Here is a 114,412-nt window from a genome sequence, read left to right on the forward strand (position 1 = left end):
GCCAGCGTGCTGGTTCCCCTGGTGGTCTCGACGACCAGCCACCAGCGCGACAACGCGCAATGGATGGCCAAGCAGGGCGCGTCGATCCACATGCCGCAGACGGAATTGAATTCGGAAAGCCTGGCAGCACTGTTGCAGACCTTGAACCGGAGCACTTGCCAGAAGATGGCGTCCGCAGCGCTTGCAGTGGGCAAGCGCGATGCGAATGACGCCATCGCACAAGAATTGGAAGCACTAGCATGAAACATAAAGTAAAGAACATTCACTTCGTCGGCATCGGCGGCAGCGGCATGAGCGGCATCGCCGAAGTGCTGGTAACGCTGGGCTATAACGTCTCCGGCTCGGACCTCGGTTCGAACGCCGTGACCCAGCGCCTGGTCGACATGGGCGCCACCGTGCACCAGGGCCACGACGCCAGCTATATCGGCAACGCCGACGCGGTCGTCACCTCGACAGCCGTGAAAGAAGACAACCCTGAAGTAATCGCCGCGCGCGCCCGCAAGATCCCTATCGTGCCGCGCGCCGTCATGCTTGGTGAACTGATGCGCCTGAAGCGCGGCATCGCCATTGCCGGCACCCACGGCAAGACCACCACCACCAGCCTGGTGGCGTCGGTGCTGGCCGAAGGCGGCCTGGACCCGACCTTCGTGATCGGCGGCCGCCTGACCGCAGCCGGCGCCAACGCCAAGCTGGGCTCCGGCGAATACCTGGTGGCCGAAGCGGATGAATCGGACGCCTCGTTCCTGAACCTGACCCCAATGATCGAAGTCATCACCAACATCGACGCCGATCACATGGAAACCTACGAGCACGATTTCGAAAAGCTGAAGCAGGCTTTCGTGCACTTCACGCATCGCCTGCCTTTCTACGGCCGCGCCATGCTGTGCATCGACGACCCGCATGTACGCGCCATCATCCCGCAGGTGACCAAGCCGGTCACCACCTACGGCTTCGCGGAAGACGCTGAAGTGCGTGCCGTCAATGCGCGCGCCGTCGGCACCCAGATGCACTTCACCGTGCTGCAGGAAGGCTTCCCGGACCTGGACATCGTGCTGAACCAGCCCGGCATGCATAACGTGCAGAACGCCTGTTCCGCAGTCGCCATCGCGCGTGAAATCGGCGTGCCGGATACGGCAACGCAAGCCGGCCTGGCAGGCTTTGCCGGCGTCGGCCGCCGCTTCACCAAATACGGCGAAGTCGCGATCCCGTCGGGCGGCAGCTTCACCCTGGTGGACGATTTCGGCCACCACCCGATTGAAATGGAAGTCACCACCGCCGCTGCGCGCGCCGCCTATCCGGGCCGCCGCCTGCTGCTGGCTTTCCAGCCGCACCGCTACAGCCGCACGCGCGACCTGTTCGAGGACTTCGCAAAAGTCCTGAGCACCGTCGACGTGCTGGTCCTGTCGGATGTTTATGCAGCGGGCGAGGCGCCGATCGTGGCAGCCGACGGCCGTGCGCTGGCGCACGCGATCCGCGCGCGCGGCAAAACTGAACCGGTATTCGTCGAAAACATCGCCGACATGCCGGAAACAATCATGAACGTGGTGCGCGACGGCGACGTCGTGCTCACGATGGGCGCAGGCTCGATCAGCGGCGTCCCAGCAAAACTGACGAACTGGAAGGCTTGACGCGATGACGAAACTGACTGCACAAGAAGCGCAAGCATTCGGCAAGGTGGGCGTGCTGATGGGCGGCCTGTCGGCCGAACGCGACGTGTCCATCATGTCCGGCACCGGCGTGCTGGCGGCCTTGCAATCGCAGGGCGTGGACGCCCACGCCTTCGACCCGGGCCAACGCTCGCTGGCTGAACTGGCCGCCGAAAAATTCGACCGCGTGTTCATCGCTCTGCATGGCCGCTACGGTGAAGACGGCAGTATTCAGGGCGCCCTGGAACTGCTTGGCATCCCGTACACCGGCTCCGGCGTGATGGCCAGCTCGGTGGGCATGGACAAGATCACCACCAAGATCCTGTGGCTGCGCGAAAACCTGCCGACCCCGGAATACGCGGTGCTGGGCGCTGATTCCGACCTGGACGCGGAAGCCGCGCGCCTCGGCCTGCCGCTGATCATGAAACCGCCGCATGAAGGTTCGACCATCGGCATCACCAAGGTGAGCGACAAGGCCGGCCTGAAAGCCGCCTATGACGCCGCCGCTGCGCTGGATGACTGCGTGCTGGCCGAAGAATTTGTGGAAGGCCGCGAGTTCACCGTTGCCGTGCTGGGCACTGGCAAGAATGCACGCGCGCTGCCGATCGTGGAAATCGTGGCGCCGCAAGGCAACTACGACTACCAGAACAAGTACTTCACCGACGACACCAAGTATTTCTGCCCGCCGCAACTGGACCAGGTGATGCAGGACGAGATGCAGCGCCTGGCCGTAGCGGCCTATCGCGCCGTCGGCTGCGAGGGCTGGGGCCGGGTCGACGTGCTGCTGCGCGCCAAGGACCATAAGCCTTTCCTGCTGGAAGTGAACACCTCGCCAGGCATGACCAGCCATTCGCTGGTGCCGATGGCCGCCCGCGCGACCGGCGTAAGTTACGAAGAGCTGTGCGTGGAAATCCTGCGCACCGCGCGACTGAAGCTGAAGAAGTAAGGACCGAAAAGACCTATGTGGCACGACGTCAAAGCCTTGAATGCATCCGCCAGCGGCCTGTTCGCGCTGTCGGTGCTGGCTTGCGCCGTCGCCGGCGTGTGGTGGGTGGCGAATCGTCCTGTATTCGATTTGCGCGCTATCCGCGTTGAAACCATGGACAAGTCCGAGTTCAAGCACGTGAACCACCTGACGCTGCGCAACGGCACCCAGGGCCGCCTGGCCGGCAATTTTTTCACCGCCGACCTGGAGCAGGTACGCAAGGTGTTCGAGTCGGTGCCGTGGGTGCGCCGCGCCAGCGTGCGGCGCGAGTGGCCGAACCAGCTGATCGTGTCGCTGGAAGAGCATGAAGCGCTTGGCACCTGGGGCGAAGATGGACGGCTGCTGTCGGTAAAGGGAGATGTGTTCACCGCCAACCTGGCCGAAGCGGAAGAGGATCACGAGCTGCCGGAGTTTTCCGGTCCGGATGGCAGCGAAAAGGAAGTGCTGGCGCGTTACGGCGAGTTGAAGACATGGTTTGCGCCGGCCAGCCTGGTGCCGAAGAGCGTCGCCCTGTCGGGACGCTATGCGTGGACGGTGAAGTTGGACAACGGCGCCAGTGTGGCGCTGGGACGCGAGGCAACGCATGACACCCTGCATCAGCGGGTGATGCGCCTGGTCGGAATCTGGCCGCAGATTTCCAGCCGCGTGCCGAATATTGAAACGATTGACATGCGCTACCAGAACGGCCTGGCTTTGAGCGCAGCGGGACTGAAGATCCCGTCAGATACGAAGAAACGTTGAAAGCAGGGCATAGAGATGACTAAAGACGCTAAAAACCTGATCGTCGGCCTCGACATCGGCACCTCCAAAGTGGTGGCCGTGGTGGCCGAGGTGATGGGCGATGGACGCCACGAAGTGATTGGCCTGGGCCAGCACGAGTCCAGCGGCCTGAAAAAGGGCGTGGTGGTGAACATCGAGGCGACCGTCGAATCGATCCAGCGCGCGCTGGAAGAGGCGGAACTGATGGCCGACTGCAAGATCCGCAACGTGTACGCGGGCATTGCGGGCAGCCATATCCGCAGCTTCAACTCCAGCGGCATGGTGGCGATCAAGGACAAGGAAGTCACGGCCACCGACGTGGCGCGCGTGATCGAGACCGCCAAGGCAGTCAACATCCCGACCGACCAGCAGTTGCTGCACACGGTGCCGCAGGAATTCATCGTCGACTCGCAGGACGACGTGCGCGAGCCGATCGGCATGAGCGGCATCCGCCTGGAAGTGAAGGTGCACATCGTCACCGGCGCGGTGAGCGCGGTGCAGAACATCGTCAAGTGCGTGCGCCGCTGCGGCCTGGAAGTATCGGACCTGATCCTGCAGCCGATGGCCTCGGCCGACGCCGTGCTGACCACCGACGAGAAGGAACTGGGCGTGGTGCTGATCGACATCGGCGGCGGCACCACCGACGTGGCGGTCTTCAGCGACGGCGCGATCCGCCATACGGCCGTGATCCCGATCGCCGGCGACCAGATCACCAACGACATCGCGATGGCGCTGCGCACCCCGACCGGCGAAGCGGAAGAAATCAAGATCCGCTACGGCGTAGCCAAGCAGGTGCTGGCCGATCCGGGCGAGCACCTGGAAGTGCCGGGCCTGGGCGACCGTGGCCCGCGCAACCTGTCGCGCCAGGCGCTGGCGGCGGTGATCGAGCCGCGCGTGGAAGAACTGTTTGCGATGGTGCACCAGGTGGTGCGAGAGTCCGGCTACGAGGGCGTGCTCTCGTCGGGCATCGTGCTGACCGGCGGCACCTCGATCATGCCGGGCATGGTGGAGATGGCGGAAGACATCTTCCTCAAGCCTGCGCGCCTGGGCACCCCGGACTACCGCGGCCAGCTGGCCGACGTGGTGCGCAGCCCGCGCTATGCAACCGTGTTGGGCCTGTTGTTGGAAGCTAAGAAGCAGTATCTGCGCGGCCACATCGTGACGCGCCAGGATGGATCAGTGAAGGCAGTTTGGCAGCGCATGAAGGAATGGTTCCTGGGTAACTTTTAAGACAATTTTTGAATAATAAACCCCTGCAGTTTTCAATCTCCAGTTCTCCTACCCATATGAGGCCTGGCGCTTGAAAACCGCATTCTAGATAGGAGTAAATCATGGAGTTTGATATGGTTGATAACGCAACACTGGGAACGGTCATCAAGGTCGTCGGCGTTGGCGGTGCAGGCGGCAATGCCGTCCAGCACATGATCAACAAGGGCATGAGCGGCGTGGAATTCATCGCTGCCAATACCGACGCACAAGCGCTGGCCGCTTCCAAGGCAAGCAACATTATCCAGATCGGCGCGAGCGGCCTGGGCGCGGGCATGAAGCCTGAGATCGGCCGTGCGCTGGCAGAAGAATCCCGCACCCGCATCGAAGATGCGCTGCGCGGCGCGCACATGGTGTTCATCGCTGCCGGCATGGGCGGCGGCACCGGCACCGGCGCGGCGCCGATCGTGGCGGAAATCGCCAAGCAGCAGGGCGCACTGACCGTGGCGGTGGTCTCCAAGCCGTTCTCGCACGAAGGCCAGAAATGCCTGGACATCGCCGAAGCGGGCCTGGAAGCGCTGTCGCAGAACGTCGACTCGCTGATCGTGATCTGCAACGAGAAGCTGGAAGAAATCTACGAAGACGAATCGCTGATCGAGTGGCTGCAGCACGCTGACGACGTCCTGAACAACGCCGTAGCCGGTATCGCCGAAATCATCAACGTGCCTGGCCACATCAACGTCGACTTCAACGACGTGAAGACCATCATGGGCGAGCAGGGCAAGGCGATGATGGGTACCGCCACCGCTTCCGGCGTGGACCGTGCACGCGTGGCGGCCGAACAGGCGGTTGCCTCCCCGCTGCTGGACGGCGTCGACCTGGCGGGCGCACGCGGCGTGCTGGTCAACGTCACCGCATCGCGCGGCCTGAAAGGCAAGGAAATCAAGGAAGTCATGGCTGCCGTGCGCGCCTTCGCCGCACCGGATGCGTCGATCGCACAAGGCATCGCCTACGACGACGCGATGGGCGACGATATCCGCGTGACCGTGGTGGCGACCGGCCTGGGCAAAGCCAAGAAGCACGTGCAACTGGTACCGCAGCAGCAACTGCGCACCGGCACCCACGGCGGCAACCCGCTGAACGTCAACGCAGGCCTGGGCGGCGGTGCAGCAACTGCAGCAGTGGGCGGTTTCGGCAACGCAGGCTTCTCCGGCGTGTCCGCCGACGTGCAGAAACAGCCAGCCGTATGGCGCCGTGAATCGGCCACCGAGCAGGTGAACGCACTGGCCAAGTCGGGCATGGAAACCTACGACATTCCTGCCTTCCTGCGCAAGCAGGCTGACTAAATAGGGTCAGCCGCGCCGCCGGATCACGCGTCCGGCGGCGCGGAGTTATACTAGGCATTCAGGGCTACCCGCGCACTGCGCGGTTTTTTATTTTCAGAACCGGTAAACCGGTGTCTGACCCGCAGGGTCAGACACTGACCTGCGGCAGGCGCCTACCGGTTTTCAACAACAGGAGAAAAAGAATGACCATCAAGATCGGCGACAAACTGCCGGAAGGCCAACTGTCCGAATTCATCGAAACCGAGACCGAAGGCTGCTCCCTCGGCCCGAACACCTTCAATGTGCAGGACATCGCCAAGGGCAAGAAGATCGCGATCTTCGGCCTGCCAGGCGCCTACACCCCAACCTGCTCCGCACAGCACGTACCGGGCTACGTCAAGCACGCTGCCGAACTGAAAGCCAAGGGCGTGGATGAAATCTGGTGCATCTCCGTGAACGACGCCTTCGTGATGGGCGCATGGGGCCGCGACCAGAAAGCCACCGGCACCGTCCGTATGATGGCTGACGGCAACGCTGCTTACTCCAAGGCTCTGGGCCTGGACGCAGACTTCTCCAAGTTCGGCATGGGCACCCGCTCCCAGCGTTACTCGATGCTGGTGGAAGACGGCGTGGTCAAGCAACTGAACGTCGAGCAAGGCGGCAAGTTCGAAGTGTCGAATGCCGAAACCATGCTGGGCCAGCTGTAACCCCTGGATTACTCCGCTAGAGACGGCGCTTCGGCGCCGTTTTTCGTTTCGTCTTTCGTTTTTGCGCGCGACTTGCGCTTCTTGGGCGCCAGCATGACGCCGGTGCAGGACGGGGCGCCGCAGTAGCAGGCGAACTCCTTCTTCACCTTGGCGGTGTGGCGGGCTTCGTAGATCAGCCCGTAGTTGTAGTTCAGTTCTTCGCCTTCGGCGATGTCGCGCAGGGAGCAGATGTAGACGCGGTCGTCTTCGTCTTCTTCCGCCTCGCAATTAGGTTCGCAGGAATGGTTGATGTAGCGCGCCTCGTTGCCGCCCGAACCGCCGTCGATCAGCATGCCGTTGTTCAGGCTGAAGAAGAAGGTATGGCCGATCGGACCGCCTTTCTCCTCGGTACGGCGGCAGCACTCTTCCCAGTCGACGATCTCGCCGGTGTATTCGATGATGCGGGTGCCGGCAGGGATCATCCGGCGCGCAAATACGCCGCGCCCATGCACGGGCGACTCATGGACCACGTAGAGTGGCTCGACATCTTCGATCACTTCGACAAGTTGGGCTTCTGTGTTCATCATGCCATCATAACCCGCCACGAAATCATTCGTGATTTCTTTCGGAAAGCGGGAACAATTCCAGCGCGGATTTGTCTCATCGTTTTTGCATTTTGGGACGCTGACATGAATCGCAATGAACTTCACGACCTGACGCGGATGCGCATCAGCGAAGGTAAAAGCCTGCTGGACGCGGAATTTTATGCAGGCAGCTACTATTTGTCGGGATACGCGATCGAATGTGGGCTGAAGGCCGCCATCGCGAAACAGCAGGAGCGCCACGAATTTCCAGACAAGCGATTGGCAAACGAATGCAATACCCACAATTTGCGGACGCTCGTGAGATTAGCCGGCTTGCAGCTCGAGCTCGAGGAAGAAATTCGTTCCAGTGCAGCGTTCGCTGAAAATTGGTCCGTAGTTCGCAAATGGAGTGAGATCGCGCGCTACGAAGTCAACGTGCCTGCGCAAATGGCGCGATGCATGTACGTCGCATGCGCTGGCCATCTGAAAGGAGTACTACCATGGATACAGAAGCACTGGTAGAGGGACAAATGACGCAAGAAATGATCGCTGGCGGACGCAAGTTCCTTCAGCAACTGGACCAGGAAGGGCTAAAGCCGGTTTCCATGTACTGGGAATATGATGAAGAGTGCCGTGAATGGCTGCTCCAGGTCATCATCAAACAAATGGATATAGAGGACAACTTCAAGGTTCTTCGGAGGGTGTTCAAGGCACTGGATGCCTTGCCCGAAGTGAAGGAGCTGTTGAGGCCTGACTACTTTGACGTGAGGGGGGCAATGGATCCCGGTTATAAGTTGTCACGGCAGCGAATGCCTTATGGCCGAGGCGCGAGCGATCGCGAGTGGGCAAACCGGGACTTCTACTGTTACCGGCTAAGCTGACACAGCCTCAGCAGCAAACCCTTTCTTTCAGTACAATGGACGACCCGGCAACGCTTTTGGGCCTTCCATCGTGACTCCGCAACAAAAAGAAAACCTGCAAGCCATTTACGCCATGGTGGCCGCGGTCGCCATGTTCTCCCTCATGGACGCTTCCATGAAAGTGCTGGCCGCGCGCTATCCGGCAGTACAGGTGACTGCGTTGCGATGCATGCTTTCAATGCCCCTGGTGTGCGCATTCATGGCCTATCGCGGCAAGTTCACCGGCATTTTCAAGGTGCGCTGGCCGTTGCACCTGCTGCGCGGCGCCGTCGGCATTGCGATGCTGTCGCTGTTTGCCTACGCGTTGAAGTCGCTGCCCCTGGCAGATACTTACGCCATCTTCTTTATCGCACCGGCGCTGGTGACCGTGCTGGCGGTGTTCATCCTGAAAGAAAAAGTCAGCCTGGGGCAGTGGGTGGCGATCTTTGTCGGCCTGGGCGGCGTGCTGGTGGTGCTGCGTCCGGACGGCACCAACTTCGCGTCGATCGCCGGCCTGGCGGTGCTGGCCTCGGCCGTCTGCTACGGCATTTCCGCGATTGCTGGCCGTGTGCTGGCCAAGACCGACGCGCCCGAGCATGTGATGTTCTGGGTGCTGACCTTGATGGGCATCGGCGTGGCGCCGCTGGCCATCAATGCCTGGGTGAGCATCGACTGGTCGTTGTGGCCTGCCATGGCGGCCTTGGCGGTAAGCGGCTTCTTCGGCCAACTGGCGCTGACGCGCGCCTTCAGCATGGGCAAAGCTTCGATTGTGGCGCCGTTCGAGTACACGGCGCTGGCCTGGGGCGTGGGCATCGACTGGCTGCTGTGGCATACGCTGCCGGATGCTTACACACTGGTCGGCGCAGCCATCATCATCGGCTCCGGCATCTACCTGGTGCGCCGCGAGACCGAACATGCCGAGGCTGAGCATCCGTAAGCGGGGAAGGGCGCAGGGCGCTATAATCCTTGCATGCTGAAACAACGAACCATCAAAGAAATCGTCCGCACCACAGGTGTCGGCCTGCACTCCGGTACCAAGGTCGAGTTGACCTTGCGCCCAGCCGAGCCGGATACCGGCATCGTGTTCCGCCGTGTGGACCTGGACCCGCAGGTTGTCTTCCCGACAAGGGCTGACATCGTGGGCGATACCCGCATGGCAACTGTGCTGATGAAGGACGGCGGCCGCGTCTCGACCGTCGAACACCTGATGTCGGCCTGCGCGGGCCTGGGCATCGACAACCTGTACGTCGACGTCACGGCGGAAGAAATCCCGATCATGGATGGTTCGGCATCGTCCTTCGTCTACCTGCTGCAGCAGGGCGGCGTGCAGGAGCAGGAAGCGCCGAAAAAGTTCATCAAGGTGAAAAAGCCGATCGAAATCCGCGAAGGCAAGGGCGCCGCTGAAAAGTGGGCGCGCCTGGTGCCGCACGACGGCTTCAAGCTGGACTTCTTCATCGAATTCAATCACCCGGCGGTGGACGGTACGGCGCAGCGCGCGACCGTCGACTTCGGCGACGTGTCTTATATTCAAGCCATCGCCCGCGCCCGCACCTTCGGCTTCATGCAGGACGTGGAAATGCTGCGCGGGATTGGCCTGGCGCGCGGCGGCTCGCTGGAAAACGCCATCGTGATGGACGAATACCGCATCCTGAACCAGGATGGCTTGCGCTACGACGACGAATTCGTGCGTCACAAGATCCTCGACGCGATCGGCGACCTGTACATGGTTGGTCACCCGATCATCGCCAGCTACGAAGCCCACAAATCCGGCCACGCCCTGAACAACCAGCTGCTGCGCGCCATGCTGGCCGACCCGGATTCCTACGAACTGGTCACCTTCGACTCCCTCGACACCGCCCCGCCGTCCTACGCCAAGCAGATGTCGCGCGAGTGGGCCTACCTTTAATTTAGTTCTCCTGCTCTGCTTGCCAGACCGGCCTTCCGTTAGCAATACTGACAGTATTGCAACGGGAGGACGCCATGATGCAGATCACCCTTGAGGTTAGCGACGAAGTCGATCGCATTATTTCCGATATCGCCGATCGAAATGGCCTGCCACGCGGCTTAGCAATAGGCAGGGCCCTTGCGCTTCTCGCCATCGCGGATGAAGAGCAAACAAAGGGCAATTCACTCGCTATTGTTGATGCGGAGTTCAATCCGCTACACCGCTTGGTCGGAATCTTTTGATGCAATCGGGCCGAATGAACGGTCAGCAGCATGCCGACATAGATGTCGCCCAGCACTTGCCATGGTCTGCGACGGTTGCTGACATCAGCCCTGGGGCGCGACTAACGTTTGCAAAACAAGTCCTTGGTTGTTTGGCGATCATTTGTATTGGGATCATGGTCGCGTATGGGCTAGATCCAGATAATTCCGCACTCCAGGCCATGTTTGAGCTAGTGAAAATCGGCGCTCTGCCGATTGTGACCTTGATGGTTTCGTTCTACTTTCCGATCAGGAAATAGCAGGTCAGCCGCGGCGGCGGGCAACCAGGCGCCGCATCGCTTCGATCAGCGGCTCGTTGGCGGCGGTCGGCTCCAGTTTCTGGCTTAGCTCGTCGAAGGAATTGACGGCCGTTTCGGGCAGCCTCAGGCCTTCCCCGCTCGGCCCCACGTGGGCGATCCCTTTCGGCATCTGCACCCGGAAGCGGATATTGTTTATCTGCCATCCATTTGCGTTCAGCGCTTCCTGCAGCTTTGGCACTTGCTGCTTGAGCTTGGCTGCCACGGCCGTGTTCGGCACGGCCAAAGTCAGCTCACCACCGTCAAAAGCAAAGATTTCACAGGTTTTAAAGGCTGATGGCAGCACTTCACGGCAGTCTTGTTGTAATTTAGCCATGCGCTGCACGGCCGGCAGCAAAGCGGCCAGCCGTGCGTTGCCGAGCAGGAAATTGGTCGCTTCCTGCGGGGCGTGCTTGCGGTTGGTGAAGGAAAATGCCATACCGCCATTTTACAGTGGCGGCCCCAGCCGGTGAATTTTTCATCGCTAGCCTATTGTTATATAGGTCAAGATCCCAACCTTGCTACGAACGCATGATAAAATCACGCACTTTTGCCATTGGCGGACCCGAGGAAGAATTTAAGAAATGTCCTTACTGACCCAGATTTTCGGCAGCCGCAACCAGCGTCTGCTTAAGCAATACCAAAAAACGGTAAAGGCGATCAACGCCCTGGAGCCGGAGTTTGAAAAGCTGTCGGATGCCGAGCTGCAAGCGAAAACGCCTGCCCTCAAGGAACGCGTTGCCAATGGCGAATCGCTGGACAACCTGCTGCCGGAAGCCTTTGCCGTCTGCCGCGAAGCTTCCAAGCGCGTGTTCAAGATGCGCCACTTCGACGTCCAACTGATCGGCGGCATGGTATTGCATTACGGCAAGATCGCCGAAATGGGCACCGGTGAAGGCAAAACCCTGACCGCGACCCTGCCAGCCTACCTGAATGCACTGTCCGGCAAGGGCGTGCACATCGTGACCGTCAACGATTACCTGGCACAGCGCGACGCCGAGACCATGGGCAAGCTGTACCGCTGGCTGGGCCTGTCCTGCGGCGTGAACTTGTCGCAGATGCCGCACGCCGACAAGCAGGAAGCCTACGCGTCCGACATCACCTACGGCACCAACAACGAATTCGGTTTCGACTACCTGCGCGACAACATGGTGTTCGAAGCCAGCGAGCGTGTGCAGCGCACCCTGAATTTCGGCATCGTCGACGAAGTGGACTCGATCCTGATCGACGAAGCGCGTACCCCGCTGATCATCTCCGGCCAGGCCGAAAACCACACTGACCTGTACCACAAGATCAACCTGGTGCCGCCGCAACTGACCCTGCAAGTCGGCGAAGAAACCGCGGACGGCAAAGGCAAGATCGAAATCCCTGGCGACTACACCAAGGATGAAAAAGCGCACCAGGTGCTGCTGACCGAAGCCGGCCACGAAAAGGCCGAAGCGATCCTGACCAAGATGGGCCTGCTGCCGGAAGGCGCTTCCCTGTACGACTCCGCCAACATCACCCTGGTGCACCACCTGTACGCTGCCTTGCGCGCGCACGTGCTGTACTTCAAGGACCAGCACTACGTGGTGCAGAACAATGAAGTGGTGATCGTCGACGAATTCACCGGCCGCCTGATGACTGGCCGCCGCTGGTCCGACGGCCTGCACCAGGCAGTCGAAGCCAAGGAAGGCGTCAAGATCCAGAACGAGAACCAGACCCTGGCCTCGATCACCTTCCAGAACTACTTCCGCATGTACGGCAAGCTGGCCGGCATGACCGGTACCGCCGACACCGAAGCCTACGAATTCCAGGAAATCTACGGCCTGGAAACCGTGGTGATCCCGCCGAACCGTCCGTCGCAGCGCAAGGACCGCCAGGACCAGGTGTACAAGTCCAACGCCGAAAAGTACAACGCGATGATGCTTGACATCCGCGACTGCTACGAGCGCGGCCAGCCAGTGCTGGTAGGTACCACCTCGATCGAGAACTCCGAACTGCTGTCCAGCATCCTGGACAAGGCCAAGCTGCCGCACAACGTGCTGAACGCAAAACAGCACGCCCGCGAAGCTGAAATCATCGCCCAGGCGGGTGCGCCGAAAGCCATCACCATCGCCACCAATATGGCCGGCCGTGGTACCGACATCGTCTTGGGCGGCAGTATCGAAAAGATGATCCAGATCATCGAAGCCGACCCGGAGCTGAGCGATGCAGATAAAGCCGCCAAGGCGCAGCACCTGCGTTCCGGCTGGCAGTCGCTGCACAACCAGGTGGTGGCGGCAGGCGGCCTGCACATCGTCGGTACCGAACGCCACGAATCACGCCGCGTCGACAACCAGCTGCGTGGCCGTTCCGGCCGCCAGGGCGACCCGGGCTCTTCGCGCTTCTACCTGTCGCTGGACGACCCGCTCCTGCGCATCTTCGCCGGCGACCGCGTGCGCGCGATCATGGACCGCCTGAAGATGCCGGAAGGCGAACCGATCGAAGCGGGCATCGTGTCCCGTTCCATCGAATCCGCGCAGCGCAAGGTTGAAGCCCGCAACTTCGACATTCGTAAGCAGCTGCTGGAATACGACGACGTCGCCAACGACCAGCGCAAGGTGATCTACTCGCAGCGCAACGAACTGCTGGAAGCGACCGACATTTCCGAAACCATCATGAACCTGCGCCATGGCGTGTTCACCGACGTGGTGCGCACCTATGTGCCGGAAGAATCGGTGGAAGAGCAGTGGGACATCCCTGCGCTGCAGAAGACGCTGGCGCAAGAGTGGATGCTCGAGGTCCCGCTGGTCGAAATGATGGAGAAGGAAAGCAGCATCACCGACGACGACATCGTCGAACGTGTGATTGCCGCAGCCGATGCCGCATATCAGGCCAAGGTCGATATCGTGTCGAAGGAAGCCTTCGGCGGCTTCGAGCGCAATGTCATGCTGCAGTCGGTGGACACCCACTGGCGCGAGCACCTGGCAGCGCTGGATCACCTGCGCCAGGGCATCCACCTGCGCGGCTACGCGCAGAAGAATCCCAAGCAGGAATACAAGCGCGAAGCGTTCGAACTGTTCGGCACCATGCTGGACATGATCAAGAACGACGTGATTCGCATGGTGATGATGGTACGCATCCAGTCGCGCGAAGAAGTCGAGGCAGCGGAAGCGGCCATGAACCAGTCGCACGTCGAGAACGTCCACTACCAGCACGCCGACTTCAACCCGAACGCGGCGCCGGAAGAACTGCTGGCGCCGACCGCCATGCCGGCCGGCGAGCTGGACGCGGCGATCAGCCAGGGTTTCAAGGTCGGCCGCAACGACCCATGCCCATGCGGCAGCGGCAAGAAGTTCAAGGCTTGCCACGGCAAGCTGGCTTAAGCCTGAAAGCCCCCAACTAACGGCCCGGCCGCGCAAGCGCCCGGGCCGTTTTGTTTTGTGACGCCAATCAGCAACTACGTCACTTGACGTATGGGCCATCGCGTTCAGCCTCTTTACCCTGTTCACAAGCAGCAACACTTTCAAACTTGTGACAAGAGGACTGGCATGCAAACGATGATCAAGCTCTCCGTATTACTCAGCGCAGCCGTGGCGTCGTTGGCGCACGCGGGCGCCACCATTCCCATCGGCGAAGACAAGTCCATCAGCGTAGGCTTTGGAGCGCGTGGCAGCTTTACCAGCGAGAAGGACGGAGCGCCGGACGGGAGCTCGCGCTCGAACGACTTCAACCTGGACAGCGCGCGCCTGTTCTTCGGCGCCTCCCTGAACAAGAACATCAAGGGCATGCTGAACACAGAATGGGATGGCGACCAGATCCGGGTGCTGGATGCTGCCGCGCAGTTTGCCTTTTCGCCGGAGTTGAATATCTGGGCCGGCCGCCTTTTGTCGCCGAGCGACCGTGCGAATATGGCCGGTCCCTATTATTCGCTCGGTGGCGGCTACTGGGCGGGCGTGGCTTCGCGCTACGGCTACAACGGCGGCATCTTCCGTGGCCGCGATGACGGCGTGGTGGCCTGGGGTAATGCGGCCGAGGGCAAGCTCGGATACTCTTTCGGCGCGTTCGAGGGCCACACCTTCGGCATCGGCAGCCTGACGCAGAAGGAGGCCAAGGCGGCAGGCATCAAGGCCGACGACAGCCTGATGTATGCGGGCCGCGTGCAGTACGACTTCTGGGATGCCGAGCCAGGCTACTACGGCACCGGCAACTACCTCGGAACCAAGGATATCCTGGCCATCGGCCTGGCAGGCCGCTACCAGAAGGATGGTGTGCTGACCATCGCCAAGACCGGCGACTACAAGGCCTGGAACCTGGACTTCCTGCTGGAGAAACGCATCGGCGCCGGCGCGGTGTCGGTGGAAGCAGCCTACTACAACTACCGCAACGGCGACGTCATCCTGGCGGAACAGGGCAAGGCGTGGTCGACCGGCCTCGCTTACGTATTCAACCTGGCGCCAGGCCAAGGCAAGCTGCAGCCTTTCGTCCAATTCCAGAAGTTCAAGCCTGATAACAACATCGACGTCAAGCAGTCGGACATCGGCCTCAATTACATCATCGATGGCTACAACGCGCAGTTGAGCGCCAAGTATTCGAAGACAGAGACCGTTGCCGCCGCCGACCAGTCGAAGTTCGTCGTCGCGCTGCAAGTCCAATACTAAGCACCATCCTTCCACTATCAGAAGAGGTAACCATCATGCAAACTCGCCGTCATTTCATCGCCTCCCTGACCCGCATCGCGGCGGCTGCCGCCATGTTGGGTGGCAGCTTCGCGGCGTACGCTGCCGATACCATCAAGGTCGGCATCCTGCACTCGCTGTCCGGCACCATGGCGATTTCCGAAACGTCGCTGAAGGACGTGGCCTTGATGGCCATCGACGAAATCAACGCCAAGGGCGGGGTGCTGGGCAAGAAGCTGGAGCCGGTGGTGGTCGATCCGGCGTCGAACTGGCCGTTGTTCGCCGAAAAGGCGCGCCAGCTGGTAGCGAAAGACAAGGTGGCCGCCGTGTTCGGCTGCTGGACTTCGGTATCGCGCAAGTCCGTGCTGCCAGTATTCAAGGAGTTGAACGGCCTGCTGTTCTACCCCGTGCAATATGAAGGGGAAGAACTCGAGAAGAATGTGTTCTATACCGGCGCGGCGCCGAACCAGCAGGCGATTCCCGCGGTCGAATACCTGATGAGCAAGGAGGGCGGCGGGGCCAAACGCTTCGTACTGCTCGGCACGGACTATGTGTACCCGCGCACCACCAACAAGATCCTGCGCGCATTCCTGAAGAGCAAAGGCGTCAAGGACAGCGACATCGAGGAAACCTACACCCCGTTCGGCCATTCGGATTACCAGACCATCGTCGCCAATATCAAGAAGTTTTCGGCCGGCGGCAAGACCGCGGTGATCTCGACCATCAATGGCGATTCCAACGTGCCCTTCTACAAGGAGTTGGGCAATGCCGGCCTGAAGTCAACGCAGGTACCGGTCGTCGCCTTCTCGGTGGGTGAAGAGGAACTGCGCGGCGTGGATGCCAAGCCGCTGGTCGGCCACCTCGCCGCCTGGAACTATTTCGAGTCCGTCAAAAATCCGGTGAACGATGCCTTCATCAAGAAATGGAAGGCTTATGCCGTTGCGAAGAAGCTGCCGAACGCGGCGACCGCGGTGACCAACGACCCGATGGAGGCAACCTATGTCGGCATCCATATGTGGGCGCAGGCCGTGGCGAAGGCGAAGTCCACCGATACCGACAAGGTGATCGCGGCAATGGGCGGCCAGTCCTTCAGCGCGCCATCCGGATTCACGCTGACCATGGACCCGAGCAACCATCACTTGCACAAGCCGGTGATGATCGGCGAAATCAAGGCTGACGGCCAGTTCAGCGTGGTGTGGAAGACCAGGGAACCGATCCGCGCCCAGCCCTGGAGCCCGTTCATTCCGGGGAACGAAGGCAAGCAAAAGCTGTAAGCCGTGATGCCGGCGGCTGCTGCGCGCAGTCCGCCGGACTTGATTACTGGAGACTTCCCCATGATGTATTCCGCTGTGCGCCGGCTGCTGGCTGGCATTGCGCTTTACCTGCTTGCCGGGGCCGCGCCGGCGGCCATTGCGCCAGCCATGCTGCAGCCGCTGGCTGGCGACGATCCCGACGCGCGGGTGGCGGCAGTCGCTGCCATCGGCGCGCTCGGCACGCCGGAAGCGGCGGACGTACTGCGTGCTTTGAAGGACGATGCCTTGTACCTTTTGCCCGACGGGCGGGTGGCCAGCCTTGCGCCGTCGGCGCCAGCGCCAGAAGGTGCGTCGGTCATTGTCGTCAATAACCGCCTGCGCGCCGCCATCGAGACGGCCCTGTCGGGCATGGATCTGCTGGCACCCGGGACGGCACAGCGCCTGGCGGCCGCGCGTGCCTTGCTGGGCCAGGAATTGGACCCGGCCCAGGTGGCGCTGGTGCAGCGCGCCCTGCAGGGTGAGCAGGACGGGCAAACGCGATCGGCGCTGCAACTGTTGCTGGCCCTGGCCAGCTTGCAGGCGCCGCAGGCTGGCGAACGTGCCGCAGCCGCGCGCCAGTTGGGTGAACTGGGCGGCAGCGCGCAGCGCGCGCCGCTGCAGGCCAGGCTGGAGCAGCCATCCGCCGAATCTGATGCCGCCGTTCGCCTGGCGCTAACGGACGCCGTGAAGGCGATCGACGCCAGGCAAGCGCGCACTGAGCTGGTCGGCAACCTGTTTTATGGCATGTCGCTGGCCAGCGTACTGCTGCTGGCGGCATTGGGGCTGGCCATTACCTTCGGCCTGATGGGCATCATTAATATGGCGCACGGCGAATTGCTGATGATCGGCGCCTATACGACTTACCTGGTGCAATCGCTGTTCCGCCACTACTTGCCGCAGGCGGTCGAGCTGTACCTGCTGGCGGCGCTGCCTGCTGCATTCGCCGTGGCGGCGCTGGTGGGCATGGCGCTGGAACGCACGGTGATCCGCTGGCTGTACGGACGCCCGCTGGAGACCTTGCTGGCGACCTGGGGCATCAGCCTTGTGCTGATGCAGGCCGTGCGCACCCTGTTCGGCGCGCAGAACGTGGAAGTGGCCAATCCGGCCTGGATGTCGGGCGGCATGACGGTACTCGGATCGCTCGTGCTGCCTTACAACCGCATCGCGATCATCGTGTTTGCCGTGCTGGTGACGGCCGGCGTCTGGCTGCTGCTGAATGGCACCCGCCTGGGCCTGTTCGTACGCGCCGTCATGCAGAACCGGCGCATGGCGGGCTGCGTTGGCGTGCCGACAGGCCGCATCGACATGCTGACTTTCGGGCTGGGCTCCGGCATTGCGGGGCTGGGGGGCGTAGCCTTGTCGCAGCTGGGAAATGTGGGGCCGGACCTCGGACAGTCCTACATCATCGATTCGTTCATGGTGGTGGTGCTGGGCGGCGTCGGCCAACTGGCCGGCACCGTGATTGCCGCCCTGGGGCTTGGTGAAGCCAACAAATTACTGGAGCCGGTGGCGGGCGCCGTCCTGGCCAAGATCGCCATCCTCGCCTTCATCATCATCTTCATCCAGCGCCGGCCGCAAGGGCTGTTCGCTGTCAAAGGCAGGAGCGTTGAATGAACAAGCTGTTTTCCCGCCGCGCCTGGTGCGCTCTCGCGTGCCTGGTGGTGCTGGCAGCCTTGCTGCCGGCATGCAACCTCGCCTTCGCGCCTGGACATGCGCTGCATGTGCCGGATTACCTGGTCGGGCTGGCCGGCAAATTCATGTGCTATGCCATGGCGGCGCTGGCGCTCGACCTGGTGTGGGGCTACACCGGCATCCTGTCGCTGGGCCATGGCCTGTTCTTTGCCTTGGGCGGCTATGCGCATGGCATGTACCTGATGCGCGCCATCGGCCGCGACGGCGTGTACCAGAGCGCTCTGCCCGACTTCATGGTCTTCCTCGACTGGAAGGAGCTCCCCTGGTACTGGGCCATGACGGACAGTTTCTGGTACTGCCTGGCGCTGGTGGTCCTTGTGCCGGGCGCGCTGGCCTTCGTGTTCGGCTACTTCGCTTTCCGTTCGCGCATCAAGGGCGTGTATTTTTCCATCATTACGCAAGCCCTGACGTATGCCTTCATGCTGCTGTTCTTCCGCAACGATACCGGCTTCGGCGGCAACAACGGTTTCACCGATTTCAAGCGCATCCTCGGCTACAGCATCACGGCGCCGGCCACCAAGGCAGTGCTGTACCTGGCGACACTGGGGTGCCTGGTGGGCGCCCTGCTGCTTTGCCGCTGGATCGTGGCCTCGCGCCTTGGCCGTGTGCTGCAGGCCGTACGCGATTCGGAAGCGCGCCTGATGTTCATCGGCTATAACCCGCTGTGGTTCAAGCTGTTTGTCTGGACCCTGTCGGCAGTCCTGTGCGCGATTGCCGGCGCGCTGTACGTACCGCAAGTGGGCATCATCAATCCGTCGGAAATGTCGCCGGCCAACTCGATCGAAATGGTGGTCTGGGTGGCGGTCGGAGGGCGCGGCACTTTGCTGGGCGCGATCCTCGGCGCTTTCACCGTGAATGGCCTGAAAAGCTGGTTTACCGCTGCCTTCCCGGACCTGTGGCTGTTTGCCCTCGGGCTGTTGTTCATCCTGGTGACGCTGCTGATGCAGAAAGGCCTGCTGGGACTGCGCCTGCCGCGGCGCCCCCGACGCGCTGCACCGGCGCCTAGGCAGGAACTGGAGGAGGTGGCATGAAGGTCGCGCAAGACAATCGGCTGGACACCAGCCATGGCGCCATTCTCTACCTGGAGGACGTGACGGTCGAATTCGACGGTTTTCGCGCCCTGAACAAGCTCAGTCTCGATATCTCCGTGGGCGAATTGCGCTGCATTATCGGCCCCAATGGCGCCGGCAAGACCACGATGATGGATGTCATCACCGGCAAGACGCGCCCCAGCTCCGGCAGCGCATGGTTCGGCCAGCGCCTCGATTTGTCGGCGCTGACGGAATACCAGATCGCGCAAGCCGGCATCGGCCGCAAATTCCAGCGGCCTACGGTCTTCGATTCGCACACGGTATTCGAGAACCTGGAGCTGGCCATGAAGATGGACAAGCGCGTGCGGCCCACGCTGTTCGCGCGCCTGGGCGGCGAACAGCGCGACAAGATCGACGCCATCCTGCGCCAGGTCCGCCTGGGAGGGCAGGCGCAGCGCCAGGCCGGGCTGCTCTCGCACGGCCAGAAGCAATGGCTGGAAATCGGCATGCTGCTGATCCAGGATCCCCAATTGATCCTGCTCGACGAGCCGGTGGCCGGCATGTCCGACGCCGAAACGGCGCGCACCGCGGAATTGCTGGATGAATTGCGCGGCAAGCATTCCATCGTAGTGGTGGAGCACGATATGGGCTTCGTGGCCGAAATCGCCCAGGGCGGCAAGGTGACGGTGCTGCACGAAGGCGCGGTGCTGGCGCAGGGGCGCATGGACGAAGTGCAGGCCGATGAACGGGTGATCGAAGTCTACCTGGGACGCTAGGACGATGATGCTGCAAGCCGAAAACCTGAACCAGTATTACGGCTCTTCCCATACCTTGCGCGGCGTCTCGCTGCAGGTGGCGCGCGGGGAGTGCCTGGCGCTGCTGGGCCGGAATGGCGTGGGCAAGACCACGCTGCTGAAATGCCTGATGGGCGTGCTGCCGGTGGCTGGCGGCACCGTGCAACTCGCCGGGCGCGACATCACGCGCCTGCCGCCCCATGCGCGCGCGGCGGCCGGCATTGCCTATGTACCGCAAGGCCGGGAAATCTTTGCACGCCTGACGGTGGAGGAGAACCTGCGCATGGGAATGGCCAGGCTGCCGCGGCGCGAGGCTGCGAACATCAGCGGTGAAGTCTTCGAGCTGTTTCCCGTGCTGAAGGAAATGCTGCAGCGGCGGGGCGGAGACCTGTCCGGCGGCCAGCAACAGCAGCTGGCCATTGCCCGCGCCATGCTGCAACGGCCGCAGGTGCTGATCCTGGATGAACCGACCGAAGGCATCCAGCCGTCCATCATCAAGGATATCGAACGCGTGATCCGGCTGCTGCGCCAGCGCGGCGACATCGCCATCCTCCTTTGCGAACAGTACTTCGATTTCGCCCACGCACTGGCCGACCATTTCGTCGTGCTGTCGCGCGGCGAAGTGGTGGCGGCCGGCAGCCAGGCGCAGATGGCGAGCGACGACGTTACCCGCCACCTGTCGGTCTAGAGGACACCGCCAGCGCGGCCGCGGCAGTGCGCGTCTCCACGCCCAGTTTCGCAAACACATGCTCCAGGTGCTTGTTGACGGTACGGGGACTGGTGCCGAGGATGTCGCCGATGTCGCGGTTGGTCTTTCCCTTGCTGACCCAGTGCAGCACTTCGGCTTCGCGCTGGGTCAGGCGGTGCCTGGCCATCAGCGACTGCACCAAGGCGTCGTCCGCCTCCTCCCGCAGCACCACGCTCCACTGGACCGCTTCGTCCGCCTCGCCAAGCGTGAAGATCAGGCGCCGCGTGCCTTGGGCGATGACCAGTGCGGCCGCTTCCTCGCCGGCGGAGCGTGCCCGCACGGCGCGTTGCAGCCAGGGCGATACCTGCGGCGGCAGCGTTGATTTCGCCTGGGCCGGGAAGTAGATGTCCAGCCATTGCCGCGCCAGCGGGGTTTGCCAGATGATGCGTTCTTCCGGATCGACCGCCAGCACGGCGTGGCCGAAGGCGTCGAGGGCGCTGCGGGCCTGGCTCACCAGGCGTGCATTCTGCGTGTGGGCGCGGATGCGCGCCAGCATCTCGTTCTGTCGCACCGGCTTGGTGACATAGTCGCTGCCGCCGGCCTGGAATGCCGCCACCACATGTTCGCTCTCCGTCAGCCCCGTCATGAAGATCACCGGGATGGCGCGGGTCTGCAGGTCCGCTTTCAGGCGGCGGCAGACTTCGAAGCCGTCCATGCCGGGCATGACCGCATCCAGCAGCACGACGTCGGGCACCAAGGCATTGGCCTGTTCCAGTGCGGTGGCGCCATTGTTGGCGACTACGACGGAATACCCCGATTCATCCAGCGCGTCGTGCAGCACGGCCAGGTTTTCGGGCATATCGTCAACTACCAGCACCAGTTGGCCTGGTGGGCGCTCAATCGTTTGTGGCATGGGATGCTCCCTGTTCGAGCAAGCGCGCCATCGCTTCCAGTTCGAAGCGCTGCGCGTGGTCTCGCATGATGTCGACAAAATGCCGGTACGGTTCGCCGAGCGCGGCGATGACGTCCAGCTGCTGCTTGATGCCGCGCATGTAGCCGGCCTTGACCTGGGCGCGCAAGGGAGCAAGCTGGGCGGGCGAGGGCAACTGCGGTCGGCCGGACGGCGAGGCGCTGGCGGCTGCCGTTTCCGGCGCCAGCCAGTCCAGCTGCAAGCGGCGCCCGATCCAGTCCAGCAGTTCGGCCAGTTGCACCGGCTTGGTGAAAAAATCGTCGGCGCCAATGCCGGCCGGGTTGGGCAAGCCCTTGTCGTAGGCATTGGCCGAGACGATGCCGATCGGCACCGTACAAGCGTGTTCGGTGCGCAGCAGGTGGCTGGCCTCCCAACCGTCCATGCCAGGCATGGCCAGGTCCATCAGGATCAGGTCGGGAGCGAAGCCGGCGTAACTTTGCAGGCACTCCTGGCCAGAGGCGGCCTGACCGACGATGAAGCCGAGCGGCGTCAATATGTCCGCCAGCAGCTCGCGGTCATTGCGGTCATTGTCGACCACCAGGATGCGGCGGCGAGCTCCGGCGTACCCGTTGCGCTGGAGCGGGGCGGTATCGGGCTCCGGCGCCTCGGCGTGCAAGCGTGGCAGCAGCAGGCGCACGCTGAAGACACTGCCTGTGTCCGGCGCGCTGCGTACTGTCAGTTCGCCGCCCATCAGCTCCGTCAGCAGTTTACTGATCGGCAGGCCGAGACCGGTGCCGCCGCAGTTGGCGGCATCGCCGGCGCTGCCGCGCGCGAAGGGCTCGAAGATGCGTTCCAGCTCGTGCTCCAGGATGCCGGGGCCGCTGTCCTCCACTTCGAAATGCGCCATGTCGCGCTGGTAGCGCAGTCGGAAGACAATACTGCCCTGGCTGGTGAACTTGACCGCATTGCCGAGGATGTTGATCAGGATCTGGCCGAGCCGCTTGCGGTCCGCGCGCACCACCGCCGGCAGGCTGCCCTGCACCTCGTAACGGAAGGCCAGCCCCTTGCTGGCGGCCTGCTGTTCGAACATCTGCACCAGCTGCGCGACGAAGGTGGCGAAATCCAGCGGTCGCAGGTCGACGCTCAGGCGGCCGCCTTCGATGCGGGCGATGTCGAGCGTGCCTTCGATCAGTGACAGCAGGTGCTCGCCGCTGCCGCGGATGACACGGATGGCCTGCTGCCGGTGCGGCGGCATGGCCGGGTCGTTCTGCAGCAGTTGCGCATAGCCGAGGATGCTGTTGAGGGGAGTGCGGATCTCATGGCTGATGCCGGCGATGTAGCGGCTCTTGGCCTGGTTGGCCTGGTCGGCCAGCTTCCGCGCCTGCTGCGCTTCTTCCTGCGCCACGCGGCGCCCTTCGCGGTTCAGTACCAGCCACCAGGCGACGATGGCGCTGACCAGCAGCAGCGCGCCGAAGATCTTGAGGAAGGCCAGGCGCAGTGGCGCCAGCAACTGCGCCTGCCCGGCTTGCACCAGGGCCGCTGCCTCATGCAGGTAGAGCAGTCCTAACAGGCCAGCCAGGAAGAGCAGGGTCAGGGTCATGAGGAGCAGGTAGTAGCCCAGCCCGCTGACCAGGTAAGGCCAGGCCGACCTGGGCAGCAGCCAACGCATCGCTGCCTGCCATTGCACGGCAAGGCGCGCGTGCGGCTTGCATGCATCATCGCAGCGCGCGTCGAGGCAGCAGCAGAGCGAGCAGATCGGCCCCTGGTAGGCTGGGCAATGCGCCATGTCTTCCGCTTCGTAGTCCTTCTCGCAAATGCTGCAGGTATTGCTGTGCGCCGCAGCCGCCTGGCGCGCAAGGTAATAGCGGCCGCCGGTGAGGTAGGCAATGGCCGGCGCGGCGGCGAAGGCCGTGGCGAGCGCGATGAAGGCTGAAAAGGCGCGGGCCGTGGCGCCGAACAGGCCGGTGAAGGCGGCCACTGACAGCAGGGAGGCCAGCAGCATGGCGCCGACGCCGACCGGATTGATATCGTACAGGTAGGCGCGGCGGAATTCGATGCCGGCCGGGCTCAGCCCGAGCGGCTTGTTGATGACCAGGTCGGCCACCACGGCGGCGATCCAGGCGATGGCGATATTGGAGAACAGGCCGAGCACCTGGTCCAGCGCCTGGAACACGTTCAGTTCCATCAGCAGCACGGCAATCAAGGCATTGAAGCAGGCCCACACCACGCGCCCGGGATGGCTGTGGGTCAGGCGCGCGAAGAAATTCGACCAGGCCAGCGAACCGGCATAGGCATTCGTCATATTGATCTTGATCTGCGACACCACCACGAACACCACCGTGGCCAGCAAGGCCAGGACCGGGCCTGCGCCGACCAGGCTGAACCCGGCCAGGTACATGTGGGTCGGGTTGACCGCCTGCGCCAGGCTGGCGCCGCCTTGCAGCGCGAGCAGTGCGAGCAGGGCGCCGGCCAGCATTTTCAGGGCGCCGACCACGGTCCAGCCAGGTCCCGCGGCCAGCACGCCAAGGTGCCAGCGCAAACGCTGCTTTCCGGGCGGCGGCATGAAGCGCAGGAAGTCGACCTGTTCGCCGATCTGCGGGATCAGGGCCACGCCAACGGCGGTGGCGGCGCCAAAGGCCAGGGTGTTGAAATGGGCATTGGCCGGATCGCTGCCGGAGAACTGGAGCAATTGGCCGGGAAGGTCTGGGCGCTTGCAAGCGATGGCGACGAAGGGCAGCGCCATCAGCAGCAGCCAGAGTGGCTGGCTCACCATCTGGATGCGGCTGATCAGGGTCACGCCATGCGTTACCAAGGGGACCACCGCCAGGGCGCTGGCCAGGTAGCCGAGCCACAGGGGCAGGCCGAAATACAGTTCCAGCGCGTAGGCCATGATGGCCGCTTCCAGCGCAAACAGGATGAAGGTAAAGGAAGCGTAGATGAACGATGAAATGGTGGAGCCGATGTAGCCAAAGCCGGCGCCGCGGGTCAGCAAGTCCATGTCCACCCCGTGGCGCGCCGCGTAATAGCTGATCGGCAGGCCGGTCAGGAAGATGATCAGGCTGACAGCCAGGATGGCCCAGAAGGCGTTGATAAAGCCGTAGTGCACGGCCAGCGTGCCGCCGATCGCTTCCAGCACCAGGAAGGCGATCGCACCAAAGGCGGTATTGGCGACGCGAAAAATGGACCATTTGCGAAACGCGCGTGGCGTGAAGCGCAGCGCGTAGTCTTCGATGGTTTCATTGGCAACCCAGGTGTTGTAGTCGCGCCGGATCTTGACGATGCGCTGAACCGTTTTGGTGCGTGGGCTTTCCAGGTTTGGTGCAGGCGTGTTCATGGGTTTGCGGGATTCGTGCTGGCTACTGCATTAATGCAATTACTATGCCCATCTGAACCCCTGTTTCAACTGGTATGCGTCTTGCTTATTGAGGAGCATGGCCGATACCCTTCCCGACAATTTGATTGGACTTTGTTTGCTGGTGCTCAGCCTTGGCTTGAGGCACGGCTTCGACGCTGACCACCTGGCGACGATCGACGGGCTGGCCCGCTGGAACATGGCGGCACGGCCACGCCTGGCGCGCCAGTGTGGCGCCTGGTTTTCCCTGGGCCACGGCGCGGTCGTCATGGCCATCGCGGTGGCGCTCAGCACACTGGCGGGGCACTGGCAGCCGCCGGCCTGGCTTGAGCTGTGCGGCGCCTGGGTCTCGATCGCCTGCCTGATCGGCCTGGGACTGTTGAATGTGCAGGCGCTGCTTGGCGCGCCTCGCGGGCAGATGGTCGCGCCGGCGGGCTTGAAAGGCCGCTTCCTGGGACGGCTGGCCGCCGCATCGGGACCGGGCGGGGTGGCACTGGTGGGCGCCTTGTTCGCCTTGTCGTTCGACACCATCAGCCAGGCCAGCCTGTTTGCCGTGGCAGCCACCGAGTTCGGCGGCTGGCGGGATGCATTGTTGCTGGGCGTGCTGTTTACGCTGGGGATGCTGGTGGCCGATGGCGTGCATGGGGTCTGGATTGCGCGCCTGCTGCGCCGTAGCGGCGAGACGGCAGTGCTGGCCTCGCGCATCATGGGCTGGGTGGTGGCCGGCCTGAGTTTCCTGGTGGCGGGTTTCGGCGTGCTGAAGCTGTCATCGCCGGCCATCGGCACATGGAGCGATGGCAAGCAGCTGGCCCTCGGTGCGGCACTGGTGGCATTGCTGGCCGGCAGCTTCCTGATGGCCGTGGCCATGGCGCGGCTGCGCGCGGCTGCGCGTACCGACGCCTCCCTCGGATAGTGGTGGCCGTCATGCGCATGGACCTTCCCGCTGCCGCCCTTTCTCCCGCGTCGTGGCGCGCCAGCCTGGCGCTGGGCTATGCGCGCGCTGGCGCTGCAACGCGGCTGGTGCAGCGCGCTCACAGCGGTCCCTTGCGCGTGCAAAAAGCCCTCTATCCGGAAGGGGAAGCCGTCTGCCACAACATCTTGCTGCATCCACCGGCTGGCATTGCGGGCGGTGACGAGCTATCCATCGACATCACGGCCAGCGCCGGATCGCATGCCCTGCTGACCACGCCGGGCGCCGCCAAGTGGTACCGCGCCAATGGCAAGCCGGCGAGGCAGCGGGTCAGGATCGTGGCTGGGCCGGATGCGCGCGTGGAATGGCTGCCGCAGGAAACCATCTTCTTCGATGCCACGGATGCGCATCTGGCGCACGAGGTCGACCTTGCCGCCGGCGCGCGCTACCTTGGCTGCGACGTCCTGTGCTTTGGCCGCAGCGCCAGCGGCGAGCGCTATGCGCGCGGCACGGTGCACCAGCACCTCGAGGTGCGCCAGGCCGGACGCCTGCTGTGGTGGGACCAGGGCGTGCTGCACGGCGGCAGCAGCGCCATGCAAAGTCCGCATGTACTGGGTGGCGCGACGGTCTGCGCCACCTTGCTGGCAGCGGGACGTGCCGCCGACGCTGCGCTCCTTGCGCAGTTGCGCGCGCTGGATCCGGCGCTGGGCGCGAGCGCGCTCAAATCCGTGCTGGTGTTGCGCTACCTGGGCCACGATGCCGAACAGGCGCGCAAGCTGATGGCGCTGGCCTGGCAAACCATGCGCCCGTACTGGATGGAGCGCCCTGCAACCGAACTCCGGATATGGAATACCTGATATGGATCTCTCTCCACGCGAAAAAGACAAACTGCTGCTGTTCACCGCCGCGCTGCTGGCCGAACGCCGCCGCGCGCGCGGCCTCAAGCTCAATTACCCGGAAGCCGTGGCCCTGATCAGCGCGGCCATCCTGGAGGGAGCGCGCGACGGCAAGACCGTGGCCCAGCTGATGGCCGAGGGCGCCCAGGTGCTGGCGCGCGACGAGGTGATGGAGGGCGTGCCCGAAATGATCTCCGACATCCAGGTCGAAGCAACCTTTCCCGACGGGACCAAGCTGGTCACCGTCCACCACCCCATCGTCTGAGGACGGCATGATACCTGGCGAATACCTGCTTGAAGAAGGCGACATCACCCTCAACGCCGGCCGCGCCGGCTGCACCTTGGTGGTGGCCAATAGCGGCGACCGGCCGGTGCAGGTCGGGTCGCATTTCCATTTTTTCGAGGTCAACGCGGCCCTGCAGTTCGACCGCACGCAGGCACGCGGCATGCGGCTCGATATCGCCGCCGGCACCGCCGTGCGCTTCGAGCCCGGCCAGCGCCGCACGGTGCAGCTGGTCGCGCTGGCCGGCACGCGCCACGTGTACGGCTTCAACGCCCTGGTGATGGGCGCATTGGACGGGGAGGGATAATGGCCCGGATTTCGCGCCGCGCCTATGCGGAAATGTTCGGGCCGACCACGGGCGACCGCCTCCGCCTGGCCGACACCGAACTGTTTATCGAGATCGAACATGACTACGCCATTCCCGGCGAAGAAGTGAAGTTCGGGGGCGGCAAGGTGATCCGCGACGGCATGGGACAATCCCAGTTGCCGCACCGGGACGTGATGGACACGGTGATTACCAATGCCGTGATCCTCGACCACTGGGGCATCGTGAAAGCCGATATCGGCCTGAAAGACGGCCAGATCGCCGCCATCGGCAAGGCCGGCAACCCGGACATCCAGCCGGGCGTCACCATGGCCATCGGCGGCGCCACCGAGATCATTGCGGGCGAAGGCATGATCGTCACCGCCGGCGGGGTCGACACGCACATCCATTTCATCTGCCCGCAACAAATCGAAGAAGCGCTGGCGTCGGGGGTGACCACCATGATCGGCGGCGGCACCGGGCCAGCCGTCGGCACGGCAGCCACCACCTGCACGCCCGGCCCGTGGCACATCCACGCCATGCTGGCGGCGGCAGACGCCTTCCCCATGAACCTGGGCTTCCTGGGCAAGGGCAATGTAAGCCTGCCGCGCCCGCTGGAAGAGCAGGTCGAGGCGGGCGCCATTGGTTTGAAGCTGCATGAGGACTGGGGCAGCACACCGGCGGCGATCGACAATTGCCTGTCGGTGGCCGACCGCATGGACGTGCAGGTCGCCATCCATACCGACACGCTGAACGAGGGCGGCTTCCTGGAAGCGACGCTGGCGGCGTTCAAGGACCGTACCATCCACACCTTCCATACCGAAGGAGCGGGGGGTGGCCATGCGCCGGACATTATCGCGGCGGTTGGCCAGTCGAATGTGCTGCCCTCGTCCACCAACCCGACCCGCCCATTCACCGTCAACACGCTGGACGAGCACCTGGACATGCTGATGGTGTGCCACCACCTGGACGCCGCCATCGCGGAAGACGTGGCATTTGCGGAATCGCGCATCCGCCGCGAAACCATTGCGGCCGAAGACATCCTGCACGACCTGGGGGCGATCTCGATGATGTCGTCCGACTCGCAGGCCATGGGGCGGGTGGGAGAAGTCATCATGCGCACCTGGCAGACGGCGCACAAGATGAAAGTGCAGCGCGGCCCGCTGCCCGGCGACGACAGACGCAACGACAACACGCGCGTCAAGCGCTACGTGGCCAAGTACACCATCAATCCTGCCATCGCCCATGGCATTTCGCATGTAGTTGGCTCGCTTGAAGTGGGCAAGCTGGCCGACCTGGTGCTGTGGCGGCCGGCCTTCTTCGGCGTCAAGCCGTCCCTGGTGCTGAAAGGCGGCATGATCGCCTGTGCCCAGATGGGCGATCCCAACGCCTCGATTCCCACGCCGCAGCCCGTATACATGCGCCCGATGTTCGGCGCCTTTGGCGGCGGCTTGAAAAAGTCGCTGACTTTCGTGTCGCAGGCGGCGTTCGAGGCGGGCGTGGCGCAACGCCTCGGACTTGCCAAGCGCGTGGTGCCGGTGCGCGCCACCCGCCAGCTGCGCAAAGCCGATATGGTCCACAACGGCGCGACCCCGCACATGGAGGTCGACCCCGAAACCTATGAAGTGCGCGCCGACGGCCAGTTGCTCGTGTGCGAAGCCGCGCCGGTGCTGCCGATGGCGCAGCGCTATTTCCTGTTCTGAGAAAGCGAAGACCATGCAGACCCTGCACACCAAACTGGCCGCCGCCGACCGCGTCGACGGTGAGCTGGTACTGACTTACGACCAGCGCGAGAAGTGCCGTCAGCGCGCGCGCCTGGTGTCGGGCGAAGAGATCGCCCTGTTCACTGCGCGCGGCACGGTGCTGCGCGAGGGCGACCTGCTGACCGGTGAAACCGGCTTCGTGGCGCGCGTGCACGCGGCTGCGGAGCCGGTGTACACCGTGCGCGCCGCCGATGCCCACGGTCTGCTGCGCTGCGCCTTCCACCTTGGCAACCGCCATAGCCAGGTGGAGGTGGGCGACGGCTTCCTGCGCATCCGCGTCGATCCCGTGCTGCGCGATATGCTGGCCGGGCTGGGTGCGATTGTCACGGAAGACCTGGCGGCCTTCGAGCCGGAGGCCGGCGCCTATTCCGGCGGGCATGGGCACGGCCACCCGCTGGCCCCGGTGCCGTTGCGGCAGAAGATCCATCGTCCTGCGGACGCATGAGGATGGAAGCGAAGGCGCTGCTGCATCTGCTGCAATTCGCCAGCCCGGCGCTGCCGGTTGGCGCCTACAGCTATTCGCAAGGCCTGGAGGCGGCGCTGGAGGATGGCAGCGTGCACGATGCGGCCACGGCGCGCGCCTGGATGAGCAGCATGCTGCACGAAGTGCTGGCGCGCTGGGACGCGCCACTGTTCTGGCGTCTGCTGCGCGCCCACGCGGCAGGCGATGCGGCGGCTGCAGCGTGCTGGGCCGAGCGCTGCCTGGCCTCGCGCGACACGGCGGAACTGCGCGCGGAGTCGGTGCAGATGGGCTTTTCGCTGGCGCGCCTGCTGGCCGAACTGGAGCTGGCGCCGGCCGCCGAAGGCGAGGAAGCCTATCTCGCCGCGCTGGCCCGGGCCGTGCATGCGCTGAGCGTGCCGCACGAGGCGGCGCTGCTGGCCATGCTGTTCGGCTGGGCCGAGAACCAGGTGCTGGTGTGCGTCAAATCCATCCCGCTCGGGCAGGTGGCTGGCCAGCGGCTGCTGCTGTCGCTGCGACCCGAGATCGAAGAAGCGGCCCGTATTGCGCAAGCGCTGGACGATGCGGACATATCCAACTGGGCGCCCGGGCTTTCCCTGCTGTCGATGCGGCACGAAGTGCAGCACGGCAGGCTTTACCGTTCATAAAGGAATTACCATGGCATCCAATCCCCTGCGCGTCGGCATCGGCGGCCCGGTCGGCTCCGGCAAGACCGCCCTGTGCGAAATGCTGTGCAAAGCGATGCGCGACAATTACGACATGGCTGTGATCACCAATGACATCTACACCCGCGAAGACATGGAGATCCTGCTGCGCGCACAGGCGCTGCCGCCGGAGCGCTTGATGGGCGTGGAAACGGGCGGCTGCCCGCACACCGCGATCCGCGAGGACGCTTCGATCAACCTGGAAGCGATTGCACGCTTGCAGGCGGATTTCCCGTCGCTCGACTTGATCCTGGTCGAATCCGGGGGCGACAATCTTGCCGCGACCTTCAGTCCGGAGCTGTCGGACCTGACCTTGTATGTCATCGATGTGGCGGGCGGCGAAAAGATTCCGCGCAAGGGCGGGCCCGGCATCACGCGCTCCGACCTGCTGATCATCAACAAGACGGACCTGGCGCCGCACGTAGGCGCAGACCTGGACATCATGGCGCGTGACGCCGCACGGCAGCGGGGCGAACGCCCTTTCGTGTTCACCAATTTGCGCAGCGGGCAGGGCGTGCAGGAAGTGGTTGGCTTCATTCGCGAACAGGGTTTGCTGGGCATGCCGCGCTAGTCCCTTTGCGGTGAGCTGGCCGGCAGCGAGATGCGAACCGTGGCTCCCTCGCCGGGGGCCGACTCGATCCCGATGCGCCCGCCCATCACGCCGGTGACGATGTTGTAGACGATGTTCATGCCAAGGCCGGTGCCGCCACTGCCCATTTTGGTAGTGAAGAATGGATCGAAGACTTTGCGCTGGACTTCTTCCGACATGCCGGCGCCATCGTCGCGAAACACGATTTCGACCTGCCCGTCTTCGACAGTACGGGCGGATAGTCGGAGGTGGCCGCTGGTGCGGCCTTCAAAGGCGTGCATCAGGGCGTTGTTGATCAAGTTGTTGAAGACCTGGTACACGCTGCCCGGATAAGAATCGAGTTCCAGTTCCGGGGGCACGTCGACTTCCATCTGGATTGCACTGCGGCGCAGGCGCGGCATGTAGGTCGCGGCGGTGTCGAGCGCGACTGCCTGCAGGCGGAAGCGGCGGCGCTGGTCGTTGGTCTGGTCCACGGCAATCTGCTTGAAGGAAGCGATCAGGGACGCTGCTTTCTCGAGCGAACTGGAAATCAGGCCGCATGCAAGCTGTACCTCTTCCAGGTGATGATTCAACGTAGAGCGCCGCACCGAGCCGTCAGCCACCGACAGTTTGAATTCCTTCACGCGGTCGTCCAGCGCGGTGGAGGCCAGCAGGCTGTTGCCGATCGGCGTATTCAATTCATGCGCGATGCCCGCCACAAGCGAGCCGAGGGAGGCCATCTTTTCAGCTGCGATCAGGTCGTGCTGGGTGCGCTGCAAGGTCTCCAGCGCATGCGACAGGTCGCGATTTGCCTGCTCCAGCGCGGCTGAGCGTTCGCGCACCCGCGACTCCAGTGCATCGTTCAATTCGCGCAATTGCTGCTTGGCCTTCATCTCCTGCGTCAGGTCCAGCAAAGCCCAGATGATGGCGTGCTTGCCGTCCAGGAGCAGCGAGGACGACCAGATCGCCACCTGTCCCGGCCCGCCGTCAGGCAGCATCACATCGGCCAGCTCGCCGCGCACCACGCCATGCAGGCGGTACTCGTTCCAGATGCGCTGGCGCTCGTTGGGCGAGGCCCAGAACGTCACTTCATCCGAACGCCTGCCAATCAGTTCGTGCAGCGGCGTGCCGAAGGTGCGAGCCAGGGCCTGGTTGGCGGCGATGATGCGGCCTTCCTGGTCCGATACCGACAGCGGCAGCGGGGTCATGTCGAACAGGGTGCGGAAGCGTTCTTCGGATTCGCGCAGGCGACGCTGCGATTCTTCGAGCTGGGCGATGCGTTCGCGCAGCGCGGCGCTCATGAGGTTGAGCGAATGCGTTACCACTTCCAGTTCGTCGCCGCCGCTCTCGGGCAACTGGCTGAACTGGCCTTCTGCCAGATGTTCCGAGTGGCGCGCCAGGGCAGCGAGGCGTTTGCCGACGCCGCGCGTCATGGCGAAGAACAACAGCAGGGCCAGTGCGAAACCGAGCAGGGCGATCAGGCCGCCCTGGCGCAGCACGTCGTCGCGCGCTGTTACAAGGTCGACGGTGGAAAGGCCGAAGTGCAGCATGCCCACCTGGTTATCCTTCAACAGCAGCGGCGCTTGCGCGTGCAGCAGGTTGCCGTCGACAGAGGTGCGCACGCCGCCGCCCAACTGGGCCTGGCGCAGCGCTTCCGGCATGAAGTCTGGCCGCTCGCCCGCTTCCAGCACCGTTTCGCCGGAAGCATCAAGGATCACGATATAGCGCAGGAAGCTGTCGCGCGGGTCGGACAGCATTTCCGACCAGTAGCTGCGCAATTCGCCCAGGTGGCCGCTGCTGGCATAGGGCGTCAGCGTGAGGTTGAGGTTGATGGCATATTCGTGGGCAACGCGGTCGGCATTGCGGCTGACGGCGTTGGTCATCAGGCGCAAGCTGTTGCCGATCAACAGGGCCACCACCACGGCCTGGACGAAAGCGCTCAGCAGCAGGAATTTCGCGCGCAGCGAAAGCTTCAAGTTATGCCCCCCAGCTTTGTTGATTTTTGATTATCGGGACATTGTATCCCTTCATTAGTGAAAGTTGCCGAAATTTAAAAAAAACGCCGCCCGGCTGTTGCGGGGCGGCGTTGGCGCGTAGCAGGCGCAGTAACGGTGCTTCGGCTTATGGCAGGGTCAGGATGACCTTGACGCTGTCGTCGACAGCCGATTTGTCGATGTAGCCGATGGCTTTCGGATCGTCCGCCACGGCTTTTTTCACCTCGGCGTTGGACTTGAATTCCTTCGGTGGCGTGGCCTTGCCGGTAAATACCAGCTTGGACCAGATGGCTTTCACCTGGGCAGGGTCCTTTTCGGCGACTTTCTGGTAGAAGTCGGTGCGGATCTTGGAGCCTTCAGCCTGGTCCACCGGGGTGAACATGGCCGATTTGCCGAGGAAGAACTGGGACGCCTGTTCCGAGAACATGCGCGAGGCCGGATTGTCCTTGTTGACGATCACGACGATTTCGGCCGAAGCAGGCAGGGCTGCGGCAGCCAGTGCCGAGGCGAGGAGGGCGCAGAGGATTTTTTTCATGGCCGTAGCTCCTTAGAACACGAAGTCGATGCCGGCGGCATAGACGTTTACGCTGTTGCTGTAAGTTGGCACGCCGGAAGGCAGGATCAGGGAGCCGCCTTTGACTTGTGGCTTGACGTGGTCGATCTGCACTTTCAGGGCCAGCGACTTGGCGAAGTCCCAACGCATGCCGACCAGGTCGGATTTCTGTTCAGGCGACACCAGCAGGCCGCGCACGGCGCCGAAGGTTGCAGCCAGCGGATGGGCGGCAGGCACGGTCGGCACGGTTACGGACGAACCGTGGCCCTTGTAGTAAGCATGGGCGTAGTAAGGCAGCACTTTGCCGAAGCGGTAGCCGGCCATGATGTAGCCCGAGTTGGTCTCAGGGATGTAGACCGGCTCGTGGGCGCGGCGCTGGGCGTACTCGGCTTGCAGCACGATGTTCTTCCAGTCCATCGTCAGGCCGATTTCGGTGAAGCTCATCTTCTTGCCGCCACGCAGGGTCAGGTCGTCGGCGAGCTGGACCGCGGCCGGCACCTTGGTCGCGGCCAGGCCGTCGGTCAGGGCGTTGATCGGGGCCAGGTTGTTGACTTCGATCTTGGCGCGGGCGTGCGCCAGGCGGGCGGTGAACGGGCCGTATTCGGCGGTCACTGCAGCGCCGAACACCGGCGACTGGTGTTTGGCGACCGAACCGCCGCCGGTCGGGATGTACAGCTTGCCGCGGCTCACGCCGCCGAAGCCTTGCACGGTGACGTTGGTGTCGCCGAAGGCATGCTGCCAGTTGACGTCAGCACCGTCCATGTTTTCGATCGGAGCCTGGCCGTACATTTCGATCGGCGGGCGCATCATGGTGTTGGCGTAGCCGACGTTCTGGTAGTCCGAGATCAGGAAGGCAGGCAGCACCACGCGGCCCAGGCGCACGTTGGTCTCGTCGTTCAGCTTGTACTTCAGGAAGCCCCAGGTCAGGTCGGTGGTGAACTGCTGGCTGGTATTCTTGCGGGTCAGTACCTGCACGGTGCCCGACAGGCTCTCGTTGAAGGTGTAGGTGGCTTGCAGGCCCAGGTTGCTGTCCAGGCCGATGCGCGGGGAGTCGCCGGTGCCTGCAGCCTGGTTGTAGCGTGCGAATTTTGCGTCATCGGAGTTGGTCTTGGCCACGCCCAGGGTGCCAAAGCCACTGATGCTCAGGTTGCCGTCGCCCAGGGTACCGGCCTGAGCCATCATGCTGGTAGCAGCCAGCATGGCGGCGGCGAGAAGCTGTTTCTTCATGAAGTGATCCGATCGAATGTTATTTTATTGATAGTGCAGCGCACCAAAGTCGTGCCATTTTGTTTATGGCAGTTTCCTAGAATAAACTAAAATTGCACCAAATTGAATTGGAACCTGCACAAATAGAGAGCAGCTTCTAGAAACTGTGGGGTTTTTGAGTTCTTTGATTGGCGTTATTGCACTGCGCACTGAAATGCGCGTGCGTTTAAAATAACAGCTTCGTTCCCTATCAAGATTGAGAAGAAAACATGGCCGTCAATTCCCCTATCCCAGTTGCCGCTGACCTGAAGCCGGTTGCCGGTATCGAGCTTGGCTATGCCGAAGCTGGCATCAAGAAGCCGGGCCGCAAGGACGTGCTGGTCCTGAAGCTGGCCGATGGCGCCACCGTGTCCGGCGTATTCACGCTGAACCGCTTCTGCGCCGCGCCTGTGCAGATTTCCAAGGAAAACCTGGCGGCCGTGAAAGCCGGCGGCAAGCCGATCCGCGCCCTGATGATCAATACCGGCAATGCCAACGCCGGCACCGGCGAATCGGGCCTGGCCAACGCGCGCACCACCTGCGCGGCGCTGGCCAAGGAACTGGGCTGCGATGCGCAGCAGATCCTGCCGTTTTCCACCGGCGTGATCCTGGAGCCGCTGCCAGTCGAAAAAATCGTGGCAGGCCTGCCGAAAGCCATCCAGAACCTCAAGCTGGACAACTGGTTCAACGCCGCCGAAGCGATCATGACCACCGACACCCAGCCCAAGGCCGGTTCGCGCACGGTCGATGTCGCCGGCCACAAGGTCACCATGACCGGCATTTCCAAAGGCGCGGGCATGATCAAGCCGAACATGGCCACCATGCTGGGCTACCTGGCCTTCGACGCCAAGGTATCGCAGCCGGTGCTGGACGTGCTGGTCAAGGAAGCGGCCGACAAGTCCTTCAACTGCATCACCATCGACGGCGACACCTCGACCAATGACTCCTTCATGCTGGTTGCCACCGGCGCCGGCACCCTGGTGGTGGACTCCGTCGATTCGCCTGAATACAAGGCGCTGGCCGCTGCCGTCACCGAACTGTCGGTATTCCTGGCGCAAGCGATCGTGCGCGACGGCGAAGGCGCCACCAAGTTCATGACCATCACCGTGGAAGACGGCAAGGACACCGCCGAATGCCGCAAGATCGCCTACTCGATCGGCCACTCGCCGCTGGTGAAGACAGCCTTCTTCGCGTCCGACCCTAACCTGGGCCGCATCCTGGCCGCCATCGGCTACGCCGGCGTGGACGACCTGGATGTCAGCAAGATCAACCTCTACCTGGATGACGTATGGGTGGCCAAGGACGGCGGCCGCAACCCGGACTACAAGGAAGAAGACGGCCAGCGCGTGATGAAGCAAAGCGAGATCACCGTGCGTGTGAAGCTGGCGCGCGGCACCGCCGCTTCCACGGTCTATACCTGCGACCTGTCACACGACTACGTGTCGATCAACGCCGACTACCGTTCCTGAGCGGATGTCGCACCAACTCGACCAATTCCTCAAGCGCGCCGAGGCATTGCTGGCGCGCGTGGAAGCCATCATGCCGCCTGCCGCCGCAGCGCCGGACTGGCTGGCCTCCACCGCCTTCCGCTGGCGCAAGCGGGGCCACACCGGCTTTCTCCAGCCTGTGCCGCGCCCTGCGAAAATCGCCTTTGACGACTTGCAGCACATTGGCCGCCAGAAGGCGCAGATCGAACAGAACACGCGCCAGTTCGTGGAGGGCAAGCCCGCCAACAACGTATTGCTGACCGGCGCGCGCGGCACCGGCAAGTCTTCGCTGATCAAGGCGTGCCTGGCGGCGTTCGCGCCGCAAGGCCTGCGCCTGATCGAAGTCGACAAGGCCGACCTGCACGACCTGCCCGACATCATGGACCTGGTAGCAGGCCGCCCGGAGCGCTTCGTGGTGTTCTGCGACGACCTGTCGTTCGAGGAAGGGGAGAGCGGTTACAAGGCGCTGAAGGTGGCGCTGGATGGCTCGGTGTCGGCCGTGATCGACAACGTGCTGATTTACGCCACCTCCAACCGGCGCCACCTGATGCCCGAGCGTATGTCCGACAATGCCACCTACACGCATGACGATGATGGCGACCTGCATCCGGGCGAAACGGTGGAAGAAAAGATTTCGCTGTCCGAGCGCTTCGGCCTCTGGCTGTCCTTCTACCCGTTCAAGCAGGACGACTACCTGGGCATCGTGGCGCACTGGCTGGCCGCCTTCGGCTGCAGCGTGCCGCAGATCGCCGACGCCCGCGCCGAAGCCCTGCAATGGGCGTTGCAGCGCGGTTCGCGCTCGGGCCGCGTGGCCTGGCAGTTTGCACGCGATTACGCAGGGAGATTGAAATGACTGCGCGCCCGATCGATGTCGCAGTCGGCATCCTGATGCAGCCCAATGGCGACGTCCTGCTTGGACAGCGCCCTGAAGGCAAGCCCTACGCCGGCTACTGGGAATTCCCGGGCGGGAAAGTCGACCCGGGCGAGACCATCCTGGAAGCGCTCAAGCGCGAGTTCGTTGAGGAGCTGGGCATCCATATCCAGAGTGCGGAAGAATGGTGCGGCGTCGAGCATGTCTACCCGCACGCCCACGTGCGGCTGCATTTCTTCATCAGCCGCGAATGGACCGGCGAACCGCAAAGCCTGGAAGGCCAGGCCTTCGCCTGGCAGGGAACGGTAGGCGTCGAACCGCTGCTGCCCGCCACGATTCCATTGCTGGAGTGGTTAGACAAAGTACGGTATTAAAAGTCGGGGTCAGGTCTGGCAATCCGCCATTTTGGCGGATTGCCAGACCTGACCCCGACTTTCATTTTGATTCTTCGTCGAGCGGATCGGTGGGGGCGGCGCCGGGGATGGTGTATTTTTCCTCGGCCCAGGCGCCAAGGTCGATCATCTTGCAGCGTTCGCTGCAGAAGGGGCGGTATTTATTGGCTTCCGTCCACTCTACCTTGGCATGGCAGGTGGGGCATTCAACGACAGTAGGCATGGTGCTTAGAAATTACAGAGGGTGAGCTCGAATGGTACATCTTCTTCCAGCGGCTTGGGTTTCAGGTCGCCGCCTTGGGAAGTAAAGCGCACCCACAGCATGTATTTGTTGGCCGAGATCTCGGGAATCGCGCCCAGTGCTTCGTCGACCGACAGGCGCAGCATCTGGTAGACCTTGCCTTGTAGCATCTGCTGGTAACTGCCGGCATTGGCGATCATTTTCACCGGGGCGCCGGAGTCACGCAGCAGGCGCAGCACCAGGGCCAGGGCGTCGAACAGCGGCGCCAGCGGGTTGAACCAGGTGACGATGTCGTTGAAGCGCTTCTCGGCCGGCTGCTTTTGCCAGGCGAAATAGGAAGGCAGGTCGAATTCGCAGGCGCCGCCCGGGATGATGGTGCGGCCGCGGATGCTCATCAGCCATTCGTTGTCGCGCACGTTCTGGCCGGTCTTGCCTTGCGAGGCGACCAGGGCGCTTGAAACACTGTCGAGTTCGGTGAGGATGGCGTCCAGCATTTCGGCCTGGACGTTCGGGTTGGAGCGGTAGCCCAGCAAGCTCTGGCGCTGGCGCTCGAGTTCTTGCAGCAGATCGGATTTCAGGTCGGCCCGCCCGGCCACTTCGAGCATGTCGAAGATGGTGGCCAAAGCGACGTGGTGCTGCATCGGGTGTTCCTGATGCACGAAGAACTTGAACTTCTCGTATAGATCCTCCAGGCGCAGCAAGGTGCGGATGCGCTCATTGAAAGGATATTCGTAAACGATCAAAGCATCCCTCGTGTCGAAGACCTATTAATAATCTCGTGATTCTGAACTATGCGAAGCAAAATTACAAATATTGCTGATAAAAACCATGCAAACGGTCTACTTGAGGGGTTAAAGCTTCGATCCTGCCGCCATTGTCTATGACATCGTCGGCCGCTGCCAGCCGTACCGCGCGCGGTACCTGGGTGGCCATGATGGCCCGCACCTGGTCTTCGGCCAGGCCATTGCGCGCCATCACGCGCGCCACCTGGACTTCTTCCGGGCAGTCGATTACCAGCACGCGGTCGACGCGCTGCTTCCAGGCGCCGGATTCGACCAGCAGGGGAATGGCCAGCATCACGTAGTCGCCGCTGGCATCGGCAGTCGCGGCCAGGGTGGCGTCGCGGATCATGGGGTGGAGGATGGCTTCCAGCCGGCGCTTGGCTGGCGGTTCGCGGAACACGAGCTCGCGCATTTTTGCGCGGTCCATGGCGCCGCGGCTGTCGGCCATGTGGGAGCCGAATTCGGCCAGGATGTCGGGCATGGCGGCGCCATTGGGCCCGGTCAGGGTGTGGGCAATCTGGTCGGTGTCGACGATGCTGGCGCCGCGGTCGGCAAACATATTGGCAACCAGGCTTTTTCCGCTGCCTATGCCGCCTGTCAGGCCGACCACGAAGCGCGCCGTCATGTCAGGGCGGGGCCGTACAGGATGGGGGTGATCTGCTGGCCGAAGAACAATGCCGCCAGGCCGGCGCCGGCCAGGTAGGGGCCGAACGGGATCTTGTGGTCGAAGCCCATGCGCGAGGCGATGATGATGCCGATGCCGACCAGTGCGCCGACCACCGAGGACAGCAGGATAATCGCCGGCAGCATCTGCCAGCCCATCCAGGCACCCAGCGCGGCCAGCAGCTTGAAGTCGCCGTAGCCCATGCCTTCCTTGCCGCGCACCAGCTTGAACAGCCAGTACACGGACCACAGCGCCATATAACCGGCGGCTGCGCCCAGCACGGCATCCTGCAGGGGCACGAACATGCCCTTCACATTGACCAGCAGGCCAAGCCACAGCAGCGGATAGGTCAGGTCGTCCGGCAGCAGCTGGGTGTCGAAGTCGATGAAGGTCATCGCGATCAGCAGCCAGCCGAAGACCAGGGTGGCCATGCCGGTCCAGCCGAAGCCGAAGTGCCACACCAGGCCGGCCGACAGCAGGGCGCTCAGGGCCTCGATCGCTGGATAGCGCGCCGAAATCGGCGCCTTGCAGGAGCTGCATTGACCGCGCAGCACCAGCCAGCTGATGATCGGGATGTTTTCCAGCGCCGTGATCTGGTGGCCGCAATGCGGGCAGGCCGAACGCGGCACCACCAGGTTGTAGCGTTCCGGATGCGGCTCCGGTTCATTGCGCTCGCTGGCGCAGAACTTGTCGGCCTCGCGCTGCATCATGACCGGCACGCGGTGGATCACCACGTTCAGGAAACTGCCGACCAGCAGGCCAAGGATGCCGGCCACCAGGGCGGCGGCCAGCGTTGCTGGCGGCGAGAACAGCATGAATACGTCTTGCATGCTGCTTACACCACCGAGCCGAGTTTGAAGATTGGCATGTACATCGCAACCACCAGGCCGCCGATCACCACGCCCAGGACCACCATGATCATCGGCTCCATCAGGCTCGACAGCTGGGCGACCGCCTCGTCCACTTCATCTTCGTAGAAGTCGGCCACCTTGCCCAGCATCGCATCGAGCGCACCGGATTCTTCACCGATGGCCACCATCTGGGTCACCATGGTCGGGAACACGTCGGCATTTTGCATGGCCACGGTCAGGCTGGTACCGGTGCTGACTTCGGTCTGGATCTTCTTGGTCGCTTCCAGGTAGACGTTGTTGCCGGCAGCGCCGCCCACCGAATCCAGCGATTCCACCAGCGGCACGCCGGCGGCGAACATGGTCGACAAGGTGCGGGTCCAGCGGGCTACAGTTGCCTTGCGGATCACTTCGCCGAACACGGGAACCTTCAGCAGCAGGCGGTCCATCGTGGCCTGCATCTTTGCCGAACGGCGCCAGCTCTGGAAGAAGAAATACAGCCCGGCAAACAGGCTGCCGAAGATGATGTACCAGTACTTGACGAAGTAATCCGAGATCGTCATCACGAACAGGGTCGGCGCCGGCAGGTCGGCGCCGAAGCTGCTGAACACTTCCTTGAAGGCCGGCACCACCCAGATCATGATCACGGAGGTCACGATGAAGGCCACTGCCAGCACGGCGATCGGATAGGTCAGGGCCGACTTGATCTTGGCCTTGATGGCCAGCGTCTTTTCCTTGTAGATGGCCAGGCGGGTCAGCAGGTCTTCCAGGATACCTGCCTGTTCGCCGGCTGCCACCAGGTTGCAGAACAGCGGATCGAAGTACAGTGGGTACTTGCGGAACGCCATGTTCAAGCTGGTACCGGTCTCGATGTCGGCACGCAGATCCAGCACCAGTTTCGATACCGAAGGATTGGAGTGTCCCTTGCCGACGATGTCGAAGGCCTGCAGCAGCGGCACGCCGGCCTTCATCATGGTCGCAAGCTGGCGCGTAAACAGGGTCAGGTCCTTTTCGGTGACCTTCTTGCCTGTCCGGTAGACCTTTTTCTTGATCTTGGTGGCCATGATGCCCTGGCGGCGCAGGGTCACGTTGACCACGGCTTCGCCACCGGCGCGCATTTCTCCGCGCACGGTCTTGCCGGTCTTGTCCTTGCCTTCCCAGGTGAATATCTGTTCTTTCGCGGTGCCCGCAGTAGCCATATCCTATTTCCTATTCGTTGGTGCAGCCCAGCACTTCTTCCAGGCTGGTCAGTCCGTTCTTGACCTTGACCAGGCCCGATTGACGCAGGGACTTGACGCCTTCTGATTCCGATTGCGCCGCGATCTGCATCGCGTTGCCGTGTGCCAGGATCAATGCTTCGATCGCGGGCGTGATCGGCATGATCTGGTAGATACCGACCCGGCCTTTATAGCCCGAGCCGTTGCAGCGCTCACAGCCCACCGGGCCGTAAGGTTTCCAGCTGCCATCCAGGTCCTCATCCTTGAAGCCCGCTTTCAGCAGCAGCTCCGGAGCGATGTCGATCGGCTTCTTGCAGGTGCACAGGCGGCGCGCCAGGCGCTGCGCCGTGATCAGGATGACCGAGGAGGCAATATTGAAGGGCGCGACGCCCATGTTCATCAAGCGCGTCAGGGTCGACGGCGCGTCATTGGTGTGCAGGGTGGAGAACACCATGTGGCCGGTCTGCGCAGCCTTGATCGCGATGTCGGCCGTTTCCAGGTCACGGATCTCGCCGACCATGATGATGTCGGGATCCTGGCGCAGGAAAGCTTTCAGCGCCACCGGGAAGGTCAGGCCGGCCCGGTCGTTGACGTTGACCTGGTTGACGCCGGGCAGGTTGATCTCGGCCGGGTCTTCGGCGGTCGAGATATTGATGCCGGGCTTGTTCAGGATGTTCAGGCAGGTGTACAGCGACACCGTCTTGCCCGAGCCGGTCGGGCCGGTCACCAGCACCATGCCGTAAGGGCGGTGCACGGCGTCCAGCAGGATCTCCTTCTGGTCCGGGTCGTAGCCGAGCGAATCGATGCCCATCTGGGCCTGGGTCGCATCCAGGATACGCATCACGGTCTTTTCGCCGAACAGGGTCGGCAAGGTCGACACGCGCAGGTCGATGGTCTTGGTGGACGACACGATCAGGCGCATGCGGCCATCCTGCGGCACGCGCTTTTCCGAGATGTCGAGCTTGGACAGCACCTTGATGCGGGACACCAGCTTGTCCTTGATCGAGGTCGGCGGCTGGGCGTGTTCGATCAGGTTGCCATCGACCCGGAAACGGATGCGGTAAAACTTCTCATAAGGCTCGAAGTGCAAGTCGGACGCGCCCATATTGACCGCATCCATCAGCATCTTGTTCAGGAAACGCACGATCGGCGCGTCTTCCACCTCGGCGTCGGCACCAGCGCCCTGCGCCTGGGACGCGCTTTCCTCTTCGGCGAACTCGATTTCGGCGTCGTCGCCCGTCATCTCGAGGACGGTCTGGGTCGAGCTCTTGGTCAGGGTTTCCAGCAGCTTGAGCAGCACGTCGTGCTGCACAATGACCGGTTCCACGGTCGATTCGGCCTGGAACTTGATCTGGTCCAGGGCCTGGATATTGGTCGGGTCGGACAGCGCCACCGACATCTTGTTGCCGCGCTTGGCCAGCGGAATCACGCGCTGGGTTGCCATCAGGCGGGTATCGATGGCCTTGGGCGGCAGGATTTCGGGGTTGATGGCGCTCAGGTCGAGCAGCGGGTAGGCAAACGTTTCGGCACAGAAGGCGGCCAAGTCGCGCGCGTTGATGGTACCGCCAGCCAGCAGTACATCAATAAACGTTGACTTTTCGGCAATAGCCTTCTTGTTCAGCGCGTCCGCTTGCGGCGGGGTAAGACGCCCCGCTTGCATCAGGGCCCGGGCCAGTCCCGACATAGGGGAACCAGACGCCGAGGTGGGTTGGACTGCTGCCATAGGAGCGCACTATCAGAATATTAATAAAGAGTGAGTCTCCGGATGATGCCTGTAGGCATCATTTTTGTAAAGGTCCGCACGGTTCACTCTGCCTGGCGGAACTCCGGACGTCGCAATTTCACTACTTTAATGGCCTGGTCTTGTGCTTGCACCACTTCCACGATGCAATCGACCACTTTGATGGAAATGGGGGCATCGGGAATGTCTTGCAATACTTCTAACAGCATGCCGTTCAACGTCTTGGGCCCATCAAGCGGAAAGTTTAAACCCAGACGCTTGTTAATGTCACGTAATGCCGTGCTGCCCTCCAGCAGGCATTCGCCGTGCTCGTCCCAGCCGAAGCTGTCGGCCCGCGCTGCGCTTGGGGTGGAGGTGGTGAATTCGCCGATCATTTCCTCGATGATGTCGTCCAGCGTGACCAGGCCCTGCACCTCGCCGTACTCGTCGACCACGATGGCCAGGCGCTCCTTGTTCTCCTGGAAGTTCTGCAGGGCGGCGAAGGCCGGCGTGTCCTGCGGGACGAAGAAGGGTTCGGATAGCAGCTTGCGGAAATGTTCGACCGTCAGTTCGTCCTGCTCGTTCAGCAGGGCGATGGCCTTGCGCACGTGCAGGATGCCGACGATCCGGTTGATCTCGCCGTCATAGACCGGCAGCTTGTTGTGGAAACAGGTGGTGAGCTGGGACTTGATGTCGTCCACCGGCATGGCCAGGTCCAGCGCCTCGATGTGGGCGCGCGGGGTCATGATGTCCTCCACTGAGATGGTGTCGAGGTCGAACAGGTTGAGCAGGATGCTCTTGTGCTTTTTCGGGATGAAGCTGCCGTTTTCCAGCAGCACCGAACGCAACTCGTCCGGTGACAGATTGCCTTCCTGGATCTGGCCAGTGGGCTTGATGCGGAACAGGCGCAGCCAGGTATTGACGAACAGGTGCACGAACCACAGCAATGGCTTGGAGACCGACAGCAGCGGGCGCAGCACCAGCGAAGCAGGCAGCACGATCTGGTCGGCATAGCGGGCGCCGACGATCTTGGGCGAGATTTCGGCCAGCACGATCAGGATGAACACCACGATCACGGTCGACAGCAGGATCACGTGCTGCTCCAGCCCGAACTGGGTAATGGCGATGGCCGTGGCGAGGGCAATGGCCATGGCGTTGATCAGGGTGTTGGCGACCAGGACCAGCGACAGCAATTGTTCGGTGCGTTCGAGCAGCCACAGGGTAGCGATGGCGCGGCGGCTGCCGCGTTTGGCCTGGTGGCGCAGGCGGAAGCGATTGGCCGCCATCAGGGCAGTTTCGGCCATGGCAAAGAAGGCCGAGGCGAGGATCAGGAAGGCGAGGACGGCAAATTGCGCCCACAAGGGAACGGTATCCAAGGGTCGTAATGACGAGTCAGTAAGGGGACGATTCTAACATGGCGCTGGCCCCGGCCGCGTCGTCGCCGCGGCCAGCACGCCTGGGCGAAGCCCCCTATAATGCTGGCCATGCGTGACGTGGATGCAATTCTGGCGCCGATGCGCCTGGCCCTGGTTCCGCCGCCGCAGCTGGCGGGGGTGGTGCGCTATTTTCATGTCGAAAGAAACAGCCCGGGCGCGGTGCTGGTGCCGGCCTCTCCCTGCCCCATGATTACCTTCTTCGTCCGCGGCGGCTCGCGCTTCAGCGGCGTGGACGGGCGCGAGCGGCTGCAGACCGCCCCCTTCATCACCGGGCCGATGTCTGCGCATACGCCGGCGGTCTGGGAGCCCGGCACCACCTTCATCAGCGCGGTGATCGACGTGGGCCAGCTGGGCCGCCTGCTGGACGTGCCTCCCGGCGAACTGCGCGACGCCGTGGTGCTGCTGGCCGATGCCGCGCCCGACTGGAGCGGCACTTGCGCGCTGGAGGAGGGGCTGCGCGCCGGCGGCGACAGCGCCGGCTGGGTTGCCCTGATGGCTGATTGGCTGACGCGGCGGCTGGCAGTGCGCGAAGCCGGCTTCAGGCGCGGCGCGCAACCATTCACCTTGCCGCCGCTGCTGATGGCCCTGCCTGCCGACGAAATCGCCACCCGTGTCGGCATCAGCGTGCGCCAGCTGGAGCGTCGCGTGATGGCCAGCTACGGCCAGAGCCTGCGCGATGGCAAGCGCATGCTGCGCTATATCCGTGCCTTGTCGAGCATGATCGCCGCGCCGCCGCGGCACGGCGGCCTGACCCGGCTCGCCGTCGACTGCGGTTATCATGACCAGGCCCATATGGTGCGTGATTTCATCCAGTACACCGGCATGGCGCCCAAGGCGCTGCTGGAAGCGGCTGCCGACGCCAGCGGGACCATGCGCCTGATGCGTTATGACGAGGCTTCGCGCGCCATCGTCACGCGCGGGGACTGACAGCCGCGGCGCATGTCGCCTCCGTACAATATTTTTCCCTCCTTCCCCGGTATCGTGGCGACGCTACGAAAGGGGAATGAAATGGAACTGGAAGCTACTCTGGAGCGCGACGGTTACGTGCTCACTTCGCTGGACGCGCTGATGGAAACGGTCCGCACCAACAGCCTGTGGTACCTGAGCTTCGGCCTGGCCTGCTGTGCGGTGGAAATGATGGAAGCCGCGTCAGCGCGCTACGACATGGACCGTTTCGGCATGTGCCCGCGGCCTTCGCCGCGCCAGGCCGACCTGATGATCGTCGCTGGCACCCTGACCAACAAGATGGCGCGCGCCATGCGCAAGGTATACGATCAGATGGCCGAACCGCGCTATGTGGTGTCGATGGGTTCCTGCGCCAATGGCGGCGGCTATTACCACTATTCGTATTCCGTGGTGCGCGGCTGCGACCGTATCGTGCCGGTCGACGTCTACGTGCCCGGCTGCCCGCCGACGCCGGAAGCCTTGCTGTACGGCCTGGTGCAGCTGCAGCGGAAAGCGCGGCGCGGCGAGCGCGCCGTCATGCTGCGCGGATAGTGGACTAGCTGCCGCGGTAGGTCGAATAGGCCCACGGCGACACCACCAGCGGAACGTGGTAGTTCTGGTCCGCATGGGCGATGCCGAAGGCGATCGTCACCTGGTCGATGAAGCGCGGCGCAGGCAAGTCCACGCCGAGCGCCGCGAAATAGTCTCCCGCGCCGAACACCAGCTCATACCGGCCAGGCTGCATGGTGTCGCCCTCCAGCAGCGGCGCGCCGCAGCGGCCATCGGCATTGGTCACATCCTCCTTCAATAGCGTGCGGGCGCTGCCGGCCAGCGCATACAGCGCCACATGCACGCCGGCGGCGGGACGTCCGTTGGCGGTATCGAGGACGTGAGTGCTCAGTTTTCCCATTTTGCATTCCTTATTTTGCTTATCCGGCAGATCATATACCGGTGCCATAACGCCAATATATTATTGCGCATATACCTTTAATCCCGGACCTGTCATGAGCAATTACCCGCGCGACCTCGTCGGCTACGGCCGCAATCCACCCCATCCACAATGGCCAGGCCAGGCCCGCGTGGCCCTGCAATTCGTGCTGAACTACGAAGAGGGCGGCGAGAATAGCGTTCTGCACGGCGACCCCGCCTCGGAGACCTTCCTGTCTGAGATCATCGGCGCGGCCGCTTTCCCGAACCGCCATATGAGCATGGAATCGATCTATGAGTACGGTTCGCGCGCCGGCCTGTGGCGGCTCCTGCGCATGTTTGAGGAGCGCAAGCTGCCGCTGACCATCTTCGGCGTGTCGATGGCGCTGCAGCGCCACCCTGAAGCGGTGGCCGCCTTCCAGGAGCTGGGCCATGAGATTGCCTGCCACGGCCTGCGCTGGATCACTTACCAGAACATGGACGAGGAGACCGAGCGCGCCCATATGAAGGAAGCGGTGCAGATCATCAAGGAGCTGACCGGCAGCGCCCCGCTGGGCTGGTACACAGGCCGCGATTCGCCGAATACGCGCCGGCTGGTGGTCGAGCATGGCGGCTTCCGCTATGACGCCGACTATTACGGCGACGACCTGCCGTTCTGGCAGGAAGTGGCGCACACCGGTGCCGACGGCAAGCCGGCCGTGACGCCGCAACTGATCGTGCCGTACACCCTGGATACCAACGATATGCGCTTTGCCGCCATGCAAGGCTTTAACAGCGGCACGCAATTCTTCGATTACCTCAAGGACGCATTCGACGTACTCTATAAGGAAGGGGACCCGGATGGCCTGAACCAGCCGAAAATGCTGTCGATCGGCCTGCATTGCCGCCTGGTGGGCCGTCCGGCGCGCGCTGCCGCCCTGGCGCGCTTCCTCGACTACGTGCAAAGCCATGACAAGGTGTGGATCACGCGCCGCATCGACATTGCCGAGCACTGGCACAAGCACCATCCTTATATGCGAAACGCCTGATATTCAAAATCAGGGATTTCATATATGGATGGGGTGCGGTAATGTTATCTTGCAAGCTAGGAGACCTGCGAGGACAAGATGTCAGAACCGATCCGCTTTTACTACCGCGGCGCCGTGCATGAAGTACGAGACGCTGCCCCAACGCAGACTGTGCTGCAGCACCTGCGCGAAGACTTGCACTGCACCGGCACCAAGGAAGGCTGCGCCGAAGGCGATTGCGGCGCCTGCACCGTGGTGCTGGGCAGCGTGGTCGACGGCAAGCTGGAGCTGAAAGCGGTCAATTCCTGCATCCAGCTCACCCCTACGCTGGACGGCAAGGCTCTGTTTACCGTGGAAGACCTGCAGCAGGCCAACGGCGCCCTGCATCCGGTGCAGCAGGCGCTGGTCGAATGCCATGGCTCGCAATGCGGCTTCTGTACGCCGGGCTTTGCCATGTCGCTGTGGGGCCTGTACCTGAAAAAAGAAGGCCAATGTGCCTCGCGCAAGGAAATCGACGACTGCCTGTCCGGCAACCTGTGCCGCTGCACCGGCTACCGCCCGATCATCGACGCTGCCCAGCGCATGGTCGAATTGCCGAACGTTGAATTCGACGCGGCTCGCGTGGCGGAGCAGCTCGAAGCACTCAAGCGCGATGCGCTGGCTGTCTACAGCGCACATGGCCAGACTTTCCTGGCCCCGCGCACCCTCGATGAGCTGATCCAGCTGCGTGCGGCCAATCCGTCCGCCGTGCTGCTGGCCGGTTCCACCGACGTCGGCCTGTGGGTCACCAAGCAGATGCGCGACCTGGGCGACATCATTTACCTCGGCCACGTCGATGCATTGAAGGTGCTGCGGGTGGACGAAGGTTCCATCGAAATCGGTGCCGGCGTTTCGCTGGAAGACGCCTACGACGCCCTGTGCCAGCACTACCCGAACGAACTGGGCGAGCTGCGCCAGCGCTTTGCCTCCCTGCCGATCCGCAATGCAGGTACCTTGGGCGGCAACGTCGCCAACGGCTCGCCGATTGGCGATTCCATGCCATGGCTGATCGCCCTCGGCGCGCAAGTGGTGCTGTGCGGCGCGGCCGGCGAGCGCGTGCTGGCGCTGGAAGACTTCTACCTCGATTACATGAAGAAGGACTTGCAGCCTGGCGAATTCGTGCAGGCAGTACGCGTGCCCCTGCCGAGCGAGGACGTGCGCTTCCGCACGTACAAGCTGGCCAAGCGCTTCGACCAGGACATTTCCGCCGTCTGCGCGGCCTTCGCCTTGCGCATGGACGGCGAGGCGGTTGCCGAGGCGCGCATCGCCTTTGGCGGCATGGCCGCCACCCCTAGGCGGGCGGCGCAGGCGGAAGCGGCGCTGAACGGGCGCGCCTGGAACGAGGCCGCGCTCGCCGACGCCATGGGCGCACTGGCGCGCGACTATGCGCCTTTGAGCGATATGCGTGCCAGCAGTGAATACCGGATGAAGACCGCGCAGAACCTGCTGCGCCGCTTCTGGCTCGAGACGCGCAATGATGCGCCGCTGGCGGCCGATGCCGTCAACGCCTTCGCTGTCAGTGCGTAATGGAGAAAGAATGAAGGAGCCAGCATGAACCATCCCGTCACTCCTGAACTGAAGGCCGCCACCTGGACCGGCGTCGGCATTCCGCGCAAGCATGAATCGGCCGAGCTGCATGTGCTGGGCCAGGCGACCTATACCGACGATATTCCCGAAGTTCGCGGTACCCTGCATGCAGCGCTCGGCCTGTCGTCCAAGGCCCATGCCCGCATTACTTCGCTGGACCTGGACGCCGTGCGCGCCGCACCTGGCGTGGTCGCGGTGTACACAGCCTCCGACATCCCGGGCACCAATGACTGCGGTCCGATCATCCACGACGACCCGATCCTGGCCGATGGCCTGGTGCAGTATGTCGGCCAGCCGATCTTCATCGTGGTCGCCGACTCGCATGCCAACGCCCGCCGTGCCGCCAAGCGCGGCGTGGTCGGCTACGAAGAGCTGCCGGCCATCCTGACGCCGCAGCAGGCCAAGGCTGCCGCCTCCTACGTGCTGCCGCCAATGAAGCTGCTGCGCGGCGATGCGCAGGCTGCGTTCGAGAAGGCGCCACACACGGTCAAGGGCCAGCTGTACGTCGGCGGCCAGGAACAGTTCTACCTTGAAGGCCAGATCGCCTATGCCATCCCGAAAGAGGGCAAGGGCATGCTGGTGCAATGCTCGACCCAGCACCCGAGCGAAATGCAGCACGTGGTGGCGCATGCGCTCGGCCTGCATTCGCACCATGTGACGGTGGAATGCCGCCGCATGGGAGGCGGATTTGGCGGCAAGGAATCGCAGTCCGCGCTGTGGGCCGCCGCGGCGGCGATCGCGGCGACGCGCACCGGCAAGCCGGTCAAGCTACGCGCCGACCGCGATGACGACATGATGGTCACCGGCAAGCGCCACTGCTTCTACTACGAGTACGAAGTGGGCTACGACGACGCGGGCCGCATCGTGGCTGCCAGGGTCGACATGACTTCGCGCGCAGGCTACTCGGCCGACCTGTCAGGGCCTGTTGCCACGCGCGCCGTCTGCCACTTCGACAATACCTACTACCTGTCTGACGTTGAAATCCATGCCGCCTGCGGCAAGACCAATACCCAGTCGAACACCGCTTTCCGCGGCTTCGGCGGCCCGCAGGGCGCCATCGCCATCGAATACGTGATCGACGAAATCGCGCGCAACCTGGGACAGGACCCGCTGGATATCCGCCGTCTCAACTTCTACGGCAAGACCGAGCGCAACGAAACGCCTTATGGCCAGGTGATCGTCGATAACGTCATCCACGAGCTGGTGGCGGAGCTGGAGCAAAGCAGCGAATACCGCGCACGCCGCGCTGCGGTGGCCGCGTACAACGCAAGCAGCCCGGTGCTGAAGCGCGGCGTGGCGCTGACGCCGGTCAAATTCGGCATCGCCTTCAATGTCACTCACCTGAACCAGGCGGGCGCGCTGGTGCACGTCTATGTCGACGGCTCGGTGCTGGTCAACCATGGCGGCACCGAGATGGGGCAGGGCATCAACACCAAGGTGCTGCAGGTGGTCGCGCACGAACTGGGCCTCGACCTGGAACGCGTGCGCATCACGGCAACCGATACCAGCAAGGTGGCGAATACCTCGGCCACGGCGGCGTCCACCGGCGCGGACCTGAACGGCAAGGCGGCGCAGGATGCGGCGCGCCAGATCCGCGAGCGGCTGGCGGCGTTTGCCGCGAAAACGCTGGGCGGCGAGGCGGCCGATGTGCGCTTCTTCGCCAACGAAATCCACGTGAACGGCCAGAGCGTGCCGTTCGAAGCGCTGGTGCAGAAGGCTTACCTGGCCCGCGTGCAGCTCTGGTCCGACGGCTACTATGCGACGCCGAACCTGCACTGGGACCCGAAGACCATGAGCGGCCACCCATTCTCCTACTACGCTTACGGCGCCGCCGTGTCGGAAGTGGTGGTCGACACGCTGACCGGCGAGTGGAAGCTGCTGCGCGCCGACGCGCTGTACGATGCCGGCCAGTCGCTGAACCCGGCCATCGATATCGGCCAGGTGGAAGGCGCCTTCATCCAGGGCATGGGCTGGCTGACTACCGAGCAGCTGTGGTGGAACGGTGCCGGCAAGCTGATGACGCATGCGCCGTCCACTTACAAGATTCCCGGCATTTCCGATTGCCCGGAAGACTTCCGCGTCAAGCTGTTCCAGAACCGCAATGTGGAGGATTCGATCCATCGCTCGAAAGCGGTGGGCGAACCGCCGCTGCTGCTGCCGTTCTCGGTATTCTTTGCCATCCGCGATGCGATTTCCGCAGTTGGCGGGCATCGCGTCAATCCTCCGCTGAACGCCCCTGCGACCAGCGAAGAAATCCTGCGCGCCATCGCGGCAGTCGAAGGCGAATCACCTTCTGCGGCAGGCTGAAATGGCTGACTGGTTGACGCCAGCCGGGGAACCGGCGGTACTCGTCACGGTCGCGCGCGCCGAAGGTTCGGTGCCGCGCGAGGCGGGAACGCACATGCTGGTCACCGCCAGCGGACAGTTCGACACTATCGGCGGCGGCCACCTGGAACACAAGGCCTTCGCCATCGCGCGCGAAATGATCGCCGCCCGCCGCGCCGGACGCGCGGTGGCGCCGCACCTAGAGCGCTTCCCGCTGGGACCAAGCCTGGGCCAATGCTGCGGCGGCGTGGTCTGGCTGCTCTTCGAGACGGTCAGCGGCGGCCTGGAAGAGGCCATGGCGCAGCTGCGCCAACGCCGCCGCCAGGACAGCTGCCGCATCAGCGCCATCGACGGCGAAGCGGAATGCCGGCTGGTGGACGAGCAGCACAAGGAAACGCATATCCATACCGACGCCGGTGGCCGCCGCTGGCTGGTCGATCCTGTCAAGCCGCCGCGCGCGCACCTGGTCCTGTTCGGCGCCGGCCACGTCGGCGCCGCGATCGTGCGCGCACTGGCCGAGCTGCCGTGCAGCGTGACATGGGTCGACGAGCGCGACGCCATGTTCCCGGCCGAAGTGCCAGGCAACGTCACGATCGAAGCCACCGACACGCCGGAAGCCTGCGTCGACGAGGCGCCCGACCATGCCAGCTACCTGGTGCTGACCCACAGCCACGCACTGGACTTGCAACTGAGCGAGGCGATCCTGCGCCGCCCCAGGGTCGGCTGGTTCGGCCTGATCGGCTCCAAGACCAAGCGCGCCCAGTTCACCTCGCGCCTCGAGGCGAAGGGCCTGAGCACGCAAAACATGGTATGCCCGATCGGCCTACCGGGTATCATCGACAAGGCGCCGGCGGTGATTGCCGCCTCGGTCGCCGCCCAATTACTGATGGTCTGGGAATCCCAGGCGAAAGACTAGCAATGAGCAAAACCTCCAGCGTGCAAGCCTACCGAGCAGGCTTGCTGCATTTTCACGCCGATCCGGCCTTCATCGAACACGCCCACGCCTGGCATGAGGACGGCCTGCTGATCGTGGCCGATGGCAAGGTACAGGCTGCGGGCGACTACGCCACGCTGGCGCCAACCCTGCCGCCCGGCACCGAAGTGAAGGACTGCCGCGGCAAGATCATCATGCCCGGTTTCATCGACAGCCACGTGCACTACCCGCAGACCGACATGATCGCCTCGCCGGCGCCCGGCCTGCTGCCGTGGCTCGAGCAATACACCTTCCCCACCGAGCGCCAGTTCGAAGACCCGGCGCATGGCGCCCAGGTGGCCGAGTTCTTCCTCGATGAGTTGCTGCGCAATGGCACCACGACTGCCATGGTCTACGGCACCGTGCACCCGCAATCGGTGGACGCCTTCTTCACCGCCAGCGAAAAGCGCGGGCTGCGCATGATCGCCGGCAAAGTCATGATGGACCGCCATTGCCCGGACTTCCTGTGCGACACCGCCGAACGCGGCGCCGAGGAAAGTGAAGCCCTGATCCAGCGCTGGCATAAGAAGGGGCGCTCGCTTTACGCCATCACGCCGCGCTTCGCCCCGACGTCGACGGAAACCCAGCTGCAACTGGCAGGCGAGCTGGCGCAGAAGTACCCCGACACCTTCCTGCAAACCCACGTCTCGGAGAACAAGGAAGAATGCGCCTGGGTCAAGACACTGTTCCCGCAGGCGCGCAGCTATCTCGACGTATACGACCGCTACGGCATGATGCGCCCGCGCGCCGTCTACGGTCACTGCATCTGGCTGGACGAAACCGATCGCGCGCGCATGGCCGAAGCGAAGGCCGCGGCCGCCGTGTGCCCGACCTCCAACCTGTTCCTTGGCTCCGGCCTGTTCGACTTCGAGCAGGCCGACAAGGCGGGCATGCTGCTGTCGCTGGCCACCGACGTCGGCGCGGGCACTTCGTTCAGCATGTTGCAAACGATGAATGAAGCCTATAAAGTAGCGCGCTTGAAGGGCAGCTACCTGCCTGCCATGCGCATGTTCTACCTGGCGACGCTGGGCGCCGCGCGCAGCCTGCACCTGGAAGACACGATCGGCAGTTTTGCCGCCGGCCGCGAAGCGGACTTTATCGTGATCGACCCGCAGGCCACGCCGCTGCTGGCACGCCGCAGCGCCAACACCGACAGCCTGGAAGAACAGCTGTTCGCCCTGGCGCTGCTGGGGGATGACCGCGCCGTAGCGGCGACCTATTCGGGCGGCCGCCTGGTGCATGCGCGCGGGCAGGGCTGACCGCCTCCACCACGCCTAGGAAAGAATATGCATAAGCCATTCAGCAGCCTCCTGCTTGCCGCCGCGGTATCCGCCGCCTTTGCCGCGCCGACGGCCGGCGCGGCATCGAACGCCGACATCACCGCGCGCCATTTCGCCTCGCTGGTCTCCGGCCCGGCGCCGAAGACGGCGGAACTGGCCATGTTCTTCAACAATATGCCGAAGGGCGGCGACCTGCATCACCATTATTCCGGCTCCATCTACGCCGAGCAGTACCTGGAATGGGTCGACAAGCTTGGCTACTGCGTCGACAAGACCAGCTGGAGCGTGCAGGCCGACAAGGCTGCCGACCGCAAGAACTGCGCGACCGTGGCCCAACTCGAGCAGGACCCGGTAGCTTACCGCGCCCTCCTGCACAAGTGGTCCACCATGGACTTCTACAACCACAGCGAAGACCAGCTGGCGCCCGACCTGGCTTTCTTTACCACATTCCCGCGCTTTAACGACGTGGCCTCAACCAATGGCAATGACGGCCAGAAACGCCTGAAAGAGCGCGCGATCGCGGAAAACGTGGGCTATATCGAAACCGTGTTCGAGATCGCCCCCATCACTTTCGACGCCGAATTCGACGGCAAGCTGAACGATGAAGCGGCCTTCGCTGCCTACCTGGCCAAGCTGGAAGCCAGCCCGGCCTTCAACAAGGGCATCGCCGACTACAGCGCCTACGTCGATAGCAGCAGCGCCGGCATCGACGATGAAAACTTCACCATGCGCTACCAGCCTTTCGTGTTGCGCTTCCTGTCGCCGTCGATCGTGTTCTCGCAGATGGCTGCCGGCTTCAAGATCGCTAGCCAGAATCCTAAAGTGGTGTCGGTGAACATTGTGGGCGCGGAGCATTATCCGGTCTCGATGCGCGACTACCACCTGCACATGCGCATGTATAAATTCCTGAGCGCCAAATACCCGAACGTGAAGCTGTCGCTGCACGCGGGCGAGCTGGCCCTGGGCCAGGTGCCGCCGGAAGGCCTGAAGTTCCACATCGCCGAAGCGATCGAGATCGCCGGCGCCCGCCGCATCGGCCACGGCATGGACATTGCCCACGAGCGCCAGCCGCTGGCCCTGCTGAAGAAGATGCGCGAGAAGAATATTCCGGTGGAAGTGAACCTGACTTCAAACGAATTCATCCTCGGTGTGAAAGGGGAGGCGCATCCGGTTAACATTTATCGCAAGTACGGCGTGCCGTTCGTGCTGTCGAGCGATGATACTGGCGTCAGCCGCAATACCCTGTCGAACGAGTACCTGTTGTTCGCCAGCCGCTACAAGACCAGCTACGCCGAGGTCAAAAAGCTGTCATATGACAGCATTCGCTATGGTTTCCTGTCCGACGCCGATAAACAGCGGTTGTTGAAACAACTCGACGGCCGTTTCGCCAAGTTCGAAGCCGACGTGGCAACTTCGCTGAAGTAAGCTCCTCTTTAGCCGTACTTGTGGCCCTTTCGCCACAAGTGCGCGCCTCCCTTACGCCGCCTGCAACCTTATAAAATTCTCCAGAGGCGTGCATTTCTTTATAATTCCGCCTTAACAGCCCCAGTAATTGCAGGAAAGCGTATAACGAACGGCAATTTATTTTCCCTACGTATAAATACGCAAGGGAAAATGAATTTGTGTTCAAGCGCGGCTTTCAGGCATAGTTGACGGAAAGATACGTCTACTGCACTTGGGAAGTCCCGGTCGTCACACAAATGTCACATAGCTGTCGCACCCTTGTCATCAACGGTGCCTAAAATCGCTGGGCGGCTACTATTTTTGCAACATTAGTAAAAAGCGCAAATGCGGCAAGCAGCATGTTGCCGACATTTACCAATATTTTGTTCTCTTTTGGGGTATATCAATGATGAATCATAAACGGCTCCGGCTGACGCAAATCGCGTTTAGCCTGTCTCTCGTGTTTGCCGCTCCGGCATTCGCGCAGAACACGACTTCCGCCATCGGCGGTCGTATTTCTGCTGCTGACGGCAAGCCAGCAGCTGGCGCAACCGTTACCGTGCTGCACGTAGAGTCTGGCTCGGCAAGCAATGTCGTCACCGACAGCGAAGGCCGCTACATCGCACGTGGCCTGCGCGCCGGCGGTCCGTACACGATCACCATTACCAAGAACGGCGTTTCCGAAAAGCGTGAAAACGTCTACGTTGAAGTTGCTGAAACCGCTGCCGTGGACGCCACCATCGGCCAGGCCATGCAGACCGTGACCATCGCCGGCGCCAACGCCGCACGTGCCGAGAAGTTCTCGCGCACCAATATGGGCACCCAGACCTCGATCAGCGCTTCCGAACTAGCCATCCAGGGTTCGATCAACCGCAACCTGCAAGACTACGCCCGTGCCGACCCACGCGTTTCCCAGACCGACAAGGAACGTGGCGAAATGTCGATCGCCGGCCAGAACTCGCGCTTTAACTCGATGACCATCGACGGCGTGGCTGTGAACGACACCTTCGGCCTGGAAGCCAACGGTTCCCCAACCGCCAAGCAGCCGATCTCGATCGAAGCGATCCAGTCGGTGCAGGTGAACGTTGCCAACTACGACGTCACCCAGAAGGGCTACACCGGCGGCAACATCAACGCCGTGACCAAGTCCGGCACCAACAAGGTGAAGGGTTCGGTCTACTACGTGTTCCGTAACGACACCCTGGCAGGCGACCGCTACAACCTGTCGACCGATACCTACACCGCGCCGGCGCCGTTCAAGGAAACCACCAAGGGTGCAACCCTGGGCCTGCCGCTGATCAAGGACAAGCTGTTCCTGTTCGCCGGCTACGAGAAACTGGAATCGTCGCGCGCTGCGCCGCAGTTCGGCCCAATCGGTTCGAACATGACCAACGTCGGCATCACCCCGGACGCGATCGCCCAGGCACAAGACATTTCCAGGACCAAGTATGGCTTTGACGCCGGCACTTCGCAGATCCCTGAAGGCCTGGCAATGGACGTCACCGACAAGCTGGTCAAGCTGGACTGGAACATCAACGACGACCACCGCCTGATGGTGCGCTGGTCCAAGACCGCGCAGTCCGAACCGCAGTTCCCGGGCCTGAGCAATACCGGCCTGTCGCTGAACTCCTACTGGTACGCGCAACAGAAGACGATCGAGACCAAGGTAGCCCAGCTGTACTCCGACTGGACCCCGAACTTCTCGACCGAATTCAAGCTGTCCACCCGCGACTACGATTCCGTGCCAGCGGTGAACTCCACCCTGCCGTCGATCGCCCTGCAATTCTCCGGTCCTAACCCGGCCGGCACCCCATCGGCGGTGTCGACCGGCAACCGCTTCCTGAACTTCGGTACCGAGTTCTCGCGCCAGCGTAACGTGCTGGGCACCAAGACCCTGGACGCTTACCTGGGCGGCAACTTGGCGATGGGCGACCACCAGCTCAAGTTCGGCGGCGACCTGAACAAGAACGAAGTCACCAACGCCTTCCTGCAGGGCGTGTACGGTTCCTACACCTTCGCTTGCCTGAACAACGTGAGCTACGCATTCAATGGCAACAAGCCTCTCACTTCTTGTGGGGCTGCCACCAACGCGCAAATCACCGCTGCCGTGCTGGAGAACTACGCCAACGGTCGCCCATCGAGCTTCTCGGTGCAGGTGCCACAGGCTGGCCGCAGCTTCAACGACGCCATCGCCCACTTCACCTTGAAGTCCTATGGCCTGTTCCTGCAGGACACCTGGACTGTGAACGATCGCCTGAGCCTGATGGCCGGCGTGCGTGTCGACTACGCCGACCTGCCTGAGTCGCCGACCCTGAACGCCGCCGTGGCTGCTGCCCCAGTGCCGGGCACAGCTGCAACCCAGGGCCGCCAGACCGGTGGTTTCGGCCTGGACAACACCAACACCATCGATGGCCAGAAGCTGTTCCAGCCGCGCGTTGGCTTCAACTACAAGCTGAACACCGAGCGCCCAACCCAGATCCGCGGTGGCGCCGGCCTGTTCCAGGGCGCGGCCATGTCCGTATGGCTGGGCAACCCATACCAGAACAACGGCGTGGCCACCATGACCATCCAGTGCGGCAGCTCCTCGGTGACCTGCCCGACCGGCATCTTCACCCCGGACGTGAACAAGCAGCCGACATTGAACGGTGGTTCGCCGCCAGTTGCCAACGTCGATGTGCTTGCCAAAGGCCTGCGTCAGCCTTCCGTATGGAAAGCTAACATTGCCTTCGACACCGAACTGCCTTGGTACAACGTCGTATTCGGCGCAGAACTGCTGAAGCTGAAAACCAAAGACTCGATCTACTACCAGAACCTGAACCTGGGTGCTCCACAGAAGATCGGTACCGACGGCCGTCCGCTGTACTACACCGACAAGGCGCTGCAGCCAGGTTGCTGGTCTGCAACTGGCCTGACCACCACCAACGGCACCGCTCCAGGCAGCCCGCAGTGCTCTGGCGCACGCAGCAAGGCAAACAGCAATGACAAATACGGCAACGTACTGGTCGCCACCAACACCAAGGAAGGCGACAGCACCCTGGCGACCGTGTCCCTGAGCCGTCCGCTGCTGGGTGGCTTCGGCTGGTCGATGGCTTACACCTACACTGACGCCAAGGAAGTTTCGCCTCTGACCTCGTCGACCTCCGGCTCGAACTACGGTTCCCGTCCGGCTTTCAACCCGAACGAAGAAGTTGCCTCCAACTCCTCGTACCTGGTGAAGGATCGCTTCAATGCGATGATCAACTTCCGCAAGGCCTTCTTCGGCAACTACAATACCACCTTCGGCCTGTTCTATGAAGGCAAAACCGGCAAGCCATACAGCTGGACCTTCAACAACGACATGAACGGCGACGGCACCAACTCGAATGACCTAATGTACATTCCTTCGGCGCCGCGTTCGGGTGAAGTCATCTTCGTGGGCGACACTGCAACCAACCACGCCAATGAAGACCGCTTCTGGGCGACCGTTGACCAGTACCGCTCCCTGCGTAATGCCAAGGGCGGCGTCGTGAAGCGTAACGATTCGTTCGCTCCATGGACCCATTCCTTCGACGTGCGCGTGAAGCAGGAAATCCCTGGCCTGTTCGCAGGTAACAAGGCTTCCTTCACCTTCGACATCTTCAACGTCGGCAACCTGCTGAACAAGAAGTGGGGCCATATCAACGAAGTCGGCTTCAACTCCGCCGGCGGCCACGCTCGTTCCTTCGTGGACTTCGCAGGTGTTGATCCAGCTACCGGCAAGTACGTGTACCGCGTGCGCGATTCCGTGGAAGACTACGAAGTTCGCCAGGTCAAGGGCGAGTCGCAGTGGGCCATCCAGGCAACCCTGCGCTACGAGTTCTAAGCTTGAGTGTATGAAGCAGAAACGGGCCGCAAGGCCCGTTTTTTTTGTGCGTAACATATCGTTTCCCGATATGCGCCATGAGCAGCGGGACCTGTACAATCTCCTTTTATCCAGAACGATTCCCATGAAGCCTTTCCTGCGTCCACTGGCCTTGGCGGCCTTGCTGGCTGGCTGCGCAACGCAGCGTCCCGATAACCAGGTCGAGTTGACCCTGGTAGGCCTGAATGACCTGCACGGCCACCTGGAAGCTTCGCGTTTCGATGACGCCGCCAAGGCCGGCGGCATCGATGCGGTGGCCGCCACGGTACAGGCTTGGCGCAAGGAAGATCCGGACCTGGTGGTGGTCGGTGCCGGCGACATGATTGGCGCCAGCCCGGCCATGTCGGCGATGTTCGCCGACGAGCCGACCATCCAGGCCCTGAACCTGCTCGGCATGCGCGCCACTTCGGTCGGCAACCATGAATTCGACGCCGGCCGCGTGGAGCTGCTGCGCCAGGCCAGGGGCGGCTGCGCAAATTCGCCTCGTCCCGAGAAAGCCTGCAAATTCAATCCATCCTGGGATGGCGCCAGGTTCAGCTACCTGGCCGCCAACGTGATCGACCTCCGCACCAACCAGACCTTGCTGCCTGCCTACCGCATCGATGAGGTGAAAGGCGTGAAGCTTGCCTTCATCGGCACCGTGCTGAAAGACACACCGGAACTCGTGGCCGCGGGCGGCATCAGCGGCCTGCAATTCATCGACGAGGCGCAGGCGGTCAATCGCCTGCTGCCGGAACTGCGCGCGCAAGGCGCGACGGTCTTCGTGGTGCTGATCCACCAGGGCGGCCATTCCAAGGCTCGCTACGACCAGCAGTACTGCAGCGACCTCGATGGCGACATCGCCGACGTGGTCAAGCGCCTCGACCCCGCCATACGGCTGGTGGTGAGCGGTCATTCGCACACGGGCTACCTGTGCCGGGTGGACGGCAAGCTGGTGACGCAGGCTGAAAAGTTCGGCCATATGCTGTCGCGCATCTCGCTGGTGGTGGACCGCCAGACCGGCGCCGTGGTCGACGCCAGTGCACGCAATATCGTGGTGGAGCCGGGTAAATATGCCGGCATGCCGGAAGTGGGTGCGCTGCTCGCGTCGGTGCGCGCACGCAGCAGCGATGAGCTGAACAAGCCCGTGGCGAAGATCGCCGTGCCTTCGATCAGCAAGCAGTTGATGCCGAATGCAGACGAATCGCCGCTGGGCCAGGTGGTGGCGGACGCCATCCTCGCATCGGCCCGCAAATGGGGCGCGCAGATTGCATTCACCAATACCGGCGGCATCCGCACCACGCTCGAAGCCGGTGCCGACAAAGTGGTGAGCGTGGCGCAAACCCAGGTTGTGCTGCCGTTCGGGAATGAAATCGTGGTGATGAACCTGACTGGCGCGCAAATCCTGGCGCTGCTGGAAGGGCAATGGAACGGCAGCGAGGCCGACAAGCGCGGCTTGCTGCAGGTGTCGGAAGGCTTCACCTATTCCTGGGATACCCGCAAGCCGAAGGGCCAGCGCATCGTGCGCGACAGCGTCAAGCTGAATGGCGCGCCGATCGATGAAGGCGCCAGCTACCGCGTGGCGGTCTATAACTTCCTGGCCGAAGGCAACGACGGCTTCGTGACTTTCCGCCAGGGCAGCAACCAGGCGGCGACCGGCGTGCGCGATGTCGATTCGCTGCGCGGCTACCTGGTGCGCCTGGAGCAGGACAACAAGCCGGCCGGCACTTACGGAGCCGTTCCGCGCATCATTCGCATCAAGTAAGGAAAGGAAGGCTATGCGCCGCTATCTCCTCGCAGCCGCACTGGCTACATGTTTCACTAGCGCCCACGCGGCTTTCCAGATCCCCGGCTTTGAACTGGTGCAGACCGCGCCGGTTGAAACCACGCTGAAGAGCGACGACCTGCGCGGTCCCGCCGAGGTCTGGACCGAGTTGTTCGACAACGCGAAATCGGAAATCTGCATCGGCCAGTTCTACATCGCAAGCGAGCCGGGCTCGCCGTTCGAGAAGGTGATCGAGCGTCTGGAAGCGGCCGGCAAGCGCGGCGTGAAAATCCGCTTCCTGATCGACAAGAAGGGCGTGACGGGCCTGTCGGACAAGGCCACCGTGGAACGCGTGCGCGCCATCCCGAACCTCGAGATGCGCGTACTGGACGTCAGCCAGCTCACAGGCAACGGCATCATCCACGCCAAATACCTGACCGTGGACCACAAGCAGGCCTTTATCGGCAGCCAGAATTTCGACTGGCGTGCGTTCACGCACATCCACGAAACCGGCTTGCGCATCAGCGATGCCAGGATCGTCGGCCAGGTGCAGGCGATCTTCGAGCAGGACTGGTCCGCGCAAGCGGCCCTGGCCGCCGGCAAGACGGTCGCGCCGCTGCAAGCCAAGGCCCCCATCCTGGCCGGCGCACCTGCGGCCGCCACCCTGGCGTCGGCGCTGCCGGCTGAGGCGAATTTCCTGATCGCGAGCCCGGGCGGCTTCAACCCGGCTGGCGTGCCCGATTCGGAAGTCGTGTTGCCGGCGCTGCTGGCCGACGCGAAACAGGAAATCCGCGTTTCGATGCTGGACTACGCGCCGTTGAGCTACGGCCCGAATGGCACGCGCCCATTCTACGCGGTCGTCGACAATGCGCTGCGCGCCGCCGCTACGCGCGGGGTCAAGGTCAAGCTGCTGGTGTCCAACTGGAACCTCGAGGCGCCTGCCATCCAGCACCTGAAATCGCTGGCCATGCTGTCGAACGTGGAAGTGCGCATCGTGACAATTCCGAAAGCCTCCACTGGCTTCATTCCATTTGCCCGCGTATGGCATAGCAAGACCCTGGTCATCGACGGCAAGCTGGCATGGGTCGGCACCAGCAACTGGGCCGGCGGCTACTTCGACCTGTCGCGCAATATGGAAGTGGTGATGCGCAACGAAGCCATGGCCAAGCGCCTGTATGCGCTTCAGGAGCAGGCCTGGAGCTCGCAGTATGCCGAGCCGCTGGAGGTCAACAAGAACTACCCGAAACCGAACAAAGGCAAAGAAGAATGAAGAAACTCGCATTGATCGCCGCGCTGTCCGGCGCCTTCCTGTCCCCCAACGCCATGGCCTGGGGTAACGCAGGCCACCGCATCGTTGGCGCGATCGCGGATAATCTGATCAAGGGCTCCAACGCGGAGAAGCAGCTCAAGGCCCTGCTGCAACCGGGAGAAGACCTGGAAAAGATCGCCAACTGGGCTGACTGCGTGAAGGGCACTTTCTGCGGCCCGCAGACGCAGGAAATGAACGATTACGTGGCGGCGCATCCGAAGCACAGCGAATACCATTACACCGACGTGCCGTTCCAGCTGACCGAATACCACCTGCACGGCGCGGGCACATCTGAACATGACGTGGTGCAGGTGCTGCAGCAATGCATCGCGACCTTGCAGGGCAAGGGCGACGGCAAGTTCACGCCGCGCCAGGCGCTGCTGATCCTGACCCACCTGGCCGGCGATATCCACCAGCCGCTGCATGTTGGCGCGGCCTTCGTCGACAAGGAAGGCAAGTTCGTGGTGCCGAAGTCCGACAAGGAAATCGACTCCCTGAACATCTTCGATTCGCGCGGCGGCAACAACCTGCAGATGGATGAAGCGGCACTGGCCGCGGCCAGCGCCAAGAGCGGCATCCCCGCTGGCGACGAGGCTCCATCCAAGTACCCGACCAAGCCGTTCCACTCCTATTGGGACACCACGGTAGTCGACTACGCCATGCGCCGCAGCAGCATGCGCACGGTGGACAAGTTCAGCCAATGGGCGATCGACGGCAAACCGGTCGTCACGCTGCCGAAGGGCGAGGCGATCACCTGGCCCGCGCAATGGGCCAACGATTCGCTGGTGGCCGCCAAGCAGGCTTACGCCGACGTCAAAGTGGGCGTGGCCAGCAAGCAGACCAGCCGCAACGGCGAAAGCTACACCGTGTGGGCGATGACCGTGCCGGACAGCTATCCAGTGCCATCGTCCGCCCTCGCGCGCGAGCAGTTGATTAAGGGCGGCTACAACCTGGCCGGCCTGCTGCAAAAGATCTGGCCATAAAGCCGTAGACGATGGCCTCCCAGCTCCCACCGAATACCCGGCTTCCTGCCAGTATCTGGGTGCTGGGGCTGGTAAGCATGCTGATGGACATTTCATCGGAAATGATCCACAGCCTGCTTCCCCTGTTCATGGTCGGAACGCTCGGCGCTAGCGGCCTGGCAGTGGGCATCCTGGAAGGCCTGGCGGAAGCCACAGCGCTGTGCGTGAAAGTATTTTCTGGCGCATTGAGCGACTACCTTGGCAAGCGCAAACTGCTGGTCGCTTGCGGCTACGGCCTGGCCGCCCTGTCGAAGCCCTTGTTTGCCATCGCAGGTTCGATGCCGGTGGTTGCCACGGCCCGCCTGCTGGACCGGATGGGAAAGGGCATTCGCGGCGCGCCGCGCGACGCCATGCTTGCCGACCTGGCGCCTCAGTCCATGCGCGGAGCGGCATTTGGTTTGCGCCAAGCCCTGGACACCGTGGGCGCCTGTGCCGGCCCCTTGCTGGCATCGGGCTTGATGCTGTTGTGGGCGAATGACTTCAGAAAAGTGTTCTGGATCGCGGCGATTCCAGCTTCGCTTTCCGTGTTGCTGCTGTTCGTGGGGGTACGTGAACCGGGTGCAAAGCATGGCCGGGAGCGCGTCAATCCTCTGCGCCGCGACCAGTTGCGCCAGTTGGACCGGCAATTCTGGTGGCTGGCAGCCCTGGGCGTATTGTTCATGCTGGCCCGCTTCAGCGAAGCGTTCCTGGTCTTGCGCGCACAGGAGCGCGGCATGGCCCTGCAACAGGTCCCGCTGGTGATGGGGGCGATGAGTTTCGTCTACGCGCTGAGCGCCTATCCGTTCGGTCAATTGGCGGATCGACTGAGCGGCTCGCGCCTGCTTGCGATCGGGCTGCTGGTATTGGTTGCCGCCGATGCCGTGCTGGCGTCGGCCAAAGGCTGGCAGGGTGTGATCGCAGGCGTATTGCTGTGGGGGCTGCACATGGGCATGACGCAAGGATTGCTGTCGGCGATGGTGGCCAATGCTGCGCCGGCGCATTTGCGCGGTACGGCTTTCGGCCTGTTCAACCTGGCCAGCGGTGCGGCATTGCTGGCGTCGAGTGCGTTCGCAGGCTGGCTGTGGGATTGCTTTGGCCCTGCCGTCACTTTCGGCGCAGGCGCGGTGTTTGCCTTGCTGGCGCTTGCGGTGCTGCCCTTCCTGCCGCGCCGCCCCCAGTCTAGGGCTTGAACCACAATTCGCTGCGCTGGAGCGGAGTGTCCGGCGGCAGTGCCGGGTTTGGCAGCTCAATGATGCGCCGCGATGCGATCCGGGCCCGCTCGACCAGCGGGCCTTTGTGTTTGTTGAACAGCGCTATGAGCGAGCCGTCTTTAACCATCATCTCCATGCCGGTCCTGATCCGCTCGGCGAGCCTGTCGCCGGCCGCATCGCGCCGGACGAAGAAGTAGCGGGGCAGGGGGTAACGCAGCATCAGGGTGGGTTCGATCACGATGTCCGTGTGCTGCTTGCGGATCGCGTCATATTCGTTCGGCGCCTCGTCCAGTGCGCGAGGGAAAAAATCGAAACGTCCTGCCTCCAGCATGCCAAACAGGCTGCCGGGGCGGGGGGATTCCACCACGACGATGCCGGCCGCCGACAGCACGGCAGAATCGATCCAGCCCTGGCCTTGGCCGGCGCTCAGGTGCCGCAAGTCTTCCAGCGTGCGAATTGTCGCGAAGCGCGGCAAGTCGGCTTTGCGCACCAACAGCAAGCGCATGCCCATCAGGCCCCGGTCGATCGGGATGCGCACCGGCTGGAACTGCGTTTCCAGGTCGCGCTGGGTGGCGCGGGCAATGATGTTGATGGAACCATTGCTGCGGCCCAGCTCCTGGAGCATGCGCGGCACGGATACCGGCTCATTCGATGGCGCCAGGGTAAAGGGACCGTATTTTCCGGACGTCTTTTCCAGGGCTGCGCGCAAGACGACCCAGTCGAAACCCTTGCTGGTGTCGAGTATGGAGAAATAGCGGGGATATACCACCTGCATAGGCGGGCTGTCGTGCGCCCGTGCCGGCAATCCCAGTGAGCAAATTGCCGCAGGCAATAATTTGAGCAAGAGCCAGTTGCGCCGGTTCATCAGAGACTCCTTGGTCTATGCAATATAGACCTCCGGCACGCCCGGCACAACAGTGATCCGTGTTGCGCACGGCATACCGGCTGGGCTCGCTCCATGCCAGCCTGCTGTTAGCATCAAAGCTCGGTTTTCACGAGGGAGGGCACCATGGCACGCAAACTTGGTTTGGCGCTGGCTCTTGCTTGCGCCGCTGGCAGCGCTTGGGCTGACGAATGGCGATTCAGTTACACGGGTTTTAACGAGAATGGCGTGTTCCAGCAAGACGCGCGCGTCGACGGAGGCTTTCGCGGCACGGACATGGATCTCGATGGCGTCATTTCCCTGGCGGAGCTGACCTCGTTGTCTATCGCGGGGCGCGATTACCTGGATGGATGCCTGAGCCTGAGCGACCCGTATTTCCGCTGCGAGATTGGCGCATTCAGTTATAAGTTGACGGGGCAATTGACGATCGATGCCAATTGGTGGGGCAATGACGAAGCGTTCTCCGGCTGGGGCGCGGGCTTTCGCACGGGCGACCAATACTCGCAATGGAGCTACGGATGGGAAGAATGGAGCCGCACCTGGTACTGGAGCAGCCAGACTGTTTTCGGCATCACGCCAGCCCCGATTCCGGAACCTGCGGCGGGACTGATGCTGCTGGCGGGGTTGGCGACCCTGGCCGGCCTGGGCCGGCGCAGGGTGGAGGAGGGTGCGCTTAGCGCGACTTGACGAACGGTACGCCGATGGCTTTCGGCGCCACCGACTTGGCCATCAGGCCGGCCAGCACAATCACGGTGACAACGTAAGGCACCATCTGGATCAGTGCGCCCGGAATGCGGCCGATCACCGGCAGGTCTACGCCTTCAAGCTGGATCTGCACGGCGCCGAAGAAGCCGAACATCAGGCAGCCGAGGAAGGTGTACACCGGACGCCAGTTGCCGAACACCATGGCGGTCAGCGCCAGGTATCCGGCACCGGCCGACATATCGCGCAGGAAGAAGCCCGATTGCACGATGGCCAGGTAGGCGCCCGAGAAGGAGCACAGGATGCCGGCGATCAGCATGGCGGCGTAGCGGGTGCGTTCAACGGACACGCCGGCTGCGTCGGCTGCGTGCGGGTTCTCGCCGCAGGCGCGCAGGCGCAGGCCGAAGCGCGAGTGATACAGGAACCAGTGCACCAGCGGCACCAGGATGAAGGCCAGGTAGACCAGCACGGAATGGCCGCCAATCAGCTTGGTGTAGAACCAGCCGAGGAAAGGCACGTCAGCCACGGCGGCGCTGCCAGGCAGCACCACGTCGAACAGGCGCGCGTCGCCCAGGTCAGGGGTGCGGCCGCCTTGCTGGAAGAAATATTGCGCGACCACGAAGGTCAGGCCGCTCATGGCGATATTGATCGCGATGCCGCCCACGAGCTGGTTGCCCTTCTGGGTGACGGCGACAAAGCCTTGCAGCATGGCCAGGATGACGGAGACGCCCATGCCGGCGAGGATGCCAAGCCATGGGCTGCGTGTCGTGAAAGCGACGGCAGCCGATACGAAGGCTGAGGCCAGGATTTTGCCTTCCAGGCCGATGTCGATCACGCCGGAGCGTTCCGCAAACAGGCCGGCCATGGCGGCGAAAATCAGCACCGGCGCATTGCGCACGGTGGAGACGAGAATGGAGCCCAGGTGGAGATCTTCGAAAGTCATGGTCTTAACCTTTGCGTGCTTTGAGCAGCTTGATGATGGCCGGGGCGTACAGGTATTCCATCGCACCGCAGAACAGGATGATCAGGCCCTGGATGAAAATGAAGGTTTCGGTCGGAATGTTCGGTTTTTCCAGCGACAGGTCGAAACCACCCTGGGTCAAGGCGCCAAACAGGATGGACGACAGGAGGATGCCTACCGGGTGCTGGCGGCCCATCAGGGCAATAGCGATGCCGACGAAGCCCGCGCCGCCAACAAAGTTAAGCGACAGGTAGTGGGTCGAACCCATGATGGAGTTGACTGCGCCCAGTCCGGCCAGCGCGCCCGAGATCAGCATGACGAGGATGATCATGGCGCTGATTTTGACGCCGGCGTAGTGGGCCGCATGCTGGTTCAGGCCCAGCGCGCGGATCTTGTAGCCCCAGGCCGAGCGCCACATGACAACGCCGTAGATGACCAGCGCGATAATGGCGAAGAAGAAGCCGATGTTGAGCGGGGTCTCGCCCAGGATCGGGAACCAGGCGTTCAGGCGCGGCATTTCGGCAGCGGCAGAGAACACGCGCGAGGCGGTATTCTGCTCGCCGGCCGGGATCAGGTACTTGACGATGATGAAGTTCATCAGCGAGGCGCAGATGAAGTTGAACATGATCGTGGTCACGACGATGTGCGAGCCGCGCTTGGCTTGCAGGTAGCCGGGAATGAAGGCCCACAGGGCGCCGAACAGGGCGGCGCCGATGATGCCTGCCGGGATCAGCAGGTACCATGGCAGGGATGCGTCAAAGGCCAGCATGGCCAGCGTCACGCCAAGGCCGCCGAAATACATCTGGCCTTCGGCGCCGATGTTGAACAGGCCGGCCTGCATGGCGATCGACACGGCCAGGCCGGTGAACACCAGGGTGGAGGCGTAGAACAGCGTGTAGCTCAGGCCTTCCGGGTTAATGATGGCGCTGTTGATCAGGATCTGCATCGACTCCAGCGGATCTTCGCCCATCAGGTGGATCGCCAGGGCGGCCACCAGCAAGGCGGACAGCAGGTTCAGGATGGGCAGGACAAGGCCGGTTGCCCAGCGTGGCATATCGTTCGTGGTCATGATCAGTGCTTATGCATGCCACCCATCAGCAAGCCGATGCGGGTGGTGTCGAATTCGTCGATTTTCAGTTCGCCGGTAATTTTGCCGCCGCACATCACGAGGATGCGGTCGGCCAGGGCGCGTACTTCTTCCAGTTCCACCGATACCAGCAGGATCGCCACGCCCTGGTCGCGCAGGGCCAGCAGCTGGGTGTGGATGGATTCGATGGTGCCGATGTCCACGCCGCGGGTCGGCTGGCCGACCAGCATCAGCTTCGGCTTGGCCAGCACTTCGCGCGCGATCACCACCTTCTGCTGGTTACCGCCGGAGAGCAAGCCAATGCGCAGGTCCGGATTGGCCGGGCGCACGTCGAACTCTTTCATCAGGCCGGCGCAGCGTTGTGCGATGCCTTTGAAGTCGATCAGGCCCCATTTGTTCTTGACCTTGTCCTGGTAGCCGAAGAAGGTGTTCTGCATGACCGAGAAAGCCTTGATCACGCCGTCGCGCAGGCGGTCTTCCGGCACATGGCCGATGCCCAGTTCACGGAATTTGGTCGGCAGGCCGTCGGCATCCCCGCGTTTCGGGAAGGGCAGGGCCTTGCCTTCGAAGTCCACTTCCCCGGAGGTCGGCAGCTTCATGCCGGAGAGGATTTCCATCAGCTCGGACTGGCCGTTGCCGGACACGCCAGCAATCGCCACGATCTCGCCGGCGCGCAGGGTGAAGTTGATATCCTGCAGCAGCTTGACGCCGTTGTCGTCGGACAGCTGCAGGTTCTTCACTTCCAGCACGGCCTTGCCTGGATTGTATTCACCGCGCGGCAGGTTGTTCTCGATCGGACGGCCCACCATCATCTGGGCCAGTTCTTCCTTGGTGGTATCGGCAGTCTGCACCGCACCCACTACACGGCCGCCGCGCATCACGGTAACCGTGTCGGTGATGTCCTTGATCTCCTGCAGTTTGTGGGTGATCAGGATGATGGTCTTGCCCTGTTCCTTGAACAGCTTCAAGATCTCGAACAGCGATTCGGTCTCCTGGGCGGTCAGCACGGCGGTCGGCTCGTCCAGGATCAGGATGTTGGCCGAACGGTAGATCTGCTTCAGGATCTCGACGCGCTGCTGGGCGCCCACCGACAGGTCGTGGATGGTGGCCAGCGGGTCGACGTCCAGGCGATAGCGGTCGCAGATTTCGCGCAGCTTTTTCTCGACGGCGGCGCGGTGCTCGCGCAGGCGGAAGCCGCCTTCGCTGCCCAGCATCACGTTATCGAGCACGGTCATGTTCTCGACCAGCATGAAGTGCTGGTGCACCATGCCGATGCCAAGGCGGATCGCTTCGTGGGAATTGTGGATGTGCTGCACCTTACCGTCCAGCAGGATCTCACCGCCATCTGCGCGGTAATAGCCGTAAAGGATGCTCATCAAGGTCGACTTGCCGGCGCCGTTCTCACCCACCAGGCCATGGATGGCCCCTTTGGCGATGGAGAAACTGACGTCCGTATTCGCCTTCACCGCCCCAAAGTGCTTGGATATATTGCGGAATTCAACTGCTGGCGTCATAAGGATTTTCGGGTCTTATTTACTGAAAAACGCGCCGGACGGGATTCCCCGTCGGCGCGTTCTTTTTATTGGAACTGCTGGTTAGGCCGGGCAGGCGGCGTTGGTGGTGCGGATGTCGATGACCTTGATCTTGCCATCGATGATGTCCTTGCGCGCGCCCATGACCTTTTTCTCGATCTCAGGCGTGATCACCTTGCGGTTGTTCTCGTCCAGCGCCCAGTCCACACCGCCTTCCTTCAGGCCTTTGGCGGTCACGCCGGCCTTCCAGGTGCCGTTCTTCATTTGCATGAAGGAATCGTACACGGCATTGTCCACGCGCTTGACCATGGAGGTCAGCACGGAGCCTGGGTACAGGTGGTTCTGGTTGGAATCCACACCGATCGACAGCTTGCCTTTTTCCTTGGCAGTCTGCAGGGTGCCCATGCCGGAACCGCCGGCCACGGCGAACACTACGTCCACGCCGCGGTCAAACTGGGCACGCGCCAGCTCGCCGCCCTTGGCAGGGTCGTTCCAGGCGGCGGAGGTGGTGCCGACCATGTTCGAGATCACTTCGGTTTTCTTGTCCGTAGCCTTGGCGCCCTGGGCATAACCGCAGGCGAAGGTGCGGATCAGCGGAATGTCGATGCCGCCAATGAAGCCCAGCTTTTTGGTCTTGGAGGCCATGGCAGCGGCCACGCCGACCAGGTAAGAACCTTCTTCTTCCTTGAACGTCACAGAATTGACGTTATTGCCCTGTGCAACGCCGTCGATCAGGACGAAGCGGACTTTCGGGAATTCCTTGGCGACTTTTTGCACCGCCTGGGTCTGGGCGAAGCCGATCGAAGCGATCAGGTCCAGGTTCTTGCGGGCCAGGCCGCGCAGCACCTGCTCAGCCTGGGTATCGCTGCTGGCTTGAACTTCAATGAATTTGATGCCGGTTTCTTTCTGGAAGCGCGAAGCGCCTTCAAAAGCGGACTGGTTGAACGACTTGTCGAACTTGCCGCCAGCGTCGTACACGATGCCCAGCTTCGGATCAGCCGCGTTTGCGCTGGCTGCTACCGCAACTGCGGCGATCATCATGCTAAGTTGTTTGATTTTCATGTAAGGGCTCCGTCGAAGATCGTTATTGTATATTTTTATGGAGTGCCTAGTTCCGCTTTTTCGCGCCAATCCACGCCACGGCACCTTGTAGCTTGCCAACAACGCACAAATGCAAATTTTGTACATGTACCCTTGATTAATTCTTGGGCACGTAATCAAACTGCAAACACATCTTCCTGCAGTCGAATCCGCTTCTCACGGCATGGATTCGTGCGTCACTACTATGCAGCAGGCGCTATATGTATGGCAAATACGTTTTTGCTTACTTATTTATATGCAAGTCAACTAAATGTAGGGTTTCTCGTAAGTAAGAGAAGGCAATTGCTTTCGTGTTAGCATTCGCGCCATTGCAACATTACGTTACTTTTCTTTTAAAGATTGGAACAACGGGTATGGATAAACGCCTCAAGCACTCCCTGATCGCCCTGGCCGTGGCCAGCGCGTTTCCCCTTCATGGCGCGATTGCGCAAGAAGCTACGACCACCACCGAAGAAGTGAAGAAGCCGGGCCAGCTGGAGACAGTGATTGTTACGGCACAGCGCCGCGCTGAAAACATCAAGGATGTGCCGATGGCGATCGCCACCCTGAAGGGCGAGAAGCTGGACGTGCTGACTTCCGGCGGCCAGGACATCCGTTTCCTGAACGGCCGTTCGCCATCCGTTTCCGTGGAGTCCGACTATGGCCGTACTTTCCCGCGCTTCTATATCCGCGGCCTGGGCAATACCGACTTCGACCTGAACGCCTCCCAGCCGGTTGGCCTGGTGATGGACGACATCGTGCAGGAAAACCCGATGCTGAAGGGCTTCCCCGTGTTCGACGTGGACCAGGTGGAAGTGCTGCGCGGCCCGCAAGGCACCCTGTTCGGCCGTAACTCCCCGGCCGGCGTGATCAAGTTCGATTCCGCCAAGCCGGTGTTCCGCCAGGAAGGCTATGTCAATGTCGGCATCGGCAAGGATCGCGTGCGCAACTATGAAGGCGCATACAACTTCCCGATCAACGACGTGCTGGCCACCCGCATCTCGCTGCAATCGCAGCACCGCGGCAACCGCGTTCATAACGACCGTCCGGGCGCGCCGACCACCGATTTTGAAGGCTACAAGGACAATGCCGGTCGTATCCAGTTCCTGCTGAAGCCTAATAAAGACTTCAGCGCGCTGTTGAACGTGCACGGCCGCGACATGGACGGCAATGCCACCCTGTTCCGCGCCAATATCCTGAAGAAGGGCACCAATGAGCTGGTCGACAACTTCGACTACAAGTCCTACCCGACTGATGGCGGCAACGAGCAGCACCTGAAGAACAAAGGCGCCAACCTGCGCCTGCGCTGGGATACCCCGGGGCTGACCTTCCACTCGATCACCGGCTACGAAAAGCTGGAATTCTTCAGCCGCGGCGACGTGGACGGCGGCTACGGCGCTTCCTTCCACCCTCCGATGGGTCCAGGCTTCATTCCATTCCCGGTCGAAACCGCCGACCTGATTCCTGACCATAAGCAGTTGTCGCAGGAATTCCGCGTCGAGTCCAATTACAAAGGTCCACTGCAGTGGATCGCCGGCGTATTCTACTTCGACGAGCATATCCAGATCGATTCGATCTCCTTCGATTCCTTCACCGCAGGTAACCCGCAAAACGCCGCGTACGCGACCCAGCAGCAGGATGCCAAGTCGTACGCCGCCTTCGGTACCATTAACTACACCGTGTCGGATGCGTTCAAGCTGCGCGCTGGCGTGCGCTACACCAAGGACAAGAAGGATTTTGTGGCCACTCGCGTCGAGCCGCTGCTGCCACCTCCTAATGTAGCGACCAATTACCTGAACGACACCTCGAACAATGTGAGCTGGGACCTGAGCGGTACCTACACCTTGAACAAGGACACCAACCTGTTCGGCCGCGTCGCCACTGGCTACCGCGCGCCTTCCATGCAGGGCCGCCTGTTCGACCTGACGTCCAAGCCATCGCAAGCTGACGCTGAAAAAGCGCTGTCCGTGGAATTCGGTGTCAAGCAGGACCTGTTCGACCGCCGCGCGCGCATGTCGGCCACCGTCTTCAACTATCGCGTGAAGGACAAGCAGCTCACCGCAGGCTCCGGCACCGTGAACATGAACCAGTTGATCAACGCTGACAAAGTCACTGGCCGCGGCGTGGAACTGGACCTGCAAGCCAACCTGAGCGATGCATGGGCCGTGACCTTCGGCACCAGCTACAACGACACCAAGATCAAGGACGCAGACCTGTTCGTCCAGTCCTGCGGCGGCGGTTGCACCCCGCTGGATCCACGTATCGAGTTCAAGGATGCCAACGGCAACGTGATCGGCAGCGCAGCCCTCATCAACGGCAATCCGCTGCCGCGTGCACCGAAGTGGCAGCACAACTTCACCCTGCGCTACAGCCAGCCGCTGGGCGATGGCGAGATCTACGCTTATACCGACTGGGCATACCGTACCTCGTACAACTTCTTCCTGTACGAAGCGACCGAGTACAAGGCCAAGGAACTGCTGGAAGGCGGCCTGCGCGTGGGTTATCGCTGGAACGACGGCAAGTATGAGCTGGCCGCCTACGGCCGCAACATCACCAACCGCATCCAGTCCCTGGGCGCGATCGACTTCAACAACCTGACCGGCATCGTCAACGAACCGCGCACCTACGGCGTGCAGTTCAAGGCGAACTTCTGATCGGAAGATCGCCCTCGCAAGACGCGCACTTCGGTGCGCGTTTTTTTTTGTATCATGTGGCCTGCCTCGGGGGGAGGATTGATGCAAACTGCTGTCAATATGTGGCCGCTGCTTGGCGTGGCCGTGATCGTACTTGGATTCCTGTTGCGGCTGCACCCGGTTCTGGTGGTTGTCGCGGCGTGTTTCACTACCGGTTTTGCTGCGTTCATGCCGGTCGAAGCGCTGCTTGCCTCGCTTGGCACGGCCTTCGTCAGGACGCGCAACCTGCCGATGATCTACCTGCTGCCATTGGCGGCAATCGGCTTGCTGGAGCGTTTTGGTTTGCGCGAGCATGCGCAGTCGGCCGTAGCGCGCATGCGCTCGGCGACGGCTGGGCGGCTGCTGATTGTTTATCTCGGGGTTCGCGAGCTTTCCGCCGCGATGGGTCTGACCTCGCTGGGCGGCCATCCAAACATGGTGCGGCCGGTCGTTGCGCCGATGGCGGAAGGAGCAGCGCAGCTTCGCAACCCCGAACTCAGCGACGATCAACGCCAGCGGGTTCGCGCCATGGCTGCTGCCACCGACAACGTAGGGCTGTTCTTCGGCGAAGATATATTTGTCGCTTTCGGCGCCATCGTTCTGATGCAGACCGTGCTGCGCGCTGAAGGTATCGAGGTCGATCCTTTGCATATGGCACTGTGGGGCATCCCGACTGCCATCAGCGCCTTCATCATCCACGCCTGGCGGCTGCGCCGGCTGGACCGCTACCTGGCGCCAACAGGCGGGGGCGCTGCATGATCATCCGCGTCGAATACTTCTATTTCCTGCTGGGCCTCATGCTGGCGCTGGTTGCCCTGATGTCCTTCCGCGACCGCACGAACCCGCGCCGCTGGACCACGGGCCTGTTCTGGACCTTTTATGCGACGGTCTACCTGGTTGGCGAGCGCTTGCCGCCGGCCATGGTGGGCCTGGCGATGATCGTGATGGCGTTGCTGGCTGGCTTCGGCGGCGTCAGGAGCGGGAAGCCGGACGTGTTGCCGGACGGCGCGCGCCAGGCTAGCGCCGCGCGGCTCGGGCACAGGCTGTTCGTGCCTGCGCTGGTGATACCGGCCGTGACGATGGCCGGTTCCACCCTGCTCAAGGACGTGCACATTGGTGAGTTGTTTGTACTGGATCCGAAACACCTCACGCTGGTCAGCCTTGGCTGCGCGGCCGTGATCGCGGTCGGCGTGGCCTGCTGGCTGACGCGCTCCACGCCGCTACAGGCCGGCCGCGAATCTCGCCGCCTGATCGATGCCATGAGCTGGATGATCGTGCTGCCGCACATGTTGGCAGTGCTTGGCCTGTTGTTCAGCGAGGCAGGTGTTGGCAAGGCAGTGGCACAGGTGACGACGACTTATATTGGCCTCGATTCGAAACTGGTGGCCGTGGCGGTGTACTGTGTCGGCATGGCGTTGTTCACTATCGTGATGGGCAATGGTTTTGCCGCTTTCCCGGTCATGGCGGGCGGTGTCGGCGTGCCGGTATTGGTGGCGAAGTTTGGCGGCAATCCAGCGGTGATGGCGGCGATCGGCATGTTCAGCGCCTATTGCGGTACGCTGATGACGCCAATGGCGGCCAACTTCAATATCATCCCGACAGCGCTGCTGGACCTGGCCGACCGCAATGCCGTGATCAAGGCGCAGGTGCCGACGGCCTTGCCGCTGCTGGGCGCTAATATCATTCTGCTTTACTTCCTGTTTTGACGTCCCCCGCCCTAAAGAACGCGGATTCCTGCTTCCAGCGTCGCACGTCCGCGACGGAGAATGTTTAACGCAGCATTACGATCACGATCATGTACCACACCGCATTCGCTGCATTCCCACTCTCTTATTCCAAGGCCTGCGATACCTTTCGGCCTCGAATCGGGCAGTGCGCCGCAATTCGAGCAGGTCTGGGTGGTGAAGCGTTCGTCCACTTCCACGTACCGTGCGCCATGCCTCATGGCCTTGTACGCCAGCATCTTGCGGAAGGACGACCAGCCTGCATCAAGCACGGACTTCGCCAGGCTGGTTTTGGCGAGTCCACTGGCATTGACATTGCCAACAGCAATATGGTCGAAGGCGCGGGCAAGCTCCACCGACCTGTTATGCAAGAAGTCCAGCCGGCGCCGCGCCGTGCGCGCCTGGATGGCTCTGATGCGGCGCCGCTTGTGGGCTCGCTGCGCTACTGCCAGCGCCGCTTCAGCCTCACGATAAAAGCCCGGCGCCGGAATCTTTTCTCCCTCGGACGGTGTAGCGAGATCCTTCAAGCCAAGATCAATACCGACACCGTGGTCGAGTGGCCGGACCGGCGGCTCGGCAACCTCGATCACAATGTTGAGGAACCAGTTACCACGACTGGCAAAGCTTTTCACGGGGCCCGAATTGCTGCGCAATTCGTCTTGCGCAAAGCAACTGCCGTCTTTGATCTTCCCTTCAGGAAGGGGGCGAGAGTAAAACACGCGGAACGTATTGCCTGCAAAGCGAAAGGCGTTGCCTTCCCGATGCAGGTCGCGTCCTTTGAAAGGAATCCATCCCAAAGACTTCCGACCGCGGTAACGCAGATAAGGACGACGGTGTTGGGCACGGGATTTGGCGAACTGTTCGCATACGGCATTGATCACACCAGAGTGCAGCTCCAATTCTTTGCTGCTGCCGGTAGTCAGCTTGTTCAAGTCGAAGCCGGTCAGCCAGGGACGGTCAAAACGCAACGCATCCTTCTGCCGGTCATTGCAGTAGTTCCAGACGAAATTCACCTTAGGGGCTTGCAGATCAAGCAGCCCGTTTTTCGATTTCACACGGAAACGGTAGACGAGAATCATACTGTAATTTTATACAGTATTTCACTAATCTCAAGGAGAACAGCCGCGTTGCGGTCGGCTCCTTTCACTCCCCGCCCTGAAGGACGGGGTTTCTCGGAACAAACCTGATGAAAACTGTTCTGCTGACGGGCTTCGAGCCTTTTAATAAGGAGCCGATCAATCCGGCATGGGAAACCGTGCGGGCTCTGGATGGCTGGGGTGAGGGCGATTTCCGTGTCGTGGCGCGCCAGCTGCCTTGCGTGTTTGGCGACGCGAATACGGCCATGGCGGCGCTGATCGTTGAGTTGCAGCCGGCGTTGGTGATTGCCGTCGGCCAGGCTGGCGGGCGCGTCGATCTTTCGGTGGAGCGGGTGGCGATCAACGTCGACGATGCGCCGATCAAGGACAACGCGGAGCGGCAGCTGGTGGACGAGGCGATTGTGCGGGGAGGGCCGGCGGCGTATTTTTCCACGTTGCCGATCAAGGCGATTGTGGCGGCTTTGCGGGCGGCTGGCTTGCCGGCGTCGGTGTCGCAGACTGCCGGAACTTTCGTGTGCAATCATGTGTTCTATGGTTTGATGCACGCGGTTGCGGGCCGCGGCGATGTGAAAGCTGGCTTCATTCATATTCCGTATTTGCCGGAGCAGGCGGCGCGCCATCCTGGCGCGGCAAGCATGTCGCTGGAGCAGATGATTGAAGGAATGCGTGTTGCTATCCGTACCGCGCTTGCTACGGATGGCGATGCTGTTGCGGCTGGTGGAGCTACGCACTAAAACCGGTAAACCAGTGTCAGACCCAAGGGTCTGACACTGTCTGTGCGGCGGCTGGCGGCCCTAAGACCCTGGCTTACCGGTTTTCAGCGGGAGGGGGGCGCAGGATGTTGAGGAAGGCGCGCACGACCGGTGCGTCATCCAGCGTCGTGTAGGTGATGTACAGGTTCGCCGATGGCGGGTTGGTGCGGATCGGCAGGAACACCACGCCCGGCCAGCCGATACGTGCCGTGGTCTCCGGCATCAGCGTCACGCCCAGGCCCGCGCCCACCATGGCCAGCAAGGTTTGCGGCTCGTGCGCTTCCTGGAAAATCTCCGGCTGGAAGCCCGCGTTCACACAGCACTGGATCAGGTAGCGCGGGAATGCCGACTTGTCCAGAGCCAGCGTCAGCATCGGATCGTCCGCGATATCGGACAATTCGATGGCGTCCATCTTCGCCAAGGGATGGTGCTCGTTGACTGCCACGCAAACGTTCTCGCGGAAGCATAGTTCCTGCTTCAAGTTGTCGCGCCGCAGTTCGTCGTCGTCCAGCTTCGGCTCGCGCCAGAAGCCGACGTCGATCTGCTTGGCGCGCAAGGCGTCGTACTGCACGGTAGGGCCGGACTCGTGGATGGTCCAGGTCACGCGCGGGTACTTGCTCTGGAATTCTTCCAGCATGGATGGAATCGGTCCCCACATCGCCGAACCCACGATGCCCACGCGCAGCCGGCCCACTTCGCCGCGGTCGATCTGGCGCACGGTGTCGATGGTCATGCGCATCTTCGCCAGCAGGTCGGAGGCCTCTTGCATCAGCGCCTTGCCGGCCACTGTCAGCTCGAAGGTACGCGTGGTGCGGGCGAACAGCTTCACGCCAAGCTCCGCTTCCAGCTTCATGATCTGCTGGGAAAGCGGCGGCTGGGAGATATGCAGGCGTTCGGCCGCGCGGCTGAAGCTTTTCTCTTCGGCGACTGCGAGGAAGTACTTTAACTGTTTCAGGTCGATGGACATGGATGCTCCTGCAGCGCGCGTGCCAGGGCAGCGCCGACACGCGCGTTGTTTTTCACAAGTGCGATATTTGTCTTCAAGCTGCGACCCTCGGTCAGGGTCTTGATGCGGGCCAGCAGGAAGGGGGTAACCTTCTTGCCGGTGACGCCATTCTCTTCAGCTTCCTGCAGGGCGCGCAGGGTGATGGCGTCGATTTCGTCTTTCGGCATGGCTTCTGCCACCGGCACCGGTGCCGAGACCACCACGCCGCCGTTCAGGCCCAAGGCCCACTTGGTCGTGATGAAGGAAGCCTGTTCGGCGGCGGTGTCGAGCTGGAAGTCGGCATTGAAGCCGCTTTCGCGCGTGAAGAAGGCCGGGAAGCCTGGCTGGCCGACGGATACTACCGGCACGCCGTGCGTTTCCAGGTATTCCAGCGTCAGGCCGATGTCAAGGATGGACTTCACGCCCGCGCACACCACGGCGACATTTGTCTGCGCCAGTTCCTGCAGGTCGGCCGAAATGTCCATGCTGGTTTCGGCGCCGCGGTGTACGCCGCCGATGCCGCCAGTGACAAAGACCTTGATGCCTGCCAGTTGCGCGCAGATCATGGTTGCCGCCACGGTGGTGGCGCCCAGCTTGCCTTGCGAGAGCACATAGGCCAGGTCGCGGCGCGAGACCTTGATCGCGTCCGGCGAGTTGCCCAGTCCTTCCAGTTGTTCTTCGGTCAGGCCGACGCAGATTTTGCCGCCAATGATGGCGATGGTGGCCGGCACGGCGCCCGCATCCCGGATGATCTGCTCAACTTCACGCGCGGTCTGCACGTTCTGCGGGTAAGGCATGCCATGCGAAATGATGGTCGATTCCAGTGCGACGATCGGCTTGCCGGTGGCGCGGGCGTTGGCAACTTCAGGGGAAAAGGACAGGAATTGGTGCATGATTTACTCCTCGATATGCGCGGTGGCGAGCAGGTCGGCGCTCAGCTCGGGCGACACGGTGTGCGGGCTGGCGAGCGTGATGGAGGCGGCTTTCAGTCCGCGTTCGCAAGCCAGGGTCAGGTTTTCGGGGTCTTGCAGCAGCGACCAGCAGACGGCGGCCGAGAAGGCATCGCCGGCGCCGGTGACGTCGATCACCTTGGCGTCGTGCGCCGGCAGCCAGTGCAGCGCATTGCCCAGCGTGTGATAGACGCCGCTGGCGCCGCAGGTGACGATGATGTCGCGTACGCCGTCAGCTTGCAGCTCGTGGCAGGCTGCCTGCACGTCGGCTTCGGTCGGCAGGGCGCGGCCGGAGCGGGTTTCCAGTTCACCGCGATTCAGGATCAGCAGCGACAGGCCATGAAGGTTTTTCGGCAGGCGCGCCATTTTCGGCTGCGATACGGCGACTACTACCAGCGGCACGCCGGATACGCGGGCATCCGCCATCAGCATGGCGACCGATTCGACCGGCAGGTTCAGGTCCGCCACCACCATGCCGGCGGCATTGCGCTGCGGCTGGCGGCTGGCCACCCAGCCTGGGGTGAGCTGGTCGAAGATGGCCATGTCGGCCAGCGCGACCACCATCTCGCCGGAAGCATCCAGCACGGCGGTGTAGGTGCCGCTGCCAATGCCGTTGACCTGCAGGCTGCCTTCCATGCCGATGCCGAAGGCTTCCGCCTGGGCGCGCAGGGCGCGGCCGGAGGAATCGTCGCCGAGGGCGGTCAGCAGGGAGCAGGGCAGGCCGAGCTGGGCCAGGTTGGCGGCGATATTTCGTGCCACACCGCCAAAACTTTCCTCGGCGCAAGCTGGGTTGGAGGTGGCCATTTGCAATGGGGCGTGCGGTCGCAGCTTGCGGTCGAGGCAGGCGGCCCCGATACACAGCACAGTGCGCTCGTTGCGCAACACATAGGCCCGGCCCAGCAGCTTGCGCTCGCGGATCAGGCTGGCGATATGGCCGGCTACGGCGGAGCGCGACAGGGCGAGCTGCTCCGCCAGCTCTTGCTGGGAAATAAAGGGGTTGGCACGAATCAGCTCGTAAAGCTGTTCCTTGCGGGAGAGATCGGTCACGAAAAGCTCGCTATAAACATTTGTTTGCGATGCTAAACATTTGTCCGTTCCATGTCAAACGGAAGCTGCTCCTATAATAAACCCATATTTATAGCGCTTGCGTATAAATGGCAAAGAAAAATGGTATTTGCCATACATATAGACGATGATGCATAGTGTCGTGGTACGTTCAAAGGGCCTGTTCTGGCCAGCTCACCTAAAGATATAAAAACGAGGAACTCCATGTCTTCCAATACCCCATTCCAGGCAGCCGCCATCATCCGTGCTCGCATGCCGGCCAATTTCCAGCCACGCGTTGCAATGATCCTGGGCTCCGGCCTGGGCGTGCTGGCCGAACAGATGACCGATGCAGTGTCGATTTCCTTCGATGAACTGCCAGGTTTCCCGATCTCCACCGTGCATGGCCACGCGGGCCAGCTTGTACTGGGCACGCTGGCTGGCGTGCAGGTTGTCTGCCTGAAGGGCCGCGGCCACTTCTACGAAGGCTACGGCCCTGCGGTGATGACTTCCGCCGTGCGCACCATCAAGCTGCTGGGCTGCGAGATGCTGTTTGTGACCAATGCGGCGGGCTCGCTGCGCACCGAGGTGGACGCTGGTTCGCTGGTGGCGCTGAACGACCATATCAACTTCCTGCCTGGGACTCCGATGGTTGGCCCGAACGACGAGCGTTTCGGCCCACGCTTCTTCTCGATGGCCAATGCTTACGATGCTGACCTGCGCAAGCTGCTGCAGTCGACCGCTGCGGACAAGTCGATCACCCTGCATGAAGGCGTGTACATCGCGTACCCTGGCCCGAACTTTGAAACCCCTGCGGAAATCCGTGCGTTCAAGACGCTGGGTGCGGATGTTGTCGGCATGTCGGTGGTGCCGGAAGTGGTGTCGGCGCGTCACTGCGGGCTGAAGGTGGTTGGCGTTTCTGTTGTTACCAACCTGGCTGAAGGGCTGTCGCCGTTCCCGCTGTCGCACGAGCAGACGCTGAAGTATGCGGCTGTGGGCGCGGAATCGCTGATCAAGCTGATTCTGGCGTTCCTGGAGAATGTGGCCAAGGCTCCAAAGGCCTGAAACCGGTAACCCGGTGTCTGACCCGCAGGGTCAGACACCTTGGCCCGCGGCCGCCGCGTATCGGGTGTCTGACCCTGCGGGTCAGACACCGCTTTGATGGTTTTGAATAGAGAGGCAAAAATGTCCCGCGCCTTCATCCTGTTGTTAGACTCCTTCGGCCTCGGCGCAACGCCGGACGCTTCCAAGTACGGCGACCAGGCCTGCAACACCTTCGGCCACATCGCCAAATGGGCAGCCAACGAAGGCAAGCCAATGTCCCTGCCAACCATGGAAGGCCTCGGCCTGGCCGCCGCCGCGTATACCGCGTCGGGCGAGTGGGCTGCCGGTTTCACCAAGCGCGACGGTTTCACCGGCGCCTACGGCGCGGCACGCGAGCAATCCACCGGCAAGGACACCCAGTCCGGCCACTGGGAAATCGCCGGCGTGCCGGTGCTGTTCGACTGGGGCTACTTCCCGAAGGAAGTGCCGTCCTTCCCAAAAGAGCTGACCGACAAGCTGCAGGAACTGACCGGCGTGCCGGGCTTCCTGGGCAACTGCCACGCCTCCGGCACCACCATCATCAACGAGCTGGGCGACGAACATGTGGCGACCGGCAAGCCTATCCTGTACACCTCGGCCGACTCCGTGCTGCAGATCGCATGTCACGAAGAGCACTTCGGCCTGGAGCGCCTGTACGATATGTGCGAGAAGGCTTATGAGCTGGTCAAGCCGTACAACATCGGCCGCATCATCGCCCGTCCATTCGTAGGCGCCAACGGCGACTACAAGCGCACCGCCAACCGCCACGATTACGCCGTGCCGCCAAGCGCGCCAACTCTGCTGGACCACGTGAAGAATGAAGGCGGCGAGGTGATCGCACTGGGCAAGATCAGCGACATCTACGCCGCGCAAGGCGTGAGCCGCGTGTTGAAGGGCCCAGACAACATGGCGCTGTTCGACAAGCTGCTGGAAGCAGAGGCGGAGGCGGGCGACAAGTCGCTGACCTTCGTCAACTTCGTCGACTTCGACATGCACTTCGGCCACCGCCGCGATGTTGCCGGCTATTCGAACGCGCTGCATGAGCTGGATGCGCGCCTGCCGGAATTCATCTCCCGCTTGAAGGATGGCGACCTGTGCGTGATCACCGCCGACCACGGCTGCGATCCGACCGCGCCTGGCTCCGACCATACCCGTGAACATATTCCTGTGCTGTTCTTCGGCCCGAACGTGAAGCCACAATCGCTCGGCATTTCCGAGACCTTCTCCGACATCGGCCAGACCATCGCGCATCACCTGGGCGTGAAACCTCTTTCCAACGGAACCAACCTGCTATGACCATCATTGAAAACTTCAAGCGCAACGAGGCCATCGGCCTCGACCTGGGCTGGCTGAATCACATCCACGTGAACAAGGCCGCCGCGGACCGCCGCGCCGCATCGCTGGCGAACCGCCGCACCGTGAAGAAAGAGTATCAGGCCGCCTGGCTGGTGAAGGCGATCGAACTGATCGACCTGACCACGCTGGCCGGCGACGACACCCCGGGCCGAGTTGAGCGCCTGTGCATGAAAGCCATGCGCCCGCTGCGCCAGGACCTGGTGGAAGCGCTGGGCCTGCAGGAACGCAAGATCATGACCGGCGCCGTCTGCGTGTACCACGAAATGATCCAGCACGCCGACGCAGTGCTGAAAGGCCGCCTGCCAATCGCTGCGGTATCGACCGGCTTCCCGGCCGGCCTGACCAGCATGGAAACCAAGGTGCGCGAAGTTGAACTGTCGGTCGCCGCCGGCGCCAAAGAGATCGACATCGTCATCACCCGCCAGCACGTCCTGACCGGCAATTGGCAAGCGCTGTACGATGAAATGCTGGCTTACCGCAAAGCTTGCGGCGAAGCCCACGTGAAGGCCATCCTGGCTACCGGCGACCTGGTGACGCTGGAAAACGTGGCGAAGGCATCGTGGGTCTGCATGATGGCAGGCGCGGACTTCATCAAGACCTCGACCGGCAAAGAAGGCGTCAACGCCACCATCCCTGTGTCGCTGGTGATGGTGCGCGCGATCCGCGAATACTACGAGCGCACTGGCTTCAAGGTGGGCTACAAGCCGGCAGGCGGCGTGGGCACCGCCAAGGCAGCGTTGCAATACATGACCGTGATGAAGGAAGAACTGGGCAATGAATGGCTGGAGCCGCACCTGTTCCGTATCGGTGCTTCGTCCCTGCTGACCGACATCGAGCGCCAGCTGGAGCACCATGTGACCGGCGCCTACTCCGCCGCCCATCGCCACGCGCAACCATAAGAAGACACCGCCATGCCAACTATTAACGAGATCCTCAACACCATGGACTACGGCCCTGCACCAGAAAGCCAGAAAGAAGCGCAAGCGTGGCTGGAGCAGCGCTCCCGCAAGTTCGGCCTGTTTATCGACAACCAGTGGACCGAGCCGGGCGAAACCTTCGCTTGCTACAACCCGGCCGATGGCTCGCAACTGGCTGAACTGACCCAGGCTACCGCGGTCGACGTAGCACGTGCAGTTACTGCAGCACGCAAGGCGCTGCCGGGCTGGCAGGCACTGGGCGGCCATGGCCGCGCCAAGGTCATGTACGCGATCGCACGCCTGATGCAAAAGCATGCGCGCCTGTTCGCCGTGCTGGAAACCCTGGACAACGGTAAGACCATCCGCGAAACGCGCGACGCCGACCTACCGCTGGTGGCCCGTCACTTCTACTACCACGCCGGCTGGGCGCAATTGCTGGACGAAGAATTCCCGGGCCATCGCGCCGTAGGCGTGGTCGGCCAGATCGTGCCTTGGAACTTCCCGCTGCTGATGCTGGCATGGAAAATCGCTCCTGCGCTGGCCGCCGGCAACACCATCGTCTTCAAGCCGGCTGAATTCACGCCGCTGACCGCGATGCTGTTCGCGGACATCTGCCAGCAAGCTGGCGTGCCTGCCGGTGTCGTGAACATCGTGACCGGCGACGGCCGCACCGGCGAAGCCATCGTCGGCCACCAGGGCATCGACAAGCTGGCCTTCACCGGCTCCACCGAAGTTGGGCGCCTCATCCGCGAAGCCACCGCCGGCACCGGCAAGAAGCTGTCCCTGGAGCTGGGCGGCAAGTCGCCGTTCATCGTCTTCGAAGACGCCGACCTGGACGCTGCGGTGGAAGGCCTGGTCGATTCGATCTGGTTCAACCAGGGCCAGGTCTGCTGCGCTGGTTCCCGCCTGCTGGTGCAGGAATCCGTGCAGGACCGCTTCCTGAAAAAACTGAAAGCGCGCATGGACAACCTGCGCCTGGGTTCCCCGCTGGACAAGTCGATGGACATCGGCGCCCTGGTCGACCCGATCCAGCGTCAGCGCATCGCCGGCCTGGTGGATTCCGCCCGTGCCGAAGGCTGCGAGGTGTACCAGCCGGCCGGCTGCGAACTGCCTGCCACCGGCTCGTGGTTCCCGCCAACCCTGATCACCGGCGCTTCCACTTCCGCCGCCGTGGCGCAAGCTGAAATCTTTGGCCCGGTGCTGGTGGCGATGAGCTTCCGTACTCCAGCCGAAGCTGTGCAACTGGCCAACAACACCGTGTATGGCCTGGCTTCCTGCGTGTGGACCGAGAACATCTCGCTGGCGCTGGACATGGCGCCGCAGATCAAGGCCGGCGTGGTGTGGATCAACACCGCCAACCAGTTCGACGCTGCGTGCGGCTTCGGCGGCTACAAGGAATCCGGCTACGGCCGTGAAGGCGGCCGCGAAGGCATGTTCGAATACCTGGTGCCTGTGTCGGAAGATGCACGTCCGGCCGCGCCTTCGTTCAAGAAGCCTGCCAAGCCTGAAACCGAGTTCACGCCATCGGCCGATCCATTTGCTGTGGATCGCACCGCCAAGCTGTACATCGGCGGCAAGCAGGCCCGCCCTGACGGCGCCTACTCGCGCGCCATCCACGGCGCCGACGGCAAGTTCCTGGGCGAAGTGGGCGAGGGTAACCGCAAGGATATCCGCAACGCCGTTGAAGCGGCGCACAAGGCAACCGGCTGGACCAAGGCTACTGCGCATAACCGCGCGCAAGTGCTGTACTACATCGCTGAAAACCTGGCTGCTCGTGGCGCTGAATTCGCAGAGCGTATCGCTGCGCAGACCGGCACCAAGAACGCCGAGAAGGAAGTGCAGGCTTCCATCGAGCGCCTGTTCTACTGGGCTGCCTGGGCCGACAAGTACGACGGCCTGGCACACCAGCCGCCTATGCACGGCATCACCGTGGCGCTGAACGAAGCGATCGGCGTGATCGGCATCGTGTGCCCGAACGAGAATCCGCTGCTGGGCTTTATTTCGCTGGTGGCTCCGGCTATCGCTGTTGGCAACCGTGTGGTGGCTGTGCCGTCCGAGGCGTATCCGCTGTCGGCGACCGATTTGTACCAAGTGTTCGATACTTCGGACCTGCCGGGCGGCGTGGTGAATATCGTGACCGGTTCGGCGGATGAACTGGCGCGCACGCTGGCGTCGCACGCGGACGTGGATGCTGTCTGGCGTCACGACGGGTCTGCTGCTGGTTGCGCGGAAGTGGAGAAGCTTTCGGCAGGTTCGCTGAAGCGTACCTGGACTGGCGGCGCGAAGGGCCGTGACTGGTTCTCGACCGCGCAGGCTGGCGGGCGCGTGGTGTTGGCGCATGCTTCGCAAGTGAAAAACATCTGGATTCCTTACGGCGTTTAAAACCGGTAAACCGGTGTCAGACCCATAGGGTCTGACACCGATACGCGGCAGCCGCTGGCCTGGTGTCTGACCCTGCGGGTCGGACACCGGGTTACCGGTTTGGAAGTAAAAAGAAAGAGATAAAAAAAATGTTCCTCCCCCAGGAAATCATCCGTAAAAAACGCGACGGCGGTGTGCTGAGCAAGGAAGAAATCCAATTCTTCGTCAAAGGCATCACCGACAACAGCGTCAGCGAAGGCCAGATCGCCGCGCTGGCGATGGCCGTCTTCTTCAACGACATGACCATGGACGAGCGCGTGGCGTTCACCCTGGCCATGCGCGATTCCGGCGAAGTGCTGGACTGGAAATCCCTGAACCTGCCAGGTCCGGTGATGGACAAGCATTCCACCGGCGGCGTTGGCGACGTCGTGTCCCTGATGCTCGGCCCGATGATCGCGGCCTGCGGCGGCTTCGTTCCAATGATCTCGGGCCGCGGCCTGGGCCACACCGGCGGCACGCTGGACAAGTTCGATTCCATCCCTGGCTACTCCACCGTCCCGACCAACGACAAGTTCCGCGAAGTGGTGAAGGACGTCGGCGTGGCCATCATCGGCCAGACCTCGTCGCTGGCGCCGTCGGACAAGCGTTTCTATTCGATCCGCGACGTCACCGCGACCGTGGAATCGGTGGCGATGATCACTGGCTCAATCCTGTCGAAGAAGCTGGCGGCAGGCCTGGACGTGCTGGCGATGGACGTGAAAGTCGGCTCCGGCGCCTTCATGCCTTCCTACGAGAAGTCGGTCGAATTGGCCGAATCCATCGTCAAGGTGGGCAATGGCGCGGGCACGCTGACCTCGGCCTTGCTGACCGATATGAATGAATCGCTGTCTCCATGGGCCGGCAATGCGCTGGAAGTACGCGGCGCAATCGACTACCTGACCGGCAAATTCCGTCCGGCGCGACTGCATGAGGTCACGATGTCGCTGTGCGCAGAGATGCTGGTGCTGGGCAAGCTGGCCGCCAACGAAGCCGATGCCCGCGCCAGGTTGCAGCATGCGCTGGATTCCGGCGAAGCGGCCGAGCGCTTCTCGCGCATGGTCAAGGCGCTGGGCGGCCCGGCCGACCTGGTGGAGAACATGGACAAGCACCTGGAAAAGGCGCCAATCGTGGTGCCGGTGCCGGCGCCGCGTGCGGGTTACGCTGCTTCGACCGTTTGCCGCGATATCGGGCTGGCGGTGGTGTCCCTGGGTGGCGGCCGTCGCCGTCCGACCGATGCGATCGACTTTGCCGTGGGGCTGACCGACCTGGCCGAACTGGGGCAGCCGCTGCAAGTGGGCCAGCCTATGGCCATGGTGCACGCGCGCACGCAAGCTGCTGCTGAACAGGCGGTGCGTGAAGTGCAGGCGGCATACACGATTGCGGATGCGGCGCCGGCGGCGAATCCGATCGTTTATCGCACGATCCGCCCTTAAACCGGAAAAGCAGTGCCGGACGCGTGCCTGGTGTCTGACCCTGCGGGTCAGACACCGGTTTACCGGTTTGGAGAATAAATGAACAACGAAACACTGATCGAAGAGGCCAAGGCAGCACGCCTGAAAGCCTACACGCCGTACTCCAACTTCAAGGTCGGCGCAGCGCTGCTGACGAAAGACGGCAAGATCTTCCACGGCTGCAACGTGGAAAACGCCAGCTACGGCCTGTGCAACTGCGCCGAGCGTACTGCCTTCTTCAGCGCAGTCGCGCAAGGCTACCAGCCGGGCGATTTCGACAAGCTGGCAGTCGTCGGCGAAACGGACAATCCGATCGCTCCATGCGGCGCCTGCCGCCAGGTTACGCTCGAACTGGGCGGCAATCAGTTGCCGGTCGTGCTGGCCAACCTGAAAGGCGACGTCCGCGAAACCACTGCCGCCGAGCTGCTTCCGGAAGCCTTTGGCGGCTGGGACTTGAAGAAGTAAGCAAGCGTGAAGAAGGCCATCGACGTCCAGACAGCGGTCGCCATCGCGGCATCCGAAGCTATTGCGGCAAAGACCCAGGGCACCTTTGGCGTGGGCGGCGTGATGCTCGACGCCAGCGGTACTGTGCTCAAGGCGCTGCATAACAACGTCATCAAGCATGGCCTGATCTACGACCCGACCGCGCACAGTGAGCGCCAGCTGATCGACTGGTACTTCGCCGAACGTGCCAAAGGCCACGAGCTGCCGCCGCCCGAAGAAATCACCATCGTGACTTCGCTCGACCCGTGCTGCATGTGCACGGGCGCCATCCTGGCGGCCGGTTTCAATGTCGTCGTCGCAGCGCCTGACAGCAAGGCCGGCATCAACTACAACGGTTCCGCCTTCTATCCCTCGCTGCCGGTTGCTTTGCGCCCGCAGGCCGAGCGGACTTTCGCCTATCCGGCCGTGCTGGGCACCTCGTCGTATGCACGGCGCGGGGCAGGGGCTACGCCGAAACCTTTCTTCATCGGCAAAACCATCGCCGAACCGACGCAAGCCTTATGCTCGCTGGTGTTCGAGGCGACCTCGGCCAATGTGATGGATTTGTTCAACATCGATCCGCCGCAAGCGGAGCTGAAAGATCCGGCCACACTGCCGGAAGACCATTTCATCGTGCGTGCCCTGAAGCGCGCGTTCCCCGATGCCCTGACTTACCGCTGCGTGCCGCGGACGCCGGATGCCGGCCTTGCGCCATACCTGCAGCAGGCCATGGCGCGCGACAAGGCGCAGGGCGGCAAGGGCGAAGCTGTAGCGCTGCTGGATTCCTTCGGCAATCTCTTGCTTTGCTGCCACGGCCGCCAACAGGCGTCAGCCATTCGCACCGCTTTCATGGAGTGCACGCGGGCTTACGCGCAGCTGCGCTACAAGCTGATGGAAGGCGCCGACGCGGCGACGCAAGCCGAAGTTCGGCACTACCTGGGCCACCCGAAAGACGGCACTTTCGTGTTTGCAGTCGGGCCGGATGAGAGTGCGTTGAGCTTCATGGCCCTGGGCGCTTACGGGTCGACGATGGAAGGCGCGCTGCCGCACAACAACCCGGCCCAGTTCCAGTACGTGCGCCCTGCGATGCCGGAACAGGCGCTGCACGAATTGTGCAGCCACCTGCCTCCGCTCTACCGTAGCCTGATCAAGATCCGCCCGACGCAGGTGGCAGACGCCGCCCTGGTGGCTGCCATCAACTGAGCATATTCGCGTCGCGCGCCAGCTGCCACTGGCCGGCAGCGTTCTTGCGGTACACCGATAACACATTGCCTTCCTTGCGCATGGCCTCGCCACCAGCCAGTGGCGTAATCGCCACGCGCAGATGCGTCGTGCACCAGGCCAGGTTGCCGCTGACTTCCACCTGCTGCACGTCGGCGTGCGATTCGACGCGATGCGATGCCAGCACGGCACGCACGCCTTTCTCAAAGGCGGCACGGCCGCGCATGATGGGCTGGCCGGGCACGTAGAATTCGACGTCCTCCGTCATCAGCGGCAGGATGCGGTCGACTTCGGCGGCGAGGGTGGCACGGGTCCATTCCGCGACCAGGTCGCGGATTGCCTGTTCGTCGCTCATTCAGGCTCCCTCGAAAGATGCGCTGGCATCGTTCTGCATCATGCCGAAGATGTTGCCGTCTGGGTCCTTGGCGTAGGCCAGCCAGCCGACACCGGGCACCGGCATGCGCGGCACGGCAACCGTGCCTTTGAGTTCTTTTAGCAGCGCAAGGGATTGGTCGAGGTCTTCCACGTCGACAGTGCAGACGAAGGCATTGACAGCAGCACCTTCTTCCGGCCGCGGGCCCCGGCGCGGCAGCAAGCCGCCGTTAATGCCGGGCGCGCCGACTTCGCCGGTGCCGACCAGCCAGTATTCGCCGCCTTCCCATTTGGAAAAGCTCCAGTCGAACATCTTGCCATAAAAATCGATCAGGGCTTGCGGTTCGCTGGCCTGGATTTCAAAGTGAACAGTGCGTCCCATCAGTGCTCCCAAGGGTCATAAGTGCCTATGCTCCACACATGCCCTTCAGGATCTCGACAGGTAAATCCACGGCCGCCGTAATCTTCGTCCTGCAAGGGCATCTCGATTGGCGCCCCGGCTTGCACGCAGCGCGCGTGCACCTCGTCGGCGTCGTTGACGACCAGGTAGGCGGTTTGGGTGACAGCTGATCCGATCTGGGCGGGCTGTTTCAGCAAACGGCCGTACTCGGTGTCAAAGATGGAGCTTAGCATGATCATGCCGTTGCCATAGGAAAGCTGGGCGTGGGCGATGGTGCCGTCTTCGTTGGGGACCACAAGCGCGGCCTTGAAACCCAAGGTTTTACACAACCAATCGATAGCGGCGGGCGCGTCGCGGTAACGCAGGCAAGGCATGATGGTCGCGCGCGTGGCCTTTGGAATCGTCATCGTTCTCTCCCTGAAAACGCAGCTTAGTCAGGACAATATAGACTAGCACCGTACAGGGGGCAAGCGAGCGCGGGCGACCTACATTTGCTGGAATAAATGGGTGTTGCCGCGGCTGACTTCGAGTTCTTCGCTGGAGTTGCGCACGCGGACCATCTGCCGGCCGCGCAAGTCGCGCGTCACCTCGGCAATCGCATCCACACGCACGAGGGTAGAGCGGTGGATGCGCCAGAATTCATTCGGGTCCAGTTCATCTTCCAGTTCCTTCAGGGTCTTGCGGATCAGGAATTCGCCCTGTGCTGTTTGCACGCGCGTATATTTTTCGTCGGCGCGAAAGAACAACACTTCCTTGGTCGAGATCATGCGCAGGCTGTTGCCAACCTGGGCCTGGATCCAGTGCAGGTACTCGGGTTGTGTCGCGCTGCCGGCCGGGCTGCGGCCAGTCTGCTGCAAGAGCTGGCTCAGTTGGCGTTCGATATTGTTGGGCGCTTTGCCGAGGCGCGCTTGCAGGCGTTCGCAAGCTGTTTTCAGACGCTCCAGGTTGACGGGCTTGAGCAGGTAGTCCAGCGCGCCCTGTTCGAAGGCCTCGATTGCATATTGATCGTAGGCAGTGATGAAGACGATGTGGCAACGATTGAACAGCATGCGCGCCGCCTCGATGCCGGTCAGGCCCGGCATGCGGATGTCGAGGAAGACGATGTCCGGCTGGTACTGGCCGGCCAGCGCGATGGCTTCGATGCCATTGGCCGCTTCGGCCACGATCTCCAGTTCGGGCCAGGCTTCGTGCAGGCGCTTGCGCAGCATGTCGCGCATTGGTTCTTCATCGTCTGCGATGATGGCGGTGGCTTTTGGCTGCATGCTCATGGTTTGGCAAAAATGTCTGGTGCAAAGGGGATGCAGATCGTGGCACGGCAGCCGCCATCCATCGGCTGCTCAATCAGCAACTGTGCGCGGGTGCCGTACATCAGCTTCAGGCGTTCACGTACATTGGTCAGGCCGACGCCATCGCCGGCGTAGGCATTGAAACCGACACCGTCGTCCTGCACGTCGACTTGCAGCACGCTGCCGTTGACGCTGGCACGGATGTCGATGCGGCCGCCTTCCACTTTCGGCTCGAGGCCGTGCTTGATCGAATTCTCGATCAGGATCTGCAGCATCATCGGCGGGAAGGTGGCGCTTTCAAGCTCCTGCGGCACGTCGATCGAGACGGACAGGCGCGACTTCATGCGGGCCTGCATGATGGCCAGATAAGAGCGCGCCATCTGGATCTGGCGGCCCAGCGTACCGTTGCCGCGTGAACGCATCTGGGGCAGGGTGGCGCGCAGGTATTCGATCAGGTGGGTGTGGATCTTGGCCGCTTCCGGCGGGTCGGTCTCGATCAACTGGCCGATCAGGGCCAGGGTATTGAACAGGAAGTGCGGTTCGACTTGCGCCTGCAGGGCCGACATCTGGGCTTCCACCAGGCGGCGTTCCAGGCTTTCGGTGCCGGCTTGCGCCGCCGCCTTGCGCGCTTCGATTTCCGCCTTGCGCTTGCCGCCGGCCAGGATCTTCAGCCCGGCCGAGCCGACAATGAAGAAAGCTACCTGTTTCGGATGCAGCACGGGCGTCAGTCCCAGCAGGAAGGCGAGCATCCACGTTACCACCAGCTGGCGCAAGGGCACTTGCGCCAGCCAGTCGAAGAAGTCCCACCACAGGCTGCTGGCTGTGTCGCCAATCTCCCCGACAAAGGAGAGCACGCTGCGGGTCCGGTTACCCATGTTGTTTCTTGTCTCCAAAGGCGTTGATGGCCAGCTTGGCGATCAGCACGCCGATGAACAGCGTGATGGCCAGCGGCAGGATGGTCAGGAACAGCGCGATCACGATGCACATGCCGACGATGGCAGGCCAGGACATGTGGTCCAGCGTGCGGACGAAGTGGCGGCCGATGCCGACAAAGGCTTGCCACACTTCTTTCACGGTTTCCTTGGCGCTTTTGTTAATCGTTTTCATCATTTCCTCCTTGCGTTTCGATGATGCAACTGTACCGCTGCGCCTGGCAACAGTGGAGCGGCATCCGACAGACTGCGCTGCGGGGCGGATGATTTGCTCTGGCGCGCGACGAACGGCTAGCGTGCCGCCAGCCAATCGGAACGCAGCAGGCCGAAAAAGTCCGTATCGCAGATCTCGCCATTGATGATCCAGCGTTCGCGCATATGGCCCTCATGCACAAAATGCAAGCTCTTCAGCAGCTTGGCGGAGGCGGTGTTGCGCGGATCGATGTCGGCTTCGATGCGGTGCAGGCTCAGCACCCGGAAGGCGTAGTCGATCAAGGTGGCCATGGCTTCCTGCATATAGCCCTTGCCCCAGAATGCGCGGTCCAGCATGTAGCCGATGTCGCCGCGGCGGTTCTGGCGGCTGAAGCTGTACAGGTTGATGATGCCTGCCAGTTCGCCGCCGACCTCCACGCCCATGCGCAGCAGGTCGCCGCTTTCATAGCCTGCTTGCGCCGCGGCGAAATAGGTTTCGGCTTGCTGCATGCTGTCCCAGGGCGCGCTGCTCCAGTAGCGCATGGCCTCGCTATCGGAATACATCCGATAAAGGGCCGGCACGTCGGCAGCGGTCAGGAAGCGCAATTGCAGGCGCTGGGCGTTCAGGGTGAATGGGGCGAATGCTGGCATGGAATGCTGACTCTAGGAAATTTTTGCATTTTAACAAGGAGGAACAGTAAAATTGATTTTAACTTTTTGTTATCACCTTTCACTAATGGAGTAGTTCATGCGTATTTTGTTAGCCGGTGCTTTCGTTTTATCCCTGGCTGCCCCACTGGCGCAAGCTCAAATGTCGAACGGGAATGGCGGTGCTGCGTTCAACGGCATGGAGCGCGCTAACGATCCAACCAAGGAAATGATGGTGCGCTTTATCGATGCCAGCCGGATGACCTTGACCGGCAACCAGCAACTGCTGGCTGCCCTCGGCCAGTCGCAGGAGGCCGCCGCAATGGGCGAACGTGCCGGCCAGCTGTCCGAATCAATGACACGCCGTGCGGTTGAAGAAACCCTGGAGACCCAGTTGCGCGGCGTAACGGCGTCCACCAAGGCACTGGCTGCAGGCGGCACGGCGCCGGTCGCCCAGCTCGAGCAAGGGCTGGCTTCGCTGGCCCAGGCGGTGGCACAGTATGAGCAGTTGATGAAGGACCTGCCGGAAGCAAAGGCCGCGATGAACACCATGCGCCAGGTGACCAAGACCGATACCCCGACCTTCTTCATGCTGCGCAGCCTGTCTTCCAGCACGGCCAGCCTGAAAAAGGAAATCCGCGCTGTGGCGCAAGCGGCCAAGCAAGCGGGCGCCAACGTGCCGGAGGCCTTGCTGGCAATGTGAGCCGATGTTAGATTGGCATGGTCCAAGCGAGCGGAGGAATTCGGCATGCAACTCGGCGTATTTTCCCTTAGCCTGAACGTCCGGGACATCCATGCCTCGCGCGAGTTCTACGCGAAGTTCGGCTTCCAGGACTTTGGCGGCAACATCGAGCAGAACTGGCTGATCATGAAGAACGGTGAACAGGTCATCGGCCTGTTCCAGGGCATGATCGAGAAAAATACGCTGACCTTCAATCCCGGCTGGGACAGCAACGCCCAGCTCGTGCCGGGCTACACCGACGTGCGCCAGCTGCAACGCCAGCTTGAGGAAAACGGCATTGCGCTGGCTGTCCGCACCGATGAATCGAGCACCGGCCCGGCCTATATCATCGCCATCGACCCCGATGGCAATCCGATCCTGATTGACCAACATATTTGATCGTTGCATTACCTTGAAATTCCTCGACCGTCTCAGCCTTGATGCATCTGCGAATTCGCGAACGATTCGCCGGGCCTATGCTCGAGAACTGAAACTCATAGACCAGGAAGCAGAACCAGCAGCGTTCCAGGCTTTACGCGAGGCCTACGAGGCGGCATTGCGTTGGGCCGAGAGTGGCGCAACCGAGCTTCCTGAGCCAGATCAGCACGAAATGCCACATGAGAGAGCGCTGGCGCAACTGAACGATCTTAAGTCGCTGGAGCAGGCTCGGCAAATTTTGCAATCATTGCGTCCATTGAATCTGGAGGACTCCGAAGCATTCGAAGCTGTCGTGGCACGACTGCTGGAATCCGGGTGGCGGCCAGGACATGAATATCTCTTCCCGGCCGCCTGTGAAATATTCTATTGGGACGGCCGCCAGCTTCCTTCCTACATGGATGATTTTGACGCGCTGGCTGGAGCCCTCTCGGACCTGAAGTTCCTGCGCATGCAGCCGGAGGAAACACGCGAGCAGCATACGCACGTCATTAATCGCTTGCGCGAGACCGGGGTTCCGTCTCTTGCAGACCTGGCGCGCGATATCCTGGTTGCGGAAATCGTATTTACCAAGTATCCGGACTTGATGTATCTGACCTGTGCACCGCGCAAGGTTGAGGTTTGGCGCGAGCATATGTCGCACTTGATCAAGCAGGTAAAAGCGCAAGAAACACACCGGGTAGCCAAAACTGAGTCGAGGTCACTTGAACGTGTGCGCTGGTTTGGGCTTGCCTGGCTGGTCTTCTGGATCTACCTCGGCGCAACAGACTTCCGGCTCTTGCGCAAAGAGGAGCCGCTGCGCCAGCTGACCGTAATGGAAATGCAGTGGATCACGAAGAATGTCGAGCCGATCAGGGTTGATGGACCTGTTGAATATGAAGTCAGCCTGGACCAGGACGGCGACATCAGCAAGCTTGAACTTGTGGGAAGCCAGGAGGGCCGTACCGTCAGCAACATAGACCATGCAATCCGGATCGCGGCCCCTTATCCTGCGGAATATCCAAGGGTGTTCCGGGTCCGGTTTCCGATTTAACGGCAAAGACAACATTCGATAGGGTATCTCATGAAGATTCGCGTAACCATGATTGCCGCTGCGCTGGCGCTTGGCACAGTGAGCGCTTTCGCCGTGTCGCCATCCGAAGAACTTGCACGACAGGCCGACGCCTGGGACAAGGCCATTATCCGCAAGGACCGCGCAGCCATCGCTGACAACATGGCGGAAGACTTCCGCCAGATCAGTGCGCGCGGCGATGTGGCCGGCAAGGCGGCCTTCCTCGATGCGATCACGTCGCCTAAACTGGTGATCAATCCCTACGGCGTCGAAGACATGGATATCCGCTTCTACGGCGACGTGGCGCTGGTGAGCGGCCGCACGCGCATGACCGGAAGCTATGACGGCAAGCCGTTCGGCAGCCATTACCGTTATGTTGACGTCTACGTGCGCAAGGAAGGAAAGTGGCGCGTGGCCAGCGTGCAGATCACACCAGTTCAGGAGTAGGCGATGAGCGACCGGCTGGATCTTCCCCCATCGAAGCTCGTCGCAATCGTAGATGCCCAGCTTGAACTGGCGCGCCTTGGACCGGCCTTTGGCGCGGTGATGGATCTCGCCGCGGCAAAGGCCATGCAGCTGACCGGCGCGGACGGCGCCGTGATCGAACTGGTGGAAGGCAGCGAGGTGGTGTACCGCGCGGCACACGGACTGGCTGAAGCCCAGCTAGGCTTGCGCATGCAGATCAAAGGCAGCCTGTCGGGACTTGTGCTGACCTCGCGCCAGGCCGCCACTTGCACCGACTCCGAAATCGATGACCGTGTGAACCGCGAAGCATGCCGTCGCGTGGGCCTGCGCTCGATGGCAATCCTGCCGCTGTTGTTTGGCGCCCAGGCTGGTGGCGTGCTGAAGTTGGCGTGGCGTGAACCGCGTCCGTTCGATGAAGACGAAGTGCCGATTGGCCAGGCGATTGCCGACATGACCGCAGCATTGATGTTCCACGCTTCGCAGGAAGGTGCGCAGGTATTGCAGCGCAAAGTGACGCAGGATCCTGCAACGGGATTGCCCAACCGTTCTTCCTTCTACGAACAGCTGCGCGTGCGCGTCGATGACGCGATTGCGCGCAGCGGCCACGTGGGTGTGATGGTGGTTCGCGTGCGCCCGCAGCATCGCGACGTGATGGTGGAAATATCCCGGCGGCTCGGCAAGCAATGCCGTGAGGGAGATGTGCTGGCACGACTGGGAGTCGATGAATTTGGCGTGATCCTGAGCGTGGCGGCGCGGCGCACCATTGTCCAGAGCCAGGTGCTGCGCTTCAAGCAGGCGGCTACTGCGGCTCCGTTGTTGCTGCCGGCTGGCGAGAAGGTCGAATTGGCGTTGCGCTTTGGCGGCGCGCTGTATCCGGAGGACGGCAGGGCGATTTCAGAGTTGCTGGCCGTTGCGCGCGAACAAGATTGACCCTGTTTGCCAGCAGGGTGGGGCAAGATGAAACGCATCACCTCCGTGATCCGGGCCGGGGGGCACGGCAATTGCCGTTAGCCGCTGGCTTTCGCTGGCATCAGGGCGGCGATCACCAGCCTGGTGATGGTCTCCTCTGCATCGGCAAAATCGGCACCGGTCAATTGTCCGGCGCCAAGCACCAGCTGCATTTGCGCGGCGAAGTCGGCGTAGGACTGCGTCATGGCCCAGATGGCAAATAGCAGGTGGGTGGCGTTGACGGGGGCGATCCGGCCCTCGGCGATCCAGCGCTCGAACACCTCGATATCCTTGCGCACCAGCGGCACCACGCGTTCGCGAATCTGCTCGCCATACAGGGGCGCGCCGCTGATCACTTCCATCGCATACACGCGCGATCCCCACGGATGCTCGCGCGAGAAATCCAGCTTGGCCTTGATGTAGGCGCGTAGTACTTCGGCCGGTTCGCCGTCCGGCTCGGCGATATTGGCCATGCGCGCCAGCCATTCGTCGAGGACGTCGTCCAGTACACGCTGGTAGAGCGCCTGTTTGGTGGGGAAGTAGTACATCAGGTTCTGCTTCGACAGGCCGACGTTTTCCGCGATGGTGGCGACCGACGCACCTTCGTAGCCGCATTCGGCAAATACACGCACAGCCTCCGTGGCGATGTCCGCTTCCAGCCGGTCGCGGTTGATGACGCGGCGCAGTTTAGCTGATGCCATATTCCCTCCTCATGGACTGCAGGAAGTTCCGCAGTTGTGGGCTGTCCGAATAAGCGACGTTGAAGCGGAACCAGATCGATGCCGGTTGCCGCAACTGGAAAAACTCGCCCGGTGCGAGCAGGATTCCGGACTTCAGTGCCTGGTCGGCAAGCTGCTTGCCGTTGCACTCAGGCGACGGCGCCTGCTGCCAGCCGGCGCTGACGAACATGCCGCCGCGCGGCCTGGCGATCGGCGCCATGCCGGCCAGGGCCAGCAGGTCGATGGTGCGTTCGCGGCCCTCGGCCAGTTGTGCCACCAGCTTTTCGACCATGCGTTTGTAGGGGCGCGCAGTGATGGCGTGGTAGGCGGCGCGTTCGTTCACTTCCGACGTGGTGAGACCGGCCAGCATCTTCACGCGCACCAGCTCCGGCAGGAGCGAGGTAGAGGCGCAAATCGAACCGACGCGCAGCACTGGCGACAGCGTCTTGGAAAAACTGCCGACGCGGATCACGCGCCGCAAGCCGTCCATCGCGGCCAGCGAGGCTTCGCCGCGCGCAGTGAGCTCGCGGTAGATGTCGTCTTCCACCAGCCAGAAGTCGAATTGCTCGGCAAACCCCAGCAGGCGATGCGCCTGCGCTTGCGTCAAGCTGGTGCCGAGCGGGTTTTGCAGCACGGTGTTGACGAACATGAGCTTGGGCTGGGTCTCGCGCGCCTGCGCGGCGAGAAAATCCATGTCGAGGCCATGCTCGTCGCGCGGAATGCCGATGGCGTGGCAGCCGTGGTGGCGGATCAGCGACAGCAGGTTGCTGTACACCGGGTCTTCCACGAAGACGGTGTCGCCAGGCTTGGTCAGCGTGCGCAGGATCAGGTCGAAGGCATGGGTGGCGCCGTGCGTGAGCAGGATCTGTTCGGCTTCCACGGCAAACAGTTCGTCGCTTAGTGTTGACGCCATGTACTGGCGCAGGCCGGGGAAGCCGAGCGGGTGGCCATAGCCGCGCAAGCGGTTGGCGGGGATGCGCATGGCGTGGCGTACGGCGTCGAGGATGGTGTCTTCGCCATACCATTCGGGCGGCAGCCAGCCGGCGCCGACCGGCAGCGCTTCGGAAGCGCCGGAATACAGTTCAGGTGTCAGCGCGTCGACGGCAGCCGGCGTGGCGAACATGGCCGCTGGCGGCAGCAGGGCGGGGACGTCGTGGCGAGCGACAAAATAGCCGGAACCGCGGCGCGATGACAACAGTCCGAGCGTGACCAGGCGGTCGTAGGCCTCGACAACTGTAAAGGTGCTGATGCCATTACACTTCGCGAATTGCCTGACTGAAGGCATCTTTGTGCCAACGCGCAGCTCGCGGCTTGCCACCATCGCGCTGATGGCGTCCACGATCTTTTCAACCAGGCTGCCCTTCTTCGCGCGCTCGATGGAAAGCACGGGCCATGCGGAGTTGGGAGTTGCGCTGTCGTCCATTCGGGCCTCTAAAACTGTACTGTTTTTGCTACCTGTACGGTTGGAGCGTTTCCGCTTGTGTGTATATGTGCCATAGTTAACTTGCTGTCTATTATTGCATCATGATTTTGCCAACTGGTAAAGTTTTTTGAGCATCGTAAAAAAACCCACCAAGGGAGATAGCAAATGAACGAAGCCCGGCCGCAGTCCCTGGCGTCCTTCTGGATGCCGTTCACGAACAACCGCGACTTCAAGGCCAATCCGCGCCTGCTGGTCTCGGCCGAAGGCGTCTACTACAAGGACGTCGACGGCAACCAGGTGCTCGATGGCACCGCCGGCCTGTGGTGTGTCCCCTGCGGCCACCGCCAGCCGAAGATCGTGGCGGCAGTCAGCGAAATGGTCGGCCAGCTCGATTTCGCGCCGACCTTCCAGATGGGCCACCCGGCCGCCTTCGACCTCGCCGAAAAGCTGATGGAATATACCAACCATCGCTTCGGCCACGTGTTCTATACGAACTCCGGTTCCGAGGCAGTGGACACGGCACTGAAAATCGCGCTGGCCTACCATAAGGCGCGCGGCGAAGCTTCCCGGACCCGCCTGATCGGCCGCGAGCGGGCTTACCATGGCGTCGGCTTCGGCGGCATCTCCGTCGGCGGCATCGCCGGCAACCGCAAGCCGTACGGCACATTGCTGCCGGGTGTAGACCACTTGCCGCACACTCACAATATTGAGAAGAACGCCTTCACGCGCGGCGAGCCGGAGTACGGCGCCCACCTGGCCGATGAACTGGAACGCATCGTCGCGCTGCACGACGCATCCACTATCGCAGCCGTGATCGTGGAGCCGGTGGCGGGTTCCACCGGCGTGCTGGTGCCGCCGAAAGGCTACCTGAAACGCCTGCGCGAACTGTGCACCAAACACGGCATCCTGCTGATCTTCGATGAAGTGATCACCGGCTTCGGCCGCCTGACCACGCCGTTCGCCACCGATTACTTCGATGTCGAACCGGACATGATGACCACGGCCAAGGGCCTGACCAACGGCACCATCCCGATGGGCGCGGTGTTCAGCAAGAAGTTCATCCACGATACCTTCATGGAGGCGCCGGCCGGCATTGAGCTGTTCCACGGTTACACCTACACCGGCCATCCGGTCGCCTGCGCCGCCTCGCTGGCGACGCTGGAAGTGTTCAAGGAGCAGAAGCTGCTGGACCACGCCAAGGAAATCCAGCCGTACTGGGAAGATGCCGTGCATTCGCTGAAAGGGCTGCCGCATGTGATCGACATTCGCACCATCGGCCTGGTAGCCGGCATCGAGCTGGCGCCGCGTGAAGGTGCGCCCGGAACGCGCGCATACGCCGCGTTCAAGAAAGCTTTCGCGGATGGGCTGTTGATCCGCACCACCGGCGATATCATCGCGTTGTCGCCGCCACTCACCTTTGAGAAGAAGCACATCGACGAATTATTCGGGAAGCTCGGAAAGGTGTTGAAGACGCTTGATTAAAACCGGTAAACCTGGGTCCGACCCATAGGGTCAGACCCAGTCAGATCGACGGCCTGGGGTTCTGGTTCGAGGCCTTTGATTTTTGACGAAGATCAAAGGCGCATAACCAACACCAACAGCAGGCGAGCAGACAGGGTCCGACCCTATGGGTCGTACCCTGGTTTACCGGTTTTAAGTAAAACAACCAAAGGAGACGAACCATGTTGGTAGGCGTACCGAAGGAAATCAAGAATCAGGAATCGCGCGTTGGCCTTACCCCGGCCAGCGTAAAGGAACTGACACTCCGCGGGCACCAGGTCCTGGTGCAACACAACGCGGGCGCTGCAATCGGTCTGACCGACGAAATGTATGTGGGCTCCGGCGCCACGATCATCCCGACCGCGGAGGAAATCTTCGCCAAGGCCGAAATGATCGTCAAAGTGAAGGAACCGCAGCCACAGGAATGCGCGATGCTGCGCGAGAACCAGATTCTTTACACCTACCTGCACCTGGCTCCCGACCCGGAGCAGACCAGGGCGCTGGTGAAATCCGGCGCGGTCTGCATTGCGTATGAAACCATCACCGGTCCAAACGGCGGCTTGCCGCTGCTGGCGCCGATGAGCGAAGTGGCAGGGCGCATGTCGATCCAGGCTGGCGCTGCCCATCTTGAAAAATCCAAAGGCGGCATGGGCCTGTTGCTGGGCGGCGTGCCAGGCGTAGCCCCCGGCAATGTGGCGATTATCGGCGCCGGCGTGGTCGGCACCAATGCGCTGCAGATCGCTGTCGGCATGGGCGCCCGCGTGACGGTGCTGGACAAGAACGTCGACCGCCTGCGCCAGCTTGACCTGGTGTTCGGCAACCGCATCCAGACCATGTACTCCAATGCCCACACCATCGACGACGCGGTGACCGATGCCGATCTGGTGATCGGCGGCGTGCTGGTGCCCGGTGCCGCCGCGCCCAAGCTGGTCACGCGCAATATGGTGTCGCGCATGAAGCAAGGTTCCGTGGTGGTCGACGTGGCGATCGACCAGGGCGGCTGCTTTGAAACCTCGCATGCCACCACGCACGAGAACCCAACCTTCGTGGTCGACGGCGTTGTGCACTACTGCGTCGCCAATATGCCGGGAGCAGTCGCCCGTACCTCCACCTTTGCGCTGAACAACGCCACCATCGGCCATGCCGTTGCGCTGGCCGACAAGGGCTGGGCCAAGGCCATGAAGGCCAACCCGCACCTGCGCAACGGACTCAATGTCTGCCAAGGCCACGTCACTTATGAAGCGGTGGCGCACGACCTTGGCTATACCTACGTGCCGGCGGAATCGCTGCTGGCCTAATCCTCAGGGCTTGAAATGAGCAATCTCGATACCATTACCCACTTTATCAACGGCGCCAAGGTCGATACGGCCAGCGGTCGTTATGGCGACGTATTCAACCCGGCATTGGGTGAACCGGTGGCGCGCGTGGCGCTCGGCACGGCGGAGGAAGTCGATGCCGCCGTGTGCGCTGCGGAAGCGGCGTTCCCGGCCTGGTCCAACACGCCGCCGCTGACGCGTGCACGGGTGCTGTTCAAGTACCTCGAACTGTGCCACCAGCACACCGAGGAGTTCGCCGCCATGCTGACCCGCGAACACGGCAAGACCTTCGCGGACGCCAAAGGGGAAGTAGCGCGTGGTATCGAGATGGTGGAATTCGCTGTCGGCATCCCGCAGATGATGAAGGGCGAGTACACCGACCAGATTGCGCGCGGCATCGATGCATGGTCGATGCGCATGCCGCTTGGGGTGGTGGCCGGCATCACGCCGTTCAACTTCCCGGTGATGGTGCCGATGTGGATGTTCCCGATCGCTATTGCCTGCGGCAATACCTTCATCCTCAAGCCTTCCGAGCGCGACCCGTCGCCATCGCTGCTGCATGCGCGCCTGCTGAAGGAAGCCGGCCTGCCGGACGGCGTGTTCAATGTCGTGCAAGGCGATAAGGTGGCGGTCGACGCGCTGCTCGATCACCCGGCGATCCAGGCGGTGAGTTTCGTGGGCTCGACGCCGATTGCGGAATATATCTACTCGCGCGGTTCGCAGCACGGCAAGCGCGTGCAGGCGCTGGGCGGTGCAAAGAACCATATGGTGGTGATGCCGGACGCCGACATGGACATGGCGGTCGATGCGCTGATGGGCGCCGCCTTTGGTTCGGCGGGCGAGCGCTGCATGGCGATTTCGGTGGTTGCGGCGGTGGGCGATGCCGCCGACAAGCTGCTGGGTGCACTGAAAGAGCGCACCGCTGCACTGAAAGTGCGCGATGGCATGGCATCGGAGGCCGAAATGGGGCCGGTTGTGACCTCGGCAGCCAAGCAGCGCATTGAGCGCCTGATTGGCGAGGGCGTGGAGCAGGGCGCAACCCTGGTTGTCGACGGCCGCAACTACCAGGTTGCCGACCGTCCGAACGGCTTCTTCATCGGCGGCACGCTGTTCGACCACGTCACGCCCGATATGACCATCTACAAGGAAGAGATTTTCGGTCCTGTCCTGTGCATGGTGCGCCTGCCTGACGTGGCGTCGGCGGTAGAGCTGATCAACAAGAATGAATACGGCAACGGTGTCGCGGTCTTCACGCGCGACGGCGGGGTGGCGCGCGAATTCGTGCGCCAGATCCAGGTCGGCATGGTGGGCGTCAACGTGCCGCTGCCGGTGCCGATGGCATTCAACAGTTTCGGCGGGTGGAAGCGCAGCCTGTTTGGCGACCACCATGCCTATGGTCCGGAGGGCGTGCGTTTCTACACCCGCCACAAGGCCGTGATGGAGCGCTGGCCAAATACCGCAAGTGCTGGCGCGCAGTTTGCTTTCCCACAGATGAAGTGAGGATGGAACCAATGATCGAGTCACTCAAATACATACCGCAGCCCAAAGCCACGAACGAAGAGCTGGCCGGTCATTTCACCGACCTGGCGCCGCCCTTGAACGCGCGCCAGGCTGCGATTGAAAGTTCGCGCTGCCTGTACTGCTACGACGCGCCGTGCACGCGCATCTGTCCGACCGGCATCGATGTCGCGAGCTTCATCCGCAATATCCATGACAGGAACGTGAACGGCGCCGCGGTCACCATCCTGCAGCAGAACATCCTCGGCGGCAGTTGCTCGCGCGTCTGCCCGACCGAGATCCTGTGCGAAGACGCCTGCGTGCGCAATCATGACGCGGAAGGCCAGCCGGTGAAGATCGGCCTTCTGCAGCGTTTTGCACTCGATAATGCCACGCTGGACGGCCATCCATTCAAGCGCGCACCCTCGACCGGCAAGAAGATCGCAGTAGTCGGCGCCGGGCCCGCAGGCTTGTCCTGCGCCCACCGCCTGGCCATGCTGGGCAACGACGTGGTGATCTTCGAGGCGCATGAGAAGTCCGGTGGCCTGAATGAATACGGCATCGCCAAATACAAGCTGACCGACAATTTCGCGCAAAAGGAAGTCGACTTTCTGCTGGGGATTGGCGGCATCGAAGTACGCCACGGCCAGAAGCTCGGTGCCAACCTGCACCTGAAAGACCTGCACGGCCAATACGACGCGGTCTTCCTCGGGCTGGGCCTGGGCGCGAGCCGTGCACTGGGCTTGACCGGCGAGGATGCTCCCGGCCTGATGGCGGCGGTCGATTACATCGCCGAATTGCGGCAGGCGGACGACCTGGCCAAGCTGCCGGTGCCGCGTCGCGCCATCGTGATCGGCGCAGGCAATACTGCTATCGACATGGCGGTGCAGATCCAGCGCCTGGGTGCGGAAGAAGTGACGATGGTCTATCGCCGCGGCTTCGACGCCATGAGCGCTACCCATCACGAGCAGGACATCGCCAAGGCTAACCAGGTGCGCATGCAGACCTGGGCGCAACCGCAGCAGGTGCTGTTGGACGAAGCCGGCCGCGTGCGGGGCATGCGCTTCGAACGCACGGCGATGGAGGGCTCGCGCATGATCGGCACCGGCATTACTTTCGAGCTGCCGGCCGATGCGATCTTCAAGGCCATTGGCCAGGCAATGGAACCGGCCGCCCTGGCCGATCCGCTGGCAGCGATGCTGAAGCGCGATGGCGACAAGATTCATGTGGACGACAGCTTCCGCACCATCCTGCCGGGCATCTACGCCGGCGGGGACTGCGTCTCGCTGGGCCAGGACTTGACGGTGCAGGCCGTGGAGCACGGCAAGCGCGCCGCGATGGCGATCCATTCCGACATCCAATCGAAGAAGGGGACAGCATAATGGCCGACCTGAGCGTCAATTTCTGCGGCATCAAGGCGCCGAATCCATTCTGGCTCGCCTCCGCACCGCCTACCGACAAGGCCTACAACGTGATCCGCGCCTTCGAAGCAGGGTGGGGCGGCGTGGTTTGGAAAACGCTGGGTGAAGATCCGCCAGCCGTGAACGTTTCTTCGCGCTACTCCGCCATCTACGGCAAGAACCGCGAAGTCCTCGGCTTCAACAACATCGAGCTGATTACCGACCGCTCGCTGGAATTGAACCTGCAGGAAATCACGGAGGTGAAGAAGGCGTGGCCTGACCGCGCCATCGTGGTGTCGCTGATGCTGCCTTGCGAGGAACATTACTGGGCCGCGATCCTGCCGAAAGTCGAAGCTACGGGCGCCGACGGCATCGAGCTGAATTTTGGCTGCCCGCACGGCATGCCGGAGCGCGGCATGGGTTCCGCAGTCGGCCAGGTTCCGGAATACGTGGAGCAGGTGACGGCGTGGTGCAAGAAGCACACCAGGCTGCCGGTAATCGTGAAGCTGACGCCGAACATCACCGATATCCGCCGCCCGGCGCGTGCTGCCAAGGCCGGTGGCGCCGATGCTGTTTCGCTGATCAACACCATCAACTCCATTACCTCGCTGGACCTGGACAAGATGGTGGCCTTCCCCAACGTTGGCGGCGCCAGCACCCACGGCGGCTACTGCGGCCCGGCCGTCAAGCCGATTGCGCTGAACATGGTGGCCGAGATCGCGCGTGATCCGGAAACGCGCGGCCTGCCGATTTCCGGCATTGGCGGCATTGGCAACTGGAAGGATGCGGCCGAATTCATCGCATTGGGCGCCGGGTGCGTGCAAGTCTGCACGGCTGCGATGCTGCACGGCTTCCGCATCGTGCAGGAAATGAAGGACGGCCTGGCGCGCTGGATGGACTCCAAGGGCTACCAGACGCTGGACGACTTCATGGGCAAGGCGGTGCCGAACACCACGGACTGGAAGTTCCTGGATATGAACTACAAGTCCATCGCCCATATCAACCAGGACGACTGTATCAAGTGCGGCCGCTGCTATGTGGCCTGCGAGGATACGTCGCACCAGTCCATCTTCCAGTTGATCGATGAGGCAAGCGGCACGCGGACGTACAAGGTCAACGACGAGGAATGCGTCGGCTGCAACCTGTGCGAAATTACCTGTCCGGTGCAAGGTTGTATTACGATGGTCGCAGTCCCCACGGGCAAGCCTTACATGAACTGGACACAGGACCCGCGCAACCCGCGGGCCGAGATCAAGGAGACTGCATGAGCGACAATCCCCAGTTGTGGAACGAAGACCTGGCCCCGACCAATGAATCGCAGCGCACCTGGCGCTGGTATCACTTCGCTGCACTCTGGGTTGGGATGGTCATGTGCATCCCCGCCTACACGCTGGCGGCCAGCCTGATTGAAGGCGGCATGTCGGCGGGACAGGCTGTCCTCACCGTTTTCCTGGCCAATACCATTGTGCTGCTGCCGATGCTGCTGATCGGCCACGCCGGCACCAAGTACGGCATTCCGTACGCGGTGCTGGCGCGGGCCTCGTTCGGCACCTCCGGCGCGCGGCTGCCGGCGCTGATGCGCGCCATCGTGGCCTGCGGCTGGTATGGCATCCAGACCTGGTTCGGCGGGCAGATGATCTATACGCTGCTGGGCGTGATGATGGGCAGCGAGATCGGCGGTGCAAAGATCGGCGGCCTTGGCATCAATGGCGCCCAGCTGCTCTGCTTCATTGCCTTCTGGGCGATCCAGTTCTGGTACATCGTGCACGGCATGGATGCGATCCGCAAACTGGAAACCTATACCGCGCCACTGAAGATCATCATTTGCTTCGTGCTGCTTGGCTGGGTGTACCAGAAGGCGGGCGGCTTCGGTACCTTGCTGGAGCAGCCTTCGCAATTCGTTGAAGGCGGCAAGAAGGCCGGCCAGTTCTGGCCGACGTTCTGGCCTTCGCTGACAGCGATGATCGGCTTCTGGGCTACGCTGGCTTTGAATATCCCGGACTTCACCCGCTTCGCGAAAACGCAGCGCGACCAGGTGCTGGGGCAGTCGGTCGGCCTGCCGGTGCCTATGGGCCTGCTGGCGGCGCTGGCGGTGATCGTTACGTCCGCCACGGTCGTCTTGTACGGCAAGGCGATCTGGGACCCGGTTGACCTGGCCAGCCGCATGACCGGCGTGGCGGTGCTGGTCGCGCTGGTGGTCCTGTTGATCGATACGATCTCGGTCAACCTCGCCGCCAACCTGGTTGGCCCCGCGTATGATTTTTCCGCCCTGGCGCCAAAGCATATTTCCTATCGCACCGGCGGCTACATCACGGCCGGCATCGCGCTGGCGATGATGCCATGGAAGCTGCTGGAAACCACGCAGGGCTATATCTTCACCTGGCTGATCGGCTATTCGGCCCTGCTTGGCCCGATCGCCGGCGTGCTGATCGTCGACTATTACCTGATTCGCAAGACGGAGCTGAACGTCGGCGCGCTGTACGTCGACAACGGCGAATACAGCTATACAAACGGCTGGAATTCCGCTGCACTGCTGGCCTTCGCGTTTGGCGTAGCACCCAACGTGCCGGGCTTCCTGAATGCCGCCTTTCCGGCATCGTTCGGCGATGTCGGCGAGGGCTTCAAGCTGATTTATACCTATGCATGGTTCGTCGGCATCGCGATCGCGGCGCTGGTGTATGGCATCTTGATGAAGGGCAGGGCGGCCAAGGCCGTACCGCCACCCATTCCGGAGAAAGCATAAATGGCAACTTTGATTCGTGGCGGGACTGTAGTGAACGCGGACCGTGCCTTCCGCGCGGACGTGCTGTGCGAGGAGGACAAGATCGTCGCAGTTGGTCCCGCGCTTGAAGCGCCGGCCGGGGCGGAAGTGATTGATGCAGGCGGCCAGTACGTCATGCCGGGCGGGATCGACCCGCACACGCACATGAACCTGCCTTTCATGGGCACCGTCACCCAGGACGATTTTTTCACCGGCACCGCAGCCGGTCTTGCGGGCGGTAACACGACCATCATCGACTTCGTCATTCCCAACCCGCAGCAGCCGCTGCTCGAGGCTTACCACCAGTGGCGCGGCTGGGCCGAGAAGGCGGCCGGCGATTACACCTTCCACGTGGCGATCACCTGGTGGTCGGACAAGGTGCACGAGGAAATGGGCACGCTGGTGCGCAACCACGGCGTCAACAGTTTCAAGCACTTCATGGCGTACAAGAACGCCATCATGGCGGACGACGAAACGCTGGTGAAAAGCTTCCGCCGTGCACTGGAATTGGGGGCAATCCCGACTGTGCATGCCGAGAACGGCGAGCTGGTTTACCAGCTGCAGCAGGACCTGCTGCGCCAGGGGATTACCGGCCCGCGTGCGCATCCGCTGTCGCGCCCTCCAGCCGTGGAGGCGGAAGCGGCCAACCGCGCCATTGCCATTGCCAACGTCTTGAACACCCCGCTGTACATCGTGCACGTGTCGTGCAAGGAATCGCTGGACGCGATCACCCGCGCCCGCGCCGCAGGCCAGCGCGTGTATGGCGAAGCGCTGGCCGGCCACCTGATCGTGGACGACAGCGTGTACGACCATCCAGATTTCGAGTTTGCGGCAGGTCACGTCATGAGCCCTCCGTTCCGCAGCCGCGAGCACCAGAAGGCACTGTGGCAAGGCCTGCAGGGCGGCAACCTGCACACTACGGCGACGGACCACTGCACCTTCTGCGCCGAGCAGAAAGCGGCGGGGCGCAACGACTTCACCAAAATCCCCAACGGCTGCGGCGGGGTCGAAGACCGCATGGCGGTGATCTGGGACGAAGGCGTCAACAGCGGCAAGCTGACGCCGTCGGAGTACGTGCGTGTAACGTCCGCCAATGCGGCGCAGATCTTCAATATCTATCCGCGCAAGGGCCTGGTTGCCGCCGGCTCTGACGCGGATATCGTAGTGTGGGACCCGGAAGGCACCCGCACGATTTCGGCCAAGACACAGTTCGCAAAGGGCGGCTTCAACGTCTTCGAGGGACGTACAGTCAAAGGGATTCCAAGCACCACCGTGGCGGCCGGCAAGGTCGTGTTCCATCGTGGAGATTTGCGGGCAGTCGAAGGCGCCGGGCGCCACGTCGACCGTCCCGCTTTTGCGCCCGTAACGGCGCGCTAAGGAGTGCATCATGAGCGATCTACGTATCAATAGCGACCGCCTGTGGGATTCGCTGATGGAACTGGCCAAGATCGGCGCGACGCCGAAAGGCGGCGTCAAGCGCCTGACGCTGACGGATCTCGACAAGCAGGGGCGCGACCTGGTGACAAGCTGGGCGCGCGCCGCCGGCTTGTCGATCACGGTCGACCAGATCGGCAACGTCTTCATGCGCCGCGATGGCGAAGACAACACGCTGCCGCCCGTCATGACCGGCAGCCATATCGACACGCAGCCGACCGGCGGCAAGTTCGATGGCAACTATGGCGTGCTGGCGGGGCTGGAAGTGGTCCGTACCCTGAACGACAAGGGCATCAAGACGCGTGCACCGGTCGAGGTCGCGTTCTGGACCAACGAGGAAGGCTCGCGCTTTGTACCCGTCATGATGGGCTCTGGCGTATTCTGTGGCGCCTTTACGCTGGAACATGCGTACGCCGCCAAAGACACTGAAGGCAAGACAGTAGGCGAGGAGCTGGAACGCATCGGCTACAAGGGCGACCAGGTGCCCGGCCAGCATCCAATCGGTGCATACTTCGAAACCCACATCGAGCAGGGGCCTGTGCTGGAGGATGCCGATAAAGTCATTGGCGTCGTGCCCGCCGTGATGGGCCTTTCGTGGTACGACTGCACGGTGACCGGGATGGAGGCCCATGCCGGCCCGACTCCAATGCACTTGCGCAAAGACGCGATGCAGGTGGCGGCACAGATCATCCCCGAGGTGGTGGCAATTGCCAACCGCTACCCGCCATACGGCCGCGGTACGGTCGGCATGATGCAGGTCTTCCCTAACAGCCGCAACGTGATTCCCGGCCAGGTCAAATTCAGCATCGACCTGCGCAATGTGAACGACGAGCTGCTGAACAAGATGCACGAAGACATGCTGGCCTTCATCGACAAGACTTCCGCTGAGACGGGCCTGCCTGTCAAGATCGAGCGTGTGTCGTACTATCCGCCATGCCCGTTCCATCCAGACTGCGTTGGCGCTGTCCGCAAGGCGACCGAGAAACTAGGCTATTCCACCATGGACGTCGTTTCCGGTGCGGGCCACGACGCAATCTATGCGGCCCGTGTCGCTCCCGCTGGCATGATTTTCGTCCCCTGCAAGGATGGCATCAGCCACAACGAAATCGAAGACGCCAAGAAGGAGCACCTGGAGGCAGGCTGCAACGTGCTGCTCCACGCTATGCTGGAGCGCGCCGGTATCGCTTGACTTACCTCAACAGCGCGGCGGTATCTACCTTGATATGTATCGGTGCCGGCATATAGTGAAGTTATGGCAGATACCGCAAAACTCTTCTTTACCGGGCGCAGCCAAGCTGTTCGGTTGCCCAAGGATTATCGCTTCGAGGGGACTGAAGTGTTCATTCGGCGCGACCCGGTGACAGGCGATGTAATTCTGTCCCCCCGGCCGACTACTTGGGACGGGCTGTTCGCACTTTACGAAACCACAGTTGTGCCAGCAGACTTCATGAGCGGAATTGAACGTGGTGCACAAGAAGGGCAGCGCGATCCATTCGATGAAAATTCATGAGACCGCATCTGCTCGACACCAATATCGCGAGTCACGCGATCAGAGGCGATAAGCCTGGCGTCATTACCCGACTGGCGCTGTTGCCGTTGAGCTCAGCTTTCGTTTCGGTAATCACAGAAGCGGAACTGCGGTACGGCCTTGAGAAATGTGGGAATCCAGACGGCCTCGCTGCCCGCATCAATGCATTTCTGGTGCGTTCAACTATCTTGCCCTGGACCAGGGATGCGGCGATGGCTTATGCGTATCTGCAGGCCAAATACGAGCGCAATGGCCATCCATTGGCACGAATGGATATGTTAATTGCGGCCCATGCCTGTGCCCTCGGAGCAATCCTGGTGACACGCGACAAGTCGTTCGCAATGCTGAGCGCCGATCTGGAGATTGAGGATTGGCCTGACTAATTCGTTACCTGCCGAAGGCGATACGGGTGATGGCGACCGTCGCTTCGTGCGCAAGGTCCTCCAGTTCTTTATGCTGCGGGCGGGTCTCGGAGATGAACAGCATTGTCCCCAGCATCTGCGCCACGATCAGCGTGCCGCGGATTTCGCATTGCTGCATCGACAGGGCTGGATCGATTTCGTGGATCAGGTTGCGCAGCGTCCGGCGGGCGCGGGTCATCATCGTGTCGAACAGCTTGGTGGCCACCGGGTGGCGGTTGGCCAGGGCGGCGATTTCGAAGAACAGGCCGCTCGACACCTGGTCGCGCAGGTCGGCCAGGAAGTAATCGATGATCGATTCAAACAATTCCACGCGCGGACCGGTACCGGCTGCGGCAACACGTTCGTCGATGCCTGCCTGGTAGCGGGCAAAAGTCTGCTCCAGCAGCGCTTCGATCAGCGCATCCCGGCTCGGGTAATAGTGCTGCACCGTCGACAGGCTTACCCCCACCTGCTGCGCCACGCTGCGCATTGCCAACGCCGCATAACCGTCGTGCGCCAACAACAACCGCGCCGCCTCCAGGATGGCGCTGGCGCGCTCAAACCCTTTGGTGGTGGTGTTGGATTCTTTTGCCTGCAGGGGCGTGTCTGACCTTTTCCTCATAAGACATGAATTATCCCGTCGATTGACAAATAGGTCAACTGACCGATACTATTTCGGTCGACTGACCTATAACTTCCAACGGAGACCACGCCTGATGATCCCTCGCACCTTATTCACCGAAGAACACGAGATGCTGCGCGAATCCGCGCGCCGCTTCATGGAAACCGAGATCGCCCCGCACCACGAGCGCTGGGAAGAGCAAGGCTATGTTGATCGCGATGCCTGGCTGAAGGCCGGCGCTGCAGGCTTCCTGTGCCCGACCATGCCGGAGCAGTACGGCGGCGTTGGCGTGGACCGCCGCTACAGCATGGTGCTGATCGAAGAACAGGCACGCGTCGGTGCGTCCGGCCCCGGCTTCATGCTGCATTCGGAAATCGTGGCGCCCTACATCCTGCACTACGGCAGCGAGTACCTGAAGTCGCATTACATTCCCAAGCTGGCGACCGGCGAGATGATCGGCGCCATCGCGATGACCGAACCGGGCACCGGCTCCGACCTGCAGGGCGTGGCGACCACCGCGATCCGCGACGGTGACCACTACATCATGAACGGCTCCAAGACCTTTATCACCAATGGCTGGAATGCCGACGTGGTGATCGTGGTTGCCAAGACCGATCCGACTGCCGGCGCCAAGGGCATCAGCCTGTTCGTGGTCGACACTTCGATGGAGGGCTTCAGTAAGGGCAAGCGCCTGAAGAAGGCAGGCATGAAGGCGCAGGACACCTCCGAGCTGTTCTTCGAAAATGTGCGCGTGCCGGCGAAAAACCTGCTGGGCGAGGAGGGCGCGGGCTTCAAATACCTGATGCAGGAACTGCCGTGGGAGCGCATGCAGATCGCCATCATGGCTGTGCAAGCTGCTGAATCGGGCCTGGAATGGACCGTGCAATACACGCGCGACCGCAAGGCTTTCAAGCGTCCGATCGCTGAGTTCCAGACCATCGCCCATACGCTGGCCGAGATCAAGACCGAGGTGCAGATGTGCCGCGTGTTCGTCGACCGTTGCATGGAGCTGCTGATCGAAGACAAGCTGGATGCCGCCACAGCATCCATGGCTAAATACTGGACCACCGAGATGCAATTCCGCGTTCTGGACAAGTGCGTGCAGCTGCACGGCGGCTATGGTTATATGTGGGAATACCCGATCACCCGCGCCTGGGCCGACGCACGCGTACAGCGCGTGTACGGCGGCACCAACGAAATCATGAAAGAACTGATCAGCCGCACGCTGTAAGGAGACCAGCTTGGAAGCTTACATCTTTGACGCCGTGCGCACGCCGCGCGGCAAAGGCAAGAAAGACGGCTCGCTGCACGGCGTAACGCCGCTGCGCCTGGCGGAGACTGCGCTGCGCGCGCTGGTCAGCCGCAACAACTTCGACAGCGCGATCATCGACGACGTGGTGCTCGGTTGCGTGGAGCCGGTCGGCGAGCAGGGCGCCTGCATCGGCCGGGTTGCCGCGCTGGCTGCCGGCTACGCCGAATCGGTCGCGGGCGTGCAGATCAACCGCTTCTGCGCGTCCGGCCTGGAGGCCTGCAACATGGCGGCGGCGCAGGTGATGTCCGGCCAGTCCGACATGGTGGTCGGCGGCGGCGTGGAAGCGATGTCGCGCGTGCCGATGGGTTCTTCGGGCGGCGCCTGGCCGGTCGACCCGCAAAGCGCTTTCGATTCCTACTTCGTGCCGCAAGGGATTTCGGCGGACGCGATTGCGACCATCTGGGGCTATAGCCGCCGCGATGTCGACGCCTACGCCGTCGAATCGCAGCAGCGCGCGTATCGCGCCTGGCAGGAAGGCCGTTTTGCACGTTCCGTGGTGCCGGTGGTGGACCGCAATGGCCTGACCATGCTGGCGCGCGATGAGCTGGTGCGTCCCGAAACTACCGTTGAATCGCTTGGCGCGCTGAAAGCATCGTTCGCCGACATGGGCGCCAACTTCGGCTTCGACTTGGTCATCACGCAACGCTATCCGCAGATCGAGCAGATGCAGCACGTGCACCATGCCGGCAACAGCTCCGGCATCGTGGACGGCGCCGCAGCGGTGCTGATCGGCACGCGCGAATCCGGCGAGCGCGCCGGCCTCAAGCCGCGTGCCCGCATCCGTTCCTTCGCGTCGATCGGCAGCGAACCTTCCATCATGCTGACCGGGCCAAGCTACGCTGCCGAGAAAGCGCTGAAGCGCGCCGGCATGAAGGCTTTCGACATCGACCTGTACGAACTGAACGAGGCATTCGCCTCCGTGGTGCTGCGCTTCATGGAAGTGATGAACGTGCCGCACGGGAAAATGAACGTCAACGGCGGCGCCATTGCCATGGGACACCCGCTGGGCGCAACTGGCGCAATGATCCTTGGCACACTGCTGGACGAGCTGGAACGCCGCAACCTGCAAACCGGCCTGGCCACGCTGTGCGTTGGTGCCGGCATGGGCACTGCCACCATCATCGAGCGCATTTAAGGGAGGCAGACAATGATTGATTACAGCCTGGATTCCCACGGCATCGCGACCCTCAGCTGGAACATGCCGGGACGCAGCCAGAATGTGCTGAACGAAGAAAGCTGCAGCGCGCTGTGCGAACTGGTAGACCGCGTGGCCGCGGATGCTGCCGTCAAGGGCGTGCTGATGACGTCCTCCAAGCCGGACTTCATTGCTGGCGGCGACCTGGAGTGGCTGCTGTCCGCCAGGACCGCCGAGGTTCTGTTCGAACGCGTCGTGCGCCTCGATCGGGCGCTGCGCAAGCTGGAGACTTGCGGCAAGCCGGTCGCGATGGCGCTGCCAGGCACCACGCTTGGCGGCGGCCTGGAGGTGGCGCTGTGCGGCCGTTACCGCGTGGCGGCTGACAATCCGAAGGCCCGTTTCGGCCTGCCTGAAGTCACCCTTGGCCTGTTGCCGGGCGGTGGCGGAACGCAGCGCTTGCCACGCCTGGTCGGCATCCAGAAATCGCTGCCGCTGCTGTTGGAAGGCAAGCGCCTGACTGCCGGCGCTGCGCATGAGCTGGGCATCCTGAATGAAGTAGTCCCTGCTGGCACCGAGCTGGTTGCGGCACGCGCATGGGTCGAAAGTGCGATCGCTGCGGGCGGCGTGCATCAGCCCTGGGATGCCAAGGGCTTCAAGATTCCGGGCGGCGCCGTGTCCTCGCCGGCAGTGCAGCAGGTCTTCATGGCGGCCAACGCCATGTTGCGCGCCAAGACCTATGGCAACTATCCGGCGCCGCGCAATATCCTGTCCTGCGTGTATGAAGGCCTGATCACGGACCTCGACACCGGCTTAATGACGGAAGCGCGCTATTTCGTGCAAACCGTGTTGTCGCCGGAAGCGAAGAACATGATCCGCACGCTGTTCTTCAGCATGAACGAGGCGAACAAGCTGGCTTCGCGTCCAAAGGATGTGCCGCAGCAGAAGTACACCAGGATCGGCGTGCTGGGCGCCGGCATGATGGGCGCGGGCATCGCCTATGTCGCCGCCAAGGCGGGTATCGAGGTAGTACTGGTCGATACCGCGCAGGAGGCCGCAGAACGCGGCAAGGCCTACTCGGCGGGACTGCTGGCGAAACAGCAGCAGCGCGGCCGGGTCAGCGCCGACAAGGCGGAAGCGCTGCTGGCGCGCATCACGCCGACCACCGACTTTGCGTTGCTGGCAGGCGCTGAACTGGTGGTGGAGGCAGTGTTCGAGGATCGCGGCATCAAGGCCGACGTGACGCGCCGCGCGGAAGCGGTACTCGGAGCCGACGCGATCTTCGCGTCCAACACTTCCACCTTGCCCATCACCGGCCTGGCAGAAGCGAGCGCGCGGCCGGCCAACTTCATCGGCCTGCACTTCTTCTCGCCGGTGGATCGCATGGCTATCGTTGAGATCATCGTCGGCAAGCAGACTTCCGATGCAACGCTGGCGCGCTCGATGGACCTGGTGCGCGCGCTGGGCATGACGCCGATCGTGGTCAACGACTCGCGCGGCTTCTACACCAGCCGCGTATTCTCGACCTATGTGCTGGA

Annotated in this window: 107 protein-coding genes (2 of these 107 only partly in view); 73 read left to right on the forward strand and 34 right to left on the reverse strand. The window is 62.5% G+C overall.

Features of this window, described 5'->3' with window-relative positions; translation table 11 throughout:
• From murG to ACN9MY_RS07875, 7 genes are all read left to right on the forward strand, one after another.
• Positions 1–243 carry the end of an undecaprenyldiphospho-muramoylpentapeptide beta-N-acetylglucosaminyltransferase gene (gene murG / locus ACN9MY_RS07845; protein WP_426337103.1) on the forward strand. It extends 828 nt beyond the left edge of the window, so 243 of the gene's 1,071 nt are visible here — the last part of the coding sequence; its start codon lies off the left edge, out of view; the stop codon is at positions 241–243.
• On the forward strand, positions 240–1,628 hold the full coding sequence (gene murC / locus ACN9MY_RS07850; RefSeq protein ID WP_426169320.1) for a UDP-N-acetylmuramate--L-alanine ligase: 1,389 nt from the start codon (positions 240–242) through the stop codon (positions 1,626–1,628). The genes murG and murC overlap by 4 nt, the downstream gene beginning before the upstream one ends.
• 4 nt (positions 1,629–1,632) lie before the next feature.
• Positions 1,633–2,592 carry a D-alanine--D-alanine ligase gene (locus tag ACN9MY_RS07855; protein ID WP_426169322.1) on the forward strand — a complete coding sequence of 320 codons (960 nt, stop codon included), beginning with the start codon at positions 1,633–1,635 and terminating at the stop codon, positions 2,590–2,592.
• Between the two features lie 15 nt (positions 2,593–2,607).
• Positions 2,608–3,372: a cell division protein FtsQ/DivIB gene (locus ACN9MY_RS07860; RefSeq protein WP_426169324.1), complete on the forward strand. Its 765-nt coding sequence runs from the start codon at positions 2,608–2,610 to the stop codon at positions 3,370–3,372.
• 15 nt (positions 3,373–3,387) lie between these two features.
• Positions 3,388–4,620 carry a cell division protein FtsA gene (gene ftsA / locus ACN9MY_RS07865; protein ID WP_055932698.1) on the forward strand — a complete coding sequence of 411 codons (1,233 nt, stop codon included), beginning with the start codon at positions 3,388–3,390 and terminating at the stop codon, positions 4,618–4,620.
• A 101-nt stretch (positions 4,621–4,721) separates the two neighbouring features.
• Positions 4,722–5,942, forward strand: coding sequence for a cell division protein FtsZ (gene ftsZ, locus ACN9MY_RS07870; protein ID WP_426169327.1), 1,221 nt, complete (start codon positions 4,722–4,724; stop codon positions 5,940–5,942).
• A 182-nt stretch (positions 5,943–6,124) separates the two neighbouring features.
• Positions 6,125–6,628 (forward strand): peroxiredoxin, encoded by a 504-nt coding sequence (locus ACN9MY_RS07875; protein ID WP_426169330.1) that lies wholly within the window; start codon positions 6,125–6,127, stop codon positions 6,626–6,628.
• Positions 6,629–6,636: 8 nt separating this feature from the next.
• On the opposite strand, the gene ACN9MY_RS07880 is transcribed toward ACN9MY_RS07875, so the two are convergent.
• Positions 6,637–7,191: an SET domain-containing protein gene (locus ACN9MY_RS07880; protein ID WP_426172139.1), complete on the reverse strand. Its 555-nt coding sequence runs from the start codon at positions 7,189–7,191 to the stop codon at positions 6,637–6,639.
• 105 nt (positions 7,192–7,296) lie between these two features.
• On the opposite strand from ACN9MY_RS07880, the gene ACN9MY_RS07885 reads away from it, so the two are divergent.
• The 5 genes from ACN9MY_RS07885 to ACN9MY_RS07905 all read left to right on the forward strand — a co-directional run bounded on the left by ACN9MY_RS07885 (position 7,297) and on the right by ACN9MY_RS07905 (position 10,277).
• Entirely contained in the window at positions 7,297–7,713 is a 417-nt protein-coding gene (locus ACN9MY_RS07885) for a hypothetical protein (protein WP_426169333.1), read from the forward strand.
• Positions 7,692–8,072: a hypothetical protein gene (locus ACN9MY_RS07890; RefSeq protein ID WP_426169335.1), complete on the forward strand. Its 381-nt coding sequence runs from the start codon at positions 7,692–7,694 to the stop codon at positions 8,070–8,072. Before ACN9MY_RS07885 ends, ACN9MY_RS07890 begins: the two co-directional genes overlap by 22 nt.
• Before the next feature lie 112 nt (positions 8,073–8,184).
• The gene (locus ACN9MY_RS07895) at positions 8,185–9,027 is read left to right on the forward strand and encodes a DMT family transporter (protein ID WP_426337629.1); all 843 of its coding nucleotides are present in this window, start codon (positions 8,185–8,187) and stop codon (positions 9,025–9,027) included.
• A gap of 33 nt (positions 9,028–9,060) precedes the next feature.
• A complete protein-coding gene (gene lpxC, locus ACN9MY_RS07900) occupies positions 9,061–9,996 on the forward strand; it encodes a UDP-3-O-acyl-N-acetylglucosamine deacetylase (RefSeq protein WP_426169338.1) in 936 nt (311 codons plus the stop codon).
• A 74-nt stretch (positions 9,997–10,070) separates the two neighbouring features.
• On the forward strand, positions 10,071–10,277 hold the full coding sequence (locus ACN9MY_RS07905; protein ID WP_426321539.1) for a hypothetical protein: 207 nt from the start codon (positions 10,071–10,073) through the stop codon (positions 10,275–10,277).
• A 282-nt stretch (positions 10,278–10,559) separates the two neighbouring features.
• Here ACN9MY_RS07905 and ACN9MY_RS07910 read toward each other — a convergent pair whose 3' ends face one another.
• Positions 10,560–11,030, reverse strand: a complete 471-nt coding sequence (locus ACN9MY_RS07910) for a DciA family protein (protein WP_426169344.1) — start codon at positions 11,028–11,030, stop codon at positions 10,560–10,562.
• A 145-nt stretch (positions 11,031–11,175) separates the two neighbouring features.
• Between ACN9MY_RS07910 and secA the strand changes: the two genes are divergently transcribed.
• From secA to urtE, 7 genes are all read left to right on the forward strand, one after another.
• On the forward strand, positions 11,176–13,938 hold the full coding sequence (gene secA, locus ACN9MY_RS07915) for a preprotein translocase subunit SecA (RefSeq protein ID WP_426169347.1): 2,763 nt from the start codon (positions 11,176–11,178) through the stop codon (positions 13,936–13,938).
• Between the two features lie 165 nt (positions 13,939–14,103).
• The gene (locus ACN9MY_RS07920; protein ID WP_426337104.1) at positions 14,104–15,213 is read left to right on the forward strand and encodes a porin; all 1,110 of its coding nucleotides are present in this window, start codon (positions 14,104–14,106) and stop codon (positions 15,211–15,213) included.
• Between the two features lie 92 nt (positions 15,214–15,305).
• Positions 15,306–16,505: an urea ABC transporter substrate-binding protein gene (gene urtA, locus ACN9MY_RS07925; RefSeq protein WP_426172143.1), complete on the forward strand. Its 1,200-nt coding sequence runs from the start codon at positions 15,306–15,308 to the stop codon at positions 16,503–16,505.
• Between the two features lie 63 nt (positions 16,506–16,568).
• Positions 16,569–18,137, forward strand: a complete 1,569-nt coding sequence (gene urtB / locus ACN9MY_RS07930) for an urea ABC transporter permease subunit UrtB (protein WP_426172145.1) — start codon at positions 16,569–16,571, stop codon at positions 18,135–18,137.
• Positions 18,134–19,246, forward strand: a complete 1,113-nt coding sequence (gene urtC / locus ACN9MY_RS07935) for an urea ABC transporter permease subunit UrtC (RefSeq protein ID WP_426169352.1) — start codon at positions 18,134–18,136, stop codon at positions 19,244–19,246. The genes urtB and urtC overlap by 4 nt, the downstream gene beginning before the upstream one ends.
• Positions 19,243–20,022, forward strand: a complete 780-nt coding sequence (urtD, locus tag ACN9MY_RS07940; protein WP_426337105.1) for an urea ABC transporter ATP-binding protein UrtD — start codon at positions 19,243–19,245, stop codon at positions 20,020–20,022. Before urtC ends, urtD begins: the two co-directional genes overlap by 4 nt.
• A 7-nt stretch (positions 20,023–20,029) precedes the next feature.
• Positions 20,030–20,728 (forward strand): urea ABC transporter ATP-binding subunit UrtE, encoded by a 699-nt coding sequence (gene urtE, locus ACN9MY_RS07945; protein WP_426323708.1) that lies wholly within the window; start codon positions 20,030–20,032, stop codon positions 20,726–20,728.
• On the opposite strand, the gene ACN9MY_RS07950 is transcribed toward urtE, so the two are convergent.
• The gene (locus tag ACN9MY_RS07950) at positions 20,706–21,641 is read right to left on the reverse strand and encodes a response regulator (protein ID WP_426169356.1); all 936 of its coding nucleotides are present in this window, start codon (positions 21,639–21,641) and stop codon (positions 20,706–20,708) included. The genes urtE and ACN9MY_RS07950 overlap by 23 nt on opposite strands.
• Positions 21,625–24,972 (reverse strand): hybrid sensor histidine kinase/response regulator, encoded by a 3,348-nt coding sequence (locus tag ACN9MY_RS07955; RefSeq protein WP_426321544.1) that lies wholly within the window; start codon positions 24,970–24,972, stop codon positions 21,625–21,627. The genes ACN9MY_RS07950 and ACN9MY_RS07955 overlap by 17 nt, the downstream gene beginning before the upstream one ends.
• 97 nt (positions 24,973–25,069) lie before the next feature.
• Here ACN9MY_RS07955 and ACN9MY_RS07960 point away from each other — a divergent pair, with 97 nt between their 5' ends.
• The 8 genes from ACN9MY_RS07960 to ureG are packed head-to-tail and all read left to right on the forward strand — an operon-like array spanning position 25,070 to position 30,881.
• Complete coding sequence (locus tag ACN9MY_RS07960; protein ID WP_426321546.1) at positions 25,070–25,903, forward strand: nickel transporter; 834 nt, start codon at positions 25,070–25,072, stop codon at positions 25,901–25,903.
• Positions 25,904–25,914: 11 nt separating this feature from the next.
• Positions 25,915–26,757, forward strand: coding sequence for an urease accessory protein UreD (locus ACN9MY_RS07965; RefSeq protein ID WP_426169363.1), 843 nt, complete (start codon positions 25,915–25,917; stop codon positions 26,755–26,757).
• A gap of 1 nt (position 26,758) precedes the next feature.
• On the forward strand, positions 26,759–27,061 hold the full coding sequence (locus ACN9MY_RS07970; protein WP_426169365.1) for an urease subunit gamma: 303 nt from the start codon (positions 26,759–26,761) through the stop codon (positions 27,059–27,061).
• Between the two features lie 7 nt (positions 27,062–27,068).
• Entirely contained in the window at positions 27,069–27,386 is a 318-nt protein-coding gene (locus ACN9MY_RS07975; RefSeq protein ID WP_426169368.1) for an urease subunit beta, read from the forward strand.
• A complete protein-coding gene (gene ureC / locus ACN9MY_RS07980) occupies positions 27,386–29,086 on the forward strand; it encodes an urease subunit alpha (RefSeq protein ID WP_426321549.1) in 1,701 nt (566 codons plus the stop codon). The genes ACN9MY_RS07975 and ureC overlap by 1 nt, the downstream gene beginning before the upstream one ends.
• A gap of 13 nt (positions 29,087–29,099) precedes the next feature.
• Positions 29,100–29,591 carry an urease accessory protein UreE gene (gene ureE / locus ACN9MY_RS07985; protein ID WP_426169373.1) on the forward strand — a complete coding sequence of 164 codons (492 nt, stop codon included), beginning with the start codon at positions 29,100–29,102 and terminating at the stop codon, positions 29,589–29,591.
• 2 nt (positions 29,592–29,593) lie between these two features.
• Positions 29,594–30,253 carry an urease accessory protein UreF gene (locus ACN9MY_RS07990; protein WP_426323710.1) on the forward strand — a complete coding sequence of 220 codons (660 nt, stop codon included), beginning with the start codon at positions 29,594–29,596 and terminating at the stop codon, positions 30,251–30,253.
• A gap of 10 nt (positions 30,254–30,263) precedes the next feature.
• Positions 30,264–30,881 carry an urease accessory protein UreG gene (gene ureG, locus ACN9MY_RS07995; RefSeq protein ID WP_426169375.1) on the forward strand — a complete coding sequence of 206 codons (618 nt, stop codon included), beginning with the start codon at positions 30,264–30,266 and terminating at the stop codon, positions 30,879–30,881.
• Here the strand turns inward: ureG and ACN9MY_RS08000 are convergent.
• The 3 genes from ACN9MY_RS08000 to ACN9MY_RS08010 form a co-directional block, all read right to left on the reverse strand.
• Complete coding sequence (locus ACN9MY_RS08000; RefSeq protein ID WP_426321552.1) at positions 30,878–32,854, reverse strand: ATP-binding protein; 1,977 nt, start codon at positions 32,852–32,854, stop codon at positions 30,878–30,880. The two genes, ureG and ACN9MY_RS08000, sit on opposite strands and share 4 nt — an antisense overlap.
• A 145-nt stretch (positions 32,855–32,999) precedes the next feature.
• On the reverse strand, positions 33,000–33,407 hold the full coding sequence (locus tag ACN9MY_RS08005) for a hypothetical protein (protein ID WP_426169381.1): 408 nt from the start codon (positions 33,405–33,407) through the stop codon (positions 33,000–33,002).
• Positions 33,408–33,419: 12 nt separating this feature from the next.
• Entirely contained in the window at positions 33,420–34,652 is a 1,233-nt protein-coding gene (locus ACN9MY_RS08010; RefSeq protein ID WP_426321554.1) for a porin, read from the reverse strand.
• Between the two features lie 248 nt (positions 34,653–34,900).
• Between ACN9MY_RS08010 and argJ the strand changes: the two genes are divergently transcribed.
• From argJ to mutT, 3 genes are read left to right on the forward strand one after another with little or no spacing between them, the layout of a single operon-like run.
• Positions 34,901–36,139 (forward strand): bifunctional glutamate N-acetyltransferase/amino-acid acetyltransferase ArgJ, encoded by a 1,239-nt coding sequence (gene argJ, locus ACN9MY_RS08015; protein WP_426169385.1) that lies wholly within the window; start codon positions 34,901–34,903, stop codon positions 36,137–36,139.
• Positions 36,140–36,143: 4 nt separating this feature from the next.
• Positions 36,144–37,010, forward strand: a complete 867-nt coding sequence (locus ACN9MY_RS08020; RefSeq protein WP_426321556.1) for an ATP-binding protein — start codon at positions 36,144–36,146, stop codon at positions 37,008–37,010.
• Positions 37,007–37,402: an 8-oxo-dGTP diphosphatase MutT gene (gene mutT, locus ACN9MY_RS08025; protein WP_426337106.1), complete on the forward strand. Its 396-nt coding sequence runs from the start codon at positions 37,007–37,009 to the stop codon at positions 37,400–37,402. Before ACN9MY_RS08020 ends, mutT begins: the two co-directional genes overlap by 4 nt.
• 61 nt (positions 37,403–37,463) lie before the next feature.
• Here the strand turns inward: mutT and yacG are convergent, their stop codons facing one another.
• From yacG to ACN9MY_RS08060, 7 genes are all read right to left on the reverse strand, one after another.
• Complete coding sequence (gene yacG, locus ACN9MY_RS08030) at positions 37,464–37,643, reverse strand: DNA gyrase inhibitor YacG (RefSeq protein WP_426169393.1); 180 nt, start codon at positions 37,641–37,643, stop codon at positions 37,464–37,466.
• Positions 37,644–37,648: 5 nt separating this feature from the next.
• The gene (gene zapD, locus ACN9MY_RS08035) at positions 37,649–38,404 is read right to left on the reverse strand and encodes a cell division protein ZapD (protein ID WP_426337107.1); all 756 of its coding nucleotides are present in this window, start codon (positions 38,402–38,404) and stop codon (positions 37,649–37,651) included.
• A 61-nt stretch (positions 38,405–38,465) separates the two neighbouring features.
• A complete protein-coding gene (gene coaE / locus ACN9MY_RS08040; protein WP_426169399.1) occupies positions 38,466–39,068 on the reverse strand; it encodes a dephospho-CoA kinase in 603 nt (200 codons plus the stop codon).
• Positions 39,065–39,937, reverse strand: coding sequence for a prepilin peptidase (locus ACN9MY_RS08045; RefSeq protein WP_426169402.1), 873 nt, complete (start codon positions 39,935–39,937; stop codon positions 39,065–39,067). Before ACN9MY_RS08045 ends, coaE begins: the two co-directional genes overlap by 4 nt.
• A 5-nt stretch (positions 39,938–39,942) precedes the next feature.
• Positions 39,943–41,154, reverse strand: a complete 1,212-nt coding sequence (locus tag ACN9MY_RS08050) for a type II secretion system F family protein (RefSeq protein WP_426321563.1) — start codon at positions 41,152–41,154, stop codon at positions 39,943–39,945.
• 10 nt (positions 41,155–41,164) lie between these two features.
• Complete coding sequence (pilB, locus tag ACN9MY_RS08055) at positions 41,165–42,856, reverse strand: type IV-A pilus assembly ATPase PilB (RefSeq protein WP_426169406.1); 1,692 nt, start codon at positions 42,854–42,856, stop codon at positions 41,165–41,167.
• 122 nt (positions 42,857–42,978) lie between these two features.
• Positions 42,979–44,268, reverse strand: coding sequence for an HlyC/CorC family transporter (locus tag ACN9MY_RS08060; protein ID WP_426169409.1), 1,290 nt, complete (start codon positions 44,266–44,268; stop codon positions 42,979–42,981).
• A 99-nt stretch (positions 44,269–44,367) separates the two neighbouring features.
• On the opposite strand from ACN9MY_RS08060, the gene ACN9MY_RS08065 reads away from it, so the two are divergent.
• A complete protein-coding gene (locus tag ACN9MY_RS08065) occupies positions 44,368–45,255 on the forward strand; it encodes a helix-turn-helix domain-containing protein (RefSeq protein ID WP_426169411.1) in 888 nt (295 codons plus the stop codon).
• Between the two features lie 81 nt (positions 45,256–45,336).
• Complete coding sequence (locus ACN9MY_RS08070; protein ID WP_426169413.1) at positions 45,337–45,825, forward strand: NuoB/complex I 20 kDa subunit family protein; 489 nt, start codon at positions 45,337–45,339, stop codon at positions 45,823–45,825.
• Between the two features lie 4 nt (positions 45,826–45,829).
• On the opposite strand, the gene uraH is transcribed toward ACN9MY_RS08070, so the two are convergent.
• Positions 45,830–46,183 (reverse strand): hydroxyisourate hydrolase, encoded by a 354-nt coding sequence (gene uraH / locus ACN9MY_RS08075; protein WP_426169416.1) that lies wholly within the window; start codon positions 46,181–46,183, stop codon positions 45,830–45,832.
• Positions 46,184–46,277: 94 nt separating this feature from the next.
• Here uraH and puuE point away from each other — a divergent pair, with 94 nt between their 5' ends.
• The 11 genes from puuE (at position 46,278) to ACN9MY_RS08130 (ending at position 63,978) form a co-directional block, all read left to right on the forward strand.
• The gene (gene puuE / locus ACN9MY_RS08080) at positions 46,278–47,228 is read left to right on the forward strand and encodes an allantoinase PuuE (RefSeq protein ID WP_426169419.1); all 951 of its coding nucleotides are present in this window, start codon (positions 46,278–46,280) and stop codon (positions 47,226–47,228) included.
• Positions 47,229–47,306: 78 nt separating this feature from the next.
• Complete coding sequence (gene xdhA, locus ACN9MY_RS08085; RefSeq protein ID WP_426321567.1) at positions 47,307–48,773, forward strand: xanthine dehydrogenase small subunit; 1,467 nt, start codon at positions 47,307–47,309, stop codon at positions 48,771–48,773.
• A gap of 24 nt (positions 48,774–48,797) precedes the next feature.
• Positions 48,798–51,140, forward strand: coding sequence for a xanthine dehydrogenase molybdopterin binding subunit (gene xdhB, locus ACN9MY_RS08090; RefSeq protein ID WP_426169424.1), 2,343 nt, complete (start codon positions 48,798–48,800; stop codon positions 51,138–51,140).
• Between the two features lies 1 nt (position 51,141).
• Positions 51,142–52,074 carry a xanthine dehydrogenase accessory protein XdhC gene (xdhC, locus tag ACN9MY_RS08095; RefSeq protein WP_426337108.1) on the forward strand — a complete coding sequence of 311 codons (933 nt, stop codon included), beginning with the start codon at positions 51,142–51,144 and terminating at the stop codon, positions 52,072–52,074.
• Between the two features lie 2 nt (positions 52,075–52,076).
• On the forward strand, positions 52,077–53,390 hold the full coding sequence (gene guaD, locus ACN9MY_RS08100) for a guanine deaminase (RefSeq protein ID WP_426337109.1): 1,314 nt from the start codon (positions 52,077–52,079) through the stop codon (positions 53,388–53,390).
• 27 nt (positions 53,391–53,417) lie between these two features.
• The gene (locus ACN9MY_RS08105) at positions 53,418–54,836 is read left to right on the forward strand and encodes an adenosine deaminase family protein (RefSeq protein ID WP_426321570.1); all 1,419 of its coding nucleotides are present in this window, start codon (positions 53,418–53,420) and stop codon (positions 54,834–54,836) included.
• Between the two features lie 424 nt (positions 54,837–55,260).
• Positions 55,261–58,695, forward strand: a complete 3,435-nt coding sequence (locus ACN9MY_RS08110) for a TonB-dependent receptor domain-containing protein (protein WP_426321572.1) — start codon at positions 55,261–55,263, stop codon at positions 58,693–58,695.
• 124 nt (positions 58,696–58,819) lie between these two features.
• Positions 58,820–60,478 (forward strand): bifunctional metallophosphatase/5'-nucleotidase, encoded by a 1,659-nt coding sequence (locus ACN9MY_RS08115; RefSeq protein WP_426321574.1) that lies wholly within the window; start codon positions 58,820–58,822, stop codon positions 60,476–60,478.
• A 13-nt stretch (positions 60,479–60,491) separates the two neighbouring features.
• Positions 60,492–61,748 (forward strand): phospholipase D-like domain-containing protein, encoded by a 1,257-nt coding sequence (locus ACN9MY_RS08120; RefSeq protein WP_426337110.1) that lies wholly within the window; start codon positions 60,492–60,494, stop codon positions 61,746–61,748.
• Positions 61,745–62,770 (forward strand): S1/P1 nuclease, encoded by a 1,026-nt coding sequence (locus ACN9MY_RS08125; RefSeq protein ID WP_426321578.1) that lies wholly within the window; start codon positions 61,745–61,747, stop codon positions 62,768–62,770. Before ACN9MY_RS08120 ends, ACN9MY_RS08125 begins: the two co-directional genes overlap by 4 nt.
• An 11-nt stretch (positions 62,771–62,781) precedes the next feature.
• Positions 62,782–63,978: an MFS transporter gene (locus ACN9MY_RS08130; RefSeq protein ID WP_426169443.1), complete on the forward strand. Its 1,197-nt coding sequence runs from the start codon at positions 62,782–62,784 to the stop codon at positions 63,976–63,978.
• On the opposite strand, the gene ACN9MY_RS08135 is transcribed toward ACN9MY_RS08130, so the two are convergent.
• Positions 63,968–64,864, reverse strand: coding sequence for a hypothetical protein (locus tag ACN9MY_RS08135; RefSeq protein ID WP_426169446.1), 897 nt, complete (start codon positions 64,862–64,864; stop codon positions 63,968–63,970). The two genes, ACN9MY_RS08130 and ACN9MY_RS08135, sit on opposite strands and share 11 nt — an antisense overlap.
• Positions 64,865–65,008: 144 nt before the next feature.
• On the opposite strand from ACN9MY_RS08135, the gene ACN9MY_RS08140 reads away from it, so the two are divergent.
• Positions 65,009–65,569 (forward strand): hypothetical protein, encoded by a 561-nt coding sequence (locus ACN9MY_RS08140; protein ID WP_426321581.1) that lies wholly within the window; start codon positions 65,009–65,011, stop codon positions 65,567–65,569.
• On the opposite strand, the gene ACN9MY_RS08145 is transcribed toward ACN9MY_RS08140, so the two are convergent.
• The 4 genes from ACN9MY_RS08145 to ACN9MY_RS08160 form a co-directional block, all read right to left on the reverse strand.
• A complete protein-coding gene (locus tag ACN9MY_RS08145; protein WP_426321583.1) occupies positions 65,556–66,527 on the reverse strand; it encodes an ABC transporter permease in 972 nt (323 codons plus the stop codon). The genes ACN9MY_RS08140 and ACN9MY_RS08145 overlap by 14 nt on opposite strands.
• A gap of 4 nt (positions 66,528–66,531) precedes the next feature.
• Positions 66,532–67,614: an ABC transporter permease gene (locus ACN9MY_RS08150; RefSeq protein WP_426169454.1), complete on the reverse strand. Its 1,083-nt coding sequence runs from the start codon at positions 67,612–67,614 to the stop codon at positions 66,532–66,534.
• A 2-nt stretch (positions 67,615–67,616) separates the two neighbouring features.
• Positions 67,617–69,146 carry an ABC transporter ATP-binding protein gene (locus tag ACN9MY_RS08155; protein ID WP_426169457.1) on the reverse strand — a complete coding sequence of 510 codons (1,530 nt, stop codon included), beginning with the start codon at positions 69,144–69,146 and terminating at the stop codon, positions 67,617–67,619.
• Positions 69,147–69,227: 81 nt separating this feature from the next.
• On the reverse strand, positions 69,228–70,226 hold the full coding sequence (locus ACN9MY_RS08160) for a BMP family lipoprotein (RefSeq protein WP_426337111.1): 999 nt from the start codon (positions 70,224–70,226) through the stop codon (positions 69,228–69,230).
• Between the two features lie 392 nt (positions 70,227–70,618).
• On the opposite strand from ACN9MY_RS08160, the gene ACN9MY_RS08165 reads away from it, so the two are divergent.
• The 3 genes from ACN9MY_RS08165 (at position 70,619) to ACN9MY_RS08175 (ending at position 74,622) form a co-directional block, all read left to right on the forward strand.
• Entirely contained in the window at positions 70,619–72,898 is a 2,280-nt protein-coding gene (locus ACN9MY_RS08165) for a TonB-dependent receptor (protein ID WP_426321586.1), read from the forward strand.
• Positions 72,899–72,979: 81 nt separating this feature from the next.
• Positions 72,980–73,675: a DUF969 domain-containing protein gene (locus ACN9MY_RS08170; RefSeq protein WP_426321588.1), complete on the forward strand. Its 696-nt coding sequence runs from the start codon at positions 72,980–72,982 to the stop codon at positions 73,673–73,675.
• Entirely contained in the window at positions 73,672–74,622 is a 951-nt protein-coding gene (locus ACN9MY_RS08175; RefSeq protein ID WP_426337112.1) for a DUF979 domain-containing protein, read from the forward strand. Before ACN9MY_RS08170 ends, ACN9MY_RS08175 begins: the two co-directional genes overlap by 4 nt.
• Positions 74,623–74,633: 11 nt before the next feature.
• Here ACN9MY_RS08175 and ACN9MY_RS08180 read toward each other — a convergent pair whose 3' ends face one another.
• Positions 74,634–75,719, reverse strand: a complete 1,086-nt coding sequence (locus ACN9MY_RS08180; RefSeq protein WP_426337113.1) for an RNA-guided endonuclease InsQ/TnpB family protein — start codon at positions 75,717–75,719, stop codon at positions 74,634–74,636.
• Between the two features lie 107 nt (positions 75,720–75,826).
• Between ACN9MY_RS08180 and pcp the strand changes: the two genes are divergently transcribed.
• On the forward strand, positions 75,827–76,471 hold the full coding sequence (pcp, locus tag ACN9MY_RS08185; protein ID WP_426337114.1) for a pyroglutamyl-peptidase I: 645 nt from the start codon (positions 75,827–75,829) through the stop codon (positions 76,469–76,471).
• A 73-nt stretch (positions 76,472–76,544) separates the two neighbouring features.
• Here the strand turns inward: pcp and ACN9MY_RS08190 are convergent, their stop codons facing one another.
• From ACN9MY_RS08190 to ACN9MY_RS08200, 3 genes are read right to left on the reverse strand one after another with little or no spacing between them, the layout of a single operon-like run.
• A complete protein-coding gene (locus tag ACN9MY_RS08190; protein ID WP_426169475.1) occupies positions 76,545–77,456 on the reverse strand; it encodes a LysR family transcriptional regulator in 912 nt (303 codons plus the stop codon).
• On the reverse strand, positions 77,441–78,367 hold the full coding sequence (locus tag ACN9MY_RS08195; protein WP_426169478.1) for a pseudouridine-5'-phosphate glycosidase: 927 nt from the start codon (positions 78,365–78,367) through the stop codon (positions 77,441–77,443). The genes ACN9MY_RS08190 and ACN9MY_RS08195 overlap by 16 nt, the downstream gene beginning before the upstream one ends.
• A gap of 3 nt (positions 78,368–78,370) precedes the next feature.
• Positions 78,371–79,471, reverse strand: a complete 1,101-nt coding sequence (locus ACN9MY_RS08200) for a carbohydrate kinase (protein ID WP_426169481.1) — start codon at positions 79,469–79,471, stop codon at positions 78,371–78,373.
• Positions 79,472–79,693: 222 nt separating this feature from the next.
• Between ACN9MY_RS08200 and xapA the strand changes: the two genes are divergently transcribed.
• The 7 genes from xapA (at position 79,694) to ACN9MY_RS08235 (ending at position 88,361) form a co-directional block, all read left to right on the forward strand.
• The gene (xapA, locus tag ACN9MY_RS08205; protein WP_057261862.1) at positions 79,694–80,533 is read left to right on the forward strand and encodes a xanthosine phosphorylase; all 840 of its coding nucleotides are present in this window, start codon (positions 79,694–79,696) and stop codon (positions 80,531–80,533) included.
• A gap of 120 nt (positions 80,534–80,653) precedes the next feature.
• The gene (locus ACN9MY_RS08210; protein WP_426337115.1) at positions 80,654–81,847 is read left to right on the forward strand and encodes a phosphopentomutase; all 1,194 of its coding nucleotides are present in this window, start codon (positions 80,654–80,656) and stop codon (positions 81,845–81,847) included.
• On the forward strand, positions 81,844–82,806 hold the full coding sequence (gene deoC / locus ACN9MY_RS08215) for a deoxyribose-phosphate aldolase (RefSeq protein ID WP_057261860.1): 963 nt from the start codon (positions 81,844–81,846) through the stop codon (positions 82,804–82,806). Before ACN9MY_RS08210 ends, deoC begins: the two co-directional genes overlap by 4 nt.
• A 12-nt stretch (positions 82,807–82,818) precedes the next feature.
• Positions 82,819–85,206 (forward strand): aldehyde dehydrogenase family protein, encoded by a 2,388-nt coding sequence (locus tag ACN9MY_RS08220; RefSeq protein WP_426169489.1) that lies wholly within the window; start codon positions 82,819–82,821, stop codon positions 85,204–85,206.
• Between the two features lie 128 nt (positions 85,207–85,334).
• On the forward strand, positions 85,335–86,657 hold the full coding sequence (gene deoA, locus ACN9MY_RS08225) for a thymidine phosphorylase (RefSeq protein ID WP_426337116.1): 1,323 nt from the start codon (positions 85,335–85,337) through the stop codon (positions 86,655–86,657).
• Positions 86,658–86,735: 78 nt separating this feature from the next.
• Complete coding sequence (locus tag ACN9MY_RS08230) at positions 86,736–87,140, forward strand: cytidine deaminase (protein WP_426169494.1); 405 nt, start codon at positions 86,736–86,738, stop codon at positions 87,138–87,140.
• A gap of 6 nt (positions 87,141–87,146) precedes the next feature.
• Positions 87,147–88,361: a nucleoside deaminase gene (locus ACN9MY_RS08235; protein ID WP_426337117.1), complete on the forward strand. Its 1,215-nt coding sequence runs from the start codon at positions 87,147–87,149 to the stop codon at positions 88,359–88,361.
• Here the strand turns inward: ACN9MY_RS08235 and ACN9MY_RS08240 are convergent.
• The 7 genes from ACN9MY_RS08240 to ACN9MY_RS08270 form a co-directional block, all read right to left on the reverse strand.
• On the reverse strand, positions 88,354–88,734 hold the full coding sequence (locus tag ACN9MY_RS08240) for a YybH family protein (RefSeq protein WP_426337118.1): 381 nt from the start codon (positions 88,732–88,734) through the stop codon (positions 88,354–88,356). The genes ACN9MY_RS08235 and ACN9MY_RS08240 overlap by 8 nt on opposite strands.
• A complete protein-coding gene (locus ACN9MY_RS08245; protein ID WP_426337119.1) occupies positions 88,735–89,133 on the reverse strand; it encodes a VOC family protein in 399 nt (132 codons plus the stop codon).
• Positions 89,133–89,558 (reverse strand): VOC family protein, encoded by a 426-nt coding sequence (locus tag ACN9MY_RS08250; protein ID WP_426169504.1) that lies wholly within the window; start codon positions 89,556–89,558, stop codon positions 89,133–89,135. Before ACN9MY_RS08250 ends, ACN9MY_RS08245 begins: the two co-directional genes overlap by 1 nt.
• A 78-nt stretch (positions 89,559–89,636) precedes the next feature.
• Complete coding sequence (locus ACN9MY_RS08255) at positions 89,637–90,413, reverse strand: LytR/AlgR family response regulator transcription factor (protein WP_426337120.1); 777 nt, start codon at positions 90,411–90,413, stop codon at positions 89,637–89,639.
• A 2-nt stretch (positions 90,414–90,415) separates the two neighbouring features.
• On the reverse strand, positions 90,416–91,312 hold the full coding sequence (locus tag ACN9MY_RS08260; RefSeq protein ID WP_426169508.1) for a sensor histidine kinase: 897 nt from the start codon (positions 91,310–91,312) through the stop codon (positions 90,416–90,418).
• Positions 91,305–91,547, reverse strand: coding sequence for a hypothetical protein (locus ACN9MY_RS08265; protein WP_130315301.1), 243 nt, complete (start codon positions 91,545–91,547; stop codon positions 91,305–91,307). The genes ACN9MY_RS08260 and ACN9MY_RS08265 overlap by 8 nt, the downstream gene beginning before the upstream one ends.
• 113 nt (positions 91,548–91,660) lie before the next feature.
• Positions 91,661–92,212: a GNAT family N-acetyltransferase gene (locus tag ACN9MY_RS08270; protein WP_426337121.1), complete on the reverse strand. Its 552-nt coding sequence runs from the start codon at positions 92,210–92,212 to the stop codon at positions 91,661–91,663.
• A 97-nt stretch (positions 92,213–92,309) separates the two neighbouring features.
• Here ACN9MY_RS08270 and ACN9MY_RS08275 point away from each other — a divergent pair, with 97 nt between their 5' ends.
• The 5 genes from ACN9MY_RS08275 to ACN9MY_RS08295 are packed head-to-tail and all read left to right on the forward strand — an operon-like array spanning position 92,310 to position 95,811.
• Complete coding sequence (locus tag ACN9MY_RS08275) at positions 92,310–92,912, forward strand: hypothetical protein (RefSeq protein WP_426337122.1); 603 nt, start codon at positions 92,310–92,312, stop codon at positions 92,910–92,912.
• A 45-nt stretch (positions 92,913–92,957) separates the two neighbouring features.
• Complete coding sequence (locus tag ACN9MY_RS08280; protein ID WP_426337123.1) at positions 92,958–93,329, forward strand: VOC family protein; 372 nt, start codon at positions 92,958–92,960, stop codon at positions 93,327–93,329.
• Between the two features lie 13 nt (positions 93,330–93,342).
• Positions 93,343–94,398 carry a hypothetical protein gene (locus ACN9MY_RS08285; protein ID WP_426337124.1) on the forward strand — a complete coding sequence of 352 codons (1,056 nt, stop codon included), beginning with the start codon at positions 93,343–93,345 and terminating at the stop codon, positions 94,396–94,398.
• Positions 94,399–94,428: 30 nt separating this feature from the next.
• Positions 94,429–94,863, forward strand: a complete 435-nt coding sequence (locus tag ACN9MY_RS08290) for a DUF4440 domain-containing protein (RefSeq protein ID WP_426169525.1) — start codon at positions 94,429–94,431, stop codon at positions 94,861–94,863.
• Positions 94,864–94,866: 3 nt separating this feature from the next.
• Positions 94,867–95,811 carry a sensor domain-containing diguanylate cyclase gene (locus tag ACN9MY_RS08295; protein WP_426321618.1) on the forward strand — a complete coding sequence of 315 codons (945 nt, stop codon included), beginning with the start codon at positions 94,867–94,869 and terminating at the stop codon, positions 95,809–95,811.
• 77 nt (positions 95,812–95,888) lie between these two features.
• On the opposite strand, the gene ACN9MY_RS08300 is transcribed toward ACN9MY_RS08295, so the two are convergent.
• Together ACN9MY_RS08300 and ACN9MY_RS08305 are read right to left on the reverse strand one after the other, a co-directional pair.
• Complete coding sequence (locus ACN9MY_RS08300) at positions 95,889–96,530, reverse strand: TetR/AcrR family transcriptional regulator (protein ID WP_426321621.1); 642 nt, start codon at positions 96,528–96,530, stop codon at positions 95,889–95,891.
• Positions 96,517–97,971, reverse strand: a complete 1,455-nt coding sequence (locus tag ACN9MY_RS08305) for a PLP-dependent aminotransferase family protein (RefSeq protein ID WP_426321625.1) — start codon at positions 97,969–97,971, stop codon at positions 96,517–96,519. The genes ACN9MY_RS08300 and ACN9MY_RS08305 overlap by 14 nt, the downstream gene beginning before the upstream one ends.
• Before the next feature lie 165 nt (positions 97,972–98,136).
• On the opposite strand from ACN9MY_RS08305, the gene ACN9MY_RS08310 reads away from it, so the two are divergent.
• The 10 genes from ACN9MY_RS08310 (at position 98,137) to ACN9MY_RS08355 (ending at position 109,790) form a co-directional block, all read left to right on the forward strand.
• Entirely contained in the window at positions 98,137–99,453 is a 1,317-nt protein-coding gene (locus ACN9MY_RS08310) for an aspartate aminotransferase family protein (protein ID WP_426321627.1), read from the forward strand.
• A 200-nt stretch (positions 99,454–99,653) separates the two neighbouring features.
• Positions 99,654–100,769, forward strand: a complete 1,116-nt coding sequence (gene ald / locus ACN9MY_RS08315) for an alanine dehydrogenase (protein ID WP_426321629.1) — start codon at positions 99,654–99,656, stop codon at positions 100,767–100,769.
• A 15-nt stretch (positions 100,770–100,784) separates the two neighbouring features.
• Complete coding sequence (locus ACN9MY_RS08320; RefSeq protein ID WP_426169539.1) at positions 100,785–102,287, forward strand: CoA-acylating methylmalonate-semialdehyde dehydrogenase; 1,503 nt, start codon at positions 100,785–100,787, stop codon at positions 102,285–102,287.
• Positions 102,288–102,298: 11 nt separating this feature from the next.
• The gene (locus ACN9MY_RS08325; RefSeq protein ID WP_426321631.1) at positions 102,299–103,666 is read left to right on the forward strand and encodes an NAD(P)-dependent oxidoreductase; all 1,368 of its coding nucleotides are present in this window, start codon (positions 102,299–102,301) and stop codon (positions 103,664–103,666) included.
• Positions 103,666–104,952 (forward strand): NAD-dependent dihydropyrimidine dehydrogenase subunit PreA, encoded by a 1,287-nt coding sequence (preA, locus tag ACN9MY_RS08330; protein ID WP_426321633.1) that lies wholly within the window; start codon positions 103,666–103,668, stop codon positions 104,950–104,952. Before ACN9MY_RS08325 ends, preA begins: the two co-directional genes overlap by 1 nt.
• The gene (locus ACN9MY_RS08335) at positions 104,949–106,427 is read left to right on the forward strand and encodes an NCS1 family nucleobase:cation symporter-1 (protein WP_426321635.1); all 1,479 of its coding nucleotides are present in this window, start codon (positions 104,949–104,951) and stop codon (positions 106,425–106,427) included. The genes preA and ACN9MY_RS08335 overlap by 4 nt, the downstream gene beginning before the upstream one ends.
• On the forward strand, positions 106,428–107,822 hold the full coding sequence (hydA, locus tag ACN9MY_RS08340) for a dihydropyrimidinase (protein ID WP_426337125.1): 1,395 nt from the start codon (positions 106,428–106,430) through the stop codon (positions 107,820–107,822).
• Between the two features lie 10 nt (positions 107,823–107,832).
• The gene (locus ACN9MY_RS08345; protein ID WP_426337126.1) at positions 107,833–109,068 is read left to right on the forward strand and encodes a Zn-dependent hydrolase; all 1,236 of its coding nucleotides are present in this window, start codon (positions 107,833–107,835) and stop codon (positions 109,066–109,068) included.
• A 63-nt stretch (positions 109,069–109,131) separates the two neighbouring features.
• Positions 109,132–109,389: an antitoxin gene (locus tag ACN9MY_RS08350; protein ID WP_426337127.1), complete on the forward strand. Its 258-nt coding sequence runs from the start codon at positions 109,132–109,134 to the stop codon at positions 109,387–109,389.
• Positions 109,386–109,790, forward strand: coding sequence for a type II toxin-antitoxin system VapC family toxin (locus ACN9MY_RS08355; protein ID WP_426337128.1), 405 nt, complete (start codon positions 109,386–109,388; stop codon positions 109,788–109,790). Before ACN9MY_RS08350 ends, ACN9MY_RS08355 begins: the two co-directional genes overlap by 4 nt.
• Positions 109,791–109,794: 4 nt before the next feature.
• Here ACN9MY_RS08355 and ACN9MY_RS08360 read toward each other — a convergent pair whose 3' ends face one another.
• Positions 109,795–110,430, reverse strand: a complete 636-nt coding sequence (locus tag ACN9MY_RS08360; protein ID WP_426337129.1) for a TetR/AcrR family transcriptional regulator — start codon at positions 110,428–110,430, stop codon at positions 109,795–109,797.
• 94 nt (positions 110,431–110,524) lie between these two features.
• On the opposite strand from ACN9MY_RS08360, the gene ACN9MY_RS08365 reads away from it, so the two are divergent.
• The 3 genes in view from ACN9MY_RS08365 to ACN9MY_RS08375 are tightly spaced (at most 12 nt apart) and all read left to right on the forward strand, a layout consistent with a single transcriptional unit that may run on beyond the window.
• Positions 110,525–111,661, forward strand: coding sequence for an acyl-CoA dehydrogenase family protein (locus tag ACN9MY_RS08365; protein ID WP_426337130.1), 1,137 nt, complete (start codon positions 110,525–110,527; stop codon positions 111,659–111,661).
• A gap of 10 nt (positions 111,662–111,671) precedes the next feature.
• Entirely contained in the window at positions 111,672–112,877 is a 1,206-nt protein-coding gene (locus ACN9MY_RS08370) for an acetyl-CoA C-acetyltransferase (protein WP_426337131.1), read from the forward strand.
• A 12-nt stretch (positions 112,878–112,889) separates the two neighbouring features.
• Positions 112,890–114,412 carry the 5' portion of a 3-hydroxyacyl-CoA dehydrogenase NAD-binding domain-containing protein gene (locus ACN9MY_RS08375; RefSeq protein ID WP_426337132.1) on the forward strand. Its footprint extends 610 nt past the window's final position, so the window shows 1,523 of its 2,133 coding nt (coding positions 1–1,523); its start codon is at positions 112,890–112,892; the stop codon falls past the right edge of the window.

It is taken from the genome of Pseudoduganella sp. R-31 (genome assembly GCF_049913235.1).
GTDB lineage: Bacteria > Pseudomonadota > Gammaproteobacteria > Burkholderiales > Burkholderiaceae_D > Rugamonas.

Coding starts and splice junctions, on each gene's coding strand:
- murC (WP_426169320.1), top strand. CDS start 240: ATGAAACATAAAGTAAAGAACATTCACTTCGTCGGCATCGGCGGCAGC.
- ACN9MY_RS07855 (WP_426169322.1), top strand. CDS start 1,633: ATGACGAAACTGACTGCACAAGAAGCGCAAGCATTCGGCAAGGTGGGC.
- ACN9MY_RS07860 (WP_426169324.1), top strand. CDS start 2,608: ATGTGGCACGACGTCAAAGCCTTGAATGCATCCGCCAGCGGCCTGTTC.
- ftsA (WP_055932698.1), top strand. CDS start 3,388: ATGACTAAAGACGCTAAAAACCTGATCGTCGGCCTCGACATCGGCACC.
- ftsZ (WP_426169327.1), top strand. CDS start 4,722: ATGGAGTTTGATATGGTTGATAACGCAACACTGGGAACGGTCATCAAG.
- ACN9MY_RS07875 (WP_426169330.1), top strand. CDS start 6,125: ATGACCATCAAGATCGGCGACAAACTGCCGGAAGGCCAACTGTCCGAA.
- ACN9MY_RS07880 (WP_426172139.1), bottom strand. CDS start 7,191: ATGAACACAGAAGCCCAACTTGTCGAAGTGATCGAAGATGTCGAGCCA.
- ACN9MY_RS07885 (WP_426169333.1), top strand. CDS start 7,297: ATGAATCGCAATGAACTTCACGACCTGACGCGGATGCGCATCAGCGAA.
- ACN9MY_RS07890 (WP_426169335.1), top strand. CDS start 7,692: ATGGATACAGAAGCACTGGTAGAGGGACAAATGACGCAAGAAATGATC.
- ACN9MY_RS07895 (WP_426337629.1), top strand. CDS start 8,185: ATGGTGGCCGCGGTCGCCATGTTCTCCCTCATGGACGCTTCCATGAAA.
- lpxC (WP_426169338.1), top strand. CDS start 9,061: ATGCTGAAACAACGAACCATCAAAGAAATCGTCCGCACCACAGGTGTC.
- ACN9MY_RS07905 (WP_426321539.1), top strand. CDS start 10,071: ATGATGCAGATCACCCTTGAGGTTAGCGACGAAGTCGATCGCATTATT.
- ACN9MY_RS07910 (WP_426169344.1), bottom strand. CDS start 11,030: ATGGCATTTTCCTTCACCAACCGCAAGCACGCCCCGCAGGAAGCGACC.
- secA (WP_426169347.1), top strand. CDS start 11,176: ATGTCCTTACTGACCCAGATTTTCGGCAGCCGCAACCAGCGTCTGCTT.
- ACN9MY_RS07920 (WP_426337104.1), top strand. CDS start 14,104: ATGCAAACGATGATCAAGCTCTCCGTATTACTCAGCGCAGCCGTGGCG.
- urtA (WP_426172143.1), top strand. CDS start 15,306: ATGTTGGGTGGCAGCTTCGCGGCGTACGCTGCCGATACCATCAAGGTC.
- urtB (WP_426172145.1), top strand. CDS start 16,569: ATGTATTCCGCTGTGCGCCGGCTGCTGGCTGGCATTGCGCTTTACCTG.
- urtC (WP_426169352.1), top strand. CDS start 18,134: ATGAACAAGCTGTTTTCCCGCCGCGCCTGGTGCGCTCTCGCGTGCCTG.
- urtD (WP_426337105.1), top strand. CDS start 19,243: ATGAAGGTCGCGCAAGACAATCGGCTGGACACCAGCCATGGCGCCATT.
- urtE (WP_426323708.1), top strand. CDS start 20,030: ATGCTGCAAGCCGAAAACCTGAACCAGTATTACGGCTCTTCCCATACC.
- ACN9MY_RS07950 (WP_426169356.1), bottom strand. CDS start 21,641: ATGCCACAAACGATTGAGCGCCCACCAGGCCAACTGGTGCTGGTAGTT.
- ACN9MY_RS07955 (WP_426321544.1), bottom strand. CDS start 24,972: ATGAACACGCCTGCACCAAACCTGGAAAGCCCACGCACCAAAACGGTT.
- ACN9MY_RS07960 (WP_426321546.1), top strand. CDS start 25,070: ATGGCCGATACCCTTCCCGACAATTTGATTGGACTTTGTTTGCTGGTG.
- ACN9MY_RS07965 (WP_426169363.1), top strand. CDS start 25,915: ATGCGCATGGACCTTCCCGCTGCCGCCCTTTCTCCCGCGTCGTGGCGC.
- ACN9MY_RS07970 (WP_426169365.1), top strand. CDS start 26,759: ATGGATCTCTCTCCACGCGAAAAAGACAAACTGCTGCTGTTCACCGCC.
- ACN9MY_RS07975 (WP_426169368.1), top strand. CDS start 27,069: ATGATACCTGGCGAATACCTGCTTGAAGAAGGCGACATCACCCTCAAC.
- ureC (WP_426321549.1), top strand. CDS start 27,386: ATGGCCCGGATTTCGCGCCGCGCCTATGCGGAAATGTTCGGGCCGACC.
- ureE (WP_426169373.1), top strand. CDS start 29,100: ATGCAGACCCTGCACACCAAACTGGCCGCCGCCGACCGCGTCGACGGT.
- ACN9MY_RS07990 (WP_426323710.1), top strand. CDS start 29,594: ATGGAAGCGAAGGCGCTGCTGCATCTGCTGCAATTCGCCAGCCCGGCG.
- ureG (WP_426169375.1), top strand. CDS start 30,264: ATGGCATCCAATCCCCTGCGCGTCGGCATCGGCGGCCCGGTCGGCTCC.
- ACN9MY_RS08005 (WP_426169381.1), bottom strand. CDS start 33,407: ATGAAAAAAATCCTCTGCGCCCTCCTCGCCTCGGCACTGGCTGCCGCA.
- ACN9MY_RS08010 (WP_426321554.1), bottom strand. CDS start 34,652: ATGAAGAAACAGCTTCTCGCCGCCGCCATGCTGGCTGCTACCAGCATG.
- argJ (WP_426169385.1), top strand. CDS start 34,901: ATGGCCGTCAATTCCCCTATCCCAGTTGCCGCTGACCTGAAGCCGGTT.
- ACN9MY_RS08020 (WP_426321556.1), top strand. CDS start 36,144: ATGTCGCACCAACTCGACCAATTCCTCAAGCGCGCCGAGGCATTGCTG.
- mutT (WP_426337106.1), top strand. CDS start 37,007: ATGACTGCGCGCCCGATCGATGTCGCAGTCGGCATCCTGATGCAGCCC.
- yacG (WP_426169393.1), bottom strand. CDS start 37,643: ATGCCTACTGTCGTTGAATGCCCCACCTGCCATGCCAAGGTAGAGTGG.
- coaE (WP_426169399.1), bottom strand. CDS start 39,068: ATGACGGCGCGCTTCGTGGTCGGCCTGACAGGCGGCATAGGCAGCGGA.
- ACN9MY_RS08045 (WP_426169402.1), bottom strand. CDS start 39,937: ATGCAAGACGTATTCATGCTGTTCTCGCCGCCAGCAACGCTGGCCGCC.
- ACN9MY_RS08050 (WP_426321563.1), bottom strand. CDS start 41,154: ATGGCTACTGCGGGCACCGCGAAAGAACAGATATTCACCTGGGAAGGC.
- pilB (WP_426169406.1), bottom strand. CDS start 42,856: ATGTCGGGACTGGCCCGGGCCCTGATGCAAGCGGGGCGTCTTACCCCG.
- ACN9MY_RS08065 (WP_426169411.1), top strand. CDS start 44,368: ATGCTGGCCATGCGTGACGTGGATGCAATTCTGGCGCCGATGCGCCTG.
- ACN9MY_RS08070 (WP_426169413.1), top strand. CDS start 45,337: ATGGAACTGGAAGCTACTCTGGAGCGCGACGGTTACGTGCTCACTTCG.
- uraH (WP_426169416.1), bottom strand. CDS start 46,183: ATGGGAAAACTGAGCACTCACGTCCTCGATACCGCCAACGGACGTCCC.
- puuE (WP_426169419.1), top strand. CDS start 46,278: ATGAGCAATTACCCGCGCGACCTCGTCGGCTACGGCCGCAATCCACCC.
- xdhA (WP_426321567.1), top strand. CDS start 47,307: ATGTCAGAACCGATCCGCTTTTACTACCGCGGCGCCGTGCATGAAGTA.
- xdhB (WP_426169424.1), top strand. CDS start 48,798: ATGAACCATCCCGTCACTCCTGAACTGAAGGCCGCCACCTGGACCGGC.
- xdhC (WP_426337108.1), top strand. CDS start 51,142: ATGGCTGACTGGTTGACGCCAGCCGGGGAACCGGCGGTACTCGTCACG.
- guaD (WP_426337109.1), top strand. CDS start 52,077: ATGAGCAAAACCTCCAGCGTGCAAGCCTACCGAGCAGGCTTGCTGCAT.
- ACN9MY_RS08105 (WP_426321570.1), top strand. CDS start 53,418: ATGCATAAGCCATTCAGCAGCCTCCTGCTTGCCGCCGCGGTATCCGCC.
- ACN9MY_RS08110 (WP_426321572.1), top strand. CDS start 55,261: ATGATGAATCATAAACGGCTCCGGCTGACGCAAATCGCGTTTAGCCTG.
- ACN9MY_RS08115 (WP_426321574.1), top strand. CDS start 58,820: ATGAAGCCTTTCCTGCGTCCACTGGCCTTGGCGGCCTTGCTGGCTGGC.
- ACN9MY_RS08120 (WP_426337110.1), top strand. CDS start 60,492: ATGCGCCGCTATCTCCTCGCAGCCGCACTGGCTACATGTTTCACTAGC.
- ACN9MY_RS08125 (WP_426321578.1), top strand. CDS start 61,745: ATGAAGAAACTCGCATTGATCGCCGCGCTGTCCGGCGCCTTCCTGTCC.
- ACN9MY_RS08130 (WP_426169443.1), top strand. CDS start 62,782: ATGGCCTCCCAGCTCCCACCGAATACCCGGCTTCCTGCCAGTATCTGG.
- ACN9MY_RS08135 (WP_426169446.1), bottom strand. CDS start 64,864: ATGAACCGGCGCAACTGGCTCTTGCTCAAATTATTGCCTGCGGCAATT.
- ACN9MY_RS08140 (WP_426321581.1), top strand. CDS start 65,009: ATGGCACGCAAACTTGGTTTGGCGCTGGCTCTTGCTTGCGCCGCTGGC.
- ACN9MY_RS08145 (WP_426321583.1), bottom strand. CDS start 66,527: ATGACTTTCGAAGATCTCCACCTGGGCTCCATTCTCGTCTCCACCGTG.
- ACN9MY_RS08150 (WP_426169454.1), bottom strand. CDS start 67,614: ATGACCACGAACGATATGCCACGCTGGGCAACCGGCCTTGTCCTGCCC.
- ACN9MY_RS08155 (WP_426169457.1), bottom strand. CDS start 69,146: ATGACGCCAGCAGTTGAATTCCGCAATATATCCAAGCACTTTGGGGCG.
- ACN9MY_RS08160 (WP_426337111.1), bottom strand. CDS start 70,226: ATGAAAATCAAACAACTTAGCATGATGATCGCCGCAGTTGCGGTAGCA.
- ACN9MY_RS08165 (WP_426321586.1), top strand. CDS start 70,619: ATGGATAAACGCCTCAAGCACTCCCTGATCGCCCTGGCCGTGGCCAGC.
- ACN9MY_RS08170 (WP_426321588.1), top strand. CDS start 72,980: ATGCAAACTGCTGTCAATATGTGGCCGCTGCTTGGCGTGGCCGTGATC.
- ACN9MY_RS08175 (WP_426337112.1), top strand. CDS start 73,672: ATGATCATCCGCGTCGAATACTTCTATTTCCTGCTGGGCCTCATGCTG.
- ACN9MY_RS08180 (WP_426337113.1), bottom strand. CDS start 75,719: ATGATTCTCGTCTACCGTTTCCGTGTGAAATCGAAAAACGGGCTGCTT.
- pcp (WP_426337114.1), top strand. CDS start 75,827: ATGAAAACTGTTCTGCTGACGGGCTTCGAGCCTTTTAATAAGGAGCCG.
- ACN9MY_RS08190 (WP_426169475.1), bottom strand. CDS start 77,456: ATGTCCATCGACCTGAAACAGTTAAAGTACTTCCTCGCAGTCGCCGAA.
- ACN9MY_RS08195 (WP_426169478.1), bottom strand. CDS start 78,367: ATGCACCAATTCCTGTCCTTTTCCCCTGAAGTTGCCAACGCCCGCGCC.
- xapA (WP_057261862.1), top strand. CDS start 79,694: ATGTCTTCCAATACCCCATTCCAGGCAGCCGCCATCATCCGTGCTCGC.
- ACN9MY_RS08210 (WP_426337115.1), top strand. CDS start 80,654: ATGTCCCGCGCCTTCATCCTGTTGTTAGACTCCTTCGGCCTCGGCGCA.
- deoC (WP_057261860.1), top strand. CDS start 81,844: ATGACCATCATTGAAAACTTCAAGCGCAACGAGGCCATCGGCCTCGAC.
- ACN9MY_RS08220 (WP_426169489.1), top strand. CDS start 82,819: ATGCCAACTATTAACGAGATCCTCAACACCATGGACTACGGCCCTGCA.
- deoA (WP_426337116.1), top strand. CDS start 85,335: ATGTTCCTCCCCCAGGAAATCATCCGTAAAAAACGCGACGGCGGTGTG.
- ACN9MY_RS08230 (WP_426169494.1), top strand. CDS start 86,736: ATGAACAACGAAACACTGATCGAAGAGGCCAAGGCAGCACGCCTGAAA.
- ACN9MY_RS08240 (WP_426337118.1), bottom strand. CDS start 88,734: ATGAGCGACGAACAGGCAATCCGCGACCTGGTCGCGGAATGGACCCGT.
- ACN9MY_RS08245 (WP_426337119.1), bottom strand. CDS start 89,133: ATGGGACGCACTGTTCACTTTGAAATCCAGGCCAGCGAACCGCAAGCC.
- ACN9MY_RS08250 (WP_426169504.1), bottom strand. CDS start 89,558: ATGACGATTCCAAAGGCCACGCGCGCGACCATCATGCCTTGCCTGCGT.
- ACN9MY_RS08255 (WP_426337120.1), bottom strand. CDS start 90,413: ATGCAGCCAAAAGCCACCGCCATCATCGCAGACGATGAAGAACCAATG.
- ACN9MY_RS08260 (WP_426169508.1), bottom strand. CDS start 91,312: ATGGGTAACCGGACCCGCAGCGTGCTCTCCTTTGTCGGGGAGATTGGC.
- ACN9MY_RS08265 (WP_130315301.1), bottom strand. CDS start 91,547: ATGATGAAAACGATTAACAAAAGCGCCAAGGAAACCGTGAAAGAAGTG.
- ACN9MY_RS08270 (WP_426337121.1), bottom strand. CDS start 92,212: ATGCCAGCATTCGCCCCATTCACCCTGAACGCCCAGCGCCTGCAATTG.
- ACN9MY_RS08275 (WP_426337122.1), top strand. CDS start 92,310: ATGCGTATTTTGTTAGCCGGTGCTTTCGTTTTATCCCTGGCTGCCCCA.
- ACN9MY_RS08280 (WP_426337123.1), top strand. CDS start 92,958: ATGCAACTCGGCGTATTTTCCCTTAGCCTGAACGTCCGGGACATCCAT.
- ACN9MY_RS08290 (WP_426169525.1), top strand. CDS start 94,429: ATGAAGATTCGCGTAACCATGATTGCCGCTGCGCTGGCGCTTGGCACA.
- ACN9MY_RS08295 (WP_426321618.1), top strand. CDS start 94,867: ATGAGCGACCGGCTGGATCTTCCCCCATCGAAGCTCGTCGCAATCGTA.
- ACN9MY_RS08300 (WP_426321621.1), bottom strand. CDS start 96,530: ATGGCATCAGCTAAACTGCGCCGCGTCATCAACCGCGACCGGCTGGAA.
- ACN9MY_RS08305 (WP_426321625.1), bottom strand. CDS start 97,971: ATGGACGACAGCGCAACTCCCAACTCCGCATGGCCCGTGCTTTCCATC.
- ACN9MY_RS08310 (WP_426321627.1), top strand. CDS start 98,137: ATGAACGAAGCCCGGCCGCAGTCCCTGGCGTCCTTCTGGATGCCGTTC.
- ald (WP_426321629.1), top strand. CDS start 99,654: ATGTTGGTAGGCGTACCGAAGGAAATCAAGAATCAGGAATCGCGCGTT.
- ACN9MY_RS08320 (WP_426169539.1), top strand. CDS start 100,785: ATGAGCAATCTCGATACCATTACCCACTTTATCAACGGCGCCAAGGTC.
- ACN9MY_RS08325 (WP_426321631.1), top strand. CDS start 102,299: ATGATCGAGTCACTCAAATACATACCGCAGCCCAAAGCCACGAACGAA.
- preA (WP_426321633.1), top strand. CDS start 103,666: ATGGCCGACCTGAGCGTCAATTTCTGCGGCATCAAGGCGCCGAATCCA.
- ACN9MY_RS08335 (WP_426321635.1), top strand. CDS start 104,949: ATGAGCGACAATCCCCAGTTGTGGAACGAAGACCTGGCCCCGACCAAT.
- hydA (WP_426337125.1), top strand. CDS start 106,428: ATGGCAACTTTGATTCGTGGCGGGACTGTAGTGAACGCGGACCGTGCC.
- ACN9MY_RS08345 (WP_426337126.1), top strand. CDS start 107,833: ATGAGCGATCTACGTATCAATAGCGACCGCCTGTGGGATTCGCTGATG.
- ACN9MY_RS08350 (WP_426337127.1), top strand. CDS start 109,132: ATGGCAGATACCGCAAAACTCTTCTTTACCGGGCGCAGCCAAGCTGTT.
- ACN9MY_RS08355 (WP_426337128.1), top strand. CDS start 109,386: ATGAGACCGCATCTGCTCGACACCAATATCGCGAGTCACGCGATCAGA.
- ACN9MY_RS08360 (WP_426337129.1), bottom strand. CDS start 110,430: ATGAGGAAAAGGTCAGACACGCCCCTGCAGGCAAAAGAATCCAACACC.
- ACN9MY_RS08365 (WP_426337130.1), top strand. CDS start 110,525: ATGATCCCTCGCACCTTATTCACCGAAGAACACGAGATGCTGCGCGAA.